Below are 112,369 nucleotides of genomic sequence, written 5' to 3'. Positions count from 1 at the left end.
GGCCGGAGGGCGATGTGCTCGCAGCATCAGCGACACCCCCGGCAGCCTCCGCACCGGCAGATAGCGTTCCGCGGTGATGACGGCCGTGAGGCCCAGGTTGACGAGCGCGGGCAACCGGAACACGTCGCCTCCGGTCGAGGAGCGCCGTCGCCACGCGACGACCGGACGCAGCAGAACGTTCCAACTCCACATGCTGTCGATCACGAGTCCCGATCCGGTGATGAGATCGGTGAGGGTCTCCCGGTCGTAGCGCCGGAAATGGCCGCTGGCCTCGTCGTGCGCGGACCAGAGCGTCATGTCGCAGGGTACCGCGATCAGCGCCGTGCCTCCGGGGCGGAGCACCCGGGCGATCTCGGCGGCCGCGAGGTGGTCCTCCTCGATGTGCTCCAGGACGTCGAAGGCCAAGACGAGGTCGTGGCTTCCGTCGGCCATGGGCAGGTCACGCGCGTCGGCGCGAATCGCGTCCACCCCGCGCCGGCGAGCGATCTCCACGCCGGTCTCGCTGTAGTCGACGGCGAGCGCCTGCCATCCGCAGCTGCGCAGGACCCGCGTGTTCCCGCCGCCGGCGGCGCCGATGTCCAGCGCCTTCCCGGGGGCGCCGAGCCTCCGTACCTCGCGGGCGATGAGCCTGCGCCGTTCGAGGTACCACCAGTGACGGTCTTCCAGAGCCGTGGTGGTGCGTATGGCAGAAGCGTCCACAACCTCCCCCTCCGGCGGTCCGCTGCGATACACGATTCCACGCGGCGCCCGGGCACCGAACCGTCGCGTCGGCGCCTTTACCGATCACTACCGGAGAATGCATGAGCCATTTGCGCGCGGGCCGAGAGCCGCGAATGACGATATGTGACTCGATTCGCCGGAGCGCGTCGATTTCAGAAGGGTCGCCGTGACCTTCGGCTTTCGCCGTGGACGTACCAGTGAACGACACGCGCATACAGGCGGCAAGCGGTCACCGTACGGAGGCGCCGCGAGGAGAACGGTACCGTTCCGAGCACGACGGAAAGGACTCCTTCATGATGAATCCCGGTACCACATGGTGGAGCGAAACGGAGAGTCCCAAGGCGTGGATGAGCGTTCGTGACGCCGACCTCTACGAAGAGCTCCTGCACCGGCTCGCGTCCCTCCGCGACGGCGAGCCGCTACGAGTCGTCGAATGGGGAACAGGACGCAGCACCCTCTGGTACACGAGGTTCCTCGACCATCTCGGCGTGCCCTACCAGTGGCTCGCGATCGAGCATCATCGGGAGTACTTCGATTCGTCGGTCGCACCGGAGCTGGCCGCCCGGCATCGCGCCGTCGTGACCCATGCCGAAAAGCTCGCGGAGGCCGACACCGGCAAATTCTTCGGCGACGGCGGGATCCTGGCGGTCGGCTATGACTTCGGGGAGCTCCTGCCCTGGGTGCCCGGGCGTGAGAAGGACCGCCTCGCGCCGCTGGACGACTACATCTCGCTGCCCGCGCGGCTCGGCTTCGCCTGCGACCTGGCCATCGTCGACGGACGCAAGCGCCGCCGATGCGTGCTCCAGGCGGCCGACCTGATCGGACGGCACGGCTACGTGATCCTCCACGACGCGTGGCGGATCCACTACCAGAGCGCGTGGCCGGCGTTCCGCAGCGGCCGCAGGTTCGGCGACGAATGGTGGATCGGCGCGAACCGCGCCACCGACTTCTCCGATGTCCTCCCGTGGTACTCCTTCCTCGAACACGCCGAGGGGGCTCCTCTCCGGGCCGGGGGCGTCAAGAACGCGTGGAAACGGGCGGCCTCGCTGACGGCCCACCGGGTCTCCGCACGGATCGCCGCGGCGAAGATCCCGGCCTCCCGGGGAGCGAAGGCCCGATGAAGGAGATGCTGCGCGACGTCGAGGCCTACTTCGCGAACAAGATCAAGGAGCACGGCGCCACGCACGCGGGCGTGGACTTCGCCACGCCGGCCGCGCAGACCGTCCGGTTCGAGCAGCTCGTCAAGGTGATCGACGGGGCCGAGCCGTTCTCGGTCAACGATTACGGGAGCGGCTACGGGGCGCTGGCGGAGTTCCTGGCGGCCCGCTGGAGCGAGTTCACCTACTGCGGATTCGACATCTCCGAGGCGATGCGATCGCAGGGTGAGGCACTGCACGGCGGTGACGCCCGGGTCCGCTTCGTCGGCGACCGCGCCGACCTGATCCCGGCCGACTACACCGTCGCCAGTGGCACCTTCAACATGAAACTGGACTTCGATCCGGCGCAATGGCAGCGGTATGTGCTCGAAGAGGTCGCGCAGATGGCCGAGGTGAGCACTCGGGGATTCGCCTTCAACCTGCTCACGTCCTACTCCGACCCGGAACGCATGCGCGACGACCTCTACTACGGCGACCCGCTGTTCTACTTCGATCATTGCAAGCGGCATTACTCGAAGAACGTCGCGCTCCTGCATGACTACAACGGCTACGATTTCACGATCGTCGTGCGGCTGGCGTAAGGGATGCGGGTTCGTCTCGCCATGAGATTCCCTCGCGGGAATGCGAACGGTCCGCATAGCCTCCGGACTCGGCAAACCGCCTTGCCCGGCGAGTGATCTGCGGACCTGTGATCGCGATAATCGAGATCGACGGCGGAGAACTGCGAGGGCGTTCTGCGAGGTATCGATGTTCGTTTCAGTAGTTGTCCCATGCTACCGATCGGCGCGAACCTTGCCGTCTCTCGTCGACCGGCTCGCCGCCGTCCTGCCCGAAGTGACGGCCGGCTACGAGGTCGTGCTGGTGGTCGACGGCAGCCCGGACCGTACCTGGGAGGTCGCCGCGGACCTCGCCCGGCGCCGTCCCGAGGTCCGCGCCATCCGGCTGGCCCGCAATTACGGTCAGCACCACGCCACGATCGCCGGCGTCCGTGCGGCCGTCCACGAGGTCATCGTGACGATGGACGACGACCTGCAGCATCCGCCGGAGGAGGTCCCGCGCCTGCTCGCCGCGCTCACCGACGACGTCGACCTCGTCTACGGCCGCCCGCGGGAGGACGAGCACGGGATGGCGCGGAACCTCTCGTCACACCTGTTGAAGATCGCTTTGTCGGGTCCGCTGGGCGCCCGGAGCGCGCGATCGATCAGCGCCTTCCGCGCCTTCCGGGCGTTCCTGCGGAGCGGCCTGGACGGGGTGACCGGTCCGTACGTGTGCCTCGACATCGCGTTGTCGTGGTGCACCACCCGGATCGAAGAGGTCGACGTGCACATGGATCAGCGGACCGAGGGGCGCTCCGGCTATACCCTGCGGGCGCTGCTGCGCCAGGCCGTCAACGTGGTCGTCGGCTACAGCTCGACACCGCTGAGATGCGTGAGTTACCTCGGATTGCTGGTGGGCGGTTTCGGGGTCTGCCTTCTCACCGTCCTGCTGTGGAACTACTTCGCCGGGAGAACGACCGTCGCCGGCTTCACGAGCGTGGCGTCGATGGTGGCGCTGTTCTCCAGCGCGCAGATGCTCGCGATCGGGATCCTCGGCGAGTACCTGGGCCGGCTCCACTCCGGCGGGATGGGCCGCCCCACCTATGTGGTGCGCGCGGAGGCGAACCGGTCCGACCCGGCCGGCGAGCCGGCGTGTCCTCCCGGTGTCCTGTCCCAGCGGCCTTGAGCCGCCCAGAGCCGTCGGCTTCCGCGAGAGAGAAACAGCGCATGAAGCGAGTCGCCATCCTGCAGTCCAACTATGTCCCCTGGAAGGGATATTTCGATCTGATCGCCTACGTCGACGAGTTCATCCTGCTCGACAACGTGCAGTACACCGCGGGTAACTGGCGCAACCGCAATCGCATCAAGACGGAGGCGGGCGCGCGGTGGCTGTCGATCCCGATCAGCCGGGGCCCGTTGAGCAGACTCATCAACGAGGTCACGGTGAGCGACCCGGACTGGCACCTCAGGCACTGGCGGATCCTCACCCAGGCATACCGCAAGGCCCCCTGTTTCGGCGAGATGGCACCGGCCATCGAGGAGCTGTACCGCACGTGCGCGTCCGTCAGGCTGTCGGCGATAAACCGGCATTTCCTCGAGGGGATCTGCGCGCTGCTCGGCATCCGGGCGAATCTGAGCCGCGCCGAGGACTACGCCCCGGCGGGATCCAGGACCGAGCGGGTGCTCGACCTGTGCCGGAAGGCCCGCGCCGATGAGTACGTGACCGGTCCGGCGGCTCGCGCCTACCTGGACGAACAGCTCTTCCAGGACGCGGGCATCGAGGTCCGGTGGTTCGACTACTCCGGCTATCCGGAGTACTCCCAGCTCCATCCGCCGTTCGACCACCAGGTCACGATCCTCGACCTGATCGTCAACACGGGCCCGGCCGCTGCCCGGTACCTGAAACACGCCGTTCGGTGAGCGGACCGAACAGGCGCGCGACAGGGCCCCGTCGTACGCCGCGGACCGCACTCATGCGGCGGGGGACGCCCGCGACGCGGCACGGGCAGCGCGTCGCCTATCTGCTGGCGGGCGCCGGCACGGCCGGTGTGTACTACGGCCTCCTCGGGATCGGCCTGCTGGTCCTCGGTGCGGCCATGCCGTACCTCCTGCTGGCGGTGTTCAGTCATCTCGTCACCGCGCTGCTCGTCTATCCGGTGTACCGGCGGGTCGTCTTCCCGGTCACCGGCCGGACGTGGCTGCCAGGATTCCTGCGGTTCTACGCGGTCGGCCTCGGATTCCTCGCGACGTCGCTCGTCGGCCTGCCGCTCCTCGTCGAGCTCGCCGGGATCCCCGTCATGGTCGCGCAAGCGCTGCTCATCCTGGTGAGCCCTCCGACGAGCTATGTCATCAACCGGGGCTGGGTCTTCGCCACGCGCGGGAACGGCTGACCACGGCGCGCCGACGGCGGACGGGCGTCCGGCCGCTCACCCGGCGCGCGAGGCGGCAATGGGCGGGTAACCGTTCGCACCGGAGAGCCCCTGCCACCGTCGAGGCGGCGACGCCACGCGAGACCGTACGGCGATGATCAAGCCATGTCCGCACAGCTACACGTGGCGTGCGTGATCGCCACCATCGGCCGCCCCGTCCACCTGGACACGCTCCTGCGCTCACTGGCCGACCAAACCCAGCCCCCCACCCAGGTCATCGTCGTCGACCAAAGCCACACCACCGACACCGCCACCGTCATCGACACCTACCGCGACCGACTCCCCCTACGCCGCATCACCTCCGACCGCGGCCTCTCGCTGGGCCGCAACACCGGACTGGCCGCCCTCGACCCCGACTACGACATCGTCGCCTTCCCCGACGACGACGTCCGCCTCGCTCCCGACGCCCTGGCGAACGCAGCCGCCGCCTTCGCCACCGGCGACCACATCGGCGTCGTATCCGGCGCCCTGGTCTCCCCGCCCAGCCGGATCGGCCGCCGGGCGCTTCCGACCCGCCGGACCGTGCTCGACGAGAGGACCGTCTGGACCGCCATCGAGAACGCCACTCTCGTCCGGGCGTCGTTCCTGCGATCCGTCGGCGGGTTCGATGAGACCCTGGGCGTCGGCAACCCCACCCCCTGGCAGTCGGGAGAGGGAACGGATCTCCTGCTGCGGGGGGTGCGGCGAGGGTGGACGGTGCTGTTCGACCCGGCGATCCTCGTGTACGAGACAGGGCACCAGGGCACGCCCGACGAGCCGGCCTGCCGGGCGAAGGCACGCCACTACGCCCGCGGCACCGGACGGGTCCACCTGCGTCACCACGGGCTGCGCCGACGGCTCGGCACCGTGCTCCGCCCACTCGGCGGCGCCCTGCTGCGCCTGGGCGCGGGACGCACCGACGAGGCCCGCTGGCACTGGCAGCGCGCCGTGGGACGGGTCGAGGGCCTGACGGGCCGTGTCCTGCCCGGCGCGGCCGCGCCCGAGCCGCTCGAAGCGCGGCGCTTCCGTGACGCCCGCCCACCGCAGGCGCCCGAGCGGGCAATGGGCGGGTAACCGTTCGCACCGGAGAGCCCCTGCCACCGTCGAGGCGGCGACGCCACGCGAGACCGTACGGCGATGATCAAGCCATGTCCGCACAGCTACACGTGGCGTGCGTGATCGCCACCATCGGCCGCCCCGTCCACCTGGACACGCTCCTGCGCTCACTGGCCGACCAAACCCAGCCCCCCACCCAGGTCATCGTCGTCGACCAAAGCCACACCACCGACACCGCCACCGTCATCGACACCTACCGCGACCGACTCCCCCTACGCCGCATCACCTCCGACCGCGGCGCCTCGCTGGGCCGCAACACCGGACTGGCCGCCCTCGACCCCGACTACGACATCGTCGCCTTCCCCGACGACGACGTCCGCCTCGCTCCCGACGCCCTGGCGAACGCAGCCGCCGCCTTCGCCACCGGCGACCACATCGGCGTCGTATCCGGCGCCGTCATCTTCCCCGGTGGATACCGCAGCCACCGGATCGCCGGCGGCCACCGGACCGTTCTGAACAAGGCGACGGTGCGGACGAACACCATCGAGGCCTCCTGTTTCTTCAGCGCGAAGTTCCTGCGATCCGTCGGGGGCTTCGATGAGACCCTGGGCGTCGGCAATCCCACGCCATGGCAGTCGACGGCCGGTCTTGACCTCCTGCTGCGCGGGGTGCGGCGAGGGTGGACGGTGCTGTTCGACCCGGCGATCCTCGTCTACGAGACGGGATACAACGGCACTCCGGAGGACCACCTCTACCGGGTCAAGTGCCGGCACTACGCGCGAGGAACCGGACGGGTCTACCGCCGGCACTACGGGCCGGGCACGGTGGCGCTGATCCTGGGCCGTCAGGCGGGCGGCGTCGTCTACTTCCTCCTGACCGGGCGCGGTCGCCGCGCCGCCTGGTGCCTGCAGCAGGTCATCGGGCTCGTCGAGGGGCTGACGGGCCGCCTCCTCAACGAGGTCAAGGCACCCGAGCCGCTCGAAGCGCGGCGCTTCTACGACACCTCGGCCCGCTCGACGACCGGGACCGGCGCGCCGCACGAGTGAGGTCCGGCCGCGCGAGACCGGGCCCGGAACCGCCGGAAGACCAGCACGGTCACGACGCAGCCGAAGGCGTTGACCGCGGCCAGGCCGACGGCCGCGCCGAAGGCCCCGCCGCAGGCCGCCCCGACCATCGGGCCGAGAAAGGACATCGCGCCGCTGAGGACGCGCAGGGTGAACTGCTCCCGGACCGCCTCGAGCGCCCGCATGGCCCCGCCCATCGCGATCACGATGGCGCCGATGAGCTGGACCAGGACGAGCGGCGGCAGGACGACGCGTGCGGTCGACCACGACCTGCCGACCAGCGCGACGCCCAGGCTCGGGGGCAGCGACAGGATGACGAGGCCCCAGCAGGTGGCGACCGCCGACAGGCTCCCTCCGATGACGAGCATCGTCGGAACCAGCCTGTTCGGTGAGTCGCCGATCACCCGCCGGCACTCCGAGATCGCGATCGTGCGTCCGGCGGCGCAGACCAGGCCGACCGGCCCCAGCAGCGTGGTCCCGGCGCGCAGGGCGCCCACGGCCGAGACGCCCGCCACCACGCTCACGGCGAGGGTGCCCGCGTAGGTGGCGGTCGCGATGACGGCGACCTCGATCGCGTACGGGCGGGCCAGCCTCCCGTAGTCACGCATCCATCCGCGTACGGCGGTGAAGCGCGGCACGACACGGGCCTGGGCCATGCCGAGCACCGCCGCGGCCAGCCCGGCCCCCGCCCAGGCCGCCAGCGCCCCCGCCAGGCCGACGCCGACGGTGAAGAGCAGTACGAGGGCGGTGGCCTGTGACGTTCCCCAGAACAGGTCGTTCGCCAGAGACCTCGCCCCCCGGCCGATCGCGACGAACCCCATGCGCAACGCGTCCTGCACCAGCAGACCGGGCAGCAGGAGCGCCAGCACCAGAACCGGGGACGGCAGGCCGCCGCGCACGACGACGGACAGGGCGACGAGGACGAGCGCGGCCACGCCGCCGAAGACCGCCGCGGCGCCGGCGCTGTCGGCGAGTTGCCGTCGCGGATCCGCCGCGGCCGTGGCGCGGACGAGCAGTGGTTCGCTGAACGTCGCTCGCGACAACTCCACGACGAGGACGTAATAGCCGTACAGAATGGCGAATGCGCCGAATTCGGCACGGGTGACGTGTCGCGCCACCATGACGGTCAGCAGCATGTTGGTCGCCGCCGACACGGCGTAGTCGGCCAGGACCCAACCGCTGCGCCGCAAGGGTGCAATGCTCATCGGTGCCGCGCCTTCGTATCATCGCCGTCACAGGTCAGGAGCCGAATGACTCATGTATATGCCAGTCCGGCCTCGACCGCGGTTAAGAGGTGATCATCGCATGTGCAGAATCGGACAAATTGTTGTCCGGCGGAGCCTTATCGAATTCGGACGATACACAGAGCCGGAGAAGGCGGGTGACCGCATCGCATTCGACCGGCGGCTGCGTATACTCGTCCGCCGGTCCACTGAAATCAATGCGCGATATCCGGTGAGATTCGGGCGAGTTGACGATGACGTCTGGAAACGATGCTCCGAGCCCGGTCCTGGTCGCCTCCCGTGACACCTGCGGGACCCGGCTCAGGCGGGTGTCCCTGCTGATCGGCCAGCTCGGCCTCGGAGGCACCGAGAAGCAGGTGGTCCTCCTCGCCGCCGGCCTGCGGGCCCGGGGCGTCGACGTGCGTGTCCTCGTCATGTTCGAGGGCGGCCCCCGGGAGGAGCGGCTCCGCGCTCTCGGCGTCCCCGTCGAACCTCTCGGCTTCCGGCGCAGGTCGGCCGGATGGCGCATGCCCGCCGCGAACGTCGCCGCGTTCGTCCGGCTGGTCGGCCACCTGCACCGGACCCGGCCACAGGCGCTGCACGCGTTCCTCTTCCACAGTTACGTGACCGCCGCTCCGGCCGCCCGGCTGGCCCGCGTCCCGGTGCTGGTGGCCGGGCGCAGGAGCCTGGCGAACTTCAGGCGCGGGCACCCGCTCCTGTGGGCCGCCGACGCCCTGGCGACCTCACTGACGGATCACCTGGTGGCGAACGCCCGGGTCGTCGCCGAGGACACGCTCCGCGACCGGTTCGTCCGTCGCGACAAGATCAGTGTGGTCCGCAACGGCCTGCCCGGTCCGGCCTTCGATCCGGCGCCCGCGGCGGTCATCACCACGATGTCGCCCGTCATTCTGTGCGTGGCCAACCTCCTCCCGTACAAGGGCCACCGATATCTCCTCGACGCCGTCGCCCTGCTGCGGACACGGGGCTCGGCCTGCACCCTCGTACTGGCCGGTGACGGGCCCGAGCGCGCGGCGCTGGAGGACCAGGCGGCACGGCTGGGCATCGACGTCCGATTCCTCGGGACGCGCACCGACATCCGGGGGCTGCTGGCGCGGGCCGACGTCGTGGTCCTGGCCTCGCTCGAGGAGGGCATGAGCAACGCCGTCATGGAGGCGATGGCCGCGGGGCGCCCGGTCGTCGCGACGGACGTCGGCGGCACCCGCGAACTGCTCGACGGCCGGGGCGTCCTCGTACCTCCGGCCAGCCCGGACGCGCTGGCCGACGGCATCGAACGGCTGCTGAGCGATCCCGCGTTCGCGGCCGACCTGGCCACGAAGGCGCGCGCGTGGTCCCGTGCGCACCTGAGCGCCGACGCCATGGTCGAGCGACACGTCCGCCTCTACCGCGACCTCCTCGACCGTGCGCGACGCCCGGGACGCCGTTAGCCTCCGCGGTGGCGTTCGAAGACGAACTCGTTGCAGCCGAGGCCGCCTCCGCACGTCCTCAGATGGCGCAGCGCGAAGCCGCGTGACCGCAGGAAGTCGAAGACCTCCTCCGGCCTGGCCACCTCGAACGGGAATCCGCCGATCCAGTCGACGAGGTCGTGCCGCGCGGACATGCCCCGTGCCCGCGTCCGTACGGCCCGGGACGGCGCGTCCAGGCGGACGGCCCTCCCGAGCATCCGCAGGGGGAGGCGCCGGGCGAGGTAGGCGGCGCCGGCGGCCAGGAGGACTCCGCGCATCAGCGGCCCCGACCTGGTGTAGCGGCGCTTGACCCGCCACCACACCCGGCTCTGCCGCCCCTGGTCGTTGTACACGGACAGATAGAGCAGACCGCCCGAGGCGACCAGGCGGGACGCCGCGTCGATCGCACCCCACAGGTCGCCGGTGTGGTGCAGGACCCCCCAGGCGTAGACGACGTCGTACGTGCCGAGCCGCCCGGTGAAGCGCTCGTCGAGGATCGACCCCTCTTCGATCGGCCAGTCACTCCCCGGGGCGAACCGGTCCCGCAGCGCGGCCGCCGCCACCACCGAGTCCGGGTCGACGTCGAACGAGCGGACCCGTGCCCCGAGTCGGTGGGCCGCGAGGGAGAACAGCCCGCTGCCGCATCCCACGTCGAGGAAGGCGCACCCCGTCAGATCGGCGCGTCCGAGTGCGCCGGCCAGCGACGCGCCTGCGGCCTCGATCCTCCCGTCGTCGACGAGCGTCGCGAAGGAGCGCCAGTTCCGGCCGAACGCGAACCGGTCGGGCCGGCGGCCCTCCGTCTCAGTGCCGGGCATGGGATCCGGCCTCCTGCCTGGACGAGGCCGGTCCGGGCGCCGGCGCGCCGCCGCGCCCGTCACCGGACCTGCCGAGGCGAACCGCGATCGAGGGCCGCGACGGACCCGGCGCCCGGCGGGGCCGCCAGGCCAGCAGGCACCCGAGCGCTCCCCAGAACGCGACGCCGACCACGGGATTCGCCAGCGGGTTGGCGAACAGGAGCAGCACCACGTAAGTCAGCAGGACGGCCTGCGGCATCGCCAGTTCGCCGGGTCTCCGGCGGAGGACGCCCAGGCCGAAGATGACGAGGAAGACCAGCAGGGCCGGTACGCCCGCCTCGGCGGCCAGCCGCAGGTACTCGTCGTGAGTGCCGAGGTACACGGCGAATCCGGGAGACCGCTGCGCGTAGGCGGGGAACAGCGCGTACCCGATCCCACGGAACGGGTGGTCGGCGATGACCCGCGCGGCGAGTTCCGCGACCTGGGCGCGCTGTCCGTTGCTCGCGTGGAGGTCCGTGGCCGTACGGTCGGCGGCCCCGAGGTTCGCGAGGTGCCGGGACAGCCGGCCGAGCATCCCGGTCGCCGCCGCAACGCCCGCCCCCGCCGCGAGCCCCGCGGCGAGAAGGGCATGGGCCCGCCACGAACGGTCGAGGAACACGGCGCAGGTGACGCCGACGGCCGCCGCCAGGAACGCGCTCCGGGAGTGGGTCTGCAGCAACGCGAGGCCGCACAGCGCCGCGGGAAGGAGCCATCTCGGGTTCCGGGTGTAGCGCGTCAGCCCGGCCGCGGTCACCAGGGGCGCCGCGAGCAGGCAGCCGAGATAGTTCGGGTTGCAGCCGAGCCCCGCGAGCCGCGCGTGCACGAACTGGCCGCGGACGAGCACGTACGCGGCGGCGGCCGTACCGGACAGCGCGATGGCGCGGGCGACCTGCCGGGGATGCGGCCTCGAGGCGATGAGGAGACCCGTCAGCGCCAGCCCGCACAGCAGTCCGGCCAGGTCGGCGAGACGGCTCAGCTGGAGCGGAGCCGCGCCGCGGAGGACGTCCAGGTGGTCGGCGAGCCGCGGGCGCGCCGGCGGCGCCACCCGTGTCGTCATGACGGGGCGGAAGAAGCTCACGAGGAGCAGGCCGGCGAAGAGCGCGAGCCACAGGTACGAGAGCCGGAACGGCAGGACCCCGACGGCGAGCAGGGTGGCGACCACCGGCATCAGCGCGGCGGTCGCGGCCACCACGGTGAACCGGCCGCCAGTGGACGTCGCGCCGAGCATGCTCACCGGCACGAGCAGAAGCACCACCGTCGCGGGCCGCACCAGGTCCCGCAGGCCGGCGACCGGCGGTGGCCGGACGTCCCGTGCGCCGCCGGCGACGATCACCGGACGGCCCGGACCGGGCGACGACCTGTCATGGGAGCCTCCGCCATCGGTGCGGCGCCGGAACACCCCCACGCCGGTCCCTCCTGTCCGAGGTAGAGGAAATCGCCCGGTTTCGGATGGCGATCCCGCACGCTGCGAACGTATATAACTACGGAACGTAGCAGGAGTAGACGTCGATCCGGCAGCCGACATCCGGGGGGACCATGGAAGACGCATCTCGCGGCGCGTCCGGCGGGCGGGGGGACGCCGCACCGGATTCCCGGCGAAGGTGGTGGTCGCCGCACCGGCGCCCGTACGGCCGGGGGCGGTGGCCGTTCGCCGTGCTCGACGTCCTCCTCGTGGCGCTGGTCGGCTGTTGCGCCCTCGGCGAGACGGGTCCGCACCGGGTCGACGCGATCGGGGACTACCCCGGCCGTCCCACGTGGGGGCTGGGGCAGGACTGGCTGATCGTCCTGTACGACGAGCGCCGCGGTGACGGACCTCGGACGCCGGCGGGACCGGAGAGGCCCGGCGCGGGGCGGCGCCGGGTCGACACCGTCATTCTGCTGCACCTGCCGTCGAGAGGGAGACCCACGCTGGTCGACCTGCCGCCCGACGCCTACGCCCCGGTGGCCGGGCACGGCGCCGGCTCGCTCCGCGCCGCGTTCGCCTGGGGCGGCCCCAGACTGCTGGTGCGGACGACCGAGTCGATCACACACGTCGGCGTCGAACGCTACGCGGAGATCGGCCTGACCGGTCTCGCGCGCATGGTGGACCTGGCCGGCGGGGTCCGCGTCTGCGCGCGCCCGCCCGTGGCGGCCACGGCCACGCCGGCGCCGGCCGGCATGGCGGGACAGGCCGGCGCGGCGGCACGGACCGGCACGACGGCACGGGCCGGCACGACGGCACGGGCCGGCGCCCCTGGCCCGTCGGCGGCCTGCCCTCGCCTCTCCGGCGCGCGGGCTCTCGCGTACCTGCGCACCGCGGCATGCCCCTGCGGCGACGTCGAACACGCCGAACGTCAGCGCCGGCTGGTCACGGCACTGATCCGCGAGATGACCGGAGTGCGGGTGGCCCTCAACCCGTTGCGCGCCGTTCCGATGCTGCTGCACGGCGTCGGAGCCGTCACGATCGACGAGGGCGCTCATCTGCACGACCTCATCCGCTTGGCGCTCACCCTGCGCGAAACGGGCGGGCTGCGGCCCACCACGATCTCGGCCGTGAGCCGCGGATCGGTGCCCGGCGTCGGCCGGGTCGTCGCACTGGACCAGGCGGAGGTCAAGGAGATCGCCAGGGCGCTGGTGACCGACTGCCCGGACCCTCGCTGCCCGGACCGCTGACCCCGCTCGCTCCGCCGACGTGCGCGGCCATGCGCGTGATCGCCACCGGCCTCTGCTACTCTCCGCGACGAAGCAGTGACGTGACGTCGCCGGACAGCCGCGACCGAAGTCGGAAGAGGTGGGAATCCTTGAGAACGGCGACGGCGCCCCCGGCCGACACGACGCCGCGAACGCGCACCCGCGAGGTAACGCGCGTGCTGGCGCGGTGGACGGTCGTCACCCTGGCGATCTGGGCGCTGGCGCGCCTGACCGGGGCCGACCGGATCCCCTTCCTCGCCGGGCTGCTGGTGCCCGTGCTCGCCTTCACTCCGTACGCCGCCGCGTTCACCGCCGTGCCGGTGATCTACGCCCTGGCGGCCCGGCGCTGGCGGATGCTGGGCGTGACGGCGGTGATCGCCGGGGCGTTCGCCGTCGCGGTGGCACCCCGGGCGATCGGCGACTCCGGGCCCGCGGCCGACGGGCCGTCGCTGCGGGTGCTGACCGCCAACCTCCGGCTCGGCCGGGCGGATCCGCACACGCTCGTCGGTCTCGTACGCCGCACCGGGGCGGACGTCCTCAGCGTGCAGGAGTTCACCGACCAGGCGGGCGCCGGGCTCGACCGGGCCGGACTGGCGAGATTGCTGCCGTACCGGGTCACCATGCCGATGGCGGGCGCGCAGGGGTCGGGGCTGTACGCCCGCTACCCGCTGCGCGCGCTGCCGACCTTCCGGGTGGCCGAGATCGGGCTCGCGATGCCGCACGCCGAGATGCGGCTGCCCGGCGGGCGCCGGGTGGACCTGTTCGGCGTGCATCTGGCCCGTCCCATGAGCCCGGCCGGAGTCGGGCAGTGGCGTCGCGGGCTGGTCCTGGTCCCCGCCGCCGCCCGCCGCGGAGTCGTGCGGATCCTGGCCGGCGACTTCAACTCCACGCTGGACCACGCGCCGCTGCGCGGCCTGCTCGGAGAGGGATACGCCGACGCGGCCGACCGGACCGGCGCCGGGCTCATCCCGACCTTCCGGAAGGCGTGGTGGACTCCGCCGATCACGCTGGATCACATCCTGGTCGACGCCCGCTGCGCGGTCCGGCGGGTCGCCGTGTACGGCCTGCCGCGCAGCGACCACCGGGCCGTCCTGGCACAGGTGCGGCTGCCGTGACCGCGACGAACCCGGACCGGTTCCACCTGCTGTTCGTCTGCACGGCGAACATCTGCAGGTCGCCGATCGCCGCCGAGCTCACCCGCCGCAGGATTCGCGCCGCCGGTCCGCCCGCGGACCGGTGTCTCCTCGTGAGCAGCGCCGGAACGCACGGTCACGACGGGGCCGCGATGGATCCGCGCGCCGAGGCGCTGCTCCGCTCCCTCGGCGTCCGGCCGGCGGGCTTCTCCGCCCGTACGGTCACCACCGCCCTGGTGGCGACGGCCGACCTGGTCCTCACCGCGGAGCGCCGGCATCTGGAGGACGTGGTCGCGCTCTGCCCGGAGGCTCATGCCAGGACGTTCACGATCCTGGAGTTCGCGCGGCTCGCCGGCCGCGTCGATCCGGGCCGGGTCATCGGCGCGTGCGCCGTGTCCCGGGCCGTGTCGCTGGTCCGCGAAGCGGTGCTGATGCGCGGCATGACGCCACCCGGCGCGCCCGGCGCCGATGACATCGCCGATCCCCATCGGCGTACGGATGAGGACTACCGCGCGTGCGCGACGACGATCGACGGCGCTCTTCACCTGCCGCTCCGATCCATCCTGTCCGCGCCGGTGTGAGCCCGGGCCAGGCGGTGAGTGTCCGTTCCGCCGCTTCCACGGGGTGGCGCACGGCGTCCATTCCGCTTTCTTTAGCGAAGCCGGATGTTCGGGAGACCGGCGACGGACATGTATCTGTGTAATCAGTTCTCGGTGCGGGGGGCGTGGTGGCCGACAGTCGGATCAGAGTAATGCGGGTCATCACCCGGATGAACGTCGGCGGCCCGGCTCTTCAGGCGGTGGAGCTGATGCGCGGCCTGGACGCCGGGCTCTTCGACCAGCGCCTCTACACGGGGACCGTCGAATCGGGCGAGGCGGACTATCTGGACCTTCGCGGCGACGGCGTCGTTCCGCACCGGATACCGGCCCTCGGGCGCACGGTCCGGCCGGGCGACGACGCCCGCGCCATCGCGGCGCTGGTCGCCGAGATGCGCGGGTACCGGCCGCACATCGTGCACACCCACACCGCCAAGGCCGGTCTGCTGGGCCGGACCGCCGCGGCGCTGACGCGCGTTCCCGCGCGGGTGCACACCTACCACGGTCATCTGCTGCACGGCTATTTCTCACCCGCCAAGACCCGGCTCGTGGTGACGGCCGAGCGGACCGCGGCCGCGATGACGGACCGGCTCGTCGCCGTCGGGTCCCAGGTGCGGGACGAGCTCATCGCCGCCGGGATCGGCCGTCCCGAACAGTACGCGGTGGTGGCGCCCGGCACCTCGCTCGGCCCGCTCCCCGGGCGCGCCGAGGCCCGGCGCGCGCTGGGCATCCCCGATGACGGCCCGGTCGTGGCGTACGTCGGCCGGCTGACGAGGATCAAGCGTCCGGACCGGCTGGTGGCCGTGGCCCGTCAGGTGCGCCGTCTGGACCCGGCCGTCCGGTTCGTCGTCGCCGGAGGCGGTGACGCCACGCCGGCGACGGAGGCCGCCGCCAGGACCTTCCACGGCATGTTCACGGTGCTGGGCTGGCGCGCGGACGTCGAGACCGTGTACGCGGCGGCCGACCTGGTGATCCTGACGTCCGACAACGAGGGGATGCCGGTCTCGCTCATCGAGGCGGGACTGGCCGGGCTGCCCTGCGTCGCGACGCGGGTCGGGAGCGTCGCCGAAGTGGTGCGGGACGGCGAGACGGGCCTGCTGGCCCGGTGCGACTCCCACGAGCTCACCCGCCACGTCGTGCGGTTGCTCCGGGACGAGCCGCTGCGGCGCAAGATGGGCGACGAGGCCCGGGCATGGACGACGGCGCGCTTCGGCCCGCGCAGGCTGGTGTCGGACATCGCCGGGATCTACGCGTCGCTCGCCGAGGCGCGGGACGACCGGTGGTCGTCCCAGGACGACAGGGCCGTCCGGTGAGGGTCGTGGTCACGGGCGGCGCCGGCTTCATCGGCGCGAACCTGTGCCGGGAGCTCACGGCGCGACCGGGCGTCGACGAGGTCGTCGCCCTGGACGATCTCAGCACCGGCCGTGCCGAGAACCTCGACGGTTCCGGGGCGGAGCTCGTCGAGGGCAGCATCCTGGATCAGGGGCTCATGTCGGAGGTCCTGGCCGGCGCGGACGCGGTCGTGCACCTCGCCGCGCGCCCGTCGATCCCGCGCTCGCTGGCGGCCCCGGTGGCGAGCCACGCCGCCAACGCCACCGGCACGCTCCTCGTCCTCGAGGCGTGCCGCCGGCGCTCCCTGCACGTGGTCGCCGCCTCGTCCTCCTCGGTGTACGGCGGTGTACCGGACCTGCCCAAGCACGAGGACCTGCCCACGCGACCGCTCAGCCCCTACGGGGCCAGCAAGCTCGCCGCCGAGGCGTACGTCCTGGCGTACGGCGCCAGCTTCGGCCTCCCGGTCCTGGCCCTCCGTTTCTTCAACGTGTACGGGCCCCTGCAGCCGGCGGACCACGCGTACGCGGCGGTGGTGCCCACCTTCATCGACGCGGCATTACGCGGTGAGCCGCTGACCGTGCACGGCGACGGTCTGCAGACCCGCGACTTCACGTACGTCGGCACCGTCGTGGCGGTGCTCGCCGACGCGGTCCTGCGCGGGGTGACCAGCGTGCGGCCGGTCAACCTGGCGTTCGGCACGCGCGTGTCGATCCTCGAACTCACGCGGCGGCTGTCCGCCGTGCTCGACCGGCCGGTGGACCTGGTGCACGCTCCGCCGCGCCCCGGCGACGTCCGCGACTCCCAGGCCGCCGACCGCCGGCTGCGCCGCCTCTTCCCCGGCGTCGAGGCGGTGCCGCTGGACACCGGGCTCGAACGGACGGTCGCGTGGTTCCGCGGCCGTCCGGCGTACGCGCAGGACCCGGCCGCCCACTGACGCGCCGGCCGCACGCCGACGCGCAGGGGCCGCACGCGCAGCGCGGACGCGGCGCGGCGTTCAGGCGGAGAGGGTTTTCCCGACGTTCCGCGCGGGGGCCGCTCCTCGCGACGATCAGGCGGGATCCGTCGCCGGGGCCGACGCGGGCGCGAGCCGGCGGCGGGGCGGCAGCGGGACCCGGTCGAGGTCGCGCGCGAGGACGATGTCGCCGTCGAACGCGGCGGCCGCCTCCTCGGCGAACCTCGGCTGGTCCGCGGCGGCGTACCGCTCGGAGAAGTGCGTCAGGACGAGACGGCGGACGCCCGCCTCCGCGGCGACCTTGCCCGCCTGGGCCGCGGTCAGGTGCCCGTACTCGTCCGCCAGGCGGGCGTCCGCGTCGAGGAACGTCGACTCGATGACGAGGAGGTCGGCGCCCGCGGCGAGCGGTGCGATCGCGTCGCAGAGGCGGGTGTCCATGACGAACGCCGCCTTCTGCCCGGGCCGCGGGACGGCGCACTCGTCGAGGGTGACCGTACACCCGCTCGGCGTGACCACCGTCCCCTCGCGCTGCAGGGCGCCGACGAGCGGCCCGGTCACACCATGGGCGGCCAGCCGCTCGGGCAGCATGGTGCAGCCGTCAGGCTCCTCCAGCCGGTAGCCGTACGACTCGACCTTGTGCGACAGGCGGCGCGCGGTGAGCGTGAACGGCGCCCCGGGAAGCTCGATCCGGACCTCGCCGCCGGCGATGGGCTCCTCGTCGATGACGTCGGTGTCGGCGAAGACCGCCGCGTGCCGGAGCCGCCGCCAGTACTCGGCGCCGCTCGCGGGGAAGACCGCGCGGACGCGGTGCGCGACGCCGTCCCGTGCGATGCGCTGGACCACGCCGGGCACGCCGAGGCAGTGGTCGCCGTGGAAGTGGCTGAGGCAGAGGCAGGTGATGTCGTTCGCGCTCACGTCGGCGTGCAGCATCTGCCGCTGCGTGCCCTCCCCCGGATCGAAGAGGATGCCGTGCCCGTCCCACCGCAACAGGTAGCCGTTGTGGTTCCGGGCCCGGGTCGGCACTGCGCTGGCCGTGCCGAGAACGACGAGATCGCGGGTCGACATGGTCCCATCATGCTCCCGGCCGGACCGCGGGCGCACGGCCGGACCACGGGCTCAGGGCAGGTGACGGGCGGTGAGCGTGTCGATCACCGACGCGGCAGGTCGTCGCGCTTAGCATTCGAGCGTTGACTCAAGGTGACGACCGCGGTGAGGTGGGATGGACCAGCCACGAGACGACCGAGCGGTCGAATGGGACCTCGCCGTGATCGGGCTCGGCTACGTCGGGATGCCGCTCGTCCGTGAGGTGGCGCGCGGCGGGATGCGCGTCGTCGGTCTCGACGTCGACCAGCGTCGCGTCGACGGCCTGAACGCGGGCGTCTCCCACATCGACGACCTCTCCGACGGGGACGTCGCGAGCCTGATCGCCCACGGCTTCCACGCGACCACCGACCCCCGCGTGCTGGCCGGGGCCGACACGATGATCATCTGTGTCCCCACTCCCCTCGACCGGGACCGGCTGCCCGATCTCCGCGCCGTCAAAGGCGCGGCCGAGATGATCGCCGGACGGTTGCGGCCCGGCACCCTGGTCGTCCTGGAGTCGACCACCTGGCCGGGAACGACGGAGGAGGTCGTACGGCCGCTGCTGGAGAAGAGCGGGCTGAGCGCCGGCATCGACTTCCACCTGGCCTACTCGCCGGAGCGCATCGACCCGGGCAATCCGGTCTTCGGCCTGCGCAACACCCCGAAGGTGGTCGGCGGGCTCACGCCCGACTGCCTGGACCGGGCGGTGTCGTTCTACGGCAAGTTCGTCGAGCGGGTCGTGCCCGTACGCGGCACGCGCGAGGCCGAGATGACCAAGCTGCTGGAGAACACCTACCGGCAGGTCAACATCGGTCTGGTCAACGAGATCGCGATGTTCTGCGACGAGCTCGGCATCGACGTCTGGGAGGCCATCTCCGCGGCGGCCACAAAGCCGTTCGGCTACGAGGCGTTCCGGCCGGGCCCCGGCGTCGGCGGGCACTGCATCCCGATCGACCCGAGCTACCTGTCGCACCGGGTGCGGCGGCTCGGCTACCGGTTCCAGTTCGCCGAGCTCGCGCAGCAGATCAACGATCGGATGCCCGCGTACGTCGCCGAGCGCGCCGCCCGGCTGCTGCACCGCTACGGGCGCTGCGTCAACGGCGCGACGATCGTACTGCTCGGCGTCACCTACAAGCCCGACGTCGGAGACGACCGGGAGTCGCCGGCCCGGCCGCTCGCCCGCCGCCTGCACGCGTCCGGCGCGAAGGTCCGGTACGTCGACCCGCTGGTGGACGACTGGACGGTCGAGGGCGTCGACGTCGCTCGTACCGACGACCTCGCCACGGCGTTGCGAACGGCCGACCTGGCGATCCTCCTGCAGCCTCATCGCGCGTTCGACCTGAACCTGCTCGGCGCCCGCGCCCGTCTCCTGCTGGACACCCGCGGCGTGCTGCCGGTGTCGGACAACATCGAGCGGCTCTGACCTGCCGCCGAGCGGTCACGGCGTCACTACGGCACGGCGTGCGGCGTCACAGGGCATGGCGCGACCTCACGACGGTCGGCGTCGCAGGGTACGGCCGCACGGAACGACCTCACGAGACCGCGTCACGGAACGCGGCGGCGGGTGCCGCGCCGTACGTCGGCACCCGCCGGTGAGGAGGTCGTCGCAGGATCGGTCGTCGGTCACGCGTAACGCGGCGAGAAGTGATGGTGCATGTGGTGCCCATGGCGCGCGTGCCCGCCGCCCACCCGGCGAACCTGGACGCGGATCACCGGAGGCTTGGCGTTCTGCGCGCCGCCCCGCTGCGGCTCCTGAGCGGGCGCCGCGCCATTGGCCTGCCCCGGGTCCTGAACCGACACCACGCCGTTGGGCTGCTGCCGGTCCTCGACGGGCGCGGCGTTGGTGGTCTGCTGCGGATCCTGAGCGGGCGCCGCCTGCGAATCCTGAGCGGGCACCGCCTGCGAATCCTGCGCGGGCGCCGCCTGCGGCCGAACCGACGCCGCGCCGGCCTGCCGTGAGTCCTGGGGCTGCGCCGCGTCGGCGCGCTGCGGCATTTCGGCGCGCTGCGGCCGTTCGGCGGGTTGCGCCTGCTCGGCTCCGTGCGGACGCTGGTGGGCCGGCCGCCCCGGCAGGCCCCTCATTCCCGCCCCTCTCCGCAGGCGGTGATGCCGACGCGGGCCCTTGGCGAAGCCCCCGGTTTCGCTGTGAATGACGTGCGGGTTGTTCGACACGTCGATGTCATCCGGGCTGGGCCTGCTGTCCTCGTCGGGACCGTCGGTGCCGGGAGGAAGGAACCGCTGGAGACTGTCCGTGCAGTCGCTCGAGTACGCGGACGGCACGCCCTCGCAGTAAGAACCGACGCCGGTGAGCTCCGCGGGTGCCGCCTGCGCCGCCCCCGCCGGCACGGCCGAGGCCGCGGCGATCGCGAGACCGCTGAACGTCATGACGGCGGCCAGAGCCAGCGGGCGCAGTCTGATCGTGGCTTCAGCCGGCCGTTCTTTTCTGCAGTATGTCAATTTCGACACCTTCATCCTGTCGAGTATCTGGCTTTTCGTGCGTCAATGCAGCGGACGAGATAGCGATACCCGTCTCACCGTCCACCGGGACATATGCCGGGTTAATGATCGAGCAATCCCGCACGCACTTCCGGCAGGATGAAGGGCATTTCGGAAAGCGTCCATTTTTCCGGTCGAGGGGGGCTTTCCGGCGTCATATATCCCCTCGGCGCGTCACGCCCGGTCCGGTGGCCGGCGCCGAAGCGACCGGCTCGGGAGCCGCCGGAGCGTCCTCGGCCGTGCCAGGGTCAGCGGGCCGGCCAGGTGTACTGGTGCTCGGGGCGGCCGGTGCTGCCGTACCGCAAGGTCACCTGGACCCGTCCGGACTGGGCGAGCGACGCCAGGTACCGCTGCGCGGTGGCCCGGGAGATGCCCACCTCCTCGGAGATCTCGGCGGCCGACCGCGGCGCGCCGGCGCGCTGAAGCGCCTCGGCCACGAGCCGTGCGGTGACCGACGACTGGCCCTTGGCCGCACGCCACGCGGCGCGCGGCACCGTGTGCAGGGCGCGAACGGCGCGGTCGACGTCGGCCTGGCCGAGTTCACCGGCCGCCGCCAGGTGTTCCCGGTAGCGGGCGTACGCCCGGAGCCGCTGTCCGAGTTCCTCCGCGGTGAACGGCTTGATGAGGTAGTGCAGCGCGCCGCGGGAGAACGCCGTGCGGACGGACTGCGCGTCGGTCGCCGCGGTGGCCATGATGACATCGGCCTCGAGGTCCGGCAGCAGGGACAGCCCGGACTCGTCCGGCAGGTAGACGTCGAGGAGCACGAGGTCGACCCGGGCGGCGCCCGCCCTGGCGTCCGCGGCGGTGTGCGCCCGCCCGGCCACGCGGAAGCCGGGGACCAGTTCGACGAACCCGGCGTGGACCTGCGCCACGCGGAAGTCGTCGTCGACGACCAGCACATCGATCACTGCAACACCTCCGGGAGGCGCGCCACGAACACGGCGCCGCCGTCGGGATCGGGCTCGGCGATGGTGACGTCACCGCCGCGCGCGCGGGCCGCCTGCCGGGCGAGCGCGAGGCCGAGACCGCGGGGCCGGCCGTCCTCGGACCGGCGGGTGGACACGCCGTCGCGGAAGACGGCCTCCCGGAGGTCCGCCGGCACGCCCTCACCCGAGTCCGCGACGGTGACGTGGAGGTCGGCGCCGTCGCCGAGCAGTTCGACCTCCACCCGGGCCGGACGGCACGTGCCGAGCCGCGCCGCCTCGATGGCGTTCTCGACGAGGTTGCCGAGCACCGTGGTCACGTCCAGGGGGTCGACGACCCGGCCGGGCACCCAGCTCGTCCCGGCGATCTCCAGGGCGACGCCCCGCTCCGTCGCGACGGCGGCCTTGGCGGCGAGGAACGCCCGCAGGTACGGGTCGGGGACGTCGTCCGGCGGCGCCTCCCGGGCGGCCGGGACCCCGGCGACCGTCTGGATGTAGCCGGCCGCCTCCTCGTAGTGCCCGAGCCGGAGGAGCCCGGACAGCGTGTGCATCCGGTTGGCGTACTCGTGCCGTTGCGCGCGCAACGCGTCGAACAGCGCGCGGACGGCGTCGAGCTCCCGGGCCAGGGACTCGACGTCCGTACGGTCCCGCAGGGTGATCACGGTGCCGAGCAGGCGCCCGTCGTGCCGGACCTCCCGCCGGTTGACGACCAGGACGCGCTCGCCGGCGACGACGAACAGGTTGCGCGCCTCCTCCGCGCCGTCGAGCACCGACCTCAGCCGGCCGCGTACGGGCAGCCCGGCGATCGGCTCGCCGCGGTCCGGGGTGACGCCCAGCAGCCGCGCCGCCTCGGCGTTGCAGGCGGTGACCCGGTTGGCGGCGTCCACCGCGAGCACGCCCTCGTTGATGCCGTGCAGGACCGCGGCGCGTTCCTGGACCAGCTCGGCCAGTTCGTACGGTTCCAGGCCGAGGGTCTGGCGTTTGAGCCGGCGCCCGATCGCGAACGACGCGAGCACGCCCAGCGCGACGGCGGCCGCGGCGAACAGGGCCGCGACGGCCATCGTGCGGTGCACCCTCCGGTCGATCTCCCCGGCGTCGAAGCCCACGCTGACCTCGCCGACGAGCGCGCCGCGGTGGTCGTGCAGCGGGACCTTCCCGCGCGCGGACAGGCCGAGGGTGCCGCGCTCGATCACCTTCACCTCCCGTCCGGACAGCGGCGCCGAGGGGTCGGTGCTGACCCGCCTGCCGATGAGCGCGCGGTTCGGATGGGAGAGGCGAATGCCGTTCCGGTCGGTGACGACGACGAACAGCGCGCCGGTGGCCAGCCGCACCCGCTCGGCCCGGCTCTCCACGACGCCGTCCGGGTCGGCGCCGGTCGCGGCGGTGTCGCCGATGACGGGGTCGGCCGCGACCGAGCGGGCCACGGTGAGGGCCCGCCAGGCGTACTGGTTGCGCAGTTCGTCGCGCTGCATCCAGGCGGCCAGGGCGTACCCGGTCAGGGCGACGAGCACCACGACGCTGATCTGCAGGATCAGCACCTGGTGCGCGAACCGGATCCGGAGACGAGGGGACATCAACGTGCACATTAGCCCGAAGCAGCCCTGCCGCCGCCGAATCAGGTGAGCACAATGCGATAAAGGTCGCTAAGGTCGTTAACCACCGGAAACACGGCTTGCGATTACATCGCGAGCAAGGCTTAACCGTTGGGAAACGCACTCGTAACCTCCGGGCATGCCAACGCAAGCAGAGCCTGACGGCCCCGCGATCGAGCTCCGCGACGCGACCAAGCGTTTCCGCTCCTCGTCGGGTGGAGTGCACACCGCCGTCCGGAACCTCGACCTGGCCGTGCGCGCCGGTGAGTTCGTCGCCGTGGTCGGCCCGACCGGATGCGGGAAGTCGACGACCCTGTCCCTGGTCTCGGGCCTCGAACCCCCCTCGGCCGGTGAGGTCCTCGTGCACGGGCGGCCGGTCGACGGCATCCCCGCCGGAGTCGGGTACATGTTCCAGAACGACGCCGTACTGCCCTGGCGTACGGTCCTCGACAACGTCGCCGCCGGTCCCCGGTACCGCGGCGTCGCGAAGCGGGAGGCGCGCGAGCGGGCGCGCGACTGGGTCGGCCGGGTGGGACTGGGCGGCTTCGAGTCGTACTACCCGCACCAGCTCTCGGGCGGCATGCGCAAGCGCGTCGCCCTCGCCCAGACGCTGGTCAATGAGCCGTCCATCCTGCTCATGGACGAGCCGTTCTCCGCCCTGGACGTGCAGACCCGCGGGCTCATGCAGGACGAGCTGCTCCGGCTGTGGGCCGGCGACGACCCTCTCGGGAAGGGCGGCGGCGCGGCCGTCGTCTTCGTCACGCACGACCTGGAAGAGGCCGTCGTGCTCGGCGACCGGGTGGTGGTGATGACCGCCGGCCCCGCCACCGTCAAGGCGTCCTTCGACGTGCCGCTGAAGCGGCCGCGCGACGCCGAGGAGATCCGGCTCACGCCCGAGTTCCTCGAGATCTACCGCGAGGTGTGGGAGTCGCTGCGCGAAGAGGTCCAGATCACCCGCGAGAGGAGTGCCGGCAATGCTGCTTGAGCTGGACGACCACGCGACCGCCGTCGCCCAGGCCCGCGCCGCGGGCCGCCGGCGGGCGTTCACCGTGAACGCCGTCCGGGTCCTGCTGGTCGTCGCCGTGCTGGGCTCGTGGGAGCTGGCGGCGACGTACTGGATCGACCCGTTCTACTACTCCAAGCCCAGCGCGATCTGGCACCGGCTCGTCGACTGGTTCACGACCGGAACGTCGCAGGGGTCGATCTGGACGCAGATCGCCTACACGCTGGAAGAGGCCCTGATCGGATTCGTGCTGGGCAGCGTCGGCGGCGTGGTGCTGGGCATCGTCCTGGGCCGCAGCCGGTTCCTGTCCGACGTGTGCGCGCCGTTCATCAAGGCCGCCAACGCGATCCCCCGTATCATCCTGGCGTCCCTGTTCGTCATCTGGTTCGGCCTTGGCATGTCGTCGAAGGTCGCGACCGCGTTCATCCTGGTGTTCTTCGCGGTGTTCTTCAACGCCTTCCAGGGCGCCCGCGAGGTCGACCGCAACCTGGTGAACAACGCGCGGATCCTCGGCGCGAGCCGTACGGCCGTGCTGCGCACGATCGTCGTCCCGAGCGCGACGTCCTGGATCCTCGCGTCGCTGCACTCGGCGTTCGGCTTCGCCATCATCGGCGCGATCGTCGGCGAGTACAGCGGCGCGGACAAGGGCCTCGGCCTGCTGATCAACCACGCGCAGGGCACATTCGACTCCGCCGGCATCTACGCCGGAATGATCATCATCACGGTGATCGCGCTGCTCGCCGAGTGGCTCCTCACCCTCCTCGAACGCCGTCTGCTGCGCTGGCGCCCACCCGTGGCCGCCAACGAGGCGCGGATCTGACCCGCCGGCCCGCCCCACTCCCCTTTCCCTCCCCCGCCCGCCGTCCGCCCCGCCGCGGACGGGCGTCCTCACCTGCCTCAAGGAGAGCTCACATGCGTACGACCACCCGCATCGCCGCCGCGGCGCTCGCCGCCACGACCGCCCTGTCCCTCGCCGCCTGCCGCGACTCGCGCACCGCCTCCGGCGGGAGCGGCGGGGGCAAGCAGGGCGGCACCGTGAAGATCATGGTCGGCGGCATCGACAAGGTCATCTACCTGCCCGCCAAGCTGACCGAGCAGCTCGGCTACTTCAAGGAGCAGGGCCTGGACGTGCAGCTGCTGACCGAGCCGGCGGGCGCGCAGGCCGAGAACGTCCTGATCTCGGGCGACGTGCAGGGCGTCGTCGGGTTCTACGACCACACGATCGACCTGCAGACGAAGGGCAAGTGCATCGAGAGCGTGGTCCAGTTCGCCGACGTCCCCGGCGAGGTGGAGGTCGTCGCGGCCGGCAAGGCCGGGCAGATCACGTCCCCGGCGAACTTCAAGGGCAAGAAGCTCGGCGTCACCAGCCCCGGTTCCTCCACCGACTTCCTGACGCAGTACCTCGCGACCAAGAACGGCGTGCCGACCTCCGGGTACACGACCGTCAAGGCCGGCGCGGGCCAGACGTTCATCGCCACCCTGAACAACGGCGGCATCGACGCGGGCATGACCACGGACCCGACCGTCGCCAAACTCGTCAGCACCGGTCAGGGGAAGGTCCTGCTCGACATGCGGACCGAGGCGGGCACCAAGGCGGCGCTCGGCGGCCTGTACCCGTCCAGCTCGCTCTACATGAACTGCGACTACGTCAAGAACAACGCCGCGACCGTGCAGAAGCTGGCCAACGCGTTCGTCAAGACGCTGGGCTGGATCAAGGCGCACAAGCCGGCGGAGATCGCCGCCAAGATGCCGGCGGACTACGCCGGCGGGGACCCCAAGCTGTACGAGAAGGCGGTCGCGGACAGCATCGGCATGTTCACCGCGGACGGCGTCATGCCCGCCGACGGGGCGAAGAACGTGCTGAACGTCCTCGCGCAGTTCTCCCCGAACGTGAAGGGCCGGCAGGACAGCGTCGACCTGTCCAAGACCTACACGACCGAGTACGTCTCCAAGGCGCCGAAGCAGTGACCGGACGCGGGCCCCGGGGCCACCCGGGGCCCGCTCGCCGTCCTCACAGGTCGACGGCGACGTACTTCAGCTCGACATAGTCGTCGATGCCCTCGAAACCGCCCTCGCGGCCGATCCCGGACTCCTTGACCCCGCCGAACGGCGCCGCCGGGTTGGACACGAGCCCGCGGTTGATCCCGACCATCCCGGTCTCCAGCGCCTCCGAGACCCGCAGCGCACGGCTCAGGTCGCGGGTGTAGGCGTAGGCGACCAGACCCGCCTCGGTGTCGTTCGCCGCCGCGATCATGGACTCCTCATCGGGGAAGGCGGCGATCGGCGCGACCGGGGCGAAGATCTCCTCGCGCATCACGCGGGCGTCCGCAGGCACGTCGCTCAGGACGGTCGGCGGGTAGAACCAGCCGGGCCCGTCCGGCGTCTTCCCGCCCGTACGGAGGGTCGCGCCGCGTTCGAGCGCGTCGGACACCAGACCGGCGACGCGGTCGCGCGCCCGCTCGTCGATCAGCGGGCCGACCTCCGTCTCCGGGTCGAGGCCCGGCCCGAGCCGGAGAGCGCCGAGCCGCTCGGCGAGACCCGCCGCGAAGTCCTCGGCGACGGCCTCATGGACGATGAACCGGTTCGCCGCGACGCACGACTCTCCCGTGTTGCGCATCTTGGCCACCACGGCGCCGTTCAGCGCGGCGTCCAGGTCCGCGTCGTCGAACACGAGGAAGGGGGCGTTCCCGCCCAGCTCCATCGTGGTCCGCAGCACCTTGCCGGCGGCCTGCTCCATCAGCTTCTTGCCCACGGGCGTCGAACCGGTGAACGAGAGCAGCCGCAGCCGGCCGTCGGCGACTAGGGCGTCGGTCACCTCGGGCGCGCGGTTCGTCGGCAGCACGCTCAGGACGCCCTCGGGCACCCCGGCGTCGGCCAGCAGCCGGCCCAGGGCCAGCGCGGACAGGGGCGTCGCCTCGGCCGGCTTGATGATCATCGTGCAGCCCGCGGCGATCGCCGGGCCGACCTTGCGGGTGACCATCGACAGCGGGAAGTTCCACGGCGTGACGAGGTAGGCCGGGCCGGTCGGCTGCCGGGTCGTCAGGATGCGGTAGTCGCCGCCCGGCGCGACACGGTACTCACCGCCCACGCGGACCGCCTCCTCGGCGAACCAGCGCAGGAACTCGGCGGCGTAGGCGACCTCGCCCAGCGACTCGGCCAGCGGCCGTCCCATCTCCCTGGTGGTGATCCGGGCCAGTTCCTCGGCGCGTTCGTGCATCAGCTCGTACGCCCGGCGCAGGATCTCCGAACGCTCGCGCGGCGCGGTCGCCGCCCAGGACGCCTGGGCGGCCGCCGCGGCGTCGAGCGCGCGCACCGCGGCGTTCGCGTCGGCGTCCGCGACCGAGGCGAACACCTCGCCGGTCGACGGATCGATGACGTCGAAGGACGCCTCCGCCGCCGTCCAGGTGCCGCCGATGAAGAGCCTGTTCTCCATGTTGTTCGCCTCCCAGTGCCTCTCGCTCCGCACGTTACCCACCGATTCGGCGGCGACTCTCCGCAGGTCCGCCCCGGCACGGACGGCCCTCGCCGACCGGCCGGGAAGCGGCCCCAACCCCCGTTTCACGAAATCTCTGTAAACAAGCGGTAAACCTGGCAATCTGACGGAGCGTCCCACGGAGTACCAACCAAGATCCTCAGGCCCGGCCGGTTCCGGGCCGCCCTCAATATGACCAAGGGGCCAACCGTATGAAGTTCACGCTGGAAGAGGTGAAGTCCCAGACCTTCAAGGCCCGGGACGCCTGGTGGACGGTGTTCCTCGTGGACCCTCTGGCCGGCCGGCTCGTCGTCGGTACCGCCAACCGGACCTCCATCACGCCGAACCAGATCACCTGGGGCGCGCTCTTCCTCGGCCTCGGCTCGGCCGGCTGTTTCCTCACGGCGGACTGGAAGTGGCTGGTCCTGGGCGCCGTCCTCTACCACTTCAGCTTCGTGCTGGACTGCATGGACGGCAAGATCGCCCGGCTCAAGGGCACCGGCACGGTGCTCGGCGGCTGGCTCGACTACGTCTTCGACCGCATCCGCGTCCTCACCTGCACCCTCGCGCTGATGTGGGGGGAGTACCACCACACCGGCAAGGAGGTCTACCTCCTTCTCGGCGTCGCGGTCGTGTTCCTCGACATGCTCCGCTACGTCGACGCCCTGCAGGTGGCGAAGGTCCGGCGTCAGATGCGCGCGGAGCTGAAGAAGGCGGTCGAGGAGTCGACGGCCGGCGAGACGCCCGTGTTCGCCGAGGACCTGCTGCGTGAGGACCCCGAGCTCGACCCGGACGAGATCAAGACGCGCGCCGCCGAGGTCATCGACCTGCAGCAGGAGTTCCGCGAGCGCTTCTCCTGGTACATCCGCGTCCGCGACTGGCTGCGCGACCACCGCGTCCGCACCCACCTGGTGAGCGGCATCGAGTTCCAGATGGCGGTCTTCATCATCGCGCCGCTGGTGAACCAGATCATCCCCGTCACCATCGGGGCGGCCGCCCTGCTGCTCGTGTTCGAGTTCGCCATCATGTACAAGCTGTGGCTGTCCTCCCGCGACTTCACCCGCGCCCTCGCGGAGATCAAGGGCGGGAGTCCCGAGCCCGCGCGGGTTCCGTGACCGGTTCATCCGGCCTTTCCTGAAGCCCGGTACGACGCCCGGGCCGGGGTCGCTCTTCGGCGCCCCCGGCCCGGGCTTGTGTTTTGACCAGTTTTTTGCGGGCACGTGGCGTTCATCACAGCCCACCACCGGAGGCAATCATGTCGACCGCCACAGTGGCCGTCATCGTGGTCGTCGCGGTTCTGGTCGTAGCGGCCCTGGGCTTCCTCGCCCGGCGGCAGCAGCAGCGTCGCCGGCTGCGCGAGAGGTTCGGGCCCGAATACGACCGCACCGTGGAACGTCATAACAGCACCCGCGAGGCCGAGCAGGAACTGCGCGCCCGCGAGCAGCGTCACCGGGAACTGGAGCTCCGCTCCCTCGACCCCGCGGTGCGCGACCGGTACCGCGCGGACTGGCAGCGGGTGCAGGAGCACTTCGTCGACTCGCCCCAGAGCGCCGTGGCCGAGGCGGACAACCTCCTCGTCCGGGTGATGAAGGACCGCGGCTACCCCACCGACGACTACGAGCAGCAGGTCGCGGACCTGTCCGTCGAGCACGCCGGCACGATCGACCGGTACCGCACGGCGCACGACATCCGCGGCCGCGCCGACGCGGGGCGGGCGAGCACCGAGGACCTCCGCCAGGCGATGGTCCACTACCGCGCCCTGTTCGCCGAGCTGCTCGGCGACGGCGAGTCGCTCGACCCCCGCGAGCGCGCCGACGCGCGCCGGACCGAAGCGCGGGCCGAGGCCGCCGACGCCCGGCGGGCCGGCGGGCCGACCCGGTCCCGGCGGGCCGAAGAGGACGGTGAGGCCGGTGAGTCGGTCACGGCCGGCGAGTCGCGCAGGGACGCCGAGGTCGCGGAGGGACGGAGACGATGAAGGACTACGAGGACCGGACGGATGAGCGCGCGCGTCCCCTGCCCGGCGACCGCCCCGTCGCGGGCATGCCGATGAACGGCGCCGACGAGGGGCGCGGGCGGACGGCCACCGAGGACCACGACGCGGGACCGGACAAGATCATCCTGTCGAGCCGAACCGAGGACGAACAGCGGGACACGACCGAGTCCGGCCGCGCCGGCGCCCGCGCGTCCCAGGTCGAGCCGGGCGGCCCGGCCGACCCGCTGGGCGAGCGTACGGCCGGGCCCGCGGCCACCGCTCGGCCGTACGCTCCTGGCGGATCGTCGGCATCGACGGGCTCGGTGATGGCACCGGACGCCGGGACCGCCGCCGACCGTGAGGACGGGGCCGGCCCGTACGGCGGGGCCGCCGACCGTGAGGACGGGGCCGACACCGGCGCCGCCGGCCGTGGATATGAGTCGGGCACCGGCGCCGGGACGGGCGCCGGCCGTGAGGACGGCTCCGGCATGGACGCCGTGGCGGGCGGGACGGCCGCCGAGCGGCTGATCGGCCGGGACGACGCGGACCGGTTCGGATCGCGGTGGCGCGAGGTCAAGGCCGGCTTCGTCGACGACCCGCGCGACGCGGTGAAGCAGGCCGGCGCCCTGTGCGAAGAGGCCGTGACCGCGATCACCACCGCCCTGGAGGATCAGCAGCGCGGCCTGCGGGAGCGCTGGAACGGCGACGACGCGGACACCGAGCGCCTGCGCATGGCGTTGCGCGCCTACGGCGATCTGCTCGATCGCCTCACCTCACTCTGACGCCGCCGAGCGGACCATGTGAAACGGCGGGCGCCTCCGGGCGCCCGCCGTTTCGCGTCACGAAGGGTGCGGAGCGGACAGACGGGCGCTCAGCCAGGCGTACGCCTGCGGCAGCATCGAGTTCCAGACGGAGGCGTTGTGGCCGCCCTTGGGCAGGACGTACAGGAAGGCGGTCGTCGGCGGCCGTACCAGCGGCATGATCTGGTTGATCGCCTTATCGGACTCGCGGTCCTGCCGGGTGCCCGCCAGGAGCAGGCTGACCGGCGGGCGGCGCGTGCGCAGCAGGTCGAGCACCGAGTTCTGGACGAACAGTGCGTGGTCGCGGCGGACCTCCGGCGTCTGCGGCACGGCGTCCCCCTGCATGGTGACGGCCGCGCTGAACAGGTCGGGACGGCGGATCGCCATCTTCGCCGCGCAGTAGCCGCCGGTGGAGAACCCGAGGATCCCCCAGGCGCTCCGGTCCGCCTGCACACGGAACGCCTGCGTCACCGCCTGCCGCACGTCGTCGGTGAGCCAGGTCTCGACGCGGGGCCCGCCGGGGAAGTCGACGCACTCGGTGTCGCGGCCGTGCACGACCGTCGTCACCGGCGCGACGAGGATGAAGGGGTGCGCGTGCCCGGACGCCATGGCCTCCTTGAGGGCGGTGGCGCCGTGCACGGCGTGGAACCAGGTCGAGGGGGTGCCGGGGTAGCCCGGCAGGAGCTCCACGACGGGATAGGTCTGGTGGGCGTTGGCGGCCGAACCGTAGCCGGGTGGCACCCAGACCAGGATGCGGGAGCGTACGCCGGAGTGTTCGCCGGTGACCGTCGCGGTGTAGACGTCCGGATCCAGGTTCCGTGTCCGTTCGAAGCGCACCTGACCGCCCGGACCTCCCCCGCCGACCTGCTCGATCGGGGTCCCTCCGCCCTTGCCGCCGCCGAACAGGTCGCTCCAGGAGGCGTAGAACTCGAAGTACTGGTTCAGCCCGACCCCGCCGACGAGCAGCGCGAACGCCTGACACATCACGATCATGAACAGGCGGACCGCGATCGCGAGCCGTCCCTTCACGCGGTTCCACAGGTACAGGCAGGCCACCGGTCCCGCGGCGGCGAGGAGGATGGCCGCGATGAGAATCGGCCGGCCCATCAGTCCCATGAAATAGTCCCCCGAAGAACCGTTGACGTGAGCAGGCCGAGGCTAAGCGGGGGACGGCGGCAACGCCTCCTGGTTCATCCTCTTTTCGGGCGATGTTCACCCCCTCAGTCCCTCCTTGGTCCGCTCTTGGTCCGCCCTTGATCCGTTCATGGCCCGTTCGCGCGGCGCGCGGCCGGGGGTCCGCTCCGTACGTTCCCGGGGCCGGGCGGACGCGCCGCCCGGCCCCGGTCGCTCGCCGCGTGCCGTCAGTGGGTGAGGAAGGCGATGACCGCGTCCCGTCCCGCGTGGCCGCGCTCGCGGTTCTGGATCGAGTGCGAGGCGCCCTTGACGACGACGACCCTGCCGTCCGGCGCGTGGGTCGCCTCCTCGTACGCCCACTCGAGCGGCGTCGACAGGTCGTGGTCGCCGTTCAGCAGCAGCACCGGGACGTCGGGCAGGCGGGCCGGCGGCTCGGCGGCCGGGCGCGCGGACCAGCGCAGGCACTCCTGGGTGAACCCGTTGCCCGCCGACGTCGCGAGCGTGTACGGCCACACGCGGCGCGGGTCGGTGTGCCGCAGCGTCCGGTCGAGCCTCGCCTGCCGGCTCGCCAGTGGCGCGTCGGACCGGCCCCACGGGAACACGCTGTCGGAGCAGAACGTGTCGATGTGCAGCCCCGAGCTGTACGAGGCGACAGGGTCCCCGCCCGGCGCCATGTCGGCGATGATCGTGTCGAGCCGGGCCGGGTCGCCCTGCCGGGCGGCGTGCAGCGCGCCGACGAGGTCGCCGTGTCCGGCGGGCAGGCCGGGCGGGTTCGGGTCACGGTAGGTCGGGTCGAGGAACTCGTAGGACACGATCGCGTCGAAGATCTTCACCCCCTCCGCGGCCGTGCGGTGACGGACCACCCAGGCCAGGTCCTCGGCCGGGTCGGACGCACAGGCGGGCCCGGTCGCGCACGCGTCGCGCAGCACCCGGGCCTGAGCGTGCAGACCGGTGAAGTAGAGGCCGTCGTCGGCCTGCGGGTCGACGTGCGGCAGGACCGAGTCGAGGACGACCTTGCGGACGTGCGCCGGGTGGGCGACGGCGTAGCGGGCCGCCGTGAACGTGCCGTACGAGACGCCGTCGACGACCATCTTGTCCACGCCCAGCGCCCGGCGGAGCGCCTCGTAGTCGGCGACGGTCTGCTCGGTGCTGTAGAGGCCGCGCCGGTCGCCGAGGATCCGCGAGCACTCCTCGATGGCGGCAGGGGTGGGCGCGGCGATGTCGGAGCTGCCGACCTGGGCCTGCAGCTGCGGGCAGTCGATCGCGCCGAACTCCCCGGTGCCGCGCTGGTCCAGCATGACGAACCGGTAGTCCTTGGCCAGCTCCGGCAGCCGCTGCGTGGCGATCCGGGAGATGTACGGCACGCCGGGCTGCCCGGGGCCGCCGGTGAGGAACAGCAGGACGCCCTTCGGCGCTCCCGCGTTGTCCGCGGTGGCGACCTGGAGGTCGAGCGCTCCGGGCACCTCGCCGCGGTGGTCGAGGGGGACCCGCAGGGTGGAGCAGGTGAAGCCGGGCTGGTCCGGGCAGGGGTGCGGGTCGGCCAGCCGAGGCCGGCCGGGTACGGCCGAGGCCCCGGCGGGGCGCGCGGCGCCGCCGGTCGCCGGTGACGGGATGCCGTCCGCGGCGGCCGGCCCGCCGATCGCGGCCACGGCGGTGGCGACGAACGCGGTGACGAGTAGTCGTGATCGCATGTGCGGATTCTGACGATCGACCGCGCCGGGGAACATCCCCGACGCACCGGTCGGCGCCGTTCTGGCCTCTGGTGGCCACGGCGCGGCGGCGGCGACGTCAATCGATCACCGGGACCACGCCAGGACTGGGCCAAGTCCCGCGCGGTCGCCCCATCGCCCGAGAGGCTCGCAACTAGCGTCTGCGCTGATCACCACCAGGGGGGACGTCATGCGCTCTTACGCGATCACCGCACTCATCGGCACCGGCCTGCTCGGTCTCGCCCCGCAGGCCCAGGCCGCGGCGCACGCCCGGCCGGCGCACCCGCAGCCGGAACGGCCCGGCGCGCAGAACGCCGCGCACGCCCGGCCCGCCGACCCACAGCGCGAGCCGGCGCGGCCCGCCGTGCAGCCCGCCGCCCACGCGCGGGCCGAACACGCGCGGCAGGCGGCACAGCCCGCCGCCCACCTGCAGGCCCAGCGCGCACGGCAGGCGGCGCAACCCGCCCACGTCGAGGCGCGGCACGCACCGCAGGCGGCACCGCCCGCCGCCCACGTACAGGCTCAGCAGGCCCGGCCTCTCGCGCACACCGCCGTCCGCGCGCGGCGGACCGATCCGCGCCCCGACCGCCCCGGCGAGCAGAACGTCAACGTCCGGTCGGGCGAGGCGCAGGAGACCCGGCCGGCGGCCGGGCACCCGGCCCGGATCCGGCCCGCCGACCCGCAGCCGCAGCCGCAGCCGGGCCGGTCGGGCTACTCGATGCACCTCACCGGCCAGGCCGCGCACTGGGAGGTCTCGCCCGGTGAGCTGCAGACGGTGCGCTGGACGCTCACCAACACCGGCAACCGGCCGCTCGAGCACGCGCAGCTGGTGGCCGCCATCCCGGCCGGATGGTCGGCCCGTGAGGGGCAGGGCTGCCTGCGCCGCGGCGAGTACCTGGGCTGTGACCTCGGCGCGCTCGAACCGGGGCACAGCGCGGCCGTCCTCGTTCCGATGGTCGTGCAGGGGCAGCCCGGGGCCGTGCGGCTGACCGCCTGGTCGCGCGGAATGGTCGGGGTGCTGACCATCCCCGGCCCCATGACGTCCATCCGCGTCATGGTGAACGGGCGCCGGTAGGTTCTGGCCAAGACGGACCTCCTGGGGCCAGACTGAACGCGATTCGGTTTGGCTTACCAGGAGGTACCGGTGCCCGAATTCACCATGACGATCGGAGGCGCGGCCGTGGAGACCACGGCCGCGTTCGACGTGATCAACCCGGCGACCGGGTCGCCGCACGCCGCCGCGCCGGACTGCTCGCGCGCCCAGCTCGACGCGGCGTTCGACGCGGCCGCCACGGCGTACCCGGCATGGCGGTCCGACGAGGCCGCCCGGCGCACGGCGCTGAAGGCCGCCGCCGACGTGCTCATGGCCGCGGCCGGCGGTGACCTCGCCGAGACCCTGACGATGGAACAGGGCAAACCCCTCCAGGACGCCCGGATCGAGATCATGGGCGCCGCCATCTGGCTCCAGCACTTCGCCGACCTGGAGATCCCCCGCGAGGTCATCCAGGACGACGACCGGGCGAAGGTCGAGGTCGTACGCCGCCCGCTCGGCGTCGTCGCGGCGATCACGCCGTGGAACTTCCCGCTCGTCCTCGCCGCGTGGAAGATCGCCCCGGCACTGCTGGCCGGCAACACCATCGTTCTCAAGCCGTCCCCGTACACCCCGCTGGCGACGCTGAAGGTCGGCGAGCTGCTGCGCGAGGTCCTCCCGCCGGGCGTGCTGAACGTCATCAGCGGCGGCGACGACCTCGGCGCGTGGATGACCTCCCACCCGGTGCCCCGCAAGATCAGCTTCACGGGGTCGATCGCGACGGGCAAGAAGGTCGCCGCCGCGGCGGCCCCGGACCTCAAGCGGACCACCCTGGAGCTCGGCGGCAACGACCCCGCGATCGTGCTCGACGACGCCGACCCCGCCGTGGTGGCGGGCAAGGTCTTCGACCAGGCCTTCGCCAACAACGGCCAGGTGTGCTCGGCGATCAAGCGGGTGTACGTGCCGGACCGGCTCTACGACGACGTCGTCGAGGCGCTCGCCGCGAAGGCGCGGTCCGTGAAGGTGGGGAACGGCCTTGAAGAGGGCGTCCAGTACGGCCCGGTCAACAACCGGCCCCAGTACGAGCGGGTCCGGGAACTGGTGGCCGACGCGCTCGCGCACGGGGCGCGTGCCGCGGCCGGCGGCGCGCCGATCGACGGTCCCGGCTACTTCTTCGCGCCCACCATCCTCACGGACGTCGCCGAGGGGGTGCGAATCGTCGACGAGGAGCAGTTCGGGCCGGCCCTGCCCGTGCTGCGGTACACCGACGTCCAGGACGCGGTCGCCCGCGCGAACGCCACCAACTTCGGCCTGTCCGGCTCCGTCTGGGGCACCGACGCCGACCGGGCCGCGGAGGTCGCCGAGCGCCTGGAATGCGGCACGGCCTGGGTGAACACGCACCTGGCCCTCGCGCCGCACCAGCCGTTCGGCGGTTTCAAGTGGAGCGGCATCGGCGTCGAGAACGGCACATGGGGCCTCACCGGATTCACCGAGATCCAGGTCGTGCACCGCGCCAAGCGCTGACCGCGTCTCCGGTACGGCCGCCGGGACACGCGGCGCGTGGCCACGTGCCCGGAACGGCCCGCGCGTACGGGCGCCGTCGGGTCATCTCAGGTTCGTCAAGTTCGCCGCGAAGAGGGGAAAATTGCCGAATCCGGGCTGACCCGACCGCCTACGATGAGCGCGTGCCCGAACTGTTGTTCCCCTTCCTGGGCGTCGTCGCGCTCCTCACCATCACCCCCGGTCCCGACATGCTCCTCGTCGTGCGCAACGGCCTGAGCGCCGGCAGCCGTGCCGCCTGGCTGACCGGGCTGGGCTGCTGCCTGGGCATCTCGATCCACGCGACGGCGGCGGTGCTCGGGCTGTCCGCGATCCTCGCCGCGTCGGCGACCGCGTACACGGTGGTCAAGCTGGCGGGTGCCGCGTATCTCGCCTACCTGGGCGTGCGGATGCTGATCTCGGCCCTCATGTCCGTCGACACCGCGGAGGAGGCGGAGGACGGCGCCCTTCCGGCGACGTCCGTCGTTCCGGAGGCGGCGGTGCCCCGGACCGCGATCGCGGAGACGGCGGTTCCGGCGAACCCGGTGACGACGGCGGCGGAGCGGATTCCGGCGGAGCCTTTCCCGGGGGCGACGCCCGGGAGGGCGGACGGCGTACGGTCCGCGTCCCTCCTCACCGGCGGGGCGGTCTTCCGGCAGGGGCTGATCACCAACCTGCTCAACCCGAAGATCGCGCTGCTCTTCCTGACCCTGCTGCCGCAGTTCGTGGCGCACGACGAACCCCGCCTGCGCACCACCGCGACCCTCGCCGTCATCTTCCTCGCGGTCGCGGTCGTGTGGTGGCGGACGTTCTCGCTCGCGATCGGCCCGATCTCCCGGGTGCTGCGCGGCGGCACGGCCCGCCGGGTCCTCGACGGCCTGGCCGGCTTCGCGCTCCTCGCCATCAGCGCCGCGGTCGCCTTCGAGGGCGACCGTTAGGCGGCCGCCGACGAGCCTTCCCCCGGCGGCCGTCCCGCCGGTCCGCCGAACACGCCACGCCGGGTCGCCGAACACGCCACGCCGGGTCGCCGAAGGCGCCGGGCCGGTCCGCCGGACGCGCCGGGCGCCGGACCGTTCAGCGTGCCAGCCAGGTGCGCAGCGCCCACCACCAGTGGGCGGAGTGGGCGACCGCCGCGCCCGTCGGCGGCGCCAGGCAGCGGCCGGTGATGTCGCCGAACCGCCGCACGCGGTACTTCACGGTGTTCGGGTGGACGTGCAGTGCCCCGGCCGTGGGCTCGATCCGCTTGTCGTTGTCCAGATAGGCCAAGGCGGTCTCGGCGAGCTGCCGGTGGAAGTCGTCCGCCGGGTCCAGCCCGTCGAGGAGGCCGTCGGCCAGCAGCCGCCCGAGGTCCGGCGCGCCCGAGGTCGCCACCGCGAGGGCGAGGTCCGGCAGCCGGTGCAGGCCCTGCTCCCCTTCGACCGCGCGCAGCGCCGCCCGGCAGAGCGCGTACATCGAGGGGATGTCGGCCAGGGGCACCGCCGGGGACGCGACGAGCAGCGGCGTGCCGGCCGGCAGGTCCGGCAACCGGGGCACGAGCGCGGCGAGGCGGCCGTCGACCAGCCCGCACAGCCCGCCGGTCAGCCGGCGCTCCAGTGACGCGGCCGTCCGCGGGTCGGCGACGTCGCCGGTCAGGCAGTGGTACGGGCGCGCGGCGTCGAGCGGCGCGAGGTCGCCGCCCTCGCCGTGCAGGACCCGCCGCAGCACTTGGGCGTGCGCGTCGCGGGTCGTCCGCGCCATCTCCATCTCGGCGATCCGGTGCGCGTGGACCATGCGGTGCTCCAGCGCCGTGGCGACCGCGTCGATCCGGATCATCCCCTCGAGGAGGTCGTCGGCGGGCAGCCCGGCGGCGCGGCCGCGCTCGACGAGCGTACGCACGATCAGTGCCCGTCCGGCCTGGAAACCGTCGAGGAGCGCCGCGACCGGCACGCCCTGACGAGCGCGGTCCGCGCCGAGCCGCCCGGCGGCCCGCAGGTCCGCCTCGGCCAGCTCTCCCCCCGCCGTGATCGCGCCGATCGCGGCCCGCACCACCGCGCGTACGTGCCGGCGGACCTCGTCCTCCGGGAGGGCGGCGACCGGGGGCGAGTGCACCCGCGCGGCCCGCACGGCGGCGTCCGCGATCGCTCCGTCGTCGTCTCTCAACAGCTCGCTGAACCGGTCCATTGGCCCCTTCGGATAATCACCGCAAGCATGCTTGGCGCCGGCGCGGCTAGGCGAGGCGTCGTCCGATCAGGTTTGGTATTAGGAGACGAACCACGAAGGAGTCAACCCATGGCAGACGAGTTCCTGGACAAACTGCCCCCGCAAGAGCTGATCTTCAACCTGCCGCCGACCTTCGAGACGGTCGAGGAGGAGCGGCGGCACCGCAAGGAGCGGCTCGCGGCGGCGCTGCGGCTGTTCGGCAAGTTCGGCTTCGAGGAGGGCGTCGCCGGGCACATCACCGCACGCGACCCCGAGCTGACCGACCACTTCTGGGTGAACCCGTTCGGGATGTCGTTCAAGCACATCCGGGTGAGCGACCTCATCCTCGTCAACCACGAGGGCAAGGTCGTCCAGGGCCGCTACCCCGTCAACGAGGCGGCGTTCGCCATCCACTCCCAGATCCACCAGGCGCGGCCCGACGTCGTGGCCGCCGCGCACAGCCACTCCGTCCACGGCAGGGCGATCTCGGCCCTCGGCGAGCTGCTGGAGCCGATCACGCAGGACGTGTGCGCGTTCTACGAGGACCACGCCCTGTTCGACGACTACACGGGCGTGGTGACCGACCTGGAGGAGGGCCGGCGCATCGCCACGACCCTCGGCGACCGCAAGGCCGTGATCCTGCGCAACCACGGCCTGCTCACGGTCGGGGACACGGTCGACGCCGCCGCCTGGTGGTTCATCACGATGGAGCGCTCCTGCCAGGTCCAGCTCCTCGCCAAGGCCGCCGGCCGGGTGGTGCACATCTCCGAGGAGAACGCCAAGCTCACCCACGACCAGCTCGGCAACGACCTGGTGGCGTGGATCAACTACCAGCCGCTGTACGACCAGATCGTCCGCGAGCAGCCCGACCTGTTCGAGTGACGATCGGCCGCCCTGAAGGGCCGCCCCGCGGCGCTGACGCGGGCTGCAATGTACTGTCAGGCCCGTTTCCCTTCCAGGACGGCCCTCGCGGCGCTAAGTTCGCCTCTGCCCCCGGTCGCACGCCGGTGTCCTTCCAGTGATCCCCTTGCGATCCGGCTCCGCGACCGCGGCCTGCCGGGGAGGGACGGTGAGGCACCGTCCCACCGTCCCTCCCGACGGCACGCCCCTGGCGTCCCACAGGCCACCGGAATATCCGCACGGGTGATCCGATTCAGCCTCATAGGAATACGACCGGAAGAGGTGACCTGGATGCTGTTCGGCGAAGAACACGTGCGCCGCTACATCGAGACCGACGGGGCCGAGGGCCACGACTGGCAGGGCACGATCACGCTTCTCCTGACGACCACCGGCCGCAAGAGCGGCCAGAAGCGTACGACCCCGCTGATCTACCAGAAGAACGGCGACGACTACCTCGTCGTCGCGTCGAAGGGCGGCGCGGATGAGCCGCCGCTCTGGTACCTCAACCTCCAGGCCGACCCGGAGGTGACCGTGCAGGTGCGCGGTGACAGGTTCACCGCGCGCGCCCGCACGGCCACTCCGGAGGAGAAGCCCGAGCTGTGGCGGAAGATGGCCGCCACCTGGCCGGCGTACGACGAGTACCAGCAGAAGACCTCACGGGAGATCCCCGTCGTCGTGCTCGAACGCGTCTGAGCTCACGGCAGGAGTTCACTCCACAGGGGGACGCGCGGCTCGACCAGCAGCCGCATTCCCGCCTCCTCCGGTGTGCGGTCCCGTTTGCGGTTGTTGCAGGGACCGCACGCCAGGACGGTGTTCTCCCAGGTCGACCCGCCGCCGCGCGACTGCGGAAAGACGTGGTCCACCGTGTTCCCGCGCCCGCCGCAGTAGGCGCACAGCCCGCGGTCGCGGCGCCGGAGCCCCCGCTTGCCCCACGCCGGCCGATGGCCGTGCCGCCACCGCATGGCGACGTAGCGGACGAGCCGCAGCACCCGCGGTAACGGGAAGTGACCGATCCGCCGGCCCTCCACCGCCTCCTCGACCACCGCGACGCCGCGTACGAGCATCCGCACGGCGTGCCGCACGTCGACCTTCTGGAGCGGCTCGTACGACGCGTTGAGCACGAGTACGTTCACCGAAATCCCCTATCGAATGAAAAGGCCGCTCCCGGAGATCCGGAGGCGGCCGACGTCGTGTCAGGGCGTCATTCGCCCCGACGGTGGTCTCCGTCGGCTATTCGATCGTGTCTGCGGTGCCGGACCGGGCCGTACTCGGCCGGGTCACCGCAGGCCAGAACCTCGGTGGACATGCGTGAGCGCCGCTCCGGCGGGGTGTGCGCGGCCGGCGCGTCGCTCGGCGTCTCGTCCGCCGACTCGATGAGGTCGTGCATCCTCTCCCCCCTTTCTTCCCCGGAATCGGGAATAGCATGAATCAACCGTCGCACCGCGGGCAACGCCTTTTTCGGAATATCCCACGGGATGCGGCCGGCGGCAATGGGCATATCGGTCACACCCGCCGACCGCCCCACCGGCGGCCCTCCGGCCGTTCCGCCGGCGGCCCTCCGGCAGCTCCAGTGGTGGCCGCGCCGGCCGCCGGCGCACGCTCCCGCCGCTCCGCTCCGCTCGGCGGCACCGCGGCCGCCGACGCGGCCGCCCGCGCGGGCGTGCGCGGCCGCATCGGTGATGGCCGGACCCGTCCGCGGCGTTACCGGACGAGCTCCCGGATCGCGGTGAGCGTGCGCTCACCTCCCGGGTCGCCGCCCGTCGCCGGGACGACCGCGACCTCGTCCACTCCCGCGTCGGCGTACTCCCGCAGGCGCGCCCGCACCTCGCCGGCGGTGCCCACCAGCCCGACCCGGGCCGCGACGTCGAAGGGCAGGGCGGTCAGCAGTTCCTTCGGCTCCGCACCCTTCCGTGCCATCTCCACCGCGTCGCCCAGCCCCGCGCCGGCGAACGCCTCGGCGTACCCGGGCAGCCCGAGGTACGGAACGATGCTCCACATCAGCTGCGCGTACGACTCGGGCGTCGGGTCGACGGCCGCCGGCAGCCGCGCGACCAGCCGGGGCGCGCGGCGCCCGGCACCGTCCGCCGCCTCGTCCAGCTTCGCCCGCAGGCCGGCGGCGACCCCCGGGGCCGCCATGTCGACCACCATCCGGTCCGCGTGCCCGGCCGCCGTGCGCACGGCCCGGTCGTCGAAACCCGCCACGCTGAGCGGTCCGCCCGGCGGCGACAGCCTGAGCCGGAAGCCGCGGGTCCGTACGACCTCACCGTCCAGGTCGGCCCGCTTCCCCGCCAGCAGGGCGCGGACGGCCCGCGTGCTCTCCTCCAGGGCCGTCGCCGCACGCTCCCCCGAACGGCCGTGCCACTGCTCGACCACCCGCGGGCTCGACGTGCCCAGTGCCACCCCGATCCGCCTGCGCGTGAGGGCGGCGACCGAGGCCGCCCCCATCGCGATCATCACCGGGTCGCGGACGGCCACCGGCAGCGGGCCGACCGTCATCTCGATCCGGTCCGTGGCCAGGCCGATCGCCGACGCCAGCGCGAACGCGTCCCAGGTGTCGGTCTCGCCGATCCACAGCTCCCCGAACCGCAACCGGTCGGCGATCGACGCCGTGTGCAGGGCCTCCTCCGGTGGGCGGTCGGGCCAGTCTCCGATAACGACGCTCGTGTCCATGGCGTTCATGGAAGCAGACCGCGGGGCGACACGGCGCCGCGGCGGCGGGTGGGCGGCGCGGCCGCGGTGCGGATGCCCCGTACAGTGGTCGCCGTGGCTGAAGAGGCATGGAAGGTAGAACCGTCCGGACCGCTGCGCGGCGACATCCACGTGCGCGGATCGAAGAACGCCGTCACCAAGCACATGGTGGCGGCGATGCTCGCCGAGGGCGACAGCACGATCCGCAACGCCCCCGAGGTGGGCGACGTGGAGATCACCGGCGCGATGCTGGAGGCCCTGGGACACACCGTCGAACGCAACGGCCCCGACATCACGGTCTCACCGGGAGCGGTGACCGAGCCGCGCGTGCCGAGGGCGTTCACCGGGCTCAACCGCATTCCGATCCTCATGGTCGGCCCGCTGCTCCATCTGACCGGAGAGGCGTTCGTGCCCCTGGTGGGCGGTGACCCGATCGGCCGCCGGCCCGTGGACTTCCACGTCGACGCCCTGCGCGCGATGGGCGCGGAGGTGGAGGTCGGCGACACCGGCATCGCCGCCCGCGCGAGCCGCCTGTACGGCGCGCGGATCGACCTGCCGTACCCCAGCGTCGGCGCGACCGAGACCGTCCTGATGACCGCGGTGCTGGCCGAGGGCAAGACGGTGCTGCGCGGTGCCGCGATGGAGCCGGAGGTCGTCGAGCTCGCGCTGTTCCTGCAGCGCATGGGCGCGCACATCGAGCTGAGCCCGGACCGCCGCATCGTGATCGAGGGCGTCGACCGGCTGAAGGGCGCGTCGACGCGGCTCGCCGGGGACCGTCTGGAGGCGTTCTCCTACCTCGTCGCGGGCCTCATCACCCGCGGTGAGGTCCGCGTGCACGGCTGCTCGCAGGACCGCCTCGTCACCGCGATCACCACGCTCGCCCGGATGGGCGCCCGGTTCGAGATCACCGATGAGTGGATCACCGCGTCCGCTCCGGACGGGCTGCGCCCTGCCGCCGTGCACACCGACACCCACCCGGGCTACATGACCGACTGGCAGCAGCCGCTCATGGTGCTGTTCACCCAGGCCGAGGGCATGTCGGTGCTGCACGAGACGGTGTTCGAGAACCGCCTCGTGTACGTCCCGGCGCTGAAGAAGATGGGGTGTGAGATCGAGGTCTTCAACGCCTGCCTCGGTGGCCCCGCGTGCCGGTTCCACGACAGCAACTCGGTGCACTCGGCGGTCGTGCGCGGGGTGTCCAAGCTGACCGGCGCCGACGTCACCATGCCCGACGTGCGCGCCGGGTTCTCGGCCGTCCTGGCGGCGTCCGTGGCCGACGGCACGTCCACGTTGCGCGGCGTCCACCACATCGAGCGGGGCTACCACCGCCCGGCCGAGCAGTTCGCGTCTCTCGGCCTGAAGCTGGAGACCGTCGCCGTCTGAGCGCCCGGGCCGGCGGCCGTCGCGGGGTCACGGCTCCGCGGCGGCGGTCGGTCTCAGAGACGGCAGAGCTCACTCAGGGACGATCGGCCGCGTTCGGAGCCGTGGCTCTCGCTCAGGGGTGGTAGACCTCGGCGACCTTCGTGACGGTACGGCCCTTCATCGTCAGGTAGGCGTCGACCTGCGCGCCGTCCTTGATGGCGGCCTCGAGCTGCTGCAGCGTGCAGCGCTTGACGCCGACGCCGGTCTTGTCGTCCACGGTCGCGTCGTCGCCGGAACAGATGTTCACCGCGCTGAGGACGGTGGCGTCCTTCGCGACGGTGGCGGTCTGCACGGGACCGGTCGGCTCGATGGCGTCGTCGGGCTCCTGGACCTTCTTCGTGCCCTGGTACTCCAGGGCCCCTGATGCGGCGTCGTACTTCTTGAGCAGGACGACCGCGGTCGTGACGACCTTGCCGGAGTCCGCCGCCGCGGCCTTGGGCTTGGCGCCCGAGCACGCCCCGCTCAGCAGCAGGGCGGCCACCGCCCCGGCCGCCGCGAACACTCGCACCGATCTCGTCATGATCACGAGACGATACAACAGCGCACGGCGCCGCGCCCGCCGAGCGGCGGAATCGCTCCAGATCAGGCGCGCAGGCGGCGCACGGCCTGCCGGGCGCCGGGGATCTTCTTGATCGCACGCCGCAGCAGGGTCCCCTGGGCGCCGGCGCGGACGTCCTCGGCCGCCCGGACGCGGACGCTCAACCTGCCGTTCTCCGTGCGGTACGGCGCCAGGCGACCCCGGCGGTCGATGCTCTCGCCGCCTTCCAGGCGACGCTCCACGGTCCATCCGCCGGTGTCCAGCCGCGCGACGAAGTCCCAGACGCCGGGCGTCAGGTCCGGGCCGGCGGCGGGGTCGACCACGGCCTCGCCGGACATCGCGAACGGCTCGGACGATGCGACCGTCACCGGCAGGAGGTGGTCGGCCGAGTCGGCCCGGCGCCGGATGTAGAGGTCGAGGCGGCGTCCCTCGCCGTCGGCGTCGAGCACCTCGGCGGGGAGCGGCAGCGGCACGGGCGGCCGCCACCGGCCGTCGCGTACGGCGAACGGCGTGCCGTCGGCGTGGACGAGACGGGCGGTGAAGCGCACGACCAGGCGGGTGTCCTCCCAGCGCAGGCCGTCCACGGCCGTGGCGAGGGTGACGCCGCGTTCGGCCTCGACGAGGGCGAACAGGTCGTCGTACGCGTCGGCGCGCAGGAGGGCGGCACGGGCGCGCATCCGGAGCGGCAGCGACCGGTCGACGCCCTCGCCGAAGCGCTCGGTCACCAGCCGCCGGGCCTCGTCGTAGACGGCGCGGCGATAGTCCGGCGGAGCGTCCAGGAAGCTCTTCTCCCCGAGCCGCTTGAGGATCTTCCCGCGGTACCAGTGCGTGTAGTACCGCTCGCGGTCGGGACCGGGCTCGACGTGCTCGTCGACGATGTCCAGGACCTCCCGCAACGCGCCGTAGTAGTGCGCGGGGTCGGGCAGGTTGCGGGAGTAGCTGCCGGGGCGCCGCACCCAGTGACAGCACGGATAGTCGGCGAGCACCGAGATGACGCCGGCCCGGAAGTACGCCTTCAGGACGAACCGGTGGTCCTCCAGCCGCACCGGCCCCTCCGGGAACCGGATCCGGTGCGCGTCGAGGAACGACCGGCGGAACAGCTTGTGCGGCGTGAGGATGCCGTACAGCGCGTCGCCCAGCACGTCGGCGCGGTCGCGGGACCGACGGAACATCGCGCGGGGCACCGTGCGGCCGTGGCCGACCATCTTGCCGATCACGATGTCGGCGTCGTTGCGGACCGCCATCGCGTGCATGCGCTCGAGCGCCTCGGGGCCCAGCCAGTCGTCGTCGTCCAGGAAGTAGACGTAGTCGCCGTGGGCCGCGTCGATCCCGGCGTTCCGCGGGCCGCCGGGGCCGCCGCTGGGCGGAAGGTGGATGACCCGGACGCGGTCGTGCCCGGCGGCCAGTTCGTCGAGGCGCCTCTCGGTGCCGTCGTCCGACCCGTCGTCGGCGAAGATCACCTCGTAGTCGCCGAGCGTCTGGCCGAGGACCGACTCGACGCACCGGGAGAGGGCGTCGCCGGTGTTGTACACCGGCACGATCACGCTGACCTTCACCGCGTCAGCTCCAGCGCGGCGCGCACCGCCGGAGCGAGCAGGTGCTCGTCTCCGGGGTCGACGTAGAGCCACTCGTCGACCTCTCCGGTGGCGGCCAGCTCGCCCTGGTAGTCGGCGGTGTAACAGGCCATCCGGACGCGGGTCCCCGGCGGCTGGTCGTGCGCGGGCGCCTCGACCACCCCGAGTGATCGGAAGGTGCGCCGGTCGAGCCGGACGCCGAGTTCCTCGCGCACCTCGCGGGACAGCGCGGTCCAGTCGTCCTCCCCCGGCTCGCGCTTGCCGCCGGGCAGGTAGAGCCGGTCCCGGGCGCGGGCGCGGACGGCCAGCAGCCGTCCCTGCGACAGATGGACCCATCCCACGACATCGAGCACGGGCCCATCCTGCCAGGCCGGTCAGGCGGGAACGGCGGTGACGCGGTGCACACAGCGCTTGAAACCCCACACCGAGATCAGCACCGCGGTGGCGCCGAGGAGTGCCACGGCCGCGGTCCGCACCCACAGGTAGGTGCCGATCGACTGACTGAACAGCAGCCAGAGGCTGAGCGCGGTGTTCAGCGTGAAGGTCAGGGACCACAGCAGCGAGATCCGCAGGAAGAAACGGCGGACGCGGGCGTGCGCGAGGAAGGCCTCGGGCAGCGGCACCAGGTCGGTGGCGACCTTGGCGGCGAGGGGGCGGCCGAGCGGCACCGAGGCCAGGAAGGAGACCGCGACGAGCATCGTGCCCAGGGTCGGCTGCAGGAAGTAGACGACGGCGCTGCCCGTGACGGCCGCGAGCACGGCGCGTGCGGTGACGCCGAGCGCCGCGAGCAGCAGCGTGCCGGGCACCGGCCTGCGGCGTACGACGCGAACGAGGATCCCGCCGTACACCCAGGCCACCGCGGTCACCAGCGCGCCGTTCAGCCCGAGGACGACCAGGCCCGCGTAGAACACGACGACAGGGGCGATCATGCCCTCGACGACCCTGGGCAGCGCGTGCAGGAGGAGCGCGGTCAGGCGGGGGATCTCGAACCGGTGCGGTGACTCCATGGTGCCGGACGACTCCCGATCGATCGACTTCACGAAGACCCGGCCCACGCTACGCCAAGATCCCGACCGGTTCGGCCGGTTCCGCGACGGCGCCGGACCCGGCAGGAGTCATCGGCATCGGCCCTCCGATTCGCAGCCAGGGACCTTCGCCCCTGCCCCTCGCCGTCGTACCCGGTGAAGCCTCATGAGTAGGAGGCACACCTGTAAAACGGAGGCAGAGATGCGAACGGAAGAACACTGGTCCGTGGAGTTGTTCCTCGACGAGGAGGACGGCCAGACGCGCGCGGAGGCGCGGCTGATCGCGAGGGACGCCGAGAGAGTACGCGGGCAGGGACGGGCACGCTGCAATCCCGCCGACTGGGACGTTCCCGAGATCGGCGCCGAACTCGCGGCGTCGCGGGCGCTGTCCGACCTCGCCCACCGGCTGCTCGACCTGGCGGCGGCCGACATCGAGGCGGTGACGCACGAGCACGTCCGGCTCACCCGCTGACCCGACACTCACCACGACCGCTCGAAAATAGATCACGACCGCGCCTTTCACTCACCCGAAAGATCTCTATCATCCGAGTTGGTTGACTCGGAGAAAACGGGAGAGTGAATGCGCAGTAGACGACTGAGCGCCGTCCTGGCCACCGCCGCCGGCGTTCTCCTCACGGCCACGGCCGCCCACGCCGACGCCGGGCCGGGCGCACCGGGGATCGGCGACCCCTACTATCCGGACTACGGGAACGGCGGCTATGACGTCGCCCACTATGGCCTGGAGTTGAAGTACCGGCCCTCTGACGACCGTCTCGAGGGCACCGCCACGATCACCGCGCGGACGACGCAGGACCTCACCCGCTTCGATCTGGACTTCCTGCTCGACGTCTCCTCCGTCACGGTCGACGGGCGGCCCGCGCGGTTCACCACGTCCGGCGCCCACGAGCTGGTCATCACCCCGGCGCGCGTCCTGCGGAAGGGACGCCCGCTCACCGTCGTCGTCCGGTACTCGGGCGTCCCGTCGACGAAGAAGTACAACGACTACGTCGGCTGGGCCCGTACCCCGGACGGCGCGGTGGCCGCGCAGGAGCCGGAGAGCGCGTGGTGGTGGTTCCCGAGCAACGACCACCCGCTCGACAAGGCCACGTACGACATCGGGATCACCGTGCCGGAGGGCCTGCAGACGATCAGTAACGGCGTGCCGACCGGCGCCCACACCGCGAACGGCTGGACGCGGTACGGCTGGCGCGAGACCCTGCCGCAGACGACGTACCTGACGACGCTCGGGATCGGGAGGTTCGACGTCCACCGGGCCCGTACGAAGAGCGGCCTGCCGGTCATCACCGCGTACAGCCCCGACCTGCCGGCCGACGAGGCGGCGGCGGCCCGGGCGAGCGTCGAGCGCACCGCCGAGGTCGTCGACTGGGAGAGCAAGATCTTCGGGCCGTATCCGTTCACCTCGCTCGGCGGATACGTGCCGAACGTGACCTCCCACTTCGCCCTGGAGACTCAGACCCGGGTGTTCTACAGCCCGTACGGCTTCCGCAACGGACCCCGGCCGTACCTCGTCGTGCACGAGAACGCCCACCAGTGGTTCGGTGACAGCGTCTCGCTCGCCCGCTGGAGCGACATCTGGCTGAACGAGGGGTTCGCGACGTACGCCGAGTGGCTGTGGTCGGAGCAGCACGGTGAGGGCACGGCCGCCGAGCTCGCGCGCAAGACGTATGACTCCTATCCGGCCGACGACCCGTTCTGGCAGGTCAAGCCGGGTGACCCGGGGCCGGGTGAGAACCAGTTCGCCGACGCCGTGTACGACCGTGGCGCGATGACCCTGCAGGCGCTGCGGGCGCGGGTCGGCGACCACGCGTTCTTCACGACCCTGCGCGCCTGGGCGGCACGTAAGAAGTACGGAAACGGGACGATTCCGGAGTTCATCGCGCTCGCCGAGCACGTCTCCGGTCAGCGGCTCGGCGCGCTGTTCCAGACCTGGCTGTACACGCCGGGACGGCCGGCGACGCCGCCGCAGCCGACCGCCGCGACGACGGAGCCGAAGTCCTGGTCCCAGATCCGGCAGGCGCACGCGGCGCTCCGCGCCCCGGCTCTCCGCGGCTGACCCGGCGGGAGCCCTCCAGGAGGGTTCCCGCCGTCCCGGGCCGCCTCGGCTCCAGGGTGCCCGCCATCCCGGCGCCTCGGCTCCAGAGTCTCCGTCATCCCGGCCGCCTCCACCGGCCGGGATGACGGAGACCCGCCGAAATGAGTGGAACCGACGGTATGCCGCGCTCGTCTGAGCGCTCACGCGTGGCTTCACCGCGTGTGTCGACAGTCCCAGACGAGGAAACGGGGTACATCCGTGCGCAAGCACCGGGCCGCCTGTCTCACAGTGCTGCTCACACTGACCGTTCTGAGCGGCTGCGGGAGTTCGGGGACCTCCAGCAAGCCGTCGGCGTCGCCGACCGCCGCCGCCACATGGAAATACACGACGCTCGACCTCGGAATCCCGGACAAGGTGCTGAAGGCGCCCGTGACCGGCCGGGTCCCGGACGGTCAGACGCTGCACGTCGGCGTCACGCTGAAGGTCGGCGACGACGTCTGGAAGAAGTACGGACACGGCAAGAGCCCGTCGCAGGCCGCCGGTGACGTCGGCAAGGAGCTCGGCGTCAGCGACCAGACGATCCAGAAGTTCCAGGCCTACCTGAACAGCGCCCACATCCAGGCCAAGCCGAGCAGGACGCGGACGAGCGTGACCTTCGACGTGAAGGCCGGGCAGGCCGCCCAGTTGCTGCGGACCTCCTTCGTCACGCACCGGCTGAACGGCCGCACGTACTTCACGCCCGACCCGAACCACCCGCCGCAGATCCCCGAGCCGCTCAAGCCGTACATCCTGGCCGTCACCGGCCTGGAGAGCTACAGCGTCGCCCCCACGTCCCGCGGGCCGCTGAGCGCCGCGGCGCCCGGCCGCGCCCTGCCGGCGCGGGCACCGCGGTGCATCCAGCGGTTCCCGCAGCGGTTCGCCACCCACGACCGGGTCGCCGCCGCGTACGGCTACAACCAGCTGTGGAACCAGGGCTGGCACGGGGAGAACATGAGGGTCAACCTCGTCGAGATGGACGGGTACGACCGGAACGACGTCGACAACTACGTCGCGTGCACCGGCTCGCGGATCCAGGTGAGCAACGTGAACCTCGGCGCGACCGAGCCGGCGGTCGGCGCGGAGGCCACCCTGGACATCCAGATGCTGGCGGGCCTGGCCCCCAACCTGAGCATCGTGGACTACCAGGAGGACCCGGCGCTGCTGAGCAGCGGCAACGGCGCCGATTCCTGGACCGCGCTGAACGACGCGCTGCAGCGCATCATCGACGACAACTACGACCGGTCGAAGAGGCCCGCGGGCAGCATCGTCAGCATCAGCCTGGGCGGCCCGGAGGGCTACCTGTCCCCGGCCGTCATGCAGTCGATCGACCAGAGCCTCCGCATCCTCACCGTCGCCGAGAACATGACGGTGTTCGTGTCGAGCGGTGACTGCGGGGCGTACGGCGACCGGGTCTACGGCTCGCTCGACGTCTCCTTCCCCGCGACCTCGCCCTATGTGGTCGCGGTCGGCGGCACCCGCCTGGGTCTCGCGCCGAACGGGGCCCGTACGCAGGAGACCGTCTGGTCCGACCGGACGAACCTGTCCCGGTGCGAGAACCAGTGGGGCAGCGGCGGCGGTGTGAGCAGGGTCCACCAGCGGGTGCCGTTCCAGCAGGCGCCCGGCGCGGACAACCGGTACTCCGCCAGTGGCGGCCGTGAGGTGCCGGACGTCTCCGCGGTCGCGATCGACCTGCCGATCTACTACCGGGGCCGGTGGGTGTCGTCCGGCGGCACGAGCGCGGCCGCCCCGATCTGGGCGGCCGGCATGGCCCTCGTGAATCAGGGCCTGCTCACGCGGGCCCACGTGTTCTGCTACGGCCCGGACACCTTCTACCACGCGCTGAGCGCGGCGGGCGGCAACAAGCCGTACACCGACGTCGTCACGGGCAACAACCTGTACTACCCGGCAACGGCCGGCTTCGACCTGTCGACGGGCCTGGGCAGCCCCAACCTGCCGGCCTTCTTCAACACGCTGGCCGCCAACCCCGGCTGACCTGCCCCGCGGCGCATGGTGGCCCGGCGCGTGACTCCGCGCGCCGGGCCACGCGGTCACAGGTCCGGGTCGGTGTCCTTGGCGCTCGCGACGGGCCGCAGCGGCTTGCGCAGCGGAACGATCATCATGCTGAAGTCCGCCGCCGCGATGACGCGATGCTCGATGTCGGTGACCCGGCACTCGACGACGATGAGCTGGCGGCCCGCCTTCAGCACCTGGGCGCGCGCGTACACCTGGTCACCGTGCGGGCGGCCGAGGTACCGGACGTGCAGGTCGGCGGTCACGAGACTCTGCCGGCCCGGCTCGAACCCGCTCCCCCGCGCGGCCGCCGTGCCGGCCGCCACGTCGATCAGCGTGGCGATGGCGCCGCCGTGCAGGTTGCCGGTGCTGTTGAACGCCTGCGGCCGGATCGGCATGGAGAGCACCGCGTGGTCCTCCCCGAGCTCGACCATCTCCAGGCCGAGCAGATCGTGCAACGGCGTGTCGTGCCGCAGGGCCGTCCGCAGGGACTTCTGGTCCGACTCCGGCAGGTCGACGATGCGAACCGTGCCGCCCGGCCCCTCCGGCCGCCCCGGCAGCGGCCCGGACGCCGTCGATCGCCCGGCCGGGTCGGCCCGCCCGATGCTCTGCGGTTGATCCTGCGTCGCCGGCCGTTCCTGCGGCATCTCCGCTTGCTCGGCCATATGACTCCTTCGACTCGCACCTGATCCGCCGCTTCGCAGTTTACGGACAGTCACACGATTCCGGCGTGAGCGCCGCCCCGGTACCGCGTTCATTCGGTGTCGTCGCCGATCCGGACCATGCCGGAACTACGGAGAGTGACCCGAGCCGCGTGGGATAAGCCGACGTCGCGCCGCAGATCCGGGTCGTCCAGATCGAGCCGCCGGCGGACGGCCCGTACCGCGTCCGCGCTGATCTTCCCCTTGCGGTAGAGCCGGTCCAGCCTCTCCCGCTGCGCCCGGATCAGGTCGCGCCGCAGCGCGATCGGGTCGGGCGGCGCTTCCTCGTCCGCGTCGCCGTCCAGCTCGGCCCGTACGCGCCGGAGGCGGTCCTCGTACAGCTGCCGGTAGGTCTGCGCGGCGCGCTCGTCCACCTCGTCCTTCTCGACGAGCGCGTCCAGCCGGTCGAGCGCGGCCTCGAGCACCGCCCGGCGGGCGGTCATCTGCTCGATGCGCTGCCGGTCGGACTCGGCCAGCCCGAACCTGCGCAGGATCACCGGCAGCGCCATCGCCTGGCCGACCAGGGTGACGAAGACGATCGCGGCGGTGAGGAAGACCATCTCCTGCCGGCCGGGCAGCGGCGAGCCGCGGACGTTCCCCGGCACCGACAGCACGATCGCCAGCGAGATGGCGCCGCGCATGCCGCTCCAGCCGATCGCGAACCGCTCGCCCGCGTTGAGGTGGCCCACCTCGAGGTGGCGGCCCGGCAGGTACCGTCCGAGCGGGAACACCCACAGCGACCAGGCGATGCGTACGGCGATGATGATCGTCGCCACCACCAGGACGGCGACGAGCAGCCGTGACGGCGAGTGGCCGGTGATCTCGCGCATCACCGGCCGGATCTGCAGGCCGAGGAGGACGAACAGCGCCGACTCGAGGAGGTAGACGAGCACGCGCCAGAACATGCCTCCGACCAGGCGCGACGCCGGCTGCAGCATGCCCTCGCCGCGCGTGCCGAGGAAGAACCCGGCCGTGACGGTCGCGAGGATCCCCGAGAAGCCGAGTTCGTCGGCCGGGATGAACGCGAGGTACGGCGTCAGCAGCGAGACGACGATCTGGCTGCTCGGATCGCGGATCCGCCGCCGCAGGCGCGAGACGGCGAAGCCGACCAGCAGGCCGTACGTGACGCCGCCGACGACCACCTCGACGAGCCGCGCCGCACCGTGCCCGTACGTGTAGGAGTGCGACAGTCCCTCGACGGCGAGGACGAACACCGTGAGCGCCACGCCGTCGTTGATGAGGCTCTCGCCCTCGAGGATGGTGACGATCCTGCGCGGCGCGCCGAGGCGCTGCAGGATCGAGGTCGCGGAGACCGCGTCCGTGGGGGCGACCGCGGCGCCGAAGGCGATGGCCGCCGCCCAGCTCAGGCCGGTCACGACCGCGTGCGCGGCGCCCGCCGCCGCGAACGTCGTGACGGTGGTCAGCGCGACCGCCAGCGTGATGATCGGAACCGCGTCCGCCTTGGCCTCCCGCGGCGCGGTGAAGAACGCCGCGTGGTACACGATCGGGGGCAGGAACCCGATCAGCACGATCTCCGGGGGCAGGTGGATCTGCGGCATGCCGGGAATGAAGCCCATCGCCGCGGCCAGCACGACGAGCAGGGTCGCCTCCGGTAGTCCCAGCCGGCCGGCCAGGTTGCGGGCGAGCAGCACGACGACGGCGAAGGCCAGCCCGCCCAGGAAAAGCGACATCGGACCCATGACGCCCACTCTTCCCCAAATCTCCGAGGTCGCCCACGGAGGGGTCGTGCGGGGCGTCACAATGTGAGAAGGCGGGGACCACCGACCGATGTAAGTAGCGTAAGGTCGTACGCTACTTACTCAAGGATCGTGACGCCCGAACGGGAGTCGAAGTGCTTTTCAGCCATGACACCGAGCATGCCCTCCAGATCGTCGTCGATCTGGTCAACAGCGGGCCGCCGGCCACCACGACCGAGCACCTGCCCGACCTGGCGAGCCTCCAGCGGTTCGTCGACCTCAAGCGGCTGAGCGACGCCCGGGACCTGGACGCCGACGACCTCAGCGCCGCGCACCGCCTCCGCGACCGGCTCCACGAGGTGTTCCGTACGGCGGACGACAAGGAGTCGGCCGTACGGCTGATCAACGCGATCATCGCGGAGGCCCGCATCTCGCCCCGCCTGACCGACCACGACGAGTGGGACTGGCACGTGCACTTCTTCGCGCCGGGCGCGCGCCTGGCCGAGCACCTCGCGGCCGAGGGCGGCATCGCCCTCGCGTACGTGATCGCCGCCGACGAGCTCGACCGCCTGCGCGTGTGCGAGGCCCCCGACTGCTCCCGAGTGCTCGTCGACCTGTCCCGGAACCGCTGCCGGCGCTACTGCGACAGCCGCACGTGCGGCAACCGCATGCACGTCGCCGCCTACCGGGCGCGCCAGCGGGAGTCCACGGCCCACTGATCCCCCAGCGCCGGCCGCCCCGCGCACGGCGTCACCGGAATCGATCACGGGGCCGGCCCCCGCTCCGCGCACGGAATCGCCGGAATCGATCACGGGGACGCCCCGGCTCCGCGCACGGAATCGCCGGGGTCGATCACAGGGTCGCCCGCACGTCGCGTACGGCGTCACCGGGGGCGCGGCGCAGCGCGGCCACCGCGTCGAGCGCCCGGCGGGCGCCTGCGGCGTCGTGCACGCGGAAGACCCGGGCGCCCAGCCACGCCGAGACGCCCAGCACCGCCATCGTCCCGACGCCGCGCTTGTCGACCGGCCGGCCGAGCGTCTCCCCGATGAAGTCCTTGTTCGACACGGCCACCAGGACCGGCCAGCCGGTGGCGGTCAGCTCGCCCAGCCTGCGAGTGATCTCCAGGGAGTGGCGGGTGTTCTTCCCGAAGTCGTGGGCGGGGTCGATGAGGATCGCGTCGCGGCGCACGCCCAGGGCGACGGCCCGCTCGGCCTCGGCGGTCACGTGCCGGATCACGTCCGCGACCACGTCGTCGTAGGCGACCCGGTGCGGCCGGGTCCGGGGGCGCAGCCCGCCGGCGTGCGCGCAGACCAGCCCGATGTCGTACGCGGCCGCCACCTCGGCCAGCCGCGGGTCCGGTCCGCCCCAGGTGTCGTTGAGCAGGTGGGCCCCTGCCTCCGCCACCGCCTCGCCGACCTCGGCCCGCCATGTGTCGACGCTGATGATGACGCCCGGATGCCGCTCGCGCACCGCCGCGACCAGGTCGACGACCCGGCGGAGCTCCTCCGCGACGCCGACCTCCTCGCCGGGGCCGGCCTTGACGCCGCCGATGTCGATGATGTCGGCGCCGGCCTCGACCGCCGCGCCCACCGCCGTCAGGGCGGCGTCGAAGGCGTACGTCGCCCCACGGTCGAAGAAGGAGTCGGGGGTCCGGTTGACCACGGCCATCACCGCGAAGCGGTCGAGCGTCCGCGCGCCGAGCCGCAGCGGGGCGACGCCCCGGCCCGTCATCGCCGTGCCGGCCCCTGCGACCTCGGGCTCCGGCGCCTCCGCCGCGTGGGGACGCGCCCCTCCCTCATCGCGCACCACGACATCCTACGCGGGCGGCCCGCCGGCGCGGCTCGGCCCGCGCGGGCGCCCGTACGGGGACGCGGGTGTCACCTCGGGCCGCTATCGCCATCGCCCGGTGGTCCGGCTAACCTCTGGATTCACACGAAACGGGCAAAGCCCCGTGAGCTTGGAGGTTCCGCTGACAACGGCGCTCATCACCGGGATCACCGGGCAGGACGGCTCGTACCTCGCCGAGCATCTGCTCGAGCAGGGGTACGAGGTGTGGGGCCTGGTCCGAGGACAGGCGAACCCGCACGTGTCCAGGCTGCGCAAGCACATCGGCGATGTGCGCCTCGTGCACGGTGACCTCCTGGACCAGGGCAGCCTGATCTCCGCGGTGGAGAAGGTCCGGCCCGATGAGGTCTACAACCTCGGCGCCATCTCCTTCGTGCCGATGTCCTGGCAGCAGGCGGAGATCACCGCCGAGGTCACCGGCATGGGCGTGCTCCGCATGCTGGAGGCGATCCGGGTGGTGAGCGGCATCGGCGGCTCCCGCACGCCCGGCGGCGGCCAGATCCGCTTCTACCAGGCGTCGTCGTCGGAGATGTTCGGCCAGGTGCGCGAGACGCCGCAGAACGAGCGGACGCCCTTCCACCCGCGCAGCCCCTACGGCGTCGCCAAGACCTACGGCCACTTCATCACCCAGAATTACCGCGAGTCGTACGGAATGTTCGCGGTCAGCGGCATCCTGTTCAACCACGAGTCGCCGCGCCGGGGCGCGGAGTTCGTCACCCGCAAGATCTCCCTCGGCGTGGCGCGCATCAAGCTCGGCCTGGCCCGCGAGCTCCGGCTGGGCAACCTGGAGGCCCGGCGCGACTGGGGCTACGCCGGCGACTACGTCAAGGCGATGCGGCTGATGCTCGCCCAGGACACCCCCGAGGACTACGTCATCGGCACCGGCCGCACCCAGTCGGTGCGCGAGCTCGTCGAGCTGGCGTTCAGCACGGCCGGCCTCGACTGGCGGGACCACGTGGTCGGCGATCCGGGCCTCACCCGGCCCGCCGAGGTCGACCTGCTCTGCGGCGACCCGAAGAAGGCGCGCGACCAGCTCGGCTGGGAGCCGGGCGTGTCCTTCGAGGAGCTCGTCGCGATGATGGTCGAGTCGGACCTGGCGCTGCTGTCGCGTTCGGACCGCCCCGAGGACGAGCCGCTCAGCTTCGACCACTGGTGACGGCCCGTGCCCGTGCCCTCCGGCCCCGGCCCGGGTGGCACCGCGGTGGGCGCGCGGACTTCCGGGACGTGCGAGTATGCGCTGTATGACGACTTCCACCTGTGCCCACGTCTCCACGCTGCCCGATCCGGCTCCTCAGGCGCGGACCCCGGAGGGATGCGAGGACTGCCTGCGCTCCGGCGGCCGCTGGGTCCACCTGCGTCTCTGCCTGACCTGCGGGCACGTCGGCTGCTGCGACTCCTCGCCGAACAAGCACGCCACGGCGCACCACCATGAGACCTCCCACCCGGTCGTGCGCTCCTTCGAACCGGGTGAGGACTGGCGCTGGTGCTACGACGATGAAGTGATCCTTTGAACCTCCGGCTGTCGGAGGCCCGTGGCCGCTGGGTGCTGGCGGCCACCGTCCTCGGCTCCAGCCTCGCGATGCTGGACTCCACGATCGTCAACGTCGCGCTGCCGCGCATCGGCGCGGACTTCCACGCCTCCGTGGCCGGCCTGCAGTGGACGGTCAACGCCTACACCCTCACGCTCGCCGGGCTGATCCTCCTCGGCGGGTCGCTCGGCGACCGGTACGGCCGCCGCCGGGTCTTCACGATCGGCGTCGCGTGGTTCGCCGTCGCCTCGGCCCTGTGCGGCCTCGCGCCGAACACCGGCGTGCTCGTCGCGTCCCGCGCCCTGCAGGGCGTCGGCGGCGCGCTGCTGGCGCCGGGCTCGCTCGCGATCATCCAGGCGTCGTTCGCGCCGGAGGACCGGCCGCGGGCGGTCGGGGCCTGGTCCGGGCTCGGCGGCGTCGCCGGGGCGATCGGCCCGTTCGTCGGCGGCTGGCTCATCGCCGCGGCGGGCTGGCGCTGGGCGTTCCTGCTGAACCTCCCGCTCGCCGCCGTCGTCATCCTCGTCGCCGCCCGGCACGTCCCCGAGAGCCGCGACGAGACCGAGCACCGCGGCTTCGACGTCCTCGGCGCGGCGTTGGCGGCCCTCGCGCTCGCCGGCGTGACCTACGCCCTGACCGAGGCGCCGGGGAACGGCGCGTCCCCGGCCGCCGTCGTCCTCGCGGCCGTGGTCGGCGTGGCCGCGGGCGCGGCGTTCGCCGTGGTCGAGCGGCGCAGGTCGGCCGGGCACGGGCCCAGCGCCATGCTGCCGCTCGGGATCTTCAAGTCCCGCCAGTTCACCGCCGTCAACGTGGTCACCTTCATCATGTACGGCGGAATGGGCATCCAGTTCTTCCTCCTCGTCGTCGAGCTGCAGGTCGTCGCCCACTACTCCCCGATCACCGCCGGCACGGCGCTGCTGCCGGTGACCGTCCTGATGCTGCTGCTGTCCTCACGGGCGGGCGCGCTCGCCCAGCGGATCGGACCGCGCGTCCCGATGACGGCCGGGCTGGTCCTGGCCGCCGCCGGGATGCTGCTCACCCTGCGGATCGGCCCGCACGCGTCGTACCTCACGGACGTGCTCCCCGCGGCCGTGGTCTTCGGGCTCGGCCTGTCGGCGGCCGTCGCTCCGCTGACCGCGACCGTGCTGGCGAGCGCCGACGTACGGCACGCCGGCGTGGCCAGCGGCGTCAACAACGCGGTCGCCCGCGCGGCCGGCCTCCTCGCCGTCGCGGGCGTCCCGCCCGCGGTGGGCCTCACCGGGAACGCCTACGCGAACCCGCACGTCTTCGATCACGGGTTCCACACCGCGATGGCGTTCGCGGCCGTGCTCCTGGTCGCCGGCGCGGTGCTGACGTTGCTCACCGTCCGCGACGACGCCCTGCACCCGGGCCGGGCCACCGCGCAGCCCGAGTGCGACGTCAACTGCCCCGTCGGCGCGCCGCCCCTCGAACCCGGCACCGCCGCCCCTGAGCCCGCCTGACGGCGGGCCCGGGGTGGCGGGCCGCGCGGGTCGGCAAACATGCAGGTGCCGTGCCGTGCCGTGCCGTGCCGGACGAAACGGCCGTCAGCCGCGGGACTTGGCGAAGATGAGGAAGTCCCGGGCGACGGGAGTGAGCGCGCGGCGGGCGTGCACCAGGCCGATGGTCGCCATGATGGGCGGGGCGAAGGAGCGCACCGTGACGCCGTCGGCGGTCTCGACCTGGTTGCGGTACCAGAGGAGCGAGCCCCGGCCCGCCCGTACCGACGGCAGCCACGAACCGCGGTCGTCGGATTCGACCGCGGCGACCGGCGCGACGCCGAGACGGGTCAGCAGCGCCTCCAGTTCGGCCCGCCGGGCGCCGCCGCGCGCGGGCATGATCAGCCGCATGCCGTCGAGCGCGGACACCGGGACCGGTTCGCGGACCTGCAGGGCGGGCGGGCAGATCAGGACGATCTCCCGCTGTTCGAGCGGGTGCGCGGCGAGGTCCCCGGGGACCGGCAGGTCGGTGAGGGCCACGTCGGCCCGGCCGTCCCGGATCACCGCGCCGATCGCGTCCCGGCCCTCGCAGCGGATGACCCGGACCCGTACGGCCTGCTGGTCGCGGGCGAACTCCGGCAGGAGCCGTGCGGTCAGCTCCGGCTCGAGGGTCAGCGTCGAGGCGACCCGCAGCTCCCCTGTCCGGCCGCCGGCCGGCGCGGAGCAGACCGCCGTGATCGCGTCCACCGCGCGCAGGGCGTCGCGGGCGTAGCGCACGATCTGCTCCCCGGTGTCCGTCAGCGCGACGCCACGGCCGGCTCGTGCGAACAGCTCGACGCCGAGCTCCCGCTCCAGGTCCCGGATCGCCCGCGACAGCGCGGGCTGCGCGACGAACAGGGCCTGCGCCGCCGCGGTCATCGTCCCGTGGTCGGCGGTGGCGACGACATAGCGCAGCTGCCGCAGATTCATGCCACGACGGTATGACAAGGGGCCGGATTGGTCGTTGACATAGCCGGAATTGGCCTGGACTTCCGGTGTTGCCGAAGTTTTCTCGAGCCGGTCAGAAGATCATTTAGAACCGGCGGGATTTCCCCTCGGCCGTTACGGCAGCTCCGCGCCGTAGACGCGCTTGACGACGTCGAGGTGCTGCCACGTCTCCCCGACCCACACACCGGGGACCGCGCGGACCGCCTCGAGCGTGTTCAGCAGCACGTCCCGGGACGTCGCGTCGATTCCGCAGAGAAGGTCGTGACGGCCGAATCCGGTCACCACGTAGTTGACGCCGGGCAGGGCCGCGATCCGCGACGCGGCCGCGCCGATGTCGGAGGACACCCGGACGCCGAGCCCGGCGAGCTCACCGGAGCCGAGCGCCTGGGAGTCGACGATGCCCGTCACGTGGATGATCCCGGAACGCATCAGGCGCACGGCACGGGCCCGCGTCGCCGCCTGTGAGAGCCCGACGACCTCGGCCAGCCTCGTGTACGGGGTGCGGCCGTCCCGGGTCAGCTCGCGCAGCAGCCGCCAGTCGATCTCGTCCAGCGACACGTCGGGCAGCTCGGTGACGACCGAATGCGCGTCCTTGACGACCGTCGTCACGCGGAACACCTCGATGCCGCGGACTCCGGGCAGCGCGCGCACCGCGTCCACCTCTTCGACGAGCGCCGCGTCGTCGCGTACGCGCAGCTCCGCGACCACGGGGTGCGCTCCCGCCGCCAGGGACGCGAACCACGTCGCGGCCCGCCGGGAGACGGCCTCGGCGACCTGGCGCGCCGGCCCGTCGACGTCGACCGCCAGGTGACCGATCGCTCCGGTCCCGACCACCGACGCGTGCACGATTCCCACGACGCGCACGATCCCCGAGTCGAGGAGGTGCTGTACGCGCGTGCGCACGGCCGTGCGGGACAGCCCTACACGGTCGGCGAGCGCCTGGAAGGTGGCCCTCCCATCCCGCTGCAGCTCGCGTACGAGCACGGCGTCGACCGCATCGAGCACGGGGTTCCTCCTGGGGATGTATGGTCCTGCAGTTGTTTGCATGATCATTTCATTAGTGACGTGTTCGTCGCGAAAACGAAGCGTTGTTCGTGTTTGTTCGCTGAAGGACCACGAATGTGTCGGTGAGGCGCGACGTGGGTGCCGAAATCGGCGCGTGGCACGATCCGATGGCATGGCAACGTCCAAGATCATCTCGCCGGTAGTCGCCAACCAGTTCCGGCGGTATTCGGGCGACGCTCGTCACATGCGCGTCCGGCGGCGGCGGTCCGCAAACGACGCGGGTGTTCCGTGCGCGAGGCCGTAGGGGCGTCCGCTCGTCGGCGACGACCCGGGGCGGCGCGGCACGCAGGACTCTGAACTGCATGAATGCCTCTCAGCGAGGGGATGCGGCCCGCGCACCCGGCCACCGGCCCATAGGCGGCGCCGGATCCGCAAAGTGCGGTGGGACAGCTCAGAGGTCAAGTGTTCCATGGAGAAATGACGGACGGTCAATGCCCCTGGAAGGAAACTTTCCTGCCCCGAAGCGACCCGGAAGCCCGGCGGGCGGGCCACTCCCATCCACCGCGATGGGACTCTCTCGACCCGCCGCTTGCGCTCCCGATCGCCGACCGCCGGCCGAGCGGTTCGGGCCGCTCTTCGGACGGTCCGGACCGCGGTCCTCCCGCCGGCCGATCGCCCGCCCGCCCCTCCGAACGTGAGGGCGGCGGCCCGGTCCGGCACGGCGGCGTTCCGTGCGGGAGACCCACGCCGCGTCGCCGGGCGTCATCCGCGGACCGCGCGCCCGGGGTCCGCGCATCGTCACGCCCGTTCGGGATCAGGCCGTCGAAGCCCTCTGACCGCCCTTTGAACCGGACACCCTCGGGTATCCCCGACAATGGACGCGGCCCTCCTCGTGCCGATGATCCCCGAGCTCCGGACGGTGTGAAAGAACGTGCGCCTGCTGAACGGTGAGCGACCGGCCCACGACCTGACTTACAACGACGTCTTCATGGTCCCCCGGCGCTCGGACGTCGGGTCCCGTCTCGACGTCGACCTGTCGACCGCGGACGGCAGCGGTACGACCATCCCCATCGTGGTCGCGAACATGACCGCGGTCTCCGGCCGGCGCATGGCCGAGACGATCGCCCGCCGCGGCGGCATCGCGGTCATCCCCCAGGACATCCCCCTCGACGTGGTCGCCGACGTGGTCGGGTGGGTCAAGAGCCGGCACCTCATCGTCGACACGGCCATCAAGCTCGGCCCGGGCGACACGGTCGGCGCCGCGCTCGGCCTGCTGCACAAGCGGGCCCACGGCGCGGTCGTCGTCGTCCAGGACGACCGCCCCGCCGGGGTCGTCACCGAGGGCGACTGCATGGGCGTCGACCGGTTCACCCAGCTCCGCGAGGTGATGTCGCGCGACGTCCTCACGCTCCCGGACGACATCGACCCGCAGAAGGCGTTCGACACGCTGCACGCCCGCGGTTACCGGCTCGCCCCGGTCGTCGACGGGCAGGGCCGGCTCGTGGGCGTGCTGACCCGCACCGGCGCACTGCGCGCCACCCTCTACCAGCCCGCCGTCGACGCGGACGGCCGCCTGCGCGTCGCCGTCGCCCTGGGCGTCAACGGCGACGTCGAGGAGAAGGCCGGCGCGCTGCTCGACGCGGGCGCCGACCTGCTGGTCATCGACACCGCCCACGGGCACCAGGAGAAGATGCTCAGCGCGCTCCGGCGCGTCCGCGCTCTCGACCCGCGCGTCCCGATCGTGGCGGGCAACGTCGTGACCGCCGAGGGCGTACGCGACCTCGTCGAGGCGGGCGCCGACATCGTCAAGGTCGGCGTCGGCCCCGGCGCGATGTGCACCACCCGGATGATGACCGGCGTGGGCCGTCCGCAGTTCTCCGCCGTCCTGGAGTGCGCCGCCGAGGCGCGCCGGCTCGGCGGGCACGTCTGGGCCGACGGCGGCATCCGCCACCCGCGCGACGTGGCCCTGGCGCTCGCCGCCGGTGCCGCCAACGTCATGATCGGCTCGTGGTTCGCCGGGACGTACGAGTCCCCCGGCGACGTCCAGCGCGCCGCCGACGGCCGGCTGTACAAGGAGAGCTTCGGCATGGCCTCCGCCCGCGCCGTACGGCTCCGCACATCCGACGACTCCCCCTTCGACCGCGCCCGCAAGGCACTGTTCGAGGAGGGCATCTCCACGTCGCGGATGTACATCGACCCGCAGTCCCCCGGCGTCGAGGACCTGCTCGACTCGATCATCGCCGGGTTGCGCAGCTCCTGCACGTACGCGGGCGCGCGGACGCTGGAGGAGCTGCACGAGTACGCCGTGGTCGGCGTGCAGAGCCCGTCGGGCTACGCGGAGGGCAAGCCGCTCCACGCCAGCTGGTAGATCCGCCGATCCCTGATCCGGGCGTATCGGGCTCCGGCGTCGGGGCATGCCCGTGATGGGTGGATCATAGAGGTGATGTCTAGGCGAGGACGGTGACATGCCCCGCATCGAGGGGTTTGAGGCCTACCGCATGACGATGCCCCGCGGCCGGCGGCCGGAGAGCATCGTCGTGCGGGTCTGCGACCAGGACGGCGCCGTCGGCTGGGGCGAGGTCTCGGGATCCGACGCCTGCTGGGCCGACATCGAGGAACGCGTCGGCCCGGCGCTGCTCGGCCTCGACTGGGAGCTGCCGGAGGAGGTCGTGGGCGTCGGCGGGCTCGGCGGCCACGCGGCCGCCTCGGCCATCGACGTCGCCTGCTGGGACCTGTGGTGCCGCCGTCAGGGCACCCCGCTGGCGCACGCCCTGGGCGGCACCCGCACCTCGATCGTGGCCGGCGCCCGCCTGACCGCCGAGCCGATGCTGGACGTGCTGCTCACCCGGGTGAACCGTCTGGTCAGCGCCGGTTACGCCCGCGTCACGCTGGCCGTGCAGCCCGGATGGGACATCGAGCCCGTACGGGCCGTGCGCCAGGCGTTCCCCGCACTGGCCCTGCAGGCCGACGCCGGGGAGGCGTACACCGAGGAGGCGCCGCACCTGTCCGCCCTGGAGGCGCTCGACGCGTACGGGCTCCTCGCCATCGAGCGGCCGTTCGCCGGCGCCGAACTCGCCGCCCACGCCCGGCTGCAGCGCGCGATCGAGACGCCGGTGTGCCTGGACCCCGCCGACCTGGAGACGGTCGACACGGCCATCGCGATGGGTGCGGGCCGGATGCTCGGCCTGCGGATCTCGCGCCTCGGCGGCCTCACCGCCGCGCGCGGCGCCCACGACCGGGCCCTGGCGTCCGGCTGGGACACCTGGTGCGGAGGCGCGGCGGGCTTCGGCATCGGCCAGGCGGCGGCCGTCGCGCTGGCCGCGCTGCCCGGCTGCGACCTGCCCAGCGACGTCAGCGAGACCCCGTCCCAGACCTCCGTGGTCTCCCCACCGGTCCGCGCCAACGGCGGCGTCGTCGCCGTCCCCCTCACCCAGCCGGGCCTCGGCCACGACATCGACTCCGACCTGGTCACCCGCCTGTCCCGCCAGAGCCTGCGCATCCCCGCCTGACGGGGTCCTGGGCGATCGTCAGAGGACGTCGCTGAGGAATTGGCGGAGTCGCGGGCTGTCCGGGGAGTCGAAGATCTTCTCCGGGGGGCCGGTCTCGACGGCGACGCCCTGGTCGAGGAAGACGACGACGTCGGACGCCTCGCGGGCGAAGTTCATCTCGTGGGTGACGACGACCATCGTCATGCCCTGGCGCGACAGGTCGGCCATCAGGCTCAGGACGCCCTTGACCAGCTCCGGGTCGAGGGCCGAGGTCGCCTCGTCGAACAGCATCACCTGCGGCCGCATCGCGAGGGCGCGGGCGATCGCCACCCGCTGCTGCTGCCCGCCGGACAGGTGGCCCGGCCGGGAGCCGGCCTTGTCGGCGAGCCCGACGAGCTCCAGCTGGTGGCGGGCGACCTGTTCGGCCTCGTCGGCGGACAGCTTGCGGATGCGGCGCAGCGGCAGCATGAGGTTGCGCAGGACGTTCATGTGCGGGAACAGGTTGAACTGCTGGAACACCATGCCGACCTGCTGCCGCAGCCGGTCGGGGTCGCGGTCCAGGACGCTGACGCCGTCGAGGAGGACGTCGCCCTTGTCGGGCTCGATCAGCCGGTTGATGGTCCGCAGGAACGTCGACTTGCCCGAACCCGACGGGCCGATCACGCAGGCGGTCTCGCCCTTGCCGACGTCGAGATCGACGCCGCGCAGCACCCGGTTGGTCCCGAACGCCAGGTGGATGTCGCGGGTGGCGAGGCTGACGGAGGAGAACGTCTCCTGCTGCTCTTCGGTCATCGGCTGCGCGGCGTGCAGACCCCGGCCTTGAGGCCGGGGAGGAAACGCCGTTCCCTCCTTGGACTGTCGGTGGTGGTGGTTAGGGTGCGGGCATGCGGTTCCGGCTTACGCCCACGCCCACCCAAGAGCAGGGCTTGCTGGACCACTGCGCACACGCCCGTTTTGTGTGGAATCTCGCGGTTGAGCAGCATCAGCATTGGCAGCCGGGCCGGGCGTCCGCGCCGGGCTATGTCGAGCAGTGCCGCCAGTTGACTGAAGCGAGACGAGCGTTCGAGTGGTTGGCTGCCGGGTCGCAGACGGTGCAGCAGCAGGCATTGCGTGACTTCACCCAAGCCATGGCGAACTTCTTCGCAGGGACCCATCGACGGCCGACCTGGCGCAAAGCGGGCGTGCATGAGGGGTTCCGAATCGTCGGCCAGCGCGGTCGACAATGGGACGCCCGGCGGTTGTCCCACAAGACCGGACAGGTGTGGATCCCGAAGGTCGGCTGGGTGAAGTTCCGCTGGTCCCGCCAGGTTCCCGACGAGGCCAAATCGTTCCGGGTGAACCGAGATCGAGCGGGCCGCTGGCACGTGTGCTTCGCGGTGATCCCGACGCCCATCGACGGGCCCGGCACGGGCGAGGTCGTCGGGGTGGACCGTGGCGTGGTCGTCTCGGCAGCCCTCTCCACCGGCGAGCAGTGGTCCGTGCCGGGCCTGCGCAAGACTGAGGCCGACAATCTGCGGCGCCTGCAACGCAGGCTGGCGCGCGCGAAGCCGGGGTCGAACCGGCGGGCGCGGGTCAAGATGGCGATCGGCCGGATCAAAGCGCGTGAGACCGACCGGCGTAAGGACTGGGTGGAGCAGACATCCACCGCCCTGGCCCGGAGCTACGACGTCATTCGTGTCGAGGATCTGAGGATCAAGAACATGGTGCGGTCCGCACGCGGCACCCTCGCCGCGCCGGGCACGAATGTGCGGGCCAAGGCCGGGCTGAACCGCTCGATTCACGCGGCCGGCTGGGGCCTTCTGGTGACCCGCCTGGAACAGAAGGCCTCCGGCCGGGTGGAAAAGATCAATCCTGCGTACACGTCTCAGATCTGTCATGCCTGTGGGCATCGCGCCGCGGAGAGCCGTGAGAGCCAAGCGGTCTTTCGTTGTCGCACCTGCGGGCATGTCGATGACGCGGATGTGAACGCGGCCAAGAACATCGCGGCAGGACGTGCCGTGACAGCGCGAGGAGCCCTCCAGCCACTGGGCGGGGCCGTGAACCGCGAACCTCAACCTGTTCTCACCTCGGTAGAGACCGGGTTGGAATCTCCCGCCTTGACTCCAGGTGGGGGAGGACGTCAATTCGTGCCCTCACTCGTCGCGGGAAGCGGCGTCTCACCGGCCATCTGAAGCGGCTCGTCGGTGTCCGGCGGGCCGGTCCTCGTGCGTCGGCCCTGGCGGAGCCGGTGGTCCACGAAGTTCACGAAGTGGGTCAGCGGCACCGTGAGCACCAGGTAGAAGATGCCGGCCAGCAGCAGCGCCGACTCGTTGCCGGTGTTCGCGGCGGCGTCCTGCCCGATCCGGAACAGCTCGCGCTGACCGGCCGCCAGGCCGAGGAAGTAGACGAGGCTGGAGTCCTTGATCAGCGCGATCAGCTGGTTGACCCAGGCGGGCAGCACCCGCCGGATGCCCTGCGGGATGATCACGAGCAGCAGGGCCGCCGAGTGCGAGAACCCCAGGGCACGGGCCCCTTCGAGCTGGCCGGGGTCGACGCTCTGGATCCCGGACCGGAAGATCTCGCCGATGTACGCGGTCGCGATCAGCGACAGGGCCAGGATGCCCAGCGGGTAGGGGTTGGGACCCCACATCTTCATCCCGATCTGCGACAGGCCGACGCCGATCAGCAGGATCGTGACCACGGCGGGCAGGCCGCGGAAGATGTCGGTGTAGACGCGCGCGGGCCACCGGAGCCAGCGGTGCCGGGAGATGCCGGCCATGGCCAGCAGCATCCCGAGCACCGTGCCGATCAGCGCCGAGATCGCCGAGAGGATCAGCGTGTTCGGCAGACCCGTCTTGAGCATGTCGGGCAGGGCCTGCCGCATGGATTGCCAGTTGAAGAAGGTGTCCCACAACGTACTCAGCTGGTCCATCCGCCTTCTCCCATCAGCCCGCGCGCGTCAGTGTTCGGTCGGCCGGTCAGGACGACGGCGACGCGGCGGGCGCGCCCGAGGCCTGGACCGGCGGGAAGGTCACCGTGCCGCTGCCCGGCTTGAACTCCTTGGGCACCTCACGGCCGGGGTAGTACTCCTCCTGCAGCTTGGTCCAGGTGCCGTCCTTGATGACCTCGTCGAGCCCCTTGTTGAGCGCCGCGAGGAGCTCGGGGTGGTCCTTGGCGACCGCGAACGCCATCGGCGTCGAGCCGAGCATCTTGGCGGCGGCGACGACCTTGCCGCCGCTGTCCTTGGCGGTCTTCTCGCCGATCTCGGCCGGGGCGATCCAGGCGTCGGCGGTCTTGGACTTCAGCTGGTTGAGCGCGCCGTTGTAGTCGGGCACCCGGACCGGGTTGAGGCCCTGCTTGGTGGCGTAGTCGTCCTGGACCGTGCCCTGGACGACGACCACGCGCTTGCCCTTGAGCTGGTCGAAGCTCGAGATGGGCGAGCCGGCCGGCACGTCGAGGCCGAAGTAGCCGAAGTCGTAGCCGTTGGTGAACGCCACGGTCTTCTTGCGGGCCTCGGTGATGGTGATCGAGGAGCTGCCGACGTCGTACTTGTGGGTCGCCACCTGCGACAGCAGGGCCGAGAAGTCGGTGCCGGCGAACTCCACCTTCAGCCCGATCTTCGCGCCGACCGCGGTCAGCAGGTCGTTGTCGAAGCCGGTGAACCTGCCGTTCTTCAGGTAGACGTTCGGCGGGGCGTCGGTCAGCGTGGCCGTGCGCAGGACGCCGGGCTGGAGCAGCTTGTACGGGTTGCCGACGGACGCCTTCGACGAACCGCCTCCCCCGCACGCCGCCAGGGCACTGGCGGCGACGACGGCGACGGCGGTGGTCGCGAGGGCTCGCAACGGACGCATGGGGGTTTCTCCTCTATTCATACGCGTGTGCCCGCGTCGGTGGATGCCGCGACGCGGAAGCGGCGGGAAGGCGTCCGCGGACGGCCGAGAGATCGGCGCGGAGTCCGCGTGGACGGGAAGAAGGCGCCCGGTCAGTTCGTGACGGGACGGCCGAGGCACGGCCGACAGCTCATCGACGTGACGCGGAGCAGGTCGATGTGCCTGCGCGTCACGAGATAGCTGTTCATGCCGTTAATCCTGCACATTCGGCAGGGATAGCGTCAAATCGACGGTACGCTGCGGCGCGACCGCCTACGCCGACTTCTCGGGGCGTTCCTGCCCGTCGTACGGCCGATCGCGCGGCACCAGCGTCGGGTTGACGTTCCGCAGCACGGTCTCCCGGGTGACGACGACCTTGGCGACGTCGTCCCGGCCCGGCACCTCGTACATCACGTTGAGGAGGACCTCCTCGCAGATCGCGCGGAGGGCCCGGGCGCCGGTGCGGCGCAGCAGGGCCTGGTCGGCGATCGCGGCGACGGCGTCGTCGGTGAACTCCAGCTCGACCCCGTCCATCGCGAACAGCTTGCGGTACTGCTTGAGCAGCGCGTTGCGCGGCTCGGTGAGGATGCGGACGAGCGCCGCCCGGTCCAGGGGATCGACGGCCGACACCACCGGGAGGCGGCCGACGAACTCCGGGATCAGCCCGAACTCCCGCAGGTCCTCCGGCATCACCCGGGCGGGGGAATCCCGCCGGCCGGTCTCGACCTCGGCCACGGCGCCGAATCCGATCTCCCGGCGGCCGGACCGCCGCTCGACGATCTGCTCCAGGCCGGCGAACGCGCCACCGCAGATGAACAGCACGTCGGTCGTGTCGATCTGGACGAACTCCTGCTGGGGGTGCTTGCGGCCGCCCTCCGGCGGGACGCTCGCGACCGTGCCTTCGAGGATCTTCAGCAGGGCCTGCTGAACCCCCTCCCCCGACACGTCGCGCGTGATCGAGGGGTTGTCGCCCTTGCGGGCGAGCTTGTCGATCTCGTCGATGTAGACGATCCCCGTCTCGGCCCGGCGGACGTCGTGGTCGGCGGCCCGCAACAGCGCCACCAGGATGTTCTCGACGTCCTCCCCGACATAGCCGGCCTCGGTGAGGGAGGTCGCGTCGGCGATCGCGAACGGCACGTCGAGGATCCGGGCGAGAGTCTGCGCGAGGTGCGTCTTACCGGAGCCGGTCGGCCCGATCAGCAGGACGTTGGACTTGCCGAGCTCGACGGCGTCCCGGCGATCCGCCCTGCGGCCGGGCCTCGCCCGCAGGCGCTTGTAGTGGTTGTACACGGCCACCGCGAGACTCTTCTTGGCGTCGTCCTGGCCGACGACGTACTGGTCGAGGAACGCGTGGATCTCACGGGGCTTCGGCGGCGCGCCGACGGTGGCCGCGTCGTCCTCGTCGTCCTCGATGAGCTCGTTGCAGATCTCGACGCACTCGTCGCAGATGTAGACGCCGGCCGGACCCGCGATGAGCCTCCGCACCCGCCGCTGGCTCTTGCCACAGAACGTGCAGGTCAGCGGCTCGTCGCCGGCATCGGTGGGCGCCATCGCCACGTCTCCTCGAAAATCCGCAGGGCCGGGTGACAGGACCCTATGATCCCATCGCCTGACTGCGACGATATCCCCGTCGGAGTTGTACTTCGTCACGTCGAAGACGCCGAACCAGGCGGGGACGGAGGCGGACGTGTTCGCGACGAAGGTCGGTGTCATCGTCGTTCTCGCGGGGCTCTGCGGCTGCACGACCCACACGCATCCGAACGGCCTGCGGATCTGCGGCGTCCGGATTCCCACCGGCGCCATGATGCCTTCCGTCTGGGCCCTCCGGACACCCGATGCCGGGCGGCGTCCGCCCGCGGCACCGGCCCGGACCGTGCTTCCGCCCAGCGCTCCGACGCCCGACTACTGGGCCGCCCGATACGTCCGGGTGAGCGGAGGTTGCGACGTCGGCGCCACCGTCACGGTCACGCCGGTCACCGGAGCGGCGACGGTCATCGTCGTCCGGGCCCGCGATGGGCGTCCGGTCGTCGTCGGCCTGCGGCTCACGAGCGCCGTGACGGTCCGCGCCTGGCGGCACGGACGCTTCGCCGGAGAACTGTCCCTGCGCCCCGGATGACGGCCGTCCGCGTCGAGGCCTGCCTGATCGTCCCCCGCACCGGCGGCCGGGATCGCGGGCGAGGCGGCCGGGGGTGCCGACGACGCCCTGGGATCGCGCGAGACCGCCCGCCCGTCCGCTCCGGCGCGCGCATCGGGGCGGCCCGGCGACGGCCCGGTCCGCGCGGCCGGGAAGGATCAGGGTCATGCGCGACTCGAACCCCGCGGACCTCTGGATCGTCTCCGGGCCGCCCGCCGCCGGCAAGTCGACCGTGGCGCGGCTGCTGCTGTCCCGGCTGCGGCCGGTGCCCGCCCTGCTGGACAAGGACACCATGTACGGGCCGTTCGTCGCCGCCACGCTGCGGGCGGCGGGGCGGCCGGACGGCGAGCGCGAGGGCCCCTGGTACGACGAGCACGTCAAGGCGCACGAGTACGCGGGGATGACCGCCACGGCGCGGGAGATTCGGTCGTACGGCTGCCCGGTGCTGCTGAGCGGCCCGTTCACCGGCCAGGTCCACGACGCCGGGCGCTGGCACGCCTGGGTGGAGGCGCTGGGCGGGCCGCCCGTTCACCTCCTCTGGGTCCGGTCCGACGCCGAGACGCTGCGCGCCCGGCTCCTCAGCCGGGGGCTGGAACGGGACGCCGGGAAGCTCGAGGGCTTCGAGCGGTTCCTCGCCGGCGTACGGTTCGACGAACCGCCGGTCGTACCGCACACGGTCCTGGACAACCGGTCCGGGGCGCGCCCGCTCGCCGACCAGGTCGACGAGGCGTTCCTCAGCGGTGGAACAGTTCGCGGAGGTTGACGACGAGGAGCACCCCGGCGACCACCACGAGCGGGGCCAGCAGGACGTACCGTCCCCCGTACCTCACCGCCAGTCCCAGCCCCACCGCGACCGCCAGGCCCCCGGCGAGCATCAGCAGCCCGGTCGCGAACGCCAGGAGGCGGCGCCGCACCCACGCCTCCATCATGACGAACAGCAACACGACGGCGGCGAGGAGGATCGCGACGGGTTCGTGCGGGATCACGAAGACGCCGACCAGGGCGAGCAGGAACAGCGGCGTGCTCAACGCCGCCCACGTGTGCAGGAACCGCGTCCGCGGCCCTCGGAACGGCGTGTACGGCAGGTGCGGCTCGCGCAGGTGCGCCTGCGGGGCGTCCGGACCGAGCGGGCGGGCCAGGGTCGCCTCGTGCGCGCCGCGCTCTTCCGCCAGTTCGGTGCGGTCGCGGACGAGCACGGCCAGGGCGGCCTCGGCCTTGGCGACCTCGGCGGCGCGCCGGCGGGCGAGGTTCCTGGTGTTGCGGTGCCCGGCCAGGGACACCGCCGTCGTACGGAGCCGGCGCAACTCCTCGCGGCCGCGTTCGATCTCCGCGTCGGCGGCCTTGATCTCCTCGTCGAGGGCCGCGACCCGGGCCCGCAGCTCCCGTCGCTCCGCCTCAGGGCTCGGTGGGATCTTCTGCAGGCCGGCCCAGCCGAGGGGGTCGGCCCACAGGGTCCGTACGCGGCCGTCCCGTTCGTAGCGCGGACCGGCCGGGGCGCGTTCGCCGCCGACCCAGTCCCGCGTGTCCCGGCCCCACAGCCCGCGGAATCCCCGGACCCACGGTGTCTCGTCGGAGATGAGCACCGCCCGCCACGTACGGTCCCGGCCCGGGCCGATCCGCTCCCCGTCGCCCAGCGCGTAGTCGATGAAGGGGATGCCGACCCCGTGCCGCCGTTCCTCCCGCGCCCAGGGGAAGGCCAGCCCCATCAGGCGCTGCGCCCAGCGGACGTAGCGCCGGAGCCGTACGGGGTTGACGGTGACGAGGTACTGGCCGGGCAGGAACGCGCCGGAGTGCGAGCCGGCCCCGACGAACACGACGGGATGGTCCCCCTCCCTGCGCAGGTCGGGGTCGTCCCACCGGCGGCGCAGGTCGTCGCCGCGCTCGTCGTGCGCGGAGACCGCGACCCAGGCCGGGAGCGGGCCGTCCTCGGTGTCGGCGAGGTACACGGTGACCGACTCCCAGTCGGCCTCGTGGTCGTTGACCCCGGCGAACGTCGTACGCCAGTCGTTCATCGCGTACAGGAACCAGTACTGCAGCACGATGTAGCCGCCCTCGCGGACCACCCGGCCGTAGTACGTGGCCTGGTCCCGGCTCAGGTACCGCTCGGCGAGGTCGGCGGCCGCCGCCGTGACCCCGCCGGGCACCGAGCCGCGCAGGAACAGCGAGGCGCGCAGGAGCACGTCGAAGACCCGCCCGATGAGGCCGACGGCGGCCAGGCGCCCGGAGCGGGCGATGGGCGGCTTGGCGCGAGCGCGGTGGGCGCGCACCTCCCGCCGGTCGAACGGCCGCTGGACGAGCAGCAGCGACAGCTCGGCGCCGGCGCGGTCGGCGGCCGCGGCGACCAGGCGGTCAGCGTTCAGCTCCCCCGCCTCGACGAGCCGTTCGTCCCCCTGCCACAGGCTGCAGCAGCGGATGTAGTCCTCCGCGTCGACGGGGAAGAACCGCTCGCCCGTCGTATAGGTCAGGATCGGCTCGTACCGCCGCAGCAGCGCCAGGTCGCGGTCGCGCGGAACGGTCCCGACTTCCTCTGTCACCAGTCCCCTCTCGTGAGAACGCCTCCGCCCGTTATACCGGCCCAAATCCCTGCAAAGCGCGGGGCAACGACGCGCTTGAAAGGGTCCTCTCCGGGTAATCCGTAGGCGCCCGAGACTTCAGGGAGCTGATTTCCAATGACCGGGATGCTACGAGTACCTCGCAGCAGGGGTGCGCTCAGCGGCGTGATCCTCGTGCTGCTCGGACTATGGGGCGGGCTGGCCGCGCTCGTCGGCCCGTACTTCCACTTCGCGTTCACTCCGGACAAGGCGTGGTCGTTCACGGCCGGGCGGGTCTGGCTGGAGATCCTGCCGGCCTGTGCCCTGCTGGTCGGCGGCCTGATCCTGCTGGGAAGCGCCAACCGGGCCACGGCCGCCATCGGCGCGTGGATCGCCGCGCTCGGCGGCGCCTGGTACGTCGTCGGCGGCACGCTCAGCACGATGTGGGCCGCCTCCGACCGGCTCGGCGTCCCCGTGGGCGGGACGACGCGCCAGGTGGTGGAGCAGATCACGCTGCTGTCCGGCCTGGGCGCGGTGGCGGTGTTCTTCGCCGCGGTGGCGCTCGGCCGTCTCGCCGTGGTCGGCGTCAAGGACGCCCGCCTCGCCGAGCGTGAGGCGGCGCACGCCGAGGCCGCTCCGACGGTGGAGACGCCCCGGCCGGCCCACGACGACCGGCCCGCGGCGACCGGCCCGATCCCGCCGGCGCGTGCGGACCGGCCCGGCCCGATCCAGGCGACGCAGCCTCTGCCGCGCCGCACCGGACGCGCCCCGGTGACCCCGCCGGAGCAGGCCGTGCCCCGGCCGGCCGAGCAGACCGTGCCGCCCACCCGGGAGCACGCCGCGCCGTGGCCGCCCGAGTCCGCCGCGCCGCGGGCGCCCGAGCCGACGGACCGCCGGGTCGCCGGTGGCTCCGCGGAGGACACCGGATCCTTCCGGCGTCCGGGCGAAGGCGCCTGATCCGCCGACCGACCTCGGCCTGATCCGCCGAGCCGTCCCCTCGGATCCGCCGGCACGTCCCGCCGGAGGGCCTCGCCTCTCCGGCGGGACGTGTCACGTCCGGGCGGCGTCGTACCGGTCGAGCATGGCGCGCGCGGACGCGATGACGAGCTCACGCAGCTCCGGAGGCTGGAGGACCTCCGCCTCGGCGCCGAACTTCAGCAGCTCGGTGTGGGCGTGCCGGACCGACTCGATGGGGATCACGGTGCGCACCCAGCCCTCCTCGTCCGGCGGACCGGCGTTGCGCTGCGCCGCGCGGATCACCTCGGGCGTGACCAGGTGGCGGAGGATCCGCATCCCCGCCGGGGAGAACCGGACGACCGCCTCGCCGGTGAACATCGCGTCGCGGAACCGGGCGAGGTAGGACGCCCAGAACTCGGCGAGGTCGAAGTCCGCCGGCCGTTCGAACTCCTCCTCGAGCATCTCAAGCGCGATGATCCGGTCGACGCGGTAGGTGCGTTCGCCGCCTCCCGAGCGACCGTCGTCCGAGCGGCCGCCATCCGAAGGGTCGTCCTCCGAGCGGCCGACGAGGTACCAGCTTCCCGCCTTCAGCACCAGGCCGAGGGGGGCGACGGTGCGGGTGACGGGCGTCGGTGTCTTCCACCTCCGGTAGCGCATGCGGACGCGGCGCTGCTTCCAGACGGCGTCGGCGACGGTGTTCAGGTACGGCGTGGGCTCGCCGTCGTGGAACCAGCCCGGCGCGTCGAGGTGGAAGCGTTCCCGGATGCGCCCGGCGCGCTCGGCCAGCTGCCGGGGCAGCGCCGCCATGAGCTTCAGCTCGGCCGCGGCCAGGACGGTACCGAGGCCGAGCTGGGCGGCGGGTCCGGGCAGGCCGGTGAGGAACAGCGACTCGGCCTCCTCGGCGGTGAGCCCGGTCAGGCGTGTCCGGTAGCCGTCGAGGAGCTGGTATCCGCCGGCCGGGCCGCGGTCGGCGTACACCGGCACGCCCGCCGCCGACAGGGACTCGACGTCGCGGTAGATGGTGCGCAGGGACACTTCCAGCTCGTCCGCCAGTTCCTGGGCGGTCATGCGGCCCCGCGACTGCAGCAGGAGCAGGAGGGACACCAGGCGGCTCGCGCGCATGCGCCAAGTCTGCCGTGCGCGGACGCCCGGACGAACGTCCGCGGGAGGCGTGCTCGCCTCCCGCGGCGGCCGGACGCGGCGGAAGGCGCCCGTCCCCGTCAGATGACGATCACCGTCTTCCCCCGGGCGCGTCCGGCCCTGCTGCGGGCGAGCGCGTCCGGCGCCTGGGGCAGGGTGACGGTGTCGCCGATCAGAACGCGGACGTTGCCCGCGTCGATCTCCCGGGCGAGCCGTTCGAGCCGTTCGGTGCCCGCCTCGTTCAGGAAGTTGCGGGCGTCGACGCCGGGCAGGCCCTCCTCCGGGACCGCGAACACCGGGCTCAGCACGGTACCGCCGGGGCGGACGACCGGCAGCAGTTCGCGCAGTCCCGCGGTGTCGTCGACCAGGTCGATCACGGCGTCGACGGGGGCGGCCAGCCGCTCGGCGACGGGGCCGGCGGTGTGGTCGACGATCTCGGCAGCGCCCAGCGCCCGCATCAGGTCGGCCTTGTCGGCGGTCGCCGTGGCGACGACGGTGATCCCACGGGCGGCGGCCAGCTGCGTGGCGAACGTTCCGACGCCTCCCGTGGCCCCGACGATGAGCAGGCGGCGCGCGTCGCCGACCCGGTCGACGAGGTTCAGCGCGGTCGTCCCGGCGGTCGGCACGGCCGCGGCCTCGCTCAGCGCGATCGTCCGCGGGGGCGGCGCGATGGCGTCCTCCCGGGCGACGGCCCGTTCGGCGTACGACCCGAGCCCGCGTCGGGGGTCGCCGAACTGGCCGAAGACCGGGTCTCCGGGCCGTACGCCGGTGACGCCCTCCCCGACCCGTTCGACGGTGCCGGCGCCGTCGGTGCCGACGATCAGCGGGAACACCGTGTCCGGGATCGCACCGTCGATGACCTTCCAGTCGAAGGGGTTGAGTCCTGCGGCGTTCATCCGGACGAGGACCTCGCCGGGGCCCGGCTCGGGCACCGGCTGCTCGGTCAGCTCCGGCTCGGCCCTGAAATCGGACACCGTCACGGCTCGCATTGGTCCCCCCGAAATTCACCGTGCTGTCACGAGCACTACCCTGAGTAGTCAAGGCTCATTCGTCCGGGCGCGAGATGCGCGATCTTGCTCCCCGCGGCGGATAACCTGCAGGGGTCCGTGCCCCTGGGGATCATTGGCAGGTTCGACAAGTGCGACCGACAGGCCGTGGAGTGACCATGGCACGTCTTCATCTGGCCCGATCCGGCGCCGCGCTGGCGCTGCTCGCCGCGGCGGTGACGGGGTGCAGCAGCGACCCCGGCGGCGGGAAGGCGCACCCGCCGCGCGCGGCCGCGACCTCCTCCGCAGCGGCCGCCGCTCCCAGCCCGAACCCGCTGGCCACGTCGCCGGCGCCGGCCGGCGACCCGAGCGCGTCCGCGATCGACTCCTACCTTCGGGGGCTGGTCCAGAAGGGGAGGTTCACGGGCTCGATCACGGTGGTGCGGCGCGGCCAGGTGCTGGCCCGGTTCGCCGCTGGCAAGGCCGACTCGGCCAAGAACATCCCGAACAGCCCGGACACCATCTTCCGGATCGCCTCGGTGAGCAAACAGTTCACCGCCATGCTCGTGCTCAAGTTGCAGGACGAGGGCAAGGTGAAGCTGGACGACACGGTCTGCCCGTACCTCGTCCCGACCTACATCAAGTCCTGCCCGAGCGCGTGGAAACCGATCACGATCCGCGAGATCCTCGTCCACACCTCCGGCATCCCGGACATCTCAGAGATGCCGGACTTCTTCCCGAAGCTGGGCACGCCGACCACGCCCAAGGAGATCATCAGCCGGTTCGTTCACAAGCCCCTCGATTTCAAGCCCGGCACCGGCTGGAAGTACAGCAACTCCGGCTACATCCTCGCCGGCGCGATCATCGAGAAGGTCACCGGCAAGAAGTTCGGCGACGTGCTGCACGCCGAGATCGCCGCGCCTCTCGGCCTGCAGCACACCGGCTACACCGACGGCGACCCGCCGGACGGCTGGGCCAAGGGCTACCTCTCGGTCGGCAAGCCGGCGGGCCACATCATCGGGTCGGAGGCGTACGCCGCCGGCGGCGTCTACACCACCGCCGACGACCTGACCCGCTGGGACCGGTCGTTCGGCGCGCACCTCGTCGCGCCGGCGGCCACCGTGAAGCTGGCCTTCACCCCCCAGGCCGACTGCCCGTCCGGCGGCTGCCTGGACTCCCCCTCCACCGGTTACGCCTTCGGGTGGCTCGTCGACCGGCTGCGCGGGCACCGGTACCTCTACCACCCGGGCCTGCTCGAGGGATACCACGCCAGCAACGTCTACCTGCCCGACGACGACATCGCCATCGCCGTGCTCAGCAACGTTCAGGACACCGACGTCAACGGCATCGCCCGCCACCTCGCCGAGCTCACCCTCAACCCCTGACGCCGGGCGACCCGGAACCCGGGTCCGATCCAGCGGGTGCGGCGCGCAGGCCGTCGAAGACGACGGCGAGGGCGCGCGTCCATACCTCGGCGTCGCCGCCGACGTGCTCGGCCGCCTGGGAGGCGCCGACCAGGAGGGTGAGGATCTCGGGCAGGCCGACGTCCGGCCGCACGGCTCCGGCCTCCTGGGCGCGGCCCAGGAGCGCGCCGAGCGCGCGTCTGAGCTCCCGGCCCGTCTCGGCCGTGCTCTCCCGGACGTCGACGCCCGCCTCGGCCAGCGCCGCGGACAGGGCGTTCTTGGTCGCGGCGTGCCCGACGACGCGGGCGAAGAACCCGAAGAAGGCCTCGCCCGGATCCTCCGCGCTCATCAGCCCGTCGGCCTCGGTGGCGAGCCGGTCCAGCCGGGCGACGAACACCGCCTCGAGCAGCGCCTCCTTCGTCGGGAAGTGGCGGAAGACGGTGCCGACGCCGAGGCCGGCCCGCCGCGCCACCTGTTCCGTGGAGGCGGTCGTGCCGTGCTCGGCGAAGACCGCCTCGGCCGCCTCCAGGACCCGCGCGCGGTTGCGCAGCGCGTCCGCGCGGACCGGCCGTCCGCCGTCCGTGGCGGACGCGCGCCGCGGTGCGGTCATGCGCACCTTCCTCATTGACAGGCGGAGTCGCCACTCCGGATAATTCGATCCGGAGTGATCACTCCGATTCCGCTTTCGATCAACAGGAGTCTCGCATGTCCGAACCCACCGGTCCGCGCACCGTGTTCGAGCGCCTGAGCCGCGGCATCGCGGAGGGACGCTGGAGCGACCTGGCCGACCTGTACGCCGAGGACGCCGTCGCCCATCAGCCGTTCGCCCCGGCGGGGCAGGACGCCCCCCGTCTCCTGGAGGGCCGGGAGGTGATCCGGGCGCGGTTCGCCGGCGCGGCCCGGATGGGCCTGCGCTTCGGCGTCCGAAACGTGGTCGTCCACGAGACCACGGATCCGGAGGTGGTCATCGCGGAGTTCGACTACGACGTCCCGGCCGGCGACGAGGTGCTGACCGCCGCCAACATCCAGGTGCTCCGCGTCCGCGACGGGCTGATCGTCGAGACGCGCGACTACCACGACCACCTCACCATCGCCCGCGCCACCGGCGGCCTCCGCGCCCTCGCCACGGCCCTCGCCGGGGAGGCCTCATGACGCCGCACGAGGTCTTCGAGCGGCTGGTCGAGGGCGTCACGGCCGGGGACTGGGACCGGCTGCCCGAGCTGTACGCCGAGGACGCCGTCGTCGTGCACCCGATGGCCGTGCCGGGCGAGCCCCTCGTCGGCCGGGACGCGCTGCGACGGCACTTCGAGCACGCCGCCACCCTCCCCCTGGAGATGAGCGCCCGGGACGTCGTGGTCCACGAGACCGCGGACCCGGAGGTCGTCATCGGGGAGTTCGAGTACGCGGGACGGATCACGACGACCGGCCGCCGGTTCGCCGTCCGCAACATCTTCGTCCTCCGGGTCCGCGACGGCCTGATCGTCGAGGCCCGGGACTACGCCGACCACCTGCGGTTCGGCCTCGCGATCGGCCGGCCGCCCGGCCCGCTCGCCGCCGCCCTCGCGGACGGCTCCCCCTGAGACGCGGCCGCGGTCACGTCCGGCCGGGAATCACGCGCGCGCGGCCCGCTCGATCAGCGCGCGGGTGCGCAGGGGCAGCTCCTCGCACAGAGAGATCACCGTGCTGATGCGCACGACGTCCGGAACCGCGAGCAGTTCCCCGCTGATGCGGTGCAGGTCGGCGGTGTCGCGGGCGACGACCTTCAGCAGCAGGTCGGCCTCGCCCGTCGTGGAGTGCATCTCGACGACCTCGGGGAAGGCCGCGAGGGCGGAGGTCGCTCGGCGCCCGGTGGTCTGGCTCAGGGCGATCGAGACGAACGCGACGAGGCCGTGACCGAGGGCGGCGGGGTCGACGCGGCGCGTGAACTCCCGTACGGCACCGGCCTCCCGAAGCCGCCGCAGCCGGGCATGGAGAGTGTTGCGGGCGATGCCGAGCCTCTTGGCGAGGGCGAGGATGGTGGCGTCGGGGTCGTCGTCGACCGCGAGGAGGATTCGGGCGTCGAGGGCATCCACGCTGCGCAGTATGGCACTTGATCTCTCCCATACGTGTCATCGTGCTCAACCAGATGACGGTCTGTTGCGCCGATGCCCATGAGGGCGCCACGGTTTCGGCATGACTCTTTCTACCGATAAGACCCTTCCGGAATCGGTTGCCGCCTCGCCTTCGGCCCTCGCCGACCGGCAGGAGATCCTCCAGGACCTGTCCCGCTACCTGACCGCGGCGTGGGAGTCGTTCGACCGCCCGCGGCCGTGTGAGCCGGAGGTCGACGCGGACCTGGCCGGGCGCCTGCGAGCCGCGCTGCCGGAGCGGCCGGACGACGCGCGGGCCGCGCTGGACGACGCGGTGAACATCCTGGAGGCCAGCGTGTCGCCCTCGCGACCGCTGTTCCTCGCCTATGTCGGCTCCAGCGGCCTGGAGGTGAGCGTGCTGGCCTCGGCGCTGTCCGCCGCCTATGACGCGAACCTGGCCACCGCCGCCGGGGCCGCGGACCTCCTCGACCGGCAGGCCGTGCGCTGGGTGGCCGACTTCGTCGGCTTCCCGCTGGGAGAGGGACACTTCACCAGCGGGGGTCAGACCTCCAACCTGACCGCCCTGCTCGCGGCGCGGGAGCAGGCACTGCCGGGTGCCCGCGAGGAGGGGGTCGCCGGCCGGTTTCCGGCACGTCCCGCCCGGGGTCGGCGATGACGAGCTCGACGCCCACAACGAACGGCTCGCCCGCGCCATGCAGGCCGACGGCCGCGTCTACCTCGCACCGGCCATCGTCGACGGCCGCACCTGCCTGCGCGCGTGCTTCGTGAACTTCCGCACCACCCCCGACGTCGTCAAGACGGTCCTGGAGGTCGCCGACGAGCTGGGGCGGACGTTCCCGCCAGGGAACGAGGCCCCGTTCGCGAGCGGCAGGACGCGTCGAGACGGCCTTGAGGGTGGCCCAAGGTGGCCATGATTTACCAGGGTCATTACTCTTTGTCGGGTCGACCCTCTAGGCTTGTCGATCATGGAGGAACGGATTCACGACGTCATCGACGTCCACACGCCGTCCCCCGCTCGCATGTACGACTACTGGCTGGGCGGCAAGGACAACTTCGCCGCCGACCGGGAGGCGGCCGAGAAGGTCATCGCCGCCCACCCCGAGCAGCGGGAGCTCGTACGCGCCAACCGTGACTTCCTCGTACGCGCGGTGGCCTACCTGGCGGAACAGGGGATCGAGCAGTTCCTCGACCTGGGCACGGGCATCCCGACCTCGCCGAACGTCCACGAGGTCGCCCGCGAGATCCGCCCGGCGGCACGCGTCGTCTACGTCGACAACGACCCGATCGTGTTCGCGCACAACCAGGCGTTCCGCGCCACCGACGACCGGGTCGCCACCGTGCGCGCCGACATCCGCCGCCCCGGCGAGATCCTGGGCGACCCGGCCGTCAAGCGGCTGCTCGACCTCGACCGGCCGGTCGGCCTGCTCGCCGTCGCCGTCCTCCACTTCGTCCCGGAGGGCGAAGAGGTGATCGCGACGCTGCGGGAGGCCATGGCGCCCGGCAGCTTCCTCGCCCTGTCCACCGGCACGCACGAAGGACTCAGCCCGGATCAGCGCGAACGGATAGAGAACGCCTACGCCAAGGCTAGCGCCCCCGCCGTGATCCGCTCCCGTGCGGAGATCGAGCGGCTGTTCACCGGCTTCGACGTCGTCGACCCCGGCATCGTCCATGTCGCCAGGTGGCGGGCCGATGGCCCGGAGACCCAGGGGCGGCTGCTGGCCGGCGTGGGCCGGCTCGGGACGTCGTCGTCCGCAGGCTCCTGAGCGCGGTCAGCAGGTCGGCTCCCGGCGGCTCAGCGGTTCCTCCAGCACGGTCCGGCCGATCTCCTCGGCGAGCCGTTCGAGCAACGGGCCCGCGTCCTCCATGCAGCGGTCCGGGTCGGGTTCCAGATCGGTGAGCGCGAACGCGCGGGCGAACCCCGCGGCGCGGAGCTGCTCGTCGCTCAGCGCCCGCCGCCCGGACACGGCGACGACCGGCACCCCCGCCCGCCGGGCCGCCTGCGCCACGCCCACCGGCGCCTTGCCGCGCAGGCTCTGGGCGTCCAGGGAACCCTCCCCCGTCACCACGAGCCGCGCGCCGTCGAGCCGGGCGGCGAAGCCGAGCAGGTCGAGCAGGTAGGCGATGCCCGGCTCCATCCGGGCGGACAGGAACGCCAGCGCGCCGAACCCCACCCCGCCCGCCGCACCGGCCCCCGGGAGCCCGGCCATCACGAGACCGAGGTCACGGCGGACGACCGCGTCCAGGCGGGTCAGCCCCGCCTCGAGGATCTCGACCTCGTCCGGGCCGGCCCCCTTCTGCGGCGCGAACACGCGGGCGGCGCCGTCCGGCCCGAGCAGCGGGCTGTCGACGTCGCCCGCCACCACGACGGTGACCCCGCGCAGCCGGTCGGTCAGCGCGGACGTGTCGACGGCGTCCAGGTCCCGCAGCGCGGCGCCGCCCGGCGGGAGGTCGCGGCCCTGGGAGTCGAGGAGGCGGGCGCCCAGGGCGGCGGCCATGCCCGCGCCGCCGTCGGTACAGGCGCTGCCGCCCAGGCCGAGGACGACCTGACGCGCCCCGTCCGCTACCGCCGCGGCGATCAGCTCGCCGGTGCCGTGGCTTGAGGCGGTCAGCGGCGCGGGCACGCCGCCGGGCAGCACACGCAGCCCGGACGCCTCGGCCAGTTCGACGACGGCGGTATCGTCGCGGATCGCGTAGGACGCCGTGACGGGCTGGCCGGTCGGCCCGCCGACGACGGCGCGGCGCCGGGTGAATCCGGCGGCGACCGCGGCGTCCACGGTGCCGTCACCGCCGTCCGCGACCGGCATGGTCATCAGCAGGACCTCCGGATGGACGCGACGCAGCCCGGCTGCGACGCGCGCGGCCACCTCGGGAGCGGTCAGCGACCCTTTGAACTTGTCGGGTGCGATGACGACGTGGCTGCTCATGGATTCCCTTCTCACCGGACCGGAATCACGATCTTGTGCCGCCGATTATCCAGTCTCGTCCGAGTCCTTCCGCACGGATCGACGGCCCGGTCGTCCGGCCACCCTGACCCGGGCCCGGCCGCCGCCGCCCGCCCCGTTCCCACCCCGCCCCGTCGCCGCCGCCTCCGGACCGCTGAGCAGGGCCGACAGGGCCCGTGACCGGAATCGCCGGTGAGCCGCGGTTGTTAACCTCTCTGGCAGCGACGATTGGAGTTTCATCGATGACCGGCGACCAGCTCACCACCGGCGAGCAATCGACCACCGGCGAGCAGCCGACCACCGGCGAGCAGCCGACTCCGCGCAAGAGGTCCTACGAGGAGAAGTTCGCGGAGCGCCTCGCCAAGCGCCAGGCCGGGCGGAAGCCCCTCAAGGAGGGCAAGGTCTTTGAGCACGGTCCCGCCAAGTTCGTGTTCATGTTCGTCATCGGGTTCGTCGTCCTCGGCCACATTCTGGTCCTCATCATCATGATGCTGAGCGGCATGCACTGACGTCCGGCGCGAAGCGGACAACGATCTTGCCGTCGCCCCGGCCGCGCCTCTAAGGTGCGAAGTCCGACCGGTGAACGCCCGCCGACGACGGCGCGCCGGCCGTTCCCGGTGACCCGGTCCTCTCGGGTCACGACGGCTGCCCTCGAGGAGATCGTCCATGCGTCTTCGCCGGCTCGCCTCCCTCTTCTCCGCCGCCGCCGTCGCCGTGTCGCTCGGCACCGCTCCGGCCGCTGCCGCCGGGACGATCCCCGACGACTGGCCGCTTCCGCCGTACACGATCAGCAACCCCGCGCTGCCGCCACTGGCGGTGGACGGCCGGACGACGACGGTGCGCCAGGGCGTGTTCCACCACGCCGCGTACGACATCGAGGTCCCGCCGCACTGGAACGGCGAGCTGGTGATGTGGGCGCACGGCTACCGCGGCGCGACGACGACGCTGACCGTCGACCCGCCCGCCTTCGGCCTGCGGCAGAAGCTGATCGGCGAGGGTTACGCCTGGGCCGCGTCCTCGTACGCCGACAACGACTACGACGTGCGCTCCGGAGTCGTGGAGACCCGCGACCTCGCCGACCTGTTCGCCCGGCTCCAGCGCCGCCCGCGCCGCACCTACATCGCGGGCGTGTCCATGGGCGGCCATGTGATCGGCCGGTCGATCGAGCAGTATCCGGGCTTCTACTCCGGCGCGCTGCCGATGTGCGGGGTGCTGGGCGACGACCGGCTCTTCGACTTCTTCCTGGACTACAACCTGGTGGCGCAGGACCTGGCCGGCGTGCGCGCCTATCCCCCACCGGCCGACTACCTGACGAACGCCGTGCCCAGGATCGAGCAGGCGCTCGGGCTCGGAAGCCTGAAGCCGGGCGGCCCGGACACCGCCAACGACCTCGGCAGGCAACTGCGGGCCATCACGATCGACCGGTCGGGCGGACCCCGCCCGGGCGCCGAGGCCGCCTTCCCGATCTGGAAGGACTACCTGTTCAGCCTGGGCGCACCGGCGGCCGGCACGAGCCTGGCGCAGAACCCCGCGCAGGTCGCCGGCAACGCCGCCACGCGGTACACGCCGAACACCCCGGTGGACGTGAACGCCACCGTGCAGCGGGTCCGCCCCGCCGACCCGGCCGACCGGTACTCCCCGCGGCTGTCCCAGATCCCGCGGATCTTCGGGCTCCCCACCGCGAAGGTCGTGACCCTGCACGGCCTGGGCGACATGTTCGTGCCGTTCTCGATGGAGGAGATCTACGGGGCGGAGGCCGCCCGTTCCCGCCGGTCCGGGCTCGTCGTGCAGCGCGCCATCCGGACCGCGCAGCACTGCGAGTTCTCGCCCACCGAGGCCGGGCAGGCCTGGGACGACCTGGCCCGCTGGGTGCAGGGCGGTCCCCGGCCGGCCGGCGACCCGGTCACCGACCCGGCGATGGTCGCGCGGCCCGACTTCGGCTGCCGGTTCACCGACGCGACCGCCTATCCCTCCGGCACGCGCGGGCTGTTCCCCGCCTGCCCCACGTCCTGACGGGGTCACCGCGATGAACGTCGATGAGCAGCGGGCATACGCGCGGCGGCTGGCCGCCGAGTCGATCGCCGAGGGCGACGCCACCGGGTGGTTCGAGCGACTGTACGCGGCGGCCGAACGCGGGGAGACGGCGGTCCCCTGGGCCGATCTGGAGCCGAACCCGCTGCTGCGGGCCTGGGCGCGTCCGGGGTCGGGGCGCGCGGTCGTCGTCGGCTGCGGGCTGGGCGACGACGCCGAGTACCTCGCCGGGCTCGGTCATGACGTGACCGCCTTCGACGTCTCCGGAACGGCCGTCGCGCGGGCCCGGTCCCGTTTCCCGGGCTCCCGCGTGCGGTACCGGACGGCGGACCTGCTCGCACCTCCCCCGCAGTGGCGGCGCGCCTTCGACCTCGTCGTGGAGAGCTACACGGTCCAGGTGCTGCGCGGGGACGCACGCGAGCACGCCATCGCCAACACCGCCGACCTGGTCGCCCCGGGCGGCACGCTGCTCGTGATCGCCCGCGCCAGGGAGGAGAGCGACGATCCGGGCCGGATGCCCTGGCCGCTGACCCGCGCCGAGATCGAGTCGTTCCCCCTGCCCGCCGTGCGGATCGAGGATCTCCTCGACGACGAGGACCCGCCCGTACGCCGCTGGCGCGCGGAGTTCCGCAGGCCCGCGGTCTCCTGACCCCCGGGGCGATCGGACGGCGGAGAGCCGGTTGCCGGTCAATGGTGTAGTTCGAACGCCGCCGCGTATACCAACGACGTGGGCCGGCCGGCCGAGGAGGCCGGTCCATCCGATGGCGAACCGCTCGGCACTGCCGGGCGTTTCACCCACATCGGCCTGGTCAACGCCATACCTGCGCCATCGATCGGGCCGAACGGCGCAACGCCGCCTGAATCCACTCGCAGAATCGTCGTCGCGAACTCGGCGATGATCCCACGCCATCCGGCCGTGTTCTCCCGCGTCTTGTGTCTTCGTTCACCGCAGCCCCTGGCCGACACCCGCCTCTGATGACTCACGGCGTCGCCGTCCCCGTGCCGTCCGCGGCCCACGTCCGTTGACCATCCGGGCGGTCGGTTCTGAGGGGTCGGACCAGGTCCCTAGGGGGTGTTCTCCCTGTTCATAGGGTTGTGGTCATGGAATCGGGGGGTTCAGATCACAGACGGTCTGATCACCGCGTACCGCAGGGTCATCAACCCGGACAAACTTGTGCGCGTCTGAGCTGTCACGTTCGGAGGGACTACCTCGTCTCCCTGATGAGAACCCAGAACGGGGTGACGCATCGCCTCGATGACGAGCCGCCATGAGTGCTGCGTCTGCAGGGGCTGCGCGCTCGAATCATCCCCTCCCCAGTAAGGACCTGTATGCGAGCCAGCACTGTTCGAGACCGTGATGCCGGTCTCGCCGGGCTGTCCCTGCACACGCCGGCGCTGCCGGGGACGCGGCTACCGAGACGAGCACTGCTCGTGATCTCCGTGTGCCTGGTCCTGGCCGTCCCGGCGATCGACCACGTGACGCCGCCCTACGTTCATCTCGCTCCGACGCTGTTCGTGGCGGCCGCCATTACCGCGACCTTCGCATCGGCGCTGGTCACCGCAATGATCGGCGTAGGGGCGGTCGCTGCGGAGATCGTCGCCGCGCTGGACCGCGGCACCCTGACCACCGAGGAGGTGATCGTGAAACTCATGGCACTGGTGGTGCTGTCGGGGTGCATGGTGATGTTCTGCCACCTGCGGGAGCGGTACGAGCGGGACCTGATGCGAGTGCGGTCGATCTCCAAGGCGACGCAGCGGGTTGTCCTGCGCCCGTTGCCGGAGCGGTCCGGGCCGGTCTCGATCGCGTCGGCGTACCACGCAGCCGAGGCCGACACCGACCTCGGCGGTGATCTGTACGCCGTCACCCGCACCGCGGACTCCACCCGCGTGCTGATCGGCGACGTACGAGGCAAGGGACTCGCCTCGATCAGCGAGACCGCGATCATGCTGGAGGCCTTCCGTGCCTCCGCGCGGCTCCGGACGTCGCCCCAGAAGATGGTCGCCGACCTGGAGGAGAGTATCCGCTGGGGAACGGCGGAGTTCTCCGGCGCCGGCGTGGACGCCGGTGAGCGGTTCGTCACGGCGGTGGTGGTGGACATACCGGACGACGAACCCGTCGTACGCCTGGTCAGCCGTGGGCATCCGCCGCCGTTGCTGCTCCACGACGGTAAGGCGTCGCCGTTGCAGGTGTCCCAGCCCGCGCCGCCGTTCGGGCTGGGTGACCTCGACTCCTACACCGTGGAGGCCTTTCCCTTCGAAATGGGCGACCTGCTGTTGCTCTACACCGACGGCCTCACCGAGGCCCGGAACCTGGAGCGGACCTTCTATCCCCTGGCCCAGCGGGTCGCGGCCTGGTCCGACCGCGATCCGCAGGCTCTCGTACAGAAGATCGCGGCGGATCTGGGTGAGTACGTACCCGGCGCGTTGTGCGACGACATGGCCGTGATCGCGATTCGGCGCGAGGAGCCGCCGGCGGCCGGGGCGGCCTCACTCGTCTTCGAAGCCGTGTCCGAGGGGTGCCGGCCCTCGGGCTGATCACGCCGGTGAACAACTCATTCCACCGAAGAGACGAATGACCGAGGAGACAATTCCCATGAAGGCGATCGTGGTGAGGGACCAGGCTGCGGGGACGGCCGGGATGACGCTGGTGGAGCGGCCCGAGCCGCCGGCAGCGATCAACGACGTCGTGGTGCGGGTTCATGCGTCGGGGTTCGTCCCGACTGAGATGGAGTGGCCCTCGACCTGGACCGATCGCGCCGGCCGTGACCGGACACCGTCGGTCCCCGGGCACGAGGTGGCCGGAGTGGTCGCCGCGCTCGGCTATGGCACGACGGGGCTGTCGGTGGGACAGCGGGTGTTCGGCATCACGGACTGGTATCGCGACGGCACCCTGGCGGAGTACGTGGCGGTCGAGGCGCGCAACCTCGCACCGCTGCCGGGCGACGTCGACTTCACCGTGGGCGCGAGCCTGCCGATCTCGGGCTTGACCGCATGGCAGGGGCTGTTCGAACACGGCCGTCTTCAGGCGGGGCAGACCGTTCTGGTGCACGGCGCGGCCGGCGCGGTCGGGACGATGGTGACGCAGCTCGCACGCGAGTTCGGGGCCTACGTCATCGGCACCGGACGCGCGGCCGACCGCCAGAAGACGCTCGACTTCGGCGCGCGAGAGTTCATCGACCTTGAGAACGACGCGCTGGAGGACGTCGGCAGCGTCGACCTGGTGTTCGACGTCATCGGCGGCGACGTCCAGAGGCGTTCCGCAGGCCTGGTTCGAGCCGGAGGAACGCTGGTGTCCGTCGTCGGGCCGACCGAGGTACGGCCCGCCGACGGCGTGGCGGTCGACTTCGTTGTCGAGTCCGATCGCGCCCAACTGGGCGAGATCGTGCAGCGGGTGCGGGACGGACGACTGCGGACGAACATCGGCGACATCGTGACCCTCGACAACGCCGTTGCGGCCCTCAACCCGACCGAGCGCCGCAAGGGAAAGACGATCATCCACGTTCGTCCATGAGGAGAGCGTGTCCGAGAAGGTCGGGCCATCAGTGGACGTGGTCAGGGGCCGGCCCTACTCAACGCGCTACCGCGTCCTGTTCCACAGTGCTGCTGTGCCGTTTGGTCCGCGTTCGCCATTCGCTTCATGGCATATCGGCCCGACGGCGTACCGGGTGCTGCCAGGCGGTACCGCGGCATACGAGCACCCACGGAGCTGCGTGAGTCGGGTGAGCTGACCGAGCGGTTCATGCAGAACTCTTTCGTCCCCAACGGGGGGATCGTTCCCGGAACCACCCATTCCGACAACGGGACCTCGATGACGTCCAAACCGGTGACCGCCCTGCTGGCTGATCCGGAGATGCCTTCCCACGGTTCCTCCCGGTCTCCCTGAGGATCAGCGGGAAGCCCTGACCGGGATCGGGGTGATCAGCCGCGGGGCAGGGAGATGACGAACCGTCCGGCCGCGTCGATGGCGATGTCTCCGTCAGCGGTCCGGGCCAGGCGTCGAGCGAGCGCGAGCCCGAGGCCGACGCCGTCGTGACCGTCGTCGGGGTTGGCGCGCCGGCCCGGTTCGAACACTGCGTTACGGAGTTCCACCGGTACGCCGGGACCGTCATCGGTGACGATGATCTCCACGTCGGCCGTGCACTCTACGGTGATCTGGGTACGCGCGTAGCGGCGTGCGTTGTTCAGCAGTGGCATGAGGATCCGCTCGACCAGGTTCGCGGGTACCCCAGCCGTCACATTCTTACCGGTTACCACGATCGACGGCCCCTCCGTGTTGCGCTCGGCCAGGTCACGGGCCAGGTGGAGGAGCGAGCATCGGTCACGGATGCGATCGGTGGGGATGGTGAGAAGGGACTCACAGATCTGCTGCATGGTGGCCGCGCTCGCCGCGATCGCTTGATGTGAGGTGTCTCGTTCGGCGGCGGTGCGGTTTCGCGCGATCAGCCAGTCGATCTCCGCAGTGATCCGCGCCAGCGGGGTCCGTAGTTCGTGGGAGAGTTCAGCGGTGAGTTGTTGTTCGTGGCGGAGGACGGCGGAGAGCCGATCGAGTAGCTGATCAAGGTTTCTCGCCAGCCCGGCGAGTTCGGCAGGACGGTCTTCCCCGCCGAACCGGTGATGGGTTCCGTGCTCTCCCCATTGCGTGGCCTGCTCGCTCATCTGTGTTACCGACCGGAGGGCACCGCGAACGACCGCGCGAGTCAGCAGGTAGACGCCGAAGAGCAACAGCAGGCCGAGGATGGCGGAACCGGCCAGCACCAGACGGGCCAGGTCGCTGTAGGGGTCAAGATCAACCGCGCTGACCACCGTGCCCACCCGCCGGCCTCCGGACATCACCGGCAGCGAGTAGACCCTCCAGGCGTACGGCGTCTTGATATCCATGAAGGTCTTGCGCTGCCCGGCCATGCGGTCCGCACTCGCCTGCAGCCCTTTGGGTGCTCTGGGGCGCTCGATGGCCGTGTGGCCCTGGTAGATCCAGACTCCGACGTCCAAAGCACGGTCGTCGGAGGGTTCCAGCACTCGGATATGGCCGTCCGGCCAGGTCTGCAGGGTCGCTGCCACGGCCGTCGCGCGAGTCCGCAGCAGGTCATCAGACTGTCTACGCAGCTGTGCGTGAAGCGCCATGTTGAAGATGACGGTGAGCAGCGTGACCCAGATCGCCGTCGTGGTCAGCGCGAGCAGAGCGAGGCGGCCGCGTAGAGTCGCCGGCGTGAGGGCCCTCACGTGAATCGGTAGCCGACGCCGCGTACGGTGCTGATGCCCCGCTCACACCCGGCGTCACGGAGCTTACGGCGCAGGCGCGTCAAGTACTGGTCGAGGGTGTTGTCACTGACTTGGGCGCCTTCGGGCCAGGCCGAGAGCACCAGGGCATGGCGCCGGACGACCGCCCCAGGGGCCGCCATCAAGGAGGCCAGCAGCCGGAACTCGGTGGGTGTAAGGGGTATCTGTGTGCCATCCGCGGTCTTCAGCACGTGTGCGACCGGATCCAGCCGCAGCCCGTCGACCTCGGTGACCGCCTCGCGACCGGCTCTGCGCAGCACCGCGCGGACCCTGGCGGCGAGTTCGGCCAGGTGGAAGGGCTTGGCGAGATAGTCGTCACCGCCCGCGGAGAAGCCCGAAAGCCGGGACGTGAGGCCATCACGAGCGGTCAAGAAGATGACCGGCATGTCCAACCCGGCAGCGCGCATGGCCTGACAGACGTCCCTGCCATCGGAGTCGGGCAACCCGATGTCCAGCACGACCGCGTCGACCTGGTCATCTATCGTCCGCAGCGCGCCTGCGCCGTCCGCGGCTGTCAACACCTCGAAATGCTCCTCGCGCAGGCCCCGGGCGAGAACGTCACGAAGTCCGTGGTCGTCCTCGACGACCAGGACGCGGTGGATGGTCACATCGTCAGGTTACGGACCTTCCCGTAACCTGAGCCCACCTGCCTGCCGAAGCGCTCAGGTTCTGTTCAGGCAAGCCATGCCAGCCTTCCCCGATGACAACAACCCAGCAGATCCGGATGGGCGAACCGACCGGCCGGCAGATGCTCAACAAGGTGCCTGAGGTCACAGTCTGGTTCTGGATCATCAAGATCCTCTGCACGACCGTCGGCGAGAGTTTCGCCGACTACATCAACGAAACCCTCGGCTTCGGCCTGACCAACACCATGCTGTTGTTCACCGCGGTATTCGCGGTCGTGCTAACGGTCCAGTTCCGTACGAAGCGGTACAGCCCGTTCCCGTACTGGCTGACCGTGGTGGTGGTCAGCGTCACCGGCACGCTGTACACCGACATGCTCACCGATAAGCAGCATGTCCCGCTGTGGCTGAGCTCGACGGTCTTCTCGGTCCTGCTGGCCATCGTCTTCGGAGTCTGGTGGCTGCGCGAGCGGACCCTGTCGATCCACAGCATCACCACCTTCCCGCGTGAGGCGTTCTACTGGCTGACCGTCCTGGTGACGTTCGCGCTGGGCACCGCCACCGGCGACTGGACGCTGGAGCTGACCAACTGGACGCCCGCGCAGTCGGTGTTCCTGCCGCTGGGCCTCATCGCGTTGATCACCGGCCTGTGGAAGTTCGGCGCCAACCCGGTGCTTTCGTTCTGGCTGGCCTACATCCTCACCCGCCCGCTCGGCGCCAACATCGGTGACTGGCTCGCCTCCCCGAAGGTCGCGGCCAACCCCGGCGACCCGGTCGGACTCGGCCTGGGCACCTTCATCACGAGCCTGATCTTCCTCGGCGCCATCCTCGCGACGGTCATCTACCTGTCGATCAGCCGCAGCGACGTCGCCGAGGCCTACGAGGCGACGCACGCGCCGTCGGTCACCACCAACCCGCGCCGGGAGCGCATCGCGCTGGGAGCCTTCGGCGTGATCGCCGCCGGCACCGCCGCGCTGATGGTCTGGGCCCACGACCAGCCCCACGTCACCTGCGACCCGACCGGCCAGAGCGAGACGATGCCGGCCTGCCCGAAGCCGCCCATGACCGGCGACCAGACGACCGCCGCAGTGACGAAGTACGAGAACCTGGCCCAGTCGGCGATCGCCCAGGACCGGGCCGGGAAGGCCGCAGCCTCCCACGCCACCGTGCAGAAGATGCGCGATGACTGGGACGCCGACGCCACCTCGCTGCAGGCGGTCAACAAGAAGACCTGGACCCTGCTCGACAATCAGATGGACGCGGTCCTCAAGACGTACGCCATCGACCACGGCCACATCAAGCCGGCCCCAGCCGCCAAGCAGGAGAAGCAACTCAAGGTCCTGCTGGCCGACTTCAAGAGCGACCGCTTCTGAATGGGCGCGTGAAGTAGGCGGATCACCCTTCTGTCCCGCGGGGTGGCCGGTACGGGCGGCCGACGGTAGAAGCCCATGAAGACCCCGGCGCGCCCGAAGTGCGGATCGGTGGTCTCATGGTGGACACCCGGCGCCCGCCGGTGCTTCGTCGCCGGGTGGGAGATTGCGCTCCGGGCCAGGGAGTTCGACCTGCTCAGGCGGCTGGCCGCCGATGCCGGGAAGGCGGTCAGCCGCCGGATCTGATGGCCGGCGTGTGGGACGAGCGCTGGTTCGGCTCGACCAAGACGCTGGGCGTCGCGTGGCGACGCACCGGTCGAAACTCGCAGCAAATTCTCACGCCGCCATGCCGCTGATCGTCACACTCCGCGGACGAGTAATCGTGGCTGTTGTGTGCCGTTTTGGGGGGCGTTGCTACTATCCGAGTAGTAGATCGCTCCGTCTCCTACGGTGAGGACGCCTGCTGATGTCGAGTGCTCGTCTGGGTGTCGCGGTCGGTGTCATCCTTCTCCTCGTCATCGGTTCGGCGGCCGGCTGGTACGTGTACCGCATCGTCAAGCCCGGGCCGGGTTGCACGGTCACCGCCGTGTCGGGCACGGGTTCGGGTGACTACACGCTCACGACCACGCAGGCCGACAATGCCGCGACGATCGCGGGCGTCGGCCTGCGGATGGGTGTCCCTGACCATGCCGTGTCCGTCGCGATCGCCACGGCGCTGCAAGAGTCACAGCTCGTGAACCTGTCCAGCGGGGACCGGGACTCCGCCGGGCTTTTCCAGCAGCGCCCGAGCGAAGGCTGGGGGACCTACAGCCAGGTCGTCGACCCGGTGCACGCGAGTACGGCGTTCTACGAACATCTGCGGCAGCAGCCCGGCTGGATGACGATCAGCATCACCCAGGCCGCCCAGCGCGTCCAGCATTCGGCGACGCCGGAGGCGTACGCCAAATGGGAGCCGGAGGCGCGGGCCGTCGCGAGCGCCCTCACCGGCGAGCGGGCCGCCGCACTGAGTTGTCACAATCTCGCGATCACCACGGCAACGGCCACGCTGAGGTCGACCGCGCTCGCCGAACTCGGTACCCCGAGCATCAGCGGCAGCGACGGCCCCGCCCGCGGCTGGGCGTTCAGCAGCTGGCTCGTCGCCCACGCGGTGCGGCTCGGCGTCAAGCAGGTGACGTTCGGCGGCGAAACCTGGACGGCCAGCTCCGGAAAGTGGTCTCCCGCCTCCGCCGCGAAGGACATCCTGAGTCTCCGCACGGTGGCGGATCCCCGATCGTAAACCTATTCAGTTCCCCCGTGTCGTTTCCGACGCAGAGCCGCTCCGGCCGAAGACCGGCACCGAGTCACACAGTGCCCGATCGCCCAGGCACTGGGACGGCCGGCCCGCGGGCATGTACCGCCGTTGCCGCCACTGATCGTGGTCACGATCGTCAGCGTGGTCGTGCTGATCAGCGGAGTTCGGCGACCGCGACAGCCCCACACTGCTCGCCCCGGCGCTGGTGCTGCTGCCGGCCGGGTCAGGCTCGACCCATCCGCACACCGGCAAGCTGGACTGGCTCGCGCCCCCCGTCATCCGCATCATCGAGTAGGCCGATCTCGCCGCCCTGGGGCTCGCCCACGGCGTTCCCGAACCGCTGGTGTACGCCCTGCTGGGCGTCCTGGCCTACCACCACTACGACACGGTCTACCGCACCCAGCAGTGAATGTCGCCCGCCGCCTGGGTCTTCCGCGCCGGCCTCGGCTGGGACGGCCGGACGCTCCTGGCCGGTATCGGCGCGCTCACCCACACCGCCACGCTCGCGTACGGCGTTCTCACCAGCTATCTCGGCCTCATCTTCACCGCTTGCAGCATCCACGCCTGGTGGCGCGCCGGCCGGCATGCGAACGTGCGCGTGGACCTTGACGATGGCGACGAAGACTGATCGGCCGGATGTCGTGCTTCAGATGTTGAGGTAGACGAGACTGCCGATGCCGAACAGGGTGCAGTAGATGGCGAACGGGGTCAGGGTGCGGGTTTCGAAGTACTTGGTGAGGAACCGCACCGAAACGTAGGCGCCGACGAAGGACAGCAGGCTTCCGACGAGGATCTGGCCGTGGATGCCGTTGCCCATCGGCCCGAACAGTTCGGGGAGTTTCAGCACGCCGGCGCCGAGGATCGCGGGTGTGGCCAGCAGGAAGGCGAAGCGGGCGGCGTCCTCATGGGACAGTCCCTTGGCCAGGCCGGCGATCATGGTGACGCCGGAGCGGCTGATGCCGGGTGCGAGCGCGAGGATCTGCGCTGCACCGATGAGGATCCCGGACAGGAATCCGAGTCCCGCGATCCGCTCGTCGGACGCCTGGTTGGCGTCGGCGTCGGCGTCGGCGTGGTCGACGGAGGCGGCAACCGCCGGCTCGTACGGCGTGGCGGAGCGGTACCTGCCCTGCGGGTCGGGCTGCCCGCCCTGACGGGGCTGTGCGTGGGGCTGCTGGGCGTACGGGGCGCCCTGGCGTTCATACCCGGACTGAGGCTGCCGTTCGGGGGCGAGCCGATGCTGCCCCGAGTAGGGCTGCTGCGCCGGGTAGGAGCCGCCTCCGGCGTGCGGAGGGTGTCCCGCAGGCTGGTGGGGCTGCTGCGGGTTGGGCTGTCGTAGGTGCTGCTGCCCCATGTTCAGCCCGTACAGCTGCAGGTCGGGCACGGTCTCGGTGACGCTGACGTTGCCGTGCTGCCGCAGGTGCTCGGTCGAGCCGCCTTTCTTTCTCAGTCGCTCCCCGGCGAAGATGACGAGACCGTTGAGGGCGAGGAAGACGGCGACGGGGGTGGGCTTGCCGAGCATGGTGCGGAAGAGGTGGTCGAGGGCGACTCCGGCCACGCCGACGGGGATGGTGGCGGTGATCAGCAGCCAGGCGAGGCGTTCGCTGGGGCTTTGAATCCGCCGCTTCCGGATCGAGCTGAACAGCCCGCCGATGATGCGTACCCAGTCTCGCCAGAAGAACAGGACCAAGGCCAGGGCGGTGGCGACATGCAATCCGACGACGAACGCCAGGTACGGCGACTTGTCGGCGGTGACGCTGAGGTCGCTTGCCCATCGGCCGCCGATCAGGGCGGGAATCAGGATGCTGTGGCCCAGACTGGAGACCGGGAACAGTTCGGCGACGCCTTGCAGCGCCCCGATCACGATCGCCTCGGGATATGAAAGGGACATCGACTTCCTCGCGCAAGAGATGCAGCCGCGACCGTCGGCCGCCGGCCAGTTGATCGACATGGATCGCTGATCGGTTGCGGCATACCTATGACCTCGGGTTCACCAAGGGCACAGGTTTATCTTCTACACGCGGATAGAAGATCGTCGGAATTGTGAACACTCGGTGAACGATCCCGCGGGGGGATGGACCAGCACGGTCATCGTGTAGGCGGCGACCGCGACACCGAACGCGAGCAGGCCGGCGGCCGACAGGACTCCGGCGCGCCACGCCACCGGTCATCCGCGCGGTGCCCGCCCGCCGGTAAGGAGGGCGAACTGCCGTTCCCAGCGGTCGAGGACGGTATCGGGTTCGTAGCGCCGGACCGACTCGCGGGCCGCCTCGGCCAGGGTGTCCTGCAGGCCGGGGTCGCTGATCAGGCGGTCGAGGGCGGCGGCGAGTTCCGTCGTGTTGCCGGGTGCGACGATCAGTCCGTCGTGGCCGTCGGTGAGCAGTTCGCGAACGCCCGGCGCGCAGTCGAAGGCGACCGTGGGCAGCCCGTACGCCATCGGCTCGATGATCGACATGGGGAAGCCCTCCTCGCGCGAGGACAGCGCGAAGATCGACGCGCCGGTCAGGGCGCCCTCGATGTCGGAGGTCGGGCCGGCGAACTCCACGCTGCCGGACACGCCGAGTTCGACGGCCTGGGCGCGCAGCGCCGCCTCCTCGGGCCCGGAGCCGTACAGGCGCAGCCGCCAGGACGGGTGGCGCGCTGCGACTTCGGCCCACGCTTCCAGCAGCATGTCCTGGCCCTTCTCGAAGGCCAGGCGTCCGTGCCGGACGACGACCGGTTCGGTGCGCGGCGAGACCGTACGCGGGGTGACGTGCAGGGGGTTCGGCAGCGCGCCGGCGTTGGACATGTCGTCGAAGGCCCACGCGTCCGCGTCGGCGTCGGTGAGCGCGAGCAGGAGGTCGGCGCCGGCGAAGTGGCGCTTCACCCGCTTGTACCGCGAGGACCGGCGGGTCGCCTCGTAGGACTCATGGCTCATGCCGATCACCGGCATGCCCGCGGTGTCGGCGCGCGCCACCCACTCCATGGCCCAGACCTGCGCCGCGATGACGACGCCGCCCGGGCTCGCGGTGCGGAACAGCGCGCTGAGGCGTGCGGCGCCTGCGCCGGACCCTCAGCTGATGACGCACTCTCCGCAGGCGCGCTCCGACCGGCCCGCGGGCCGGCGGCAGGGCGCGTTCGTGCAGCACGGTGACGGTGTACGGCAGGTCGCGGCCGTAGTCGTGGGGATGTTCGGCGTGCGTGATGCCGACGAGGTGCACGCGGTGACCACGGGCCGCGAACATCCGGCCGATGTCGTGCGCCCAGCGCTGCAGGCCGCCGAGCTCTTCGACGTTGTTGCAGACGATGAAGACGTCGCGGGTCTCAGCCACGGTCACCTCCGGCGTCGCGTCCGTGCTCGCGTCGTCAACGATGACGACCGACTCCCGGCAGCGACTGATCCAGCACCGAGCGGACCGCGCGGGCGAGCCGACCCGCGTCGTTGTAGACGATCACGACGACGGTCACATCGGGTCCCAGAGGCAAGCGGTCCCACCACCTTCGTCCGTGAGCGTAACTACTATCGCGATAGTACTATTCAGATAGTCATTCAACATAAGACGCCGGTCTGGACGGATCGGCAGGTGAAACGAGGGCAATGCAGCACTTCATCGCCAACTTCGGATACGTCGCCGTCTTCTTGTTGATGGCCGCCGAGTCCGCCTGCATCCCCGTGCCGTCCGAGCTGATCATGCTGTTCGCCGGTGCGCTGGCGGCCGGTGCCGTCCCGGGAAGCAGCCCGGATCTCACCCTGATGATCCTGAGCGGCACCGCAGGGAACGTCGCCGGCAGTTACGTCGCCTGGGCCGTCGGGCGGTACGGCGGCCAGGCCGCGCTCCGCCGCTGGGGCCGGTACGTCTGGCTGAAGGAGGAGGACATCGACAGGGCCGCCCGCTGGTTCGACCGGTACGGCGGCAAGGCGGTCTTCTTCGGACGGCTGTTGCCCGTCGTGCGGACCTTCATCTCCCTGCCGGCCGGGTTCGCCCGCATGTCACCGGGCCGGTTCGGCGTCTACACGCTGGCCGGCTGCATCCCGTGGACCGCGGCGCTCGGAATCGCCGGCTACGCCGTCGGACGCAACTGGCAGCGCGTCGCCGACGCCTTCCACGGCCCCAGTTACGCCATCGCCGCCATCGTCGCCGTGGCCGCGGTCGTCGCCGTCATCATCTTCGTCCGCCGGCGACGCCGTACGGGCCAGGCCACCGGCCGCTCGATCTGAGACGGCGCGTCAGCGGCAGGCCACGCCGAGGAACGCCGGGCCCGTCCAATCCGCCCATCGCGCGGCGGGGCAGTTCGGTCGGCTCGGCCATCCAGGCGATGGCGGCGGCCGGCACGTGGGCCAGGAGGTCGGCCAAGATGTCGGGATGGTCGTCGGGGTCAGATGGCGGGCCGGTCGCCCTCGACGCGGCACAGGTACCCGTCGGCTGAGCGCCGACGGACGGGCCCCGGTCAACATTTACGCCGTCCGACGCCGACAGGCGGTCGGCCTCATCACTGGTCATCGGGCGACGCCGGCCCCCTCACAGGCCAGGACCGGGTGGGTCGAACCCGACCGCGCCCCATTCCCGTGGCAGGACACGGGCCGGCGGCAACCCCGAGACGAAGGGGCACGATGACGGCGGCGGCGCCGGCTTCTGAGCGCCGGGGTCATCGGACCGGCGAGTCGCCGATGACCTCCCGCAGGATCGCGCGTGCCTCGTCGGGGTAGGTCTCGATCAGCCGCCGCAGCTCCGCGAGGTCCCCACAGCGGCTCGCGCGCCCGACGGTCGGCAACGCCAGGACCTTGCGGAACTCCTGCAGCGCACGGGAGAGGTCGTCGTTCATGTGCGCTGAGCCCGGAAGGCGAGATGACGGCTACGCGGGCAGCACGGAGTTTGCACACTATGTAGTCAAGCCATCACTTTTCGCATTGGCAAGCCATCCACTGCTCTGCTCAAAATGTGAGACGATTCTTCTTGTCATGTGAGATAAGGGCTAAGGTGATCGGCGAGAAGGGGTGATCACCTTGATCAGAGAATGGGACGCCACGGCCTATGACGCCCTCCCGCTGCCGCACCTGCGCTGGGGCCGGCGCACTCTCGAGCGACTGCCGCTCTCCGGCGACGAGACGGTCCTGGAGGCCGGTTGCGGCACCGGCCGCGACACCGCGGCACTGCTCGACCTGCTGCCGCGGGGACGCGTCATCGCGGTCGACGGGTCCACACGGATGCTGGAGCGGCTCCGCACCAAGCTCGCAGACCGTCTCGACCGGGTCGACGTGCTCCAGGCCGACCTGACCGAGCCGTTGCCGATCACGGACGCCGACGCGGCGTTCAGCGTCGCGACCTTCCACTGGATCCACGACCACGACGCGCTGTTCACGAACATCGCGCGGGCGCTCCGGCCGGGAGCGCGGTTCGTCGCCGACTGCGGCGGACGGGGCAACGTCGCGCGGGTGCGCGCCGCCCTGGCGAAGGTCACCGGGGAGGAGCCCGCGCCGTGGTACTTCGCCGGGGCGGAGGAGACGCGGCGACGCCTGGAGGCGGCCGGCTTCACCGAGGTCGAGGTCGCCCTGGTGCCGGACCCGGCCCGGCTCGAGGCGGGCGAGCAGCTCGAGAGCTACCTGGCCACCGTGGTCCTCGGTGCGCAACTCGACCGGCTGCCGGCCTCCGAGCACCGGGACTTCGTACGTGCCGTCGCGGCGGAACTGCCCGAGCCGGTGGTCGACTACGTGCGCCTGGAGTTCTCCGCGCGTCGCGCCGGGGCCTGACCCGGACGGGGCGGCGGTCCTCGGTCAGTCGCCGCGGGCCGCCGCCTTTACGTTGTAGATCATTTGCGGGTCGCCCTGGTCAGCGGGCCCGCTCGACGAGGAAGCGGAGGAGCACGGCGAGATCCTCGGCGGCCGGGCCGCTCGCGCCTTCGGCGTGAAGGACGTCCAGCGCCCGGCCCAGACAGGCGCCGGCGAGTTCTCGTGCGCTCCGCCGCCCGCCGGCGGCCTCGATCAGGGCCCGCGCCCGTTCGACCTCCTCCTCGCCGGTGAGCGGTGCCGCGAGCGCCTCGCCCAGTCTCCGGGCGGCCGGCGTACCGGCCTGCAGCGCGGCCAGGACGGGCAGGGTCTTCTTGCCGCGCCGCAGGTCGCTCGACGCCGGCTTGCCGGTCACGGCGGGATCGCCCCAGATGCCGAGCAGGTCGTCGGTCACCTGGAACGCCAGGCCGGCCTGCCGGCCCATGACCGCCATCCTCTCCGCCCGCTCCGGTGATCCTCCGCCGAGCAGGCATCCGACGGCCGCGGCGCAGCCGAGCAGCGACCCCGTCTTGGCCTCCGCCATCGCCACGTACTCCTCGACGGTGACCGCGTCCGGCCCGGTCCACGGCCGGCCCTCGAACGCGATGTCCTCGGCCTGACCGTGCACGAGTTCGATGAGCGTGGCCGACAGCCGCTCCAGGGCGGCCGCCGCGCCGGGCCCCGGCGCACGGGCGAGCGTCGCCACGGCCAGGGCGAGGAGCGCGTCACCGGCCAGGATCGCGGGCCCGATCCCGTGGGCGCGCCATACCGACGCGCGGTGCCGGCGGTGCTCGTCGCCGTCCATGATGTCGTCGTGCACGAGGGAGAACGCGTGCACCAGCTCGACGGCGACCGCGCCGGTCAGCGCGGATTCGACGGGCGCGCCGGCCGCCCCGGCGCACAGCAGGACGAGTGCGGGGCGGAGCCCCTTCCCGTCGGCGGCCGCGCCCGGGTCGACCGGCCGTCCGTCGCGGTCGGCCCAGCCGAAGGAGTACGCCGCCATCCGGGCGGGCCAGGGATGCAGCGTCTCGACCGCCGCCCGCAGCGCGGGCCCGGCCGGCGAAGCCCAGCGGGAGAGCACCTCGGCGGCACGCTCTTCGGCCTCCGCGGGCGAGGACGGATCAAGGGTCATGGGGTCTCCGCTCCGCGACCAGGACGAAGATCGACGAAGGTACGCGTTCCCACGTGAGCAATGGTCCCAAACCCGACATTCGGGGAGAAAAGAATCACACAACGCATCGTGACGACCGCAGCCCGTGGGAATCCGCGGTAACGCCACGCCGCACCGCCGACCGCTCCCCCTCCCCACCCCCCCGGTCGTTCCGGGACGTCGCGTCACCCGCCGGGGAGCGCCGCTGGTCACGGGTGCGGCCGCCTCGGCCCTCCCGGCCGGGCCTCCCGCCGACCCCTGCCACGGGTCGCGCGACCGGCCCGTCCCGCCGTCTCGGGGCGATGGATACAGAGCGTATACGGCCATAAGCGGACAAACGTAGCGTGCGTCACATATCTCCCTTCTGCCGACTACTTATGCAATACTCCCGATAGTCAGTCGCGCCCCCCCGCCCTATACCCGTCCATCTCGCACGTCCAGTGCAACTGTCCTCGACAAGGATTCTTGCCACATCCGTCAAGACCAGCACCATCGGCCCGGTGGCGCACCGGGCACGGATCCCTCGCACCAATCCGAACCGGGAACAGGTGAGCAATCGATGTCCGCCGTCGTCGACACCGATCCGCCGCGAACGACCCCCAGCGTCCGGCTCTATCGTTCCATCCCCGCCCTGGTCCGCGACCCGATGGCGGAGATCGAGCGGCTCGGCCGCTTCTCGGGCGAGCTCGTCCGCGTCGACTTCGGGATCTTCAAGGCCTATCTGGCGACCCATCCGGACCACGTGCAGCAGATTCTGCGCGAGAATGCGGAGAATTACCGCCGGGAAGGCGTCGCGTGGCGGCCTCTCCACCGTCTTTTCGGCGACAGTGTTCTCGGCGAGGGCCCTGATTGGGAGCTCAGCCGAAAAGCCCTTCAGCCCGTCCTCACGACCCGGCACATCCATTCGGTGACCGGCAGAATGGCCGAGACGATCAACGAGGCGATCGAACCGCTGGCCGGACCGGCGCGGGACGGGCGGCCCATCGACGCGACGCGGGAGATGGCCAGGATCGTCAACCGCACCGTCCTGCGGGTCTTCTTCGGCGACAAGATCTCCCCCGCCGCCAACGCCCGACTCGCCCCGGCCTTCGACAAGGTCGCCAAGGCGGTGGCGTTCCGGTTCCTCCTGCCGTTCCTGCCCGAGTCGATTCCCGTTCCGGGCGACCGGGCCTTCAAGGACGCCGTCCAGCGGATCGACGACGTGCTCCTGCCCCTGATCCGCCGGCAACGGGGGGTGAAGGACGACTCGCCCGACTTCTTCTCCGCGCTCTGCCACGCGCGGAAGGCCGACGGCGGTGAGGTCTCCGAACGCTGGATCCGCGACAACCTCGTCGCGATGTTCGCCACGGCCACGGAGACGACGGTCGGCGCGCTCACCTGGCTGTGGCCGCTCCTCGACGGCCATCCGCGGGTGGCGGCCCGGCTGTACGAGGAGATCGACCGGGTCGTGGGCCGCGACCCCGTCCGGGCCGAACACCTGCCCGACCTCACCTACACCCGGCAGGTGATCCAGGAGGTCCTGCGCCTGTACCCGGTCGGCTGGCTGTTCCCCCGGAGAGCGGTCACCCCCACCAGTCTCGGCGCGGTGCCGATCGAAGCCGGGGAGACCGTGCTGCTCAGCCCGTTCCTGACGCACCGGCTCGAACGGTTCTGGGACCGGCCGCGGGCCTTCGACCCGGACCGGTTCGCGGCCGGCCGGACTCCCGGCGGGCGGCGGCGGCACCGCTACGCGTACTTCCCGTTCGGGGGCGGTCCCCACCAGTGCATCGGGATGCACGTCTTCAACACCGAGTCCGAACTGATCGTCGCCGGGCTGCTGCGCCGGTTCCGGCCGGCCTCCTGCAGCGCGGTCCCCGCCCGGCCCCGGATCGGGCCGACACTCCGGCCGCGCCGCGACGTCGAACTGACGCTCCGGCCGATCTGACGGGAGCGCCCGGGCGCGCGGTCGCCCCCGTGTTCCTCACTCGCACCGGTCCGTACGCATGTCCCCTCGTACGGACGTCCCACGACAGAAGGGCAGGCATGGCGATTCCCCTGGCGGGCCGCGACGAGCGTGAGGCGGCGGCGGAGCACGGACGGACCTGCGCACTCGCCACCGAGTGCCTGCGCGACCTGCAGGAGTGCGCGGCCGCGTATCCGGACCTGTTCCCGCCCGACCCGTTCGGGCCGACCGTGTTCAGCGGTGTCGCCCTCGCGAACGCCTTCGGATCGCCCTGGGCCGACGCCGGCCGGATCAGGATCGCCGCGCGGACGGCCCTGTGGGCGTTCGCCGCCGACTGGCTCGTCGATCACGTCGCGACGTCCCCGGAGGAGATCGACGCCTTCGCGGAAGGATGCACGGCCGTCGCGGAGGGCGCCGCCGGGAACGTGCCCCTGGAACGTCTGCTCGCGAGCATCCGCGCGGAACTGACGGCCAGTGCGGTGTGGCCGGCCCTCGCCCCGGCCTGGCGCGACGCCCTGCGCAGGTACGTGGAGGCGAGCGCGCGCGAGTGGAGCTGGAAGGCGGCGGCCGCCCGGGGAGAGCGGTCCGCGCTCCCGACCGTGGAGGAGTACCTCGCCAACGCCGACAACTTCGGTTCGCACCTCGTCAACGTCTCCCACTGGATCGCGGGCGAGACCGTGGACACGCTGGAGCGGCTGCGGCCGCTCGCGGCCGCCGGCGAGGAGGTGCAGCGCGCGCTGCGACTGGTGAACGACCTGGCGACCTACGATCGGGATGTCGCCTGGGGCGACCTGAACAGCCTGATGCTCGCTGCGGGGCGGGAGGAGATCACCCGGCGGGCCGACGAGCTCGCCGACCGCTGCGAGCGGCTCATCGCGCCGCTCGAGGACGATCTCCCCCGTGAGGCGGCGTACCTGCGGCGGCAGCTCGGATACAGCATCGGCTTCTACGGGACGGCCGACTACTGGGGCGACCGGTGAGGCCCGCCGAGCCCCTCGGGGACCCGGTCTCCCCTCCCGGGGTCGAGGCCGAGGCCGGTGCGCTGGTCGCCGGCCTTCTCGGCGAGCCGTGGGGACAGGTCTCCGCGTCGGCCTACGAGACCGGACGGCTGGTCACGCTGGCACCCTGGCTGACCGGGCACACGGAGCGGGTCCGGCATCTCCTGGCCGCCCAGCGCCCGGACGGCGGGTGGGGCGCCCCCGACCCCGGGTACGCCTTGGTCCCGACGCTCAGCGCGACCGAGGCGCTCCTCCGCGAGGCCCGCAGAGGCGCCGCCACCACCGGTGCGGCGCTCGCGGGGCTGCGCCCGCTGTTCGCGTGGACGCACGGGTCCGGGGCTCTGACGAGGGCCGGCCTGCCCGACCTGCCGGCGATCGAGCTCATCGTCCCCGGTCTCGTCGACGCGATCAACGACCACCTGGACGCCGGTGCGGTCCCGTGGCCGGGCACCGGGCGGCTGCGCCTCCCCGAAGGCCTGACCGGCGCGGCACTGGCCTCGGTCCGGGCCCTCCTCGCCTCCGGTGCGGCACCGCCGCCGAAGCTGCTGCACGTTCTCGAGGCCGGCGGTGACGCCGTCTGGCGCCACCCCGCGGTACGGCCGGAGACGACGGGGACGGTCGGGGCCTCCCCCGCCGCCACGGCCGCCTGGCTCGGCGGCCCGCGGCCGGACTCCGCAGGCGCTCCGGCCCTGCGTTTTCTGGAGACGGCCGCGGCGCGGCAGGGCGGGCCGGTGCCCTGCGGACTGCCGATCACCGTCTTCGAACGCGCCTGGGTGCTCGGCGGGCTGAGGCGCGCGGGCGTTCCGGTCGACGTGCCTCCGGTCCTGGTGGCGGATCTGGATGCGGCGGTCGGTCCTGCGGGAACGGCGGCGGCGGCGGGCCTGCCGGTGGACGCCGACACGACGGCGGGGGCGCTGTACGCGCTCGCGCTCGCCGGCGCGCCGCGGCGGCCCGATCCGCTCTGGGCGTTCGAACTGGACGCCCACTTCTGCACCTGGCCCGGCGAGGACGGCGAGTCGGTCACCACGAACGCGCACGTGCTCGAGGCGTTCGGGGGGTACCGCCGGAGCGCGCAGCGGGACGACGGGTCCGTGGCACGATACGACGGCACGATCGCCAAGGTGTCGGCCTGGCTGCGCGACCGTCAGCGCGACGACGGGCACTGGGACGACCGCTGGCACGTGTCGCCGTACTACGCGACCTTCTGTTGCGCGCTGGCCCTGCACGACTTCGGCGGCCCGGAGTCGGCGGACGCCGTCGACCGGGCCGTCCGCTGGGTCGTCGGGACGCAGCGGGCGGACGGCTCCTGGGGCCACTGGACCGGCACCGCCGAGGAGACGGCGTACGCGGTGCAGATCCTCCTGCTGACACGCGGTTCGCGGATGGACGCCGGGCCGGACACGGCGCGCCTCCGGGCGGCCGCCCGGGGATGTGAGCGTCTGCGCAGATCTCCGGCCGGCCCGGACGATCCGCCGCTCTGGCACGACAAGGACCTCTATCTGCCGCTCGGCATTGTGCGCTCCGCCACATTGGCGGCTCTCCACCTGCATGAACGGCTGCCACTGCCATCCGGCCGAGAGGGCGAGTGAGCCCCGAAATCCCCCCAAACCGGGCTATTCACGCCGCTTTCGCCACTTGTCGCCTTGAATAGGTATGGCGACCGTTGATAGAGTCCAACATCGCCAGAGGGTGCGGCGACATGCGCGGTGCGCGACGCCAGTGCGCGGCGGACTGCAGAATACCCCAATAAATCGATTCACGTCACGAAATCCCAGATGAACAGAATACTGATTCCTTCGTCAGCGCAGGGCGGGCACAATGCGTTTCCGTAACTCGCGTCTTCGAACGAAGATCACCGCTCTGCTGCTGTCACTGGTCGCCCTCTGGGCGTTCGCGGCCTGGGTGACCTTGCGCGAAGGGGTGAACCTTCTCTGGGTCTCCGTGATCAACACCGGGGTCGCGGAACCTCTCGACGCGTTGCAGCCCGAACTCCAGATGGAACGCCGCCTGTCGCTGATCCGGATCTCCGATCCCCGCCCGCAGCAGCGCACCGCGCTTCAGGAACAGCGCGCTCGCACCGACCAGGCCATCGCCAAATTCGAGCGGCTGGCCCGCGGCGGCAACGTGAAGTTCGCCCAGAGCCCGGCGCTCAAGCGGGCGATCGACGCGGGCATCGCGCGGTTCAACGGGCTCGCCACCAGCCGCGCGGCGATCGACTCCGGCCTGATCGACCGATCCGCCGCCGCCACGGCCTACGACGGCGCCGTCGACGCGATCTTCGACATCAACGACTCGCTCGCGACCCTCGACGACAAGGACTTCGCCAGGGACGTCCGGACCCTCGTCGAGCTCAACCGGGCACGAGAGGTGCTCTCGCAAGAGGACGCGGCATTGTCCGGAATGCTCGCGACCAAGCGCTTCACGACCGCGGATTACGTGCAACTCGTCCAGCTCATCGGCGCCCGGCGTCACGCCTTCGCCGAAGTCCTCACGAAACTGGGATCCGCCGATCGTACCTCTTATGACCTGGCGGCCAATGGCGCCGACGTCCGCGCTTTCGAAACGACCGAGCAGACCCTCCTGACGAAGGCCAAGGCGGGCAGACGTCTCCCGATCACCGCGGCCCAATGGCGGGCCACCGCCGACCCCGCGTTGGCACAATTGTCAAAGGCGGTGTTCGGCGGCGGCAGCCGGCTGGTCAAGCGGGCGCAGCCCATCGCGATCGGCGTCGTCGCCCGGCTCGCCCTGGCCGGCGGCCTCGGCCTCGCGGCCGTCATCGCCTCCATCGTCGTCTCCATCACCACCACGCGGGCGCTGCTGCGGCAGTTGGAGAAGCTGCGCAACGCGGCGCGCGAGCTGGCCGACACGCGGCTGCCGAGCGTCGTCGAACGCCTCGGCCACGGCGAGAACGTCGACGTCGCGGCCGAGGCGCCGCCGCTGTCCTTCGGCACCGACGAGATCGGCCAGGTCGGCCGCGCGTTCAACTCCGTGCAGGAGACCGCGATCCGCACCGCGGTCGAGCAGGCCGAGCTGCGGCGCGGCTTCCGCGACATCCTGCTCAGCCTCGCGCGGCGCTCCCAGGCGCTCGTCCACCGGCAGCTCACCCTCCTCGACGAGATGGAACGCCGCAGGGACGACCCCAAGGACCTGGAGGAGCTGTTCCGCGTCGACCACCTCGCCACCCGGATGCGGCGCAACGCCGAAAACCTCATCGTCCTGTCCGGCGCGACCCCCGCCCGCGGCTGGCGGTACCCGGTCCCGATGATCGACGTCGTACGGTCCGCGGTGGCCGAGGTCGAGGACTACACGCGGGTGACCGTCGCCTCCACCATCGGCGACGTCTCACTGGCCGGCCGGTCCGTCGGCGACATCGTCCACCTGCTCGCCGAGCTGATCGAGAACGCGCTGTCCTACTCCCCGCCGTACACGCAGGTGGAGGTCAGCGGCCGCAGGGTCGCCAAGGGCTACGTGGTCGAGGTCGAGGACCACGGTCTCGGCATGACCGACGAGCTGCTGGCCTCCCTGAACGACCGGATCAGCGACCCGCCCGAGTTCAACCTGTCGAGCTCGGTCCACCTCGGCCTGTACGTCGTCGGCCGGCTGGCCGAACGCTATGACGTGCGCGTCTCGCTCAAGCACTCGTCCTACGGCGGGACCACCGCGGTGGTGCTGATCCCCCGCGAGCTGATCAGTGAGACCGCACCCGATGACACGGCCCCCAAGAGGGGTGCCCGCGCCGTGGCCGAGAGCCGGCCCGCGGCGATCGGCGCCGCGCCCGCGGCCACCACCACGGCCGTGGCGACCGCCACCCCGCCCGACCCGTTCCCTGACGAATCCCACGGTTCCCATGACGAACACAGCACCGGGCCCGCAGACGAGCCGCAGGAGAAGACCCCGGAAGGGTTCCCCCGGAGACGGCGGAAGAGCCCCATCCGCCGTCCGGGCGGAACCCCGGCCGGACGGACGGTGGCGCCCGTGACGGCATTCCCCTCGCCACCACGGGACATCCCCGACACGACGCCGGACGACGAACCCGGCGAGACCGCACCCTCGGCCGAGGGCTCGCTCACGCCCTCCGGCCTGCCGATCCGCGTTCCCCAGGCGAGCATCGCCGCTCCCCTGCGGACGGACGGACCGCCCGCCACGGCCGAGGACGAGGACAGGAACGCCGGCGGTGGCCGGTCACCCGAGAACGTCCGCAGGTCCCTCAGCGGCCTCCAGGCTGGCACCCGGCGCGGCCGGGCCGACGCGGCCAAGTCGCACCCGGAGTCCCGCACCGAGACCGCTCCGACCGCAGACGACGAAGCGTAGAAGGACTACTAGTGGCGCAGAAGACAGAACCTCCCGCCGAACTGGCCTGGCTGCTCGACGACCTCGTCGGGCGCGTCAAGGAGGCCAGACACGCGATCGTCCTGTCCGCCGACGGCCTGCTGATGGCCGCGTCGAAGGACTTCGACCAGGACGACGCCGAGCACCTGTCCGCGGTGGCCGCCGGTATCCAGTCCCTGGCCAAGGGCGTGGGCGAGCGGTTCGACGGCGGCCCCGTGCTGCAGACGATCGTGGAGATGCGCAAGGCGTACCTCCTGGTCACCGTCGCCGGCCAGGGCGCCTGTCTCGCCGTGCTCAGCAGCGAGGAGGCCGACATCGGTCTGATCGCCTACGAGATGGAGATGCTCGTCACCGGGCTCGGTCACCACCTGACCGCCGCGTCCCGTACCGCGGACTCGGTGCCGTGACGATGAGCGACTCGCAGGAGCCGGAGGACGTATCCAGGGATCTGCCCGACGCCGAGCCCGAGGGAGTGATCGTGGACGGGGAGGAGTCACACGAACGGTGGCTCGACGAGCAGGCCGGGCCGCTCGTCCGCCCGTACGTCATGACCCGCGGCCGTACGGAACCGGTCCGCGGCACCTTCGACCTCATCACGATGGTCGTGGCGACGGGGCTGCCGGCGGCCCCGGAGCTCGGCCTCGACCCCGAGCATCAGGCCGTCGTCCGGCTCTGTGAGGAGCCGATGTCGGTGGCCGAGATCGCCGGGCACCTGAACCTTCCGACCGTCACCGTCCGCGTCCTGCTCGGAGACCTGCTCGCCAAGGGCCTCATCACGGTCGAGGACCCGCAGACGGAGGCCGAGCTGGCGGACGACGACGACCTGTACCTGGCGGTGATCGATGGACTCAAGGCGCTTTGACCGACGGGGCCGGAGGCTGCCGAAGGCGACCAAGATAGTGGTCGCCGGCGGTTTCGGCGTAGGGAAGACGACCCTGGTCGGGACCGTCTCCGAGACCAAGCCCCTGCGGACCGAGGAGCTCCTCACCGACAAGAGCGTCGGCGTCGACGACGTCGAGGGTGTGGAGGCCAAGTCCACGACCACGGTGGCCATGGACTTCGGGCGCATCACGATCAAGGACGAGTTCGTCCTCTACCTCTTCGGCACCCCCGGGCAGGAGAGGTTCTGGTTCATGTGGGACGAGATCACGCTCGGGGCGCTCGGCGCGGTCGTCCTCGCCGACACCCGGCGGCTGGCCGACTGTTTCCCCGCGGTCGACTACTTCGAACGGCGCGGCACGCCGTTCATCGTCGCGGTGAACTGCTTCGAGGGGGCCCGGCGGTTCCAGCTGGACGAGGTGGAGATGGCGCTCAACCTCGGGGAGCAGGTGCCGATCGTGCTGTGCGACGCGCGCGACAAGGAGTCCTGCAAAGACGTCCTGGTGACGCTCGTCCGGCACGCCATGAAGACGCGCCGGGAGAAGCGGCCCGTCGAGGTGTAGGCCCGCGCCGCCGGCCCCGGAGCGGCCGCTCCGAACGGACCGGGCGCGCACCGCTCCGGCCGTCGGCGCCTTCCGCGGCCGGACGGGAAAGCCCCGGTCAGACCGGGATTCCGGGTCAGACCGGGATGCTCAGGAGGACGCCGCCGCCCTCCACCTCCACGTCGAACCTGTCCAGGTCCCGGCGCTGGACGGCCGTACCGCCGTGGACCTGCAGGTGGTCGGGCGAGCCGGCGACGCCGTAGCCCTTGGGCGGCACGGCCCACTCGGTCACCACGTGCCGCTGCCCGGACCGGTCGACCGCGATGAGCCGGCAGGTGAGCGGGCCCCTGATGCCGCCGAGGTCGAGGGCGACGTGCGTGCCCCAGGCCTTCACCTCCAGCGCCACGATGCCGCTCGCCCCGGTACGGGGGTTCGCGGCACGGTGCGTCTCGCCCCATCCGAGGAGGTCCGCGGGCATGTTCGGGTGGCCGTGCGCCGTGATCGTTCCGTCGCCGTGCCCGGCGAGGGCGGCGCCGAGGGTGGCCCCGCCCGCCAGCAGCGCCAGACCGGCCGCCGCGCCCAGGATCGCGGTTCCCCGGCGCCGGCGTCGCGCGGCCACTCGCCGCCGGCGCAGCAGACTCGCGACGTCCGCCGAGCCTCCGGCGTCCGCCGGACTCGCGACCTCCGCCGAGCCCCGGACATCGTCCGTGCCCCCGGCCTGGCCTGCTCCCGCCGTGCCGCGCCCGGCGACGGAGTCGGTCTCCGCCGTGCCGGAGCCGACGGCGCCACGCTCGGTCGTGCCGGGCTCGGTCGTCGTGGGCGCGGGTCGGGCGGCGATCAGCAGCTCCCGCAGACGGGTCAGGTCGGCCACCTCGGCCGAGCACGCGGGGCAGCCGGCCAGGTGCGCCTCGAAGGCCCGCCGGTCGTCCTCCTCGAGCAGTCCGAGGGCGTACGCTCCGACGTCGGTGTGCCGAACGGGCCCATCCTCGGTCACGGCGTCACCCCCATCTCGTCGAGGACGACGCGCAGCGCCCGAAGGGCGTAGTAGACCCGGGACTTGACCGTGCCGACGGGGATGCCGAGCACCTCGGCGGCCTCGTTGACCGTGCGATCGCGCAGCACGGTCTCGGTGAGCACCTCGCGGTGCGCGGGGCTGAGCGCCTGCAACGCCTCGGATACGACCACGCCGCGCAGTAGATCCTCCATGCCGTCCGGGGACTGGAGCCCTTCCAGAGGGGCCTCGCCCGCCTCCTGGGGCCGTGCTCCCCGGCGGCGCCTCTCGTCGATGACGATACGGCGGGCGACCGTCGCCAGCCAAGGCATCAGGCTGGCCGCGTCCGCGTCCAGCTGGTCGAGGTTGCGCCAGGCGCGGATCATCGTCTCCTGCACGATGTCCTCCGCCCACTGCAGGTCACCGCCGGTCTGCCGGATCACGAAGGCGAGCAGCGGGCCGCGGTACTCCTCGTACAGGCGAGCGATGATCAGCTCGTCGCCGGCATCGGTCACCGGGCGCAGCGCGCGCAACCAGGTCCGTGCCTTCGTCCTGCCGCGCGCTCCGGGAAGGGCCATGGCGGGGGTGCTCCGGGCGGTCGGGAACGCGGTGATCAACGATAGACCCGGCGGCGGCCGGGCCGGGAGCGTGCCGCCGCGTACGCCGGCGCCTCGGTGGACGTGCGGACCCATGAGGCGCGCCTTCGCGGGTGCGGCTTCATCGTGTCCCTCCCGTGTTCCGGTGCCGGCGGACACCAGGGGGTACGGATCCGCCCAGCGCGGGGTTCAAGCGGATGTGCTGGGCCACAAGGCGGCCGGGAATGTCTTGACTCGGAGGCTTACCCGTCCTACCAAGGGCAGGTGACGATCTCCGCCGGAGGCACCGATCGATCGAAGGGATGGTGACGATGGCAGACATCCACGGCAAGGGGAACCGGCGGGGTGGCGAGCAGACCACCTGGAGGAAGCCGGACTACGAGATCGTCGAGACGTCGATGGAGGCGTCCGCGTACTTCCTCTCCACCAGGTAACACCGTTGCTGCTGCAGATCCTCGGCACGGCCGCCGGCGGTGGCGTGCCCCAGTGGAACTGCGCGTGCCCGGGGTGCGCCGGCGCCCGCTCCCATCCGGAGCGGCGGCGCCGGCACGCCTCGGCGGCGGTCCGCGCCGGCGACCGATGGTTCGTCATCAACGCCACGCCGGACATCGCCGACCAGGTCGAGTTCTGCGGCACGCCGGCCCCCGGCTCGCGGGCCACCCCGCTCGCCGGGGTGATCCTCACGGATGCCGAGCTCGACCACACCCTCGGCCTCGCACGGCTGCGTGAGGCCGCGTCCGTCGAGGTCATCGCGACGCCCGCGGTCGCCGGCGCGCTGTCCGACCGGCTCCGCCTGAACGACGTCCTGGCCCCGTACACCCGCCTGGCCTGGCACGAACTGCCCGAGGACCGCCCCCTGCGGCTCGGCGGCGCCGTCACGGTGCGGGCCGTGCGCGTGTCGGGCAAGCGGCCGCGCTACGCCGCCGACGCCTCCGCCGACGGCGCGTGGTCGGTGGCCCTCGTCCTCGCCGACGGTGACCGGACCGCGGTCTACGCGCCCTGCGTGGCCGACTGGTCGCCCGCCCTCGACAAGGTCCTCGGGTCGGCGGACTGCGTGATCATCGACGGCACGTTCTGGGACGACGACGAGCCCCGCCGGATGGGGATCTCGGACCGGACCGCGACCCAGATGGGTCACCTGCCGATCACGTGGACCGCCGGCCCGCTGTCACGGCTGCCGGCCCGGCGCCGCCTGTACACCCACCTGAACAACACCAACCCGCTGGTCGACCCCACCGCCCCGGCCCACGCCTCACTCGCGGCCCTGGGCATCGAGGTCGCGCCCGACAGGACGGTGATCGAGCTGTGAGCACCTCCACCGAGTACGGCCTCGACGAACGTTCAGGTCTGGCGTCCGCCACCGTGACATCAACCAATGGTAATGATAACGTCACGGATCGCGAAGCTAGCGGTGCAGATGAAGCTGCTGCCGACGCCTGAGCAGGCGGCGGCACTGGCGGCGACCCTGTCGCTGTGCAACACCGTGGCGAATGAGGTGTCGGCGGTCGCGTTCACCCGTGGCGTGTTCGCCCGGCAGAAGCTGCAGAAGCTGGTGTACGCGGAGTTGAAGGCTCGAGGGCTGTCGGCGCAGCCCGCGTTGCATGTGATCCGTAAGGTCGCCGACGCATACACGACGCTGCACGCCCAGATCGCGGCTGGTCTGCTGGGTGGTGAGCACTCTCGGCGGCGTCGTAAGGCGGTCTCCAAGCCCATCATGGTGCGGGCCGATGCCGCCCAGCCGTTCGATGACCGGTGCCTATCGTGGCAGATGGACGCCCGGACCGTGTCGATCTGGACGGTGCACGGCCGCCTCCGGAGCATCGCCTTCACCGGCGAGCCCGGGCAGCTTAAGTTCCTGGCGACCCACAGAATGGGTAAAACCGACCTTGTCCACCGCCCCAACAGCAGGGCGAGGGGAGATGCGACCCCGACGCGACACCCAGCCGCGACGGGGAGCGCAACGAGGTGCGAACGGCCGGGCTCCAAGCTCAGCCGTTCACGACCAAGAAGCTGACTCTGCGGATCCACGCGGCGAGGGGCCCGTCAGGTCGCCAGGTCGAGGGCCAGCACGGCGACCGCCAGTGCCAGGAAGCCGTTGGCCAGGCCGAACTGGGCCGAGTAGTCGCTCGCGCGAATGTGGGTGTAGAGGGCGCAGACGAAGTAGAGGATCAGCCCGATCGCGGCGGCGGCGCCGATCAGCGGAACGCCGACGAGGCCGAGCAGCAGCCCCACGGCGCCCGCGAGCTTCAGCGTGCCGATCGGGAACGTCAGCCACGACTCCGGCACCCCGGCCCTGGCCATGGGCGGCAGGATCGGCTTGAAGTGGGCGATGGCCGCGACGCCCGAGAAGCCGTTGGCCGCGATGGCGAGTACGGCGACGACGACATAGGCGGTGAACACTGGGGACTCCTGGAGACGGTGGGCCCGGCGGTCAGCCGAGGTGGGAGAGTTTGTCGGGGTTGGTCACGGTGTAGATGCCGCTCACCTGGGTGCCGTCGGCGGTCAGGTCGAGGACGACCACCGCGTGGACCGCGCCGCCCGACAGCAGCACCGCCGACGGATCGCCGTTGACGTACTGGTAGCGGACCGTGAGGCCGGGGATGGGATGCCGGGCCGCGTCCCCGACGATCAGGCGGGCGATCCTCTCCCGGCCCCGGACCGGCCGCGGACCGGCCGCGCGCGCCTTGCCGCCGCCGTCCGCCCACAGGGTCACGTCGGGTGACAGGACCTGGATGAGTGCCTGGATGTCGCCGCCGGTCACGGCGGCGATGAACCGCTCGGTCACCTGACGCCGTACGCGCGAGTCGGCCTCGTAACGGGGGCGGCGGGCGTGCACGTGCTCGCGGGCGCGGTGCGCCAGTTGCCGGATCGCCGAGGTGCTGCGGCCGAGGGCGGCGGCCGTCTCCGGATGCGAGTAGCCGAAGACCTCGTGCAGCACGAAGACCGCCCGTTCCAGGGGGGACAGGGTCTCCAGCACCACGAGCAGCGCCATCGACACCGACTCGGCGCGCAGGACGCCGTCGGCGGCGTCGGCGGCGCCCGTGTCCGGCGCGGTCGCGATCGGCTCGGGCAGCCACGGCCCGACGTACTCCTCCCGGCGGCGGCTGATACTCGTCTGCCGGGCCAGCGCCCCGTTGACCGCGACCCGGACGAGGTAGGCGCGCGGGTTCGCGATCGGCTCGCCGCCGGACGCGCGGCTGCGGGTGTGCCACGCGAGCCACGTCTCCTGCAGCACGTCCTCGGTGTCGGCGACGCTGCCGAGCATCGTGTAGACGACGGAGAACAGCAGTTCGCGGTGGTCGACGAAGGCTCGTGTGGCCCACTCGGCCGCGGCGGCGGCGTCGGGCACCGCGGCGTCCGGCACGGCCGAATCCCGCGCGGCGGGATCCGGTGCGGGGTCGGGAGGGCTGTGGGACATGGTGGGTCCTACCTTTCAAGTGTGGTTGCTCTGGTCGTTCGTAAGATCGGAGGGCCCTGGGGCTCCGGGCATGGCTGTCATGGTGGAGACCACTCGATGGCTTAAGGAACTTGGCCACCCGGAGCCCCGCGA

General features: G+C 71.9%; 113 protein-coding genes (1 of these 113 cut by a window edge). 68 read left to right on the top strand and 45 right to left on the bottom strand.

Going from position 1 to position 112,369, the window contains the following annotated elements:
* Positions 1-699: the 5' portion of a class I SAM-dependent methyltransferase gene (locus NE234_RS34000; RefSeq protein ID WP_252784997.1), read on the bottom strand. The gene continues 36 nt to the left of window position 1, outside the view; the window shows 699 of its 735 coding nt (coding positions 1-699); the start codon lies at positions 697-699; its stop codon lies off the left edge, out of view.
* 368 nt (positions 700-1,067) lie between these two features.
* Here NE234_RS34000 and NE234_RS33995 point away from each other — a divergent pair, with 368 nt between their 5' ends.
* The 7 genes from NE234_RS33995 (at position 1,068) to NE234_RS33965 (ending at position 6,923) form a co-directional block, all read left to right on the top strand.
* Positions 1,068-1,841 (top strand): hypothetical protein, encoded by a 774-nt coding sequence (locus tag NE234_RS33995; protein ID WP_252784996.1) that lies wholly within the window; start codon positions 1,068-1,070, stop codon positions 1,839-1,841.
* Positions 1,838-2,458 carry a class I SAM-dependent methyltransferase gene (locus tag NE234_RS33990; RefSeq protein WP_252784995.1) on the top strand — a complete coding sequence of 207 codons (621 nt, stop codon included), beginning with the start codon at positions 1,838-1,840 and terminating at the stop codon, positions 2,456-2,458. Before NE234_RS33995 ends, NE234_RS33990 begins: the two co-directional genes overlap by 4 nt.
* 166 nt (positions 2,459-2,624) lie before the next feature.
* Positions 2,625-3,599, top strand: a complete 975-nt coding sequence (locus tag NE234_RS33985) for a glycosyltransferase family 2 protein (RefSeq protein ID WP_256529872.1) — start codon at positions 2,625-2,627, stop codon at positions 3,597-3,599.
* Positions 3,600-3,640: 41 nt separating this feature from the next.
* Positions 3,641-4,333, top strand: coding sequence for a WbqC family protein (locus NE234_RS33980; protein ID WP_252784993.1), 693 nt, complete (start codon positions 3,641-3,643; stop codon positions 4,331-4,333).
* Positions 4,334-4,386: 53 nt separating this feature from the next.
* Complete coding sequence (locus NE234_RS33975; RefSeq protein ID WP_252784992.1) at positions 4,387-4,803, top strand: GtrA family protein; 417 nt, start codon at positions 4,387-4,389, stop codon at positions 4,801-4,803.
* 144 nt (positions 4,804-4,947) lie between these two features.
* Positions 4,948-5,895 (top strand): glycosyltransferase family 2 protein, encoded by a 948-nt coding sequence (locus NE234_RS33970; RefSeq protein ID WP_252784991.1) that lies wholly within the window; start codon positions 4,948-4,950, stop codon positions 5,893-5,895.
* Positions 5,896-5,969: 74 nt separating this feature from the next.
* Positions 5,970-6,923 carry a glycosyltransferase family 2 protein gene (locus tag NE234_RS33965; protein ID WP_252784990.1) on the top strand — a complete coding sequence of 318 codons (954 nt, stop codon included), beginning with the start codon at positions 5,970-5,972 and terminating at the stop codon, positions 6,921-6,923.
* Here NE234_RS33965 and NE234_RS33960 read toward each other — a convergent pair.
* Complete coding sequence (locus NE234_RS33960) at positions 6,872-8,146, bottom strand: MATE family efflux transporter (protein ID WP_252784989.1); 1,275 nt, start codon at positions 8,144-8,146, stop codon at positions 6,872-6,874. The genes NE234_RS33965 and NE234_RS33960 overlap by 52 nt on opposite strands.
* Positions 8,147-8,418: 272 nt before the next feature.
* Here NE234_RS33960 and NE234_RS33955 point away from each other — a divergent pair, with 272 nt between their 5' ends.
* A complete protein-coding gene (locus NE234_RS33955) occupies positions 8,419-9,609 on the top strand; it encodes a glycosyltransferase (RefSeq protein WP_252784988.1) in 1,191 nt (396 codons plus the stop codon).
* Here the strand turns inward: NE234_RS33955 and NE234_RS33950 are convergent.
* Complete coding sequence (locus NE234_RS33950) at positions 9,606-10,442, bottom strand: class I SAM-dependent methyltransferase (RefSeq protein ID WP_252784987.1); 837 nt, start codon at positions 10,440-10,442, stop codon at positions 9,606-9,608. The genes NE234_RS33955 and NE234_RS33950 overlap by 4 nt on opposite strands.
* On the bottom strand, positions 10,429-11,865 hold the full coding sequence (locus NE234_RS33945) for an O-antigen ligase family protein (protein WP_252784986.1): 1,437 nt from the start codon (positions 11,863-11,865) through the stop codon (positions 10,429-10,431). The genes NE234_RS33950 and NE234_RS33945 overlap by 14 nt, the downstream gene beginning before the upstream one ends.
* A gap of 248 nt (positions 11,866-12,113) precedes the next feature.
* Between NE234_RS33945 and NE234_RS33940 the strand changes: the two genes are divergently transcribed.
* From NE234_RS33940 to NE234_RS33920, 5 genes are all read left to right on the top strand, one after another.
* Positions 12,114-13,112 (top strand): LCP family protein, encoded by a 999-nt coding sequence (locus tag NE234_RS33940; protein WP_252784985.1) that lies wholly within the window; start codon positions 12,114-12,116, stop codon positions 13,110-13,112.
* 128 nt (positions 13,113-13,240) lie between these two features.
* A complete protein-coding gene (locus NE234_RS33935; RefSeq protein WP_252784984.1) occupies positions 13,241-14,245 on the top strand; it encodes an endonuclease/exonuclease/phosphatase family protein in 1,005 nt (334 codons plus the stop codon).
* Entirely contained in the window at positions 14,242-14,844 is a 603-nt protein-coding gene (locus tag NE234_RS33930; RefSeq protein ID WP_252784983.1) for an arsenate reductase/protein-tyrosine-phosphatase family protein, read from the top strand. Before NE234_RS33935 ends, NE234_RS33930 begins: the two co-directional genes overlap by 4 nt.
* Positions 14,845-15,014: 170 nt before the next feature.
* Positions 15,015-16,172 (top strand): glycosyltransferase, encoded by a 1,158-nt coding sequence (locus NE234_RS33925; protein ID WP_252784982.1) that lies wholly within the window; start codon positions 15,015-15,017, stop codon positions 16,170-16,172.
* The gene (locus tag NE234_RS33920; RefSeq protein ID WP_252784981.1) at positions 16,169-17,125 is read left to right on the top strand and encodes an NAD-dependent epimerase/dehydratase family protein; all 957 of its coding nucleotides are present in this window, start codon (positions 16,169-16,171) and stop codon (positions 17,123-17,125) included. Before NE234_RS33925 ends, NE234_RS33920 begins: the two co-directional genes overlap by 4 nt.
* A gap of 114 nt (positions 17,126-17,239) precedes the next feature.
* On the opposite strand, the gene NE234_RS33915 is transcribed toward NE234_RS33920, so the two are convergent.
* Entirely contained in the window at positions 17,240-18,208 is a 969-nt protein-coding gene (locus NE234_RS33915; protein ID WP_252784980.1) for a ribonuclease Z, read from the bottom strand.
* Between the two features lie 154 nt (positions 18,209-18,362).
* On the opposite strand from NE234_RS33915, the gene NE234_RS33910 reads away from it, so the two are divergent.
* Positions 18,363-19,649 carry a nucleotide sugar dehydrogenase gene (locus tag NE234_RS33910; protein WP_252784979.1) on the top strand — a complete coding sequence of 429 codons (1,287 nt, stop codon included), beginning with the start codon at positions 18,363-18,365 and terminating at the stop codon, positions 19,647-19,649.
* Between the two features lie 200 nt (positions 19,650-19,849).
* Here NE234_RS33910 and NE234_RS33905 read toward each other — a convergent pair whose 3' ends face one another.
* From NE234_RS33905 to NE234_RS33895, 3 genes are all read right to left on the bottom strand, one after another.
* Positions 19,850-20,698, bottom strand: coding sequence for a hypothetical protein (locus NE234_RS33905; protein ID WP_252784978.1), 849 nt, complete (start codon positions 20,696-20,698; stop codon positions 19,850-19,852).
* Positions 20,699-20,970: 272 nt separating this feature from the next.
* The gene (locus NE234_RS33900; protein ID WP_252784977.1) at positions 20,971-21,630 is read right to left on the bottom strand and encodes a response regulator; all 660 of its coding nucleotides are present in this window, start codon (positions 21,628-21,630) and stop codon (positions 20,971-20,973) included.
* On the bottom strand, positions 21,627-23,219 hold the full coding sequence (locus NE234_RS33895; protein ID WP_252784976.1) for an ATP-binding protein: 1,593 nt from the start codon (positions 23,217-23,219) through the stop codon (positions 21,627-21,629). Before NE234_RS33895 ends, NE234_RS33900 begins: the two co-directional genes overlap by 4 nt.
* Before the next feature lie 157 nt (positions 23,220-23,376).
* On the opposite strand from NE234_RS33895, the gene NE234_RS33890 reads away from it, so the two are divergent.
* From NE234_RS33890 to NE234_RS33880, 3 genes are all read left to right on the top strand, one after another.
* Positions 23,377-24,222: an ABC transporter ATP-binding protein gene (locus NE234_RS33890; RefSeq protein WP_252784975.1), complete on the top strand. Its 846-nt coding sequence runs from the start codon at positions 23,377-23,379 to the stop codon at positions 24,220-24,222.
* Positions 24,212-25,060 carry an ABC transporter permease gene (locus NE234_RS33885; RefSeq protein WP_252784974.1) on the top strand — a complete coding sequence of 283 codons (849 nt, stop codon included), beginning with the start codon at positions 24,212-24,214 and terminating at the stop codon, positions 25,058-25,060. The genes NE234_RS33890 and NE234_RS33885 overlap by 11 nt, the downstream gene beginning before the upstream one ends.
* Before the next feature lie 92 nt (positions 25,061-25,152).
* Positions 25,153-26,208 (top strand): ABC transporter substrate-binding protein, encoded by a 1,056-nt coding sequence (locus NE234_RS33880; RefSeq protein WP_252784973.1) that lies wholly within the window; start codon positions 25,153-25,155, stop codon positions 26,206-26,208.
* Between the two features lie 43 nt (positions 26,209-26,251).
* On the opposite strand, the gene NE234_RS33875 is transcribed toward NE234_RS33880, so the two are convergent.
* The gene (locus NE234_RS33875) at positions 26,252-27,673 is read right to left on the bottom strand and encodes an NAD-dependent succinate-semialdehyde dehydrogenase (protein WP_252784972.1); all 1,422 of its coding nucleotides are present in this window, start codon (positions 27,671-27,673) and stop codon (positions 26,252-26,254) included.
* A gap of 251 nt (positions 27,674-27,924) precedes the next feature.
* Between NE234_RS33875 and NE234_RS33870 the strand changes: the two genes are divergently transcribed.
* The 3 genes from NE234_RS33870 to NE234_RS33860 all read left to right on the top strand — a co-directional run bounded on the left by NE234_RS33870 (position 27,925) and on the right by NE234_RS33860 (position 30,466).
* Complete coding sequence (locus NE234_RS33870; RefSeq protein WP_252784971.1) at positions 27,925-28,827, top strand: CDP-alcohol phosphatidyltransferase family protein; 903 nt, start codon at positions 27,925-27,927, stop codon at positions 28,825-28,827.
* 140 nt (positions 28,828-28,967) lie between these two features.
* Positions 28,968-29,687: a hypothetical protein gene (locus NE234_RS33865; protein ID WP_252784970.1), complete on the top strand. Its 720-nt coding sequence runs from the start codon at positions 28,968-28,970 to the stop codon at positions 29,685-29,687.
* Positions 29,684-30,466, top strand: a complete 783-nt coding sequence (locus NE234_RS33860; protein WP_252785059.1) for a hypothetical protein — start codon at positions 29,684-29,686, stop codon at positions 30,464-30,466. The genes NE234_RS33865 and NE234_RS33860 overlap by 4 nt, the downstream gene beginning before the upstream one ends.
* Before the next feature lie 57 nt (positions 30,467-30,523).
* Here the strand turns inward: NE234_RS33860 and NE234_RS33855 are convergent, their stop codons facing one another.
* Together NE234_RS33855 and NE234_RS33850 are read right to left on the bottom strand one after the other, a co-directional pair.
* A complete protein-coding gene (locus NE234_RS33855; protein WP_252784969.1) occupies positions 30,524-31,591 on the bottom strand; it encodes an alpha/beta hydrolase in 1,068 nt (355 codons plus the stop codon).
* A gap of 254 nt (positions 31,592-31,845) precedes the next feature.
* Positions 31,846-33,309: an alpha/beta hydrolase gene (locus NE234_RS33850; RefSeq protein ID WP_252784968.1), complete on the bottom strand. Its 1,464-nt coding sequence runs from the start codon at positions 33,307-33,309 to the stop codon at positions 31,846-31,848.
* Between the two features lie 208 nt (positions 33,310-33,517).
* On the opposite strand from NE234_RS33850, the gene NE234_RS33845 reads away from it, so the two are divergent.
* The 3 genes from NE234_RS33845 (at position 33,518) to NE234_RS33835 (ending at position 36,834) form a co-directional block, all read left to right on the top strand.
* The gene (locus NE234_RS33845) at positions 33,518-34,402 is read left to right on the top strand and encodes an NEW3 domain-containing protein (RefSeq protein WP_252784967.1); all 885 of its coding nucleotides are present in this window, start codon (positions 33,518-33,520) and stop codon (positions 34,400-34,402) included.
* A gap of 69 nt (positions 34,403-34,471) precedes the next feature.
* A complete protein-coding gene (locus tag NE234_RS33840; RefSeq protein ID WP_252784966.1) occupies positions 34,472-35,881 on the top strand; it encodes an aldehyde dehydrogenase family protein in 1,410 nt (469 codons plus the stop codon).
* 161 nt (positions 35,882-36,042) lie between these two features.
* Positions 36,043-36,834, top strand: coding sequence for a LysE family translocator (locus tag NE234_RS33835; RefSeq protein ID WP_252784965.1), 792 nt, complete (start codon positions 36,043-36,045; stop codon positions 36,832-36,834).
* Positions 36,835-36,970: 136 nt separating this feature from the next.
* Here NE234_RS33835 and NE234_RS33830 read toward each other — a convergent pair whose 3' ends face one another.
* Complete coding sequence (locus tag NE234_RS33830) at positions 36,971-38,056, bottom strand: helix-turn-helix domain-containing protein (protein ID WP_252784964.1); 1,086 nt, start codon at positions 38,054-38,056, stop codon at positions 36,971-36,973.
* A 108-nt stretch (positions 38,057-38,164) separates the two neighbouring features.
* On the opposite strand from NE234_RS33830, the gene NE234_RS33825 reads away from it, so the two are divergent.
* Both NE234_RS33825 and NE234_RS33820 read left to right on the top strand, forming a co-directional pair.
* The gene (locus tag NE234_RS33825) at positions 38,165-38,956 is read left to right on the top strand and encodes a class II aldolase/adducin family protein (RefSeq protein WP_252784963.1); all 792 of its coding nucleotides are present in this window, start codon (positions 38,165-38,167) and stop codon (positions 38,954-38,956) included.
* Between the two features lie 309 nt (positions 38,957-39,265).
* A complete protein-coding gene (locus tag NE234_RS33820; protein ID WP_252784962.1) occupies positions 39,266-39,667 on the top strand; it encodes a nitroreductase family deazaflavin-dependent oxidoreductase in 402 nt (133 codons plus the stop codon).
* Between the two features lie 2 nt (positions 39,668-39,669).
* Here NE234_RS33820 and NE234_RS45575 read toward each other — a convergent pair whose 3' ends face one another.
* The 3 genes from NE234_RS45575 to NE234_RS33805 all read right to left on the bottom strand — a co-directional run bounded on the left by NE234_RS45575 (position 39,670) and on the right by NE234_RS33805 (position 41,644).
* Complete coding sequence (locus NE234_RS45575; RefSeq protein ID WP_252784961.1) at positions 39,670-40,107, bottom strand: HNH endonuclease; 438 nt, start codon at positions 40,105-40,107, stop codon at positions 39,670-39,672.
* Between the two features lie 68 nt (positions 40,108-40,175).
* On the bottom strand, positions 40,176-40,361 hold the full coding sequence (locus NE234_RS33810; RefSeq protein ID WP_252784960.1) for a hypothetical protein: 186 nt from the start codon (positions 40,359-40,361) through the stop codon (positions 40,176-40,178).
* 314 nt (positions 40,362-40,675) lie between these two features.
* Entirely contained in the window at positions 40,676-41,644 is a 969-nt protein-coding gene (locus NE234_RS33805; RefSeq protein WP_252784959.1) for an LLM class F420-dependent oxidoreductase, read from the bottom strand.
* A gap of 93 nt (positions 41,645-41,737) precedes the next feature.
* Between NE234_RS33805 and murA the strand changes: the two genes are divergently transcribed.
* Entirely contained in the window at positions 41,738-43,045 is a 1,308-nt protein-coding gene (gene murA / locus NE234_RS33800) for a UDP-N-acetylglucosamine 1-carboxyvinyltransferase (protein ID WP_252784958.1), read from the top strand.
* A gap of 112 nt (positions 43,046-43,157) precedes the next feature.
* Here murA and NE234_RS33795 read toward each other — a convergent pair whose 3' ends face one another.
* The 4 genes from NE234_RS33795 to NE234_RS33780 form a co-directional block, all read right to left on the bottom strand.
* Positions 43,158-43,604: a hypothetical protein gene (locus tag NE234_RS33795; protein ID WP_252784957.1), complete on the bottom strand. Its 447-nt coding sequence runs from the start codon at positions 43,602-43,604 to the stop codon at positions 43,158-43,160.
* 62 nt (positions 43,605-43,666) lie between these two features.
* Positions 43,667-45,178 (bottom strand): glycosyltransferase family 2 protein, encoded by a 1,512-nt coding sequence (locus NE234_RS33790; RefSeq protein WP_252784956.1) that lies wholly within the window; start codon positions 45,176-45,178, stop codon positions 43,667-43,669.
* The gene (locus NE234_RS33785) at positions 45,175-45,549 is read right to left on the bottom strand and encodes an NUDIX hydrolase (protein WP_252784955.1); all 375 of its coding nucleotides are present in this window, start codon (positions 45,547-45,549) and stop codon (positions 45,175-45,177) included. The genes NE234_RS33790 and NE234_RS33785 overlap by 4 nt, the downstream gene beginning before the upstream one ends.
* A 21-nt stretch (positions 45,550-45,570) precedes the next feature.
* On the bottom strand, positions 45,571-46,236 hold the full coding sequence (locus NE234_RS33780) for a VC0807 family protein (RefSeq protein ID WP_252784954.1): 666 nt from the start codon (positions 46,234-46,236) through the stop codon (positions 45,571-45,573).
* 187 nt (positions 46,237-46,423) lie between these two features.
* Between NE234_RS33780 and NE234_RS33775 the strand changes: the two genes are divergently transcribed.
* The 3 genes from NE234_RS33775 to NE234_RS33765 all read left to right on the top strand — a co-directional run bounded on the left by NE234_RS33775 (position 46,424) and on the right by NE234_RS33765 (position 50,305).
* Positions 46,424-46,693: a DUF1876 domain-containing protein gene (locus NE234_RS33775; RefSeq protein WP_252784953.1), complete on the top strand. Its 270-nt coding sequence runs from the start codon at positions 46,424-46,426 to the stop codon at positions 46,691-46,693.
* A gap of 108 nt (positions 46,694-46,801) precedes the next feature.
* Complete coding sequence (locus NE234_RS33770; protein ID WP_252784952.1) at positions 46,802-48,295, top strand: M1 family metallopeptidase; 1,494 nt, start codon at positions 46,802-46,804, stop codon at positions 48,293-48,295.
* 237 nt (positions 48,296-48,532) lie between these two features.
* Positions 48,533-50,305: a S53 family peptidase gene (locus NE234_RS33765; protein ID WP_252784951.1), complete on the top strand. Its 1,773-nt coding sequence runs from the start codon at positions 48,533-48,535 to the stop codon at positions 50,303-50,305.
* A gap of 56 nt (positions 50,306-50,361) precedes the next feature.
* On the opposite strand, the gene NE234_RS33760 is transcribed toward NE234_RS33765, so the two are convergent.
* Positions 50,362-50,988: a PaaI family thioesterase gene (locus NE234_RS33760; RefSeq protein ID WP_252784950.1), complete on the bottom strand. Its 627-nt coding sequence runs from the start codon at positions 50,986-50,988 to the stop codon at positions 50,362-50,364.
* 89 nt (positions 50,989-51,077) lie between these two features.
* On the bottom strand, positions 51,078-52,724 hold the full coding sequence (locus NE234_RS33755) for a Na+/H+ antiporter (RefSeq protein WP_252784949.1): 1,647 nt from the start codon (positions 52,722-52,724) through the stop codon (positions 51,078-51,080).
* A 152-nt stretch (positions 52,725-52,876) separates the two neighbouring features.
* On the opposite strand from NE234_RS33755, the gene NE234_RS33750 reads away from it, so the two are divergent.
* Positions 52,877-53,440 carry a CGNR zinc finger domain-containing protein gene (locus NE234_RS33750; protein WP_252784948.1) on the top strand — a complete coding sequence of 188 codons (564 nt, stop codon included), beginning with the start codon at positions 52,877-52,879 and terminating at the stop codon, positions 53,438-53,440.
* Between the two features lie 133 nt (positions 53,441-53,573).
* Here the strand turns inward: NE234_RS33750 and folP are convergent, their stop codons facing one another.
* Complete coding sequence (folP, locus tag NE234_RS33745) at positions 53,574-54,452, bottom strand: dihydropteroate synthase (RefSeq protein ID WP_252785056.1); 879 nt, start codon at positions 54,450-54,452, stop codon at positions 53,574-53,576.
* A gap of 220 nt (positions 54,453-54,672) precedes the next feature.
* Between folP and NE234_RS33740 the strand changes: the two genes are divergently transcribed.
* The 3 genes from NE234_RS33740 (at position 54,673) to NE234_RS33730 (ending at position 57,573) form a co-directional block, all read left to right on the top strand.
* Positions 54,673-55,722, top strand: coding sequence for a GDP-mannose 4,6-dehydratase (locus tag NE234_RS33740; RefSeq protein WP_252784947.1), 1,050 nt, complete (start codon positions 54,673-54,675; stop codon positions 55,720-55,722).
* An 85-nt stretch (positions 55,723-55,807) separates the two neighbouring features.
* On the top strand, positions 55,808-56,077 hold the full coding sequence (locus NE234_RS33735) for a ubiquitin carboxyl-terminal hydrolase 14 (protein WP_252784946.1): 270 nt from the start codon (positions 55,808-55,810) through the stop codon (positions 56,075-56,077).
* Positions 56,074-57,573, top strand: a complete 1,500-nt coding sequence (locus tag NE234_RS33730; RefSeq protein WP_252784945.1) for an MFS transporter — start codon at positions 56,074-56,076, stop codon at positions 57,571-57,573. Before NE234_RS33735 ends, NE234_RS33730 begins: the two co-directional genes overlap by 4 nt.
* 84 nt (positions 57,574-57,657) lie before the next feature.
* Here NE234_RS33730 and NE234_RS33725 read toward each other — a convergent pair whose 3' ends face one another.
* Both NE234_RS33725 and NE234_RS33715 read right to left on the bottom strand, forming a co-directional pair.
* Positions 57,658-58,518, bottom strand: coding sequence for a LysR family transcriptional regulator (locus tag NE234_RS33725; RefSeq protein ID WP_256529868.1), 861 nt, complete (start codon positions 58,516-58,518; stop codon positions 57,658-57,660).
* Between the two features lie 132 nt (positions 58,519-58,650).
* The gene (locus NE234_RS33715) at positions 58,651-59,541 is read right to left on the bottom strand and encodes an Lrp/AsnC family transcriptional regulator (RefSeq protein WP_252784944.1); all 891 of its coding nucleotides are present in this window, start codon (positions 59,539-59,541) and stop codon (positions 58,651-58,653) included.
* A gap of 931 nt (positions 59,542-60,472) precedes the next feature.
* On the opposite strand from NE234_RS33715, the gene NE234_RS33710 reads away from it, so the two are divergent.
* Together NE234_RS33710 and NE234_RS33705 are read left to right on the top strand one after the other, a co-directional pair.
* Positions 60,473-61,909, top strand: coding sequence for a GuaB1 family IMP dehydrogenase-related protein (locus tag NE234_RS33710; RefSeq protein WP_252784943.1), 1,437 nt, complete (start codon positions 60,473-60,475; stop codon positions 61,907-61,909).
* Positions 61,910-62,006: 97 nt separating this feature from the next.
* Positions 62,007-63,050, top strand: a complete 1,044-nt coding sequence (locus NE234_RS33705) for an enolase C-terminal domain-like protein (protein WP_252784942.1) — start codon at positions 62,007-62,009, stop codon at positions 63,048-63,050.
* A gap of 18 nt (positions 63,051-63,068) precedes the next feature.
* Here the strand turns inward: NE234_RS33705 and NE234_RS33700 are convergent, their stop codons facing one another.
* Positions 63,069-63,821, bottom strand: a complete 753-nt coding sequence (locus tag NE234_RS33700; protein WP_252784941.1) for an amino acid ABC transporter ATP-binding protein — start codon at positions 63,819-63,821, stop codon at positions 63,069-63,071.
* Between the two features lie 92 nt (positions 63,822-63,913).
* Between NE234_RS33700 and NE234_RS33695 the strand changes: the two genes are divergently transcribed.
* Positions 63,914-65,200, top strand: coding sequence for an RNA-guided endonuclease InsQ/TnpB family protein (locus NE234_RS33695; RefSeq protein ID WP_252784940.1), 1,287 nt, complete (start codon positions 63,914-63,916; stop codon positions 65,198-65,200).
* Here the strand turns inward: NE234_RS33695 and NE234_RS33690 are convergent.
* From NE234_RS33690 to clpX, 3 genes are all read right to left on the bottom strand, one after another.
* Positions 65,149-65,940 (bottom strand): amino acid ABC transporter permease, encoded by a 792-nt coding sequence (locus NE234_RS33690; protein ID WP_252784939.1) that lies wholly within the window; start codon positions 65,938-65,940, stop codon positions 65,149-65,151. The genes NE234_RS33695 and NE234_RS33690 overlap by 52 nt on opposite strands.
* 46 nt (positions 65,941-65,986) lie before the next feature.
* Positions 65,987-66,859 (bottom strand): ABC transporter substrate-binding protein, encoded by an 873-nt coding sequence (locus tag NE234_RS33685; RefSeq protein ID WP_252784938.1) that lies wholly within the window; start codon positions 66,857-66,859, stop codon positions 65,987-65,989.
* A gap of 291 nt (positions 66,860-67,150) precedes the next feature.
* The gene (gene clpX, locus NE234_RS33680; protein ID WP_252784937.1) at positions 67,151-68,428 is read right to left on the bottom strand and encodes an ATP-dependent Clp protease ATP-binding subunit ClpX; all 1,278 of its coding nucleotides are present in this window, start codon (positions 68,426-68,428) and stop codon (positions 67,151-67,153) included.
* 85 nt (positions 68,429-68,513) lie between these two features.
* On the opposite strand from clpX, the gene NE234_RS33675 reads away from it, so the two are divergent.
* Positions 68,514-68,993, top strand: coding sequence for a hypothetical protein (locus NE234_RS33675; RefSeq protein WP_252784936.1), 480 nt, complete (start codon positions 68,514-68,516; stop codon positions 68,991-68,993).
* Positions 68,994-69,177: 184 nt separating this feature from the next.
* Positions 69,178-69,774 carry an AAA family ATPase gene (locus NE234_RS33670; protein WP_252784935.1) on the top strand — a complete coding sequence of 199 codons (597 nt, stop codon included), beginning with the start codon at positions 69,178-69,180 and terminating at the stop codon, positions 69,772-69,774.
* Here the strand turns inward: NE234_RS33670 and NE234_RS33665 are convergent.
* The gene (locus NE234_RS33665) at positions 69,746-71,545 is read right to left on the bottom strand and encodes a hypothetical protein (protein ID WP_252784934.1); all 1,800 of its coding nucleotides are present in this window, start codon (positions 71,543-71,545) and stop codon (positions 69,746-69,748) included. The genes NE234_RS33670 and NE234_RS33665 overlap by 29 nt on opposite strands.
* Positions 71,546-71,689: 144 nt before the next feature.
* On the opposite strand from NE234_RS33665, the gene NE234_RS33660 reads away from it, so the two are divergent.
* On the top strand, positions 71,690-72,499 hold the full coding sequence (locus tag NE234_RS33660) for a hypothetical protein (RefSeq protein WP_252784933.1): 810 nt from the start codon (positions 71,690-71,692) through the stop codon (positions 72,497-72,499).
* Positions 72,500-72,592: 93 nt separating this feature from the next.
* Here NE234_RS33660 and NE234_RS33655 read toward each other — a convergent pair whose 3' ends face one another.
* Positions 72,593-73,621 carry a helix-turn-helix transcriptional regulator gene (locus tag NE234_RS33655; RefSeq protein WP_252784932.1) on the bottom strand — a complete coding sequence of 343 codons (1,029 nt, stop codon included), beginning with the start codon at positions 73,619-73,621 and terminating at the stop codon, positions 72,593-72,595.
* Between the two features lie 98 nt (positions 73,622-73,719).
* Positions 73,720-74,613, bottom strand: coding sequence for an NADP-dependent oxidoreductase (locus tag NE234_RS33650; protein ID WP_252784931.1), 894 nt, complete (start codon positions 74,611-74,613; stop codon positions 73,720-73,722).
* A 191-nt stretch (positions 74,614-74,804) separates the two neighbouring features.
* On the opposite strand from NE234_RS33650, the gene NE234_RS33645 reads away from it, so the two are divergent.
* A complete protein-coding gene (locus tag NE234_RS33645) occupies positions 74,805-76,010 on the top strand; it encodes a serine hydrolase domain-containing protein (protein WP_252784930.1) in 1,206 nt (401 codons plus the stop codon).
* Here the strand turns inward: NE234_RS33645 and NE234_RS33640 are convergent.
* Positions 76,000-76,638, bottom strand: coding sequence for a TetR/AcrR family transcriptional regulator (locus NE234_RS33640; RefSeq protein ID WP_252784929.1), 639 nt, complete (start codon positions 76,636-76,638; stop codon positions 76,000-76,002). The two genes, NE234_RS33645 and NE234_RS33640, sit on opposite strands and share 11 nt — an antisense overlap.
* Positions 76,639-76,733: 95 nt before the next feature.
* Here NE234_RS33640 and NE234_RS33635 point away from each other — a divergent pair, with 95 nt between their 5' ends.
* Entirely contained in the window at positions 76,734-77,180 is a 447-nt protein-coding gene (locus NE234_RS33635) for a nuclear transport factor 2 family protein (protein ID WP_252784928.1), read from the top strand.
* Positions 77,177-77,608 carry a nuclear transport factor 2 family protein gene (locus NE234_RS33630; protein WP_252784927.1) on the top strand — a complete coding sequence of 144 codons (432 nt, stop codon included), beginning with the start codon at positions 77,177-77,179 and terminating at the stop codon, positions 77,606-77,608. The genes NE234_RS33635 and NE234_RS33630 overlap by 4 nt, the downstream gene beginning before the upstream one ends.
* Before the next feature lie 30 nt (positions 77,609-77,638).
* Here the strand turns inward: NE234_RS33630 and NE234_RS33625 are convergent, their stop codons facing one another.
* Complete coding sequence (locus tag NE234_RS33625) at positions 77,639-78,100, bottom strand: Lrp/AsnC family transcriptional regulator (RefSeq protein WP_252784926.1); 462 nt, start codon at positions 78,098-78,100, stop codon at positions 77,639-77,641.
* Positions 78,101-78,200: 100 nt separating this feature from the next.
* Here NE234_RS33625 and NE234_RS33620 point away from each other — a divergent pair, with 100 nt between their 5' ends.
* Genes NE234_RS33620 through NE234_RS33610 form a run of 3 tightly spaced genes read left to right on the top strand, consistent with a single transcriptional unit; the run spans position 78,201 to position 79,881 of the window.
* Positions 78,201-78,773 carry a pyridoxal-dependent decarboxylase gene (locus NE234_RS33620; protein WP_252784925.1) on the top strand — a complete coding sequence of 191 codons (573 nt, stop codon included), beginning with the start codon at positions 78,201-78,203 and terminating at the stop codon, positions 78,771-78,773.
* Positions 78,712-79,032 carry a hypothetical protein gene (locus NE234_RS33615; protein WP_252784924.1) on the top strand — a complete coding sequence of 107 codons (321 nt, stop codon included), beginning with the start codon at positions 78,712-78,714 and terminating at the stop codon, positions 79,030-79,032. The genes NE234_RS33620 and NE234_RS33615 overlap by 62 nt, the downstream gene beginning before the upstream one ends.
* Positions 79,033-79,083: 51 nt before the next feature.
* A complete protein-coding gene (locus NE234_RS33610) occupies positions 79,084-79,881 on the top strand; it encodes an SAM-dependent methyltransferase (RefSeq protein ID WP_252784923.1) in 798 nt (265 codons plus the stop codon).
* 6 nt (positions 79,882-79,887) lie between these two features.
* Here the strand turns inward: NE234_RS33610 and NE234_RS33605 are convergent, their stop codons facing one another.
* Entirely contained in the window at positions 79,888-81,042 is a 1,155-nt protein-coding gene (locus tag NE234_RS33605; protein ID WP_252784922.1) for a glycerate kinase, read from the bottom strand.
* A 260-nt stretch (positions 81,043-81,302) separates the two neighbouring features.
* Here NE234_RS33605 and NE234_RS33600 point away from each other — a divergent pair, with 260 nt between their 5' ends.
* From NE234_RS33600 to NE234_RS33575, 6 genes are all read left to right on the top strand, one after another.
* The gene (locus tag NE234_RS33600) at positions 81,303-81,569 is read left to right on the top strand and encodes a hypothetical protein (protein WP_252784921.1); all 267 of its coding nucleotides are present in this window, start codon (positions 81,303-81,305) and stop codon (positions 81,567-81,569) included.
* A 157-nt stretch (positions 81,570-81,726) separates the two neighbouring features.
* Entirely contained in the window at positions 81,727-83,073 is a 1,347-nt protein-coding gene (locus NE234_RS33595; protein ID WP_252784920.1) for a hypothetical protein, read from the top strand.
* Between the two features lie 13 nt (positions 83,074-83,086).
* On the top strand, positions 83,087-83,740 hold the full coding sequence (locus NE234_RS33590) for a class I SAM-dependent methyltransferase (RefSeq protein ID WP_252784919.1): 654 nt from the start codon (positions 83,087-83,089) through the stop codon (positions 83,738-83,740).
* A gap of 78 nt (positions 83,741-83,818) precedes the next feature.
* A complete protein-coding gene (locus NE234_RS33585; RefSeq protein ID WP_252784918.1) occupies positions 83,819-84,067 on the top strand; it encodes a hypothetical protein in 249 nt (82 codons plus the stop codon).
* A 353-nt stretch (positions 84,068-84,420) separates the two neighbouring features.
* Positions 84,421-85,626 carry a PP2C family protein-serine/threonine phosphatase gene (locus NE234_RS33580; protein ID WP_252784917.1) on the top strand — a complete coding sequence of 402 codons (1,206 nt, stop codon included), beginning with the start codon at positions 84,421-84,423 and terminating at the stop codon, positions 85,624-85,626.
* Positions 85,627-85,684: 58 nt separating this feature from the next.
* On the top strand, positions 85,685-86,602 hold the full coding sequence (locus tag NE234_RS33575) for an NADP-dependent oxidoreductase (protein WP_252784916.1): 918 nt from the start codon (positions 85,685-85,687) through the stop codon (positions 86,600-86,602).
* A 407-nt stretch (positions 86,603-87,009) separates the two neighbouring features.
* Here NE234_RS33575 and NE234_RS45570 read toward each other — a convergent pair whose 3' ends face one another.
* Entirely contained in the window at positions 87,010-88,311 is a 1,302-nt protein-coding gene (locus NE234_RS45570) for a sensor histidine kinase (RefSeq protein WP_252784915.1), read from the bottom strand.
* The gene (locus NE234_RS33565) at positions 88,308-88,976 is read right to left on the bottom strand and encodes a response regulator transcription factor (RefSeq protein ID WP_252784914.1); all 669 of its coding nucleotides are present in this window, start codon (positions 88,974-88,976) and stop codon (positions 88,308-88,310) included. The genes NE234_RS45570 and NE234_RS33565 overlap by 4 nt, the downstream gene beginning before the upstream one ends.
* A 92-nt stretch (positions 88,977-89,068) precedes the next feature.
* Here NE234_RS33565 and NE234_RS33560 point away from each other — a divergent pair, with 92 nt between their 5' ends.
* The 4 genes from NE234_RS33560 (at position 89,069) to NE234_RS33545 (ending at position 92,280) form a co-directional block, all read left to right on the top strand.
* On the top strand, positions 89,069-90,364 hold the full coding sequence (locus NE234_RS33560; RefSeq protein ID WP_252784913.1) for a COG4705 family protein: 1,296 nt from the start codon (positions 89,069-89,071) through the stop codon (positions 90,362-90,364).
* Between the two features lie 75 nt (positions 90,365-90,439).
* The gene (locus NE234_RS33555; protein ID WP_252784912.1) at positions 90,440-90,607 is read left to right on the top strand and encodes a helix-turn-helix domain-containing protein; all 168 of its coding nucleotides are present in this window, start codon (positions 90,440-90,442) and stop codon (positions 90,605-90,607) included.
* 220 nt (positions 90,608-90,827) lie between these two features.
* Entirely contained in the window at positions 90,828-91,637 is an 810-nt protein-coding gene (locus NE234_RS33550; protein WP_252784911.1) for a hypothetical protein, read from the top strand.
* A gap of 424 nt (positions 91,638-92,061) precedes the next feature.
* Complete coding sequence (locus tag NE234_RS33545) at positions 92,062-92,280, top strand: hypothetical protein (protein ID WP_252784910.1); 219 nt, start codon at positions 92,062-92,064, stop codon at positions 92,278-92,280.
* Positions 92,281-92,298: 18 nt separating this feature from the next.
* Here NE234_RS33545 and NE234_RS33540 read toward each other — a convergent pair whose 3' ends face one another.
* From NE234_RS33540 to NE234_RS33530, 3 genes are all read right to left on the bottom strand, one after another.
* A complete protein-coding gene (locus NE234_RS33540) occupies positions 92,299-93,540 on the bottom strand; it encodes an undecaprenyl-diphosphate phosphatase (protein ID WP_252784909.1) in 1,242 nt (413 codons plus the stop codon).
* A 276-nt stretch (positions 93,541-93,816) separates the two neighbouring features.
* Positions 93,817-94,614, bottom strand: a complete 798-nt coding sequence (locus NE234_RS33535) for a glycosyltransferase (RefSeq protein ID WP_252784908.1) — start codon at positions 94,612-94,614, stop codon at positions 93,817-93,819.
* On the bottom strand, positions 94,556-94,960 hold the full coding sequence (locus tag NE234_RS33530; protein ID WP_252784907.1) for a hypothetical protein: 405 nt from the start codon (positions 94,958-94,960) through the stop codon (positions 94,556-94,558). Before NE234_RS33530 ends, NE234_RS33535 begins: the two co-directional genes overlap by 59 nt.
* A gap of 266 nt (positions 94,961-95,226) precedes the next feature.
* Here NE234_RS33530 and NE234_RS33525 point away from each other — a divergent pair, with 266 nt between their 5' ends.
* The gene (locus NE234_RS33525) at positions 95,227-95,847 is read left to right on the top strand and encodes a DedA family protein (RefSeq protein ID WP_252784906.1); all 621 of its coding nucleotides are present in this window, start codon (positions 95,227-95,229) and stop codon (positions 95,845-95,847) included.
* Between the two features lie 428 nt (positions 95,848-96,275).
* Here the strand turns inward: NE234_RS33525 and NE234_RS33520 are convergent, their stop codons facing one another.
* Complete coding sequence (locus NE234_RS33520; protein WP_252784905.1) at positions 96,276-96,452, bottom strand: hypothetical protein; 177 nt, start codon at positions 96,450-96,452, stop codon at positions 96,276-96,278.
* Between the two features lie 181 nt (positions 96,453-96,633).
* On the opposite strand from NE234_RS33520, the gene NE234_RS33515 reads away from it, so the two are divergent.
* Complete coding sequence (locus tag NE234_RS33515) at positions 96,634-97,377, top strand: class I SAM-dependent methyltransferase (RefSeq protein WP_252784904.1); 744 nt, start codon at positions 96,634-96,636, stop codon at positions 97,375-97,377.
* Positions 97,378-97,456: 79 nt separating this feature from the next.
* On the opposite strand, the gene NE234_RS33510 is transcribed toward NE234_RS33515, so the two are convergent.
* Positions 97,457-98,524 (bottom strand): polyprenyl synthetase family protein, encoded by a 1,068-nt coding sequence (locus tag NE234_RS33510; protein WP_252784903.1) that lies wholly within the window; start codon positions 98,522-98,524, stop codon positions 97,457-97,459.
* Positions 98,525-99,101: 577 nt separating this feature from the next.
* Between NE234_RS33510 and NE234_RS33505 the strand changes: the two genes are divergently transcribed.
* The 7 genes from NE234_RS33505 to NE234_RS33475 all read left to right on the top strand — a co-directional run bounded on the left by NE234_RS33505 (position 99,102) and on the right by NE234_RS33475 (position 107,253).
* Positions 99,102-100,466, top strand: a complete 1,365-nt coding sequence (locus tag NE234_RS33505; protein ID WP_252784902.1) for a cytochrome P450 — start codon at positions 99,102-99,104, stop codon at positions 100,464-100,466.
* A 98-nt stretch (positions 100,467-100,564) separates the two neighbouring features.
* Positions 100,565-101,464: a terpene synthase family protein gene (locus NE234_RS33500; RefSeq protein WP_252784901.1), complete on the top strand. Its 900-nt coding sequence runs from the start codon at positions 100,565-100,567 to the stop codon at positions 101,462-101,464.
* Positions 101,461-103,071: a prenyltransferase/squalene oxidase repeat-containing protein gene (locus NE234_RS33495; protein WP_252784900.1), complete on the top strand. Its 1,611-nt coding sequence runs from the start codon at positions 101,461-101,463 to the stop codon at positions 103,069-103,071. The genes NE234_RS33500 and NE234_RS33495 overlap by 4 nt, the downstream gene beginning before the upstream one ends.
* Positions 103,072-103,300: 229 nt before the next feature.
* Positions 103,301-105,793 (top strand): nitrate- and nitrite sensing domain-containing protein, encoded by a 2,493-nt coding sequence (locus tag NE234_RS33490; protein ID WP_252784899.1) that lies wholly within the window; start codon positions 103,301-103,303, stop codon positions 105,791-105,793.
* Between the two features lie 11 nt (positions 105,794-105,804).
* Positions 105,805-106,218 (top strand): roadblock/LC7 domain-containing protein, encoded by a 414-nt coding sequence (locus NE234_RS33485; protein WP_252784898.1) that lies wholly within the window; start codon positions 105,805-105,807, stop codon positions 106,216-106,218.
* Between the two features lie 2 nt (positions 106,219-106,220).
* Complete coding sequence (locus NE234_RS33480) at positions 106,221-106,673, top strand: DUF742 domain-containing protein (RefSeq protein WP_252784897.1); 453 nt, start codon at positions 106,221-106,223, stop codon at positions 106,671-106,673.
* On the top strand, positions 106,654-107,253 hold the full coding sequence (locus tag NE234_RS33475; protein ID WP_252784896.1) for a GTP-binding protein: 600 nt from the start codon (positions 106,654-106,656) through the stop codon (positions 107,251-107,253). Before NE234_RS33480 ends, NE234_RS33475 begins: the two co-directional genes overlap by 20 nt.
* Before the next feature lie 115 nt (positions 107,254-107,368).
* On the opposite strand, the gene NE234_RS33470 is transcribed toward NE234_RS33475, so the two are convergent.
* Entirely contained in the window at positions 107,369-108,226 is an 858-nt protein-coding gene (locus NE234_RS33470) for an anti-sigma factor family protein (protein ID WP_252784895.1), read from the bottom strand.
* Positions 108,223-108,915 carry a sigma-70 family RNA polymerase sigma factor gene (locus NE234_RS33465; protein ID WP_454923407.1) on the bottom strand — a complete coding sequence of 231 codons (693 nt, stop codon included), beginning with the start codon at positions 108,913-108,915 and terminating at the stop codon, positions 108,223-108,225. The genes NE234_RS33470 and NE234_RS33465 overlap by 4 nt, the downstream gene beginning before the upstream one ends.
* 215 nt (positions 108,916-109,130) lie before the next feature.
* Here NE234_RS33465 and pqqA point away from each other — a divergent pair, with 215 nt between their 5' ends.
* The 4 genes from pqqA to NE234_RS33450 are packed head-to-tail and all read left to right on the top strand — an operon-like array spanning position 109,131 to position 110,833.
* Positions 109,131-109,253, top strand: coding sequence for a pyrroloquinoline quinone precursor peptide PqqA (gene pqqA, locus NE234_RS33460; RefSeq protein WP_252784894.1), 123 nt, complete (start codon positions 109,131-109,133; stop codon positions 109,251-109,253).
* Between the two features lie 5 nt (positions 109,254-109,258).
* Positions 109,259-110,128, top strand: a complete 870-nt coding sequence (gene pqqB, locus NE234_RS33455) for a pyrroloquinoline quinone biosynthesis protein PqqB (protein WP_252784893.1) — start codon at positions 109,259-109,261, stop codon at positions 110,126-110,128.
* Positions 110,125-110,259 (top strand): hypothetical protein, encoded by a 135-nt coding sequence (locus NE234_RS44675; RefSeq protein ID WP_256529861.1) that lies wholly within the window; start codon positions 110,125-110,127, stop codon positions 110,257-110,259. Before pqqB ends, NE234_RS44675 begins: the two co-directional genes overlap by 4 nt.
* The gene (locus NE234_RS33450) at positions 110,237-110,833 is read left to right on the top strand and encodes a hypothetical protein (protein ID WP_252784892.1); all 597 of its coding nucleotides are present in this window, start codon (positions 110,237-110,239) and stop codon (positions 110,831-110,833) included. Before NE234_RS44675 ends, NE234_RS33450 begins: the two co-directional genes overlap by 23 nt.
* Positions 110,834-110,862: 29 nt before the next feature.
* Here the strand turns inward: NE234_RS33450 and NE234_RS33445 are convergent, their stop codons facing one another.
* Together NE234_RS33445 and sigJ are read right to left on the bottom strand one after the other, a co-directional pair.
* On the bottom strand, positions 110,863-111,219 hold the full coding sequence (locus NE234_RS33445; protein ID WP_252784891.1) for a DoxX family protein: 357 nt from the start codon (positions 111,217-111,219) through the stop codon (positions 110,863-110,865).
* Between the two features lie 31 nt (positions 111,220-111,250).
* Entirely contained in the window at positions 111,251-112,237 is a 987-nt protein-coding gene (gene sigJ / locus NE234_RS33440) for an RNA polymerase sigma factor SigJ (RefSeq protein ID WP_252784890.1), read from the bottom strand.
* Positions 112,238-112,369: the final 132 nt, after the last annotated feature.

This window comes from Actinoallomurus rhizosphaericola, from assembly GCF_024055675.1.
GTDB lineage: Bacteria > Actinomycetota > Actinomycetes > Streptosporangiales > Streptosporangiaceae > Actinoallomurus > Actinoallomurus soli.
This window is presented reverse-complemented; position numbering and strand designations above follow the sequence as displayed.

Coding starts and splice junctions, on each gene's coding strand:
- NE234_RS33995 (WP_252784996.1), top strand. CDS start 1,068: ATGAGCGTTCGTGACGCCGACCTCTACGAAGAGCTCCTGCACCGGCTC.
- NE234_RS33990 (WP_252784995.1), top strand. CDS start 1,838: ATGAAGGAGATGCTGCGCGACGTCGAGGCCTACTTCGCGAACAAGATC.
- NE234_RS33985 (WP_256529872.1), top strand. CDS start 2,625: ATGTTCGTTTCAGTAGTTGTCCCATGCTACCGATCGGCGCGAACCTTG.
- NE234_RS33980 (WP_252784993.1), top strand. CDS start 3,641: ATGAAGCGAGTCGCCATCCTGCAGTCCAACTATGTCCCCTGGAAGGGA.
- NE234_RS33975 (WP_252784992.1), top strand. CDS start 4,387: ATGCGGCGGGGGACGCCCGCGACGCGGCACGGGCAGCGCGTCGCCTAT.
- NE234_RS33970 (WP_252784991.1), top strand. CDS start 4,948: ATGTCCGCACAGCTACACGTGGCGTGCGTGATCGCCACCATCGGCCGC.
- NE234_RS33965 (WP_252784990.1), top strand. CDS start 5,970: ATGTCCGCACAGCTACACGTGGCGTGCGTGATCGCCACCATCGGCCGC.
- NE234_RS33960 (WP_252784989.1), bottom strand. CDS start 8,146: ATGAGCATTGCACCCTTGCGGCGCAGCGGTTGGGTCCTGGCCGACTAC.
- NE234_RS33955 (WP_252784988.1), top strand. CDS start 8,419: ATGACGTCTGGAAACGATGCTCCGAGCCCGGTCCTGGTCGCCTCCCGT.
- NE234_RS33950 (WP_252784987.1), bottom strand. CDS start 10,442: ATGCCCGGCACTGAGACGGAGGGCCGCCGGCCCGACCGGTTCGCGTTC.
- NE234_RS33925 (WP_252784982.1), top strand. CDS start 15,015: ATGCGGGTCATCACCCGGATGAACGTCGGCGGCCCGGCTCTTCAGGCG.
- NE234_RS33915 (WP_252784980.1), bottom strand. CDS start 18,208: ATGTCGACCCGCGATCTCGTCGTTCTCGGCACGGCCAGCGCAGTGCCG.
- NE234_RS33910 (WP_252784979.1), top strand. CDS start 18,363: ATGGACCAGCCACGAGACGACCGAGCGGTCGAATGGGACCTCGCCGTG.
- NE234_RS33905 (WP_252784978.1), bottom strand. CDS start 20,698: ATGAAGGTGTCGAAATTGACATACTGCAGAAAAGAACGGCCGGCTGAA.
- NE234_RS33895 (WP_252784976.1), bottom strand. CDS start 23,219: ATGTCCCCTCGTCTCCGGATCCGGTTCGCGCACCAGGTGCTGATCCTG.
- NE234_RS33890 (WP_252784975.1), top strand. CDS start 23,377: ATGCCAACGCAAGCAGAGCCTGACGGCCCCGCGATCGAGCTCCGCGAC.
- NE234_RS33885 (WP_252784974.1), top strand. CDS start 24,212: ATGCTGCTTGAGCTGGACGACCACGCGACCGCCGTCGCCCAGGCCCGC.
- NE234_RS33880 (WP_252784973.1), top strand. CDS start 25,153: ATGCGTACGACCACCCGCATCGCCGCCGCGGCGCTCGCCGCCACGACC.
- NE234_RS33875 (WP_252784972.1), bottom strand. CDS start 27,673: ATGGAGAACAGGCTCTTCATCGGCGGCACCTGGACGGCGGCGGAGGCG.
- NE234_RS33870 (WP_252784971.1), top strand. CDS start 27,925: ATGAAGTTCACGCTGGAAGAGGTGAAGTCCCAGACCTTCAAGGCCCGG.
- NE234_RS33865 (WP_252784970.1), top strand. CDS start 28,968: ATGTCGACCGCCACAGTGGCCGTCATCGTGGTCGTCGCGGTTCTGGTC.
- NE234_RS33860 (WP_252785059.1), top strand. CDS start 29,684: ATGAAGGACTACGAGGACCGGACGGATGAGCGCGCGCGTCCCCTGCCC.
- NE234_RS33855 (WP_252784969.1), bottom strand. CDS start 31,591: ATGGGCCGGCCGATTCTCATCGCGGCCATCCTCCTCGCCGCCGCGGGA.
- NE234_RS33850 (WP_252784968.1), bottom strand. CDS start 33,309: ATGCGATCACGACTACTCGTCACCGCGTTCGTCGCCACCGCCGTGGCC.
- NE234_RS33845 (WP_252784967.1), top strand. CDS start 33,518: ATGCGCTCTTACGCGATCACCGCACTCATCGGCACCGGCCTGCTCGGT.
- NE234_RS33830 (WP_252784964.1), bottom strand. CDS start 38,056: ATGGACCGGTTCAGCGAGCTGTTGAGAGACGACGACGGAGCGATCGCG.
- NE234_RS33825 (WP_252784963.1), top strand. CDS start 38,165: ATGGCAGACGAGTTCCTGGACAAACTGCCCCCGCAAGAGCTGATCTTC.
- NE234_RS33820 (WP_252784962.1), top strand. CDS start 39,266: ATGCTGTTCGGCGAAGAACACGTGCGCCGCTACATCGAGACCGACGGG.
- NE234_RS33810 (WP_252784960.1), bottom strand. CDS start 40,361: ATGCACGACCTCATCGAGTCGGCGGACGAGACGCCGAGCGACGCGCCG.
- NE234_RS33805 (WP_252784959.1), bottom strand. CDS start 41,644: ATGGACACGAGCGTCGTTATCGGAGACTGGCCCGACCGCCCACCGGAG.
- NE234_RS33795 (WP_252784957.1), bottom strand. CDS start 43,604: ATGACGAGATCGGTGCGAGTGTTCGCGGCGGCCGGGGCGGTGGCCGCC.
- NE234_RS33775 (WP_252784953.1), top strand. CDS start 46,424: ATGCGAACGGAAGAACACTGGTCCGTGGAGTTGTTCCTCGACGAGGAG.
- NE234_RS33770 (WP_252784952.1), top strand. CDS start 46,802: ATGCGCAGTAGACGACTGAGCGCCGTCCTGGCCACCGCCGCCGGCGTT.
- NE234_RS33760 (WP_252784950.1), bottom strand. CDS start 50,988: ATGGCCGAGCAAGCGGAGATGCCGCAGGAACGGCCGGCGACGCAGGAT.
- NE234_RS33755 (WP_252784949.1), bottom strand. CDS start 52,724: ATGGGTCCGATGTCGCTTTTCCTGGGCGGGCTGGCCTTCGCCGTCGTC.
- folP (WP_252785056.1), bottom strand. CDS start 54,452: ATGACGGGCCGGGGCGTCGCCCCGCTGCGGCTCGGCGCGCGGACGCTC.
- NE234_RS33735 (WP_252784946.1), top strand. CDS start 55,808: ATGACGACTTCCACCTGTGCCCACGTCTCCACGCTGCCCGATCCGGCT.
- NE234_RS33725 (WP_256529868.1), bottom strand. CDS start 58,518: ATGAATCTGCGGCAGCTGCGCTATGTCGTCGCCACCGCCGACCACGGG.
- NE234_RS33705 (WP_252784942.1), top strand. CDS start 62,007: ATGCCCCGCATCGAGGGGTTTGAGGCCTACCGCATGACGATGCCCCGC.
- NE234_RS33700 (WP_252784941.1), bottom strand. CDS start 63,821: ATGACCGAAGAGCAGCAGGAGACGTTCTCCTCCGTCAGCCTCGCCACC.
- NE234_RS33695 (WP_252784940.1), top strand. CDS start 63,914: ATGCGGTTCCGGCTTACGCCCACGCCCACCCAAGAGCAGGGCTTGCTG.
- NE234_RS33690 (WP_252784939.1), bottom strand. CDS start 65,940: ATGGACCAGCTGAGTACGTTGTGGGACACCTTCTTCAACTGGCAATCC.
- NE234_RS33685 (WP_252784938.1), bottom strand. CDS start 66,859: ATGCGTCCGTTGCGAGCCCTCGCGACCACCGCCGTCGCCGTCGTCGCC.
- clpX (WP_252784937.1), bottom strand. CDS start 68,428: ATGGCGCCCACCGATGCCGGCGACGAGCCGCTGACCTGCACGTTCTGT.
- NE234_RS33670 (WP_252784935.1), top strand. CDS start 69,178: ATGCGCGACTCGAACCCCGCGGACCTCTGGATCGTCTCCGGGCCGCCC.
- NE234_RS33660 (WP_252784933.1), top strand. CDS start 71,690: ATGCTACGAGTACCTCGCAGCAGGGGTGCGCTCAGCGGCGTGATCCTC.
- NE234_RS33655 (WP_252784932.1), bottom strand. CDS start 73,621: ATGCGCGCGAGCCGCCTGGTGTCCCTCCTGCTCCTGCTGCAGTCGCGG.
- NE234_RS33645 (WP_252784930.1), top strand. CDS start 74,805: ATGGCACGTCTTCATCTGGCCCGATCCGGCGCCGCGCTGGCGCTGCTC.
- NE234_RS33640 (WP_252784929.1), bottom strand. CDS start 76,638: ATGACCGCACCGCGGCGCGCGTCCGCCACGGACGGCGGACGGCCGGTC.
- NE234_RS33635 (WP_252784928.1), top strand. CDS start 76,734: ATGTCCGAACCCACCGGTCCGCGCACCGTGTTCGAGCGCCTGAGCCGC.
- NE234_RS33630 (WP_252784927.1), top strand. CDS start 77,177: ATGACGCCGCACGAGGTCTTCGAGCGGCTGGTCGAGGGCGTCACGGCC.
- NE234_RS33620 (WP_252784925.1), top strand. CDS start 78,201: ATGACTCTTTCTACCGATAAGACCCTTCCGGAATCGGTTGCCGCCTCG.
- NE234_RS33610 (WP_252784923.1), top strand. CDS start 79,084: ATGGAGGAACGGATTCACGACGTCATCGACGTCCACACGCCGTCCCCC.
- NE234_RS33605 (WP_252784922.1), bottom strand. CDS start 81,042: ATGAGCAGCCACGTCGTCATCGCACCCGACAAGTTCAAAGGGTCGCTG.
- NE234_RS33600 (WP_252784921.1), top strand. CDS start 81,303: ATGACCGGCGACCAGCTCACCACCGGCGAGCAATCGACCACCGGCGAG.
- NE234_RS33595 (WP_252784920.1), top strand. CDS start 81,727: ATGCGTCTTCGCCGGCTCGCCTCCCTCTTCTCCGCCGCCGCCGTCGCC.
- NE234_RS33590 (WP_252784919.1), top strand. CDS start 83,087: ATGAACGTCGATGAGCAGCGGGCATACGCGCGGCGGCTGGCCGCCGAG.
- NE234_RS33580 (WP_252784917.1), top strand. CDS start 84,421: ATGCGAGCCAGCACTGTTCGAGACCGTGATGCCGGTCTCGCCGGGCTG.
- NE234_RS33575 (WP_252784916.1), top strand. CDS start 85,685: ATGAAGGCGATCGTGGTGAGGGACCAGGCTGCGGGGACGGCCGGGATG.
- NE234_RS33560 (WP_252784913.1), top strand. CDS start 89,069: ATGACAACAACCCAGCAGATCCGGATGGGCGAACCGACCGGCCGGCAG.
- NE234_RS33555 (WP_252784912.1), top strand. CDS start 90,440: ATGAAGACCCCGGCGCGCCCGAAGTGCGGATCGGTGGTCTCATGGTGG.
- NE234_RS33550 (WP_252784911.1), top strand. CDS start 90,828: ATGTCGAGTGCTCGTCTGGGTGTCGCGGTCGGTGTCATCCTTCTCCTC.
- NE234_RS33545 (WP_252784910.1), top strand. CDS start 92,062: ATGTCGCCCGCCGCCTGGGTCTTCCGCGCCGGCCTCGGCTGGGACGGC.
- NE234_RS33540 (WP_252784909.1), bottom strand. CDS start 93,540: ATGTCCCTTTCATATCCCGAGGCGATCGTGATCGGGGCGCTGCAAGGC.
- NE234_RS33535 (WP_252784908.1), bottom strand. CDS start 94,614: ATGGAGTGGGTGGCGCGCGCCGACACCGCGGGCATGCCGGTGATCGGC.
- NE234_RS33525 (WP_252784906.1), top strand. CDS start 95,227: ATGCAGCACTTCATCGCCAACTTCGGATACGTCGCCGTCTTCTTGTTG.
- NE234_RS33520 (WP_252784905.1), bottom strand. CDS start 96,452: ATGAACGACGACCTCTCCCGTGCGCTGCAGGAGTTCCGCAAGGTCCTG.
- NE234_RS33510 (WP_252784903.1), bottom strand. CDS start 98,524: ATGACCCTTGATCCGTCCTCGCCCGCGGAGGCCGAAGAGCGTGCCGCC.
- NE234_RS33505 (WP_252784902.1), top strand. CDS start 99,102: ATGTCCGCCGTCGTCGACACCGATCCGCCGCGAACGACCCCCAGCGTC.
- NE234_RS33500 (WP_252784901.1), top strand. CDS start 100,565: ATGGCGATTCCCCTGGCGGGCCGCGACGAGCGTGAGGCGGCGGCGGAG.
- NE234_RS33490 (WP_252784899.1), top strand. CDS start 103,301: ATGCGTTTCCGTAACTCGCGTCTTCGAACGAAGATCACCGCTCTGCTG.
- NE234_RS33480 (WP_252784897.1), top strand. CDS start 106,221: ATGAGCGACTCGCAGGAGCCGGAGGACGTATCCAGGGATCTGCCCGAC.
- NE234_RS33475 (WP_252784896.1), top strand. CDS start 106,654: ATGGACTCAAGGCGCTTTGACCGACGGGGCCGGAGGCTGCCGAAGGCG.
- NE234_RS33465 (WP_454923407.1), bottom strand. CDS start 108,915: ATGGGTCCGCACGTCCACCGAGGCGCCGGCGTACGCGGCGGCACGCTC.
- pqqA (WP_252784894.1), top strand. CDS start 109,131: ATGGCAGACATCCACGGCAAGGGGAACCGGCGGGGTGGCGAGCAGACC.
- NE234_RS33450 (WP_252784892.1), top strand. CDS start 110,237: ATGAAGCTGCTGCCGACGCCTGAGCAGGCGGCGGCACTGGCGGCGACC.
- sigJ (WP_252784890.1), bottom strand. CDS start 112,237: ATGTCCCACAGCCCTCCCGACCCCGCACCGGATCCCGCCGCGCGGGAT.